Origin of the sequence: Sorangium sp. So ce834 (assembly GCF_051521425.1) — a bacterium.
GTDB lineage: Bacteria > Myxococcota_A > Polyangia > Polyangiales > Polyangiaceae > Sorangium > Sorangium cellulosum_D.
This window is the reverse complement of record NZ_CP150351.1, coordinates 3,113,047-3,228,389: the sequence shown is the minus strand read 5'-3', so window position 1 is coordinate 3,228,389 and position 115,343 is coordinate 3,113,047. Positions and strand designations below refer to the sequence as shown.

The following is a 115,343-nucleotide window of genomic DNA, read 5'->3' as shown; positions in this document are numbered from 1 at the left end:
CCGACCGGCGATCGCGCGTCGCTCTCCGAGCGCGTCGACATGTTCAACATCGGCGTGCTCATCGCCTACCGCGTCGCGCTCTGATCTCGCGCGCGGGGTGGCCCCGGCGCGCGTGCCCGCCGCGCCCGTGCGCACGGCGATCGCTCGGCGGGCGCCAGTTGACGCGACATCGCCGGGTCTGTACGCCTCCTCGACCGTTTCCATCCTGCGAGGAGCCCCCGATGCCGCTGAATCTCTCGACGGTCGGCCACACGACCAAGCCCAGCGCCTTCACCTTCAACTGGAAGACCCTGGCCACCTACGCGCTCGGCATCGGCGCCCGGCGCGAGGAGCTCGAGTACCTCTACGAGGGCGTGCCGGGAGGCATGAAGGTCTACCCGACGTTCGGCGTCATCCCCTCGCAGGACGCCGTGTTCGCCGCGCTCGAGGCGGCCGGGGCCGAGCTGCCGCTCATCGTCCACGGCGGCCAGACGCTCCGCGTGCACCGGCCGCTCCCGACGAGCGGGACGCTGTTCACCACCGCCACCCTGTCCGGCATCTACGACCTCAAGAAGTTCGCGCAGGTGATCGTCGAGACCAAGACGACCCTCGACGGCGAGCCGCTCTTCGACACGGTGTGGTCGATCATCGTGCGCGGCGTCGGCGGCTTCGGCGGGCCGCGCCCGCCGCAGAGCGAGCCTGCGGCCTCGGCGCCGAAGGACCGCGAGCCCGACTGGGTGGTCGAGCAGGCGACCGCGCCCGAGCAGGCGCTCCTGTACCGGCTCTCGGGCGACGAGAACCCGCTCCACGCAGACCCGGAGGTCGCGGCGAAGGCGGGCTTCGCGCAGGGCCCCATCCTGCACGGCCTCTGCACGTACGGCTTCGCGGCGCGCGCGATCATCCAGAAGGCCGCGGGCGGCGACGCGAGCCGGCTGCGGGCCTACGGCGCGCAGTTCCGCAAGCCGGTCTGGCCCGGCGACACCCTCATCACGCGGGGCTACATGCTCGAGGGCGGCAAGGTCGCGCTGGTGACGTCGGTCAAAGATCGCCCCGATCCGGTGCTCACGAGCGCGTGGGCGGAGATCGGCTGACGGCCGGCGCGGCCGCGTGCTAAGGCCGAGGCCCGGATCAGGGAAGCGATATGAGCAAGACGACCGAGAAGGACAGGGCCAAGGACGACGAGGACCTCGACGAGGACGAGTCGACCGATGAAGGCAACGACGACGGGGAGGAAGAAGAGGCGAAGGCCGCCGCGGTCCGCGGCCGCGGCCACGCGCACGACGACGACGACGACGACGCGGACGACGACGGCGCCGATCCGGAAGATCCGTACTGGTGGGCGCCGCACGCGGTGCTCAGCGCGCTCGTGCTGATCGGGCTCCTCGGCTTCTTCGGCATGTTCAACACGACGCCGCTCGCTCGCCTCGCCGCCCCTGTCGCCCCGGAGCCGGACGATCACGCGCACCCGGCCGCCGCGTCCCCCGCGCCCGCCCCGACGCCCCGCCCGGCGCAGTCGGCGCAGCCGCCCCGGGAGATGTTCGGCGCGAAGCACCTGCTCGTCATGTACCAGGGGAGCCGCCGCGCGCCCGGGACGATCACGCGGACGAAGGAGGAGGCGAAGGCCCGCGCGACCGAGGCCATGACGAAGGCCAAGGCCGACCCGAGCAAGTTCGCGGACATCGTGAAGGAGTACTCGGACGAGCCGGGCGCGGACCGGCGCGGCGGCGACCTCGGCAAGTTCCCGAAGGGCGCGATGGTCCCGGAGTTTCAGGCGGGCCTCGAGAAGATCAAGGTCGGCGACGTGAGCGACCTCGTCGAGACGCCGTTCGGCTTCCACGTCATCCTCCGCACGCAGTGAGCGCGCGCCGCCCGCGGCGCCGCAGGCCCGAACGGCGCCGCAGGCCCGGGCGCCGCGGCGCCGCAGGCCCGGGCGCCGCAGCGCCGTAGGCGACCCGTTCGCCCGCGCGCTCAGCGCGTCGGCGCGGTGACGATCTTCTTCAGCCTCGCCGACTTCTCTTCCTTGGTCAGCGTCAGCTTGGCGTGCTCGTCCGCCGTCATGCCGCTGCGGAGCACGCGGGCCTCGTCGCCGACCCCGTAGACGGTCTTGTCGGCGCGGGCGAAGATCCACTCGGTGGCGGGGCTCTCGCCCTCCTTGTGCATGAGGCGCACCGCGCCGTCGCCGATGCCCTTCTCCCGGACCGCGCCCGGCAGCTTCGCCAGCGTCGACAGCACGTCCTTGGCCTGATCGACGTCGGCGCGCACGATCGCGGCCACCCGGTAGCGCTTGTCGACCTCCTTGTAGTAGCCGAACGCGCCGGGCCCCGCGCCGTCGACCCCGAGCACGTCCTTCGTCTCGTAGCGGATCCCGAGCGCGATCATGTTGTCCCTGGGCAGCGCCGCCGCCGCCGGGGGCAGCGACGGCTCGCCGGGCAGCTTCGAGCCCATCTCCTTCACGAGCCCGGGCAGGACCTTCTCGCTCGACGACTTGAGCGCCGCCTCGGCCAGCGCCTCGTCGTTGTACGTGATCTCGGCGAGGTACTGCCCGCGCCAGAGGTACGCGTTCCCGACCCCCATCGCGGCCGCGCCGCCGCCGTCGATCGGGCTCGGCGTCGCTTCGTCGGCGGGGTCGCCCTCGCCCACGGTGCGCTTCGTGAACATCCCGTAAGCGCCCTCGGTGGACCCGAACTTCGAGAGGTGCACGTCGACCGTCGCCGAGCCGCCGGCGCCGCTCACGTAGCGCGCCTCGACCACGCGCCGCACGCCGAATCCCTTGTAGATCTCGCACTCCCCGTCGAACATGTCGCAGATGCTGTCGAGCGGCAGGGGCGCCGATTCGCCGAACGTCTTCTCGGCGCCGTTCGGGTCGAGGCAGAACCCGCCCGTCGTGCGCGGGAAGAACGGCGCGCTCGCCGCGTCGCCGATCGTCCCGCCGCCGTCCGCGCACGCGGCCGGCTTCGCGGCCGGCGGCGGCGGCGGCGGCGCGCCCATGGGCTCCTCCTTCTTGCTGCAGCCCGCGGACAGCGCGGCCGCGAGCGCGCCCGCGAGCAGCGCGCAGCTCCGGGCGCTCCCGCGCCTGGGCCTTTCGCCGCACGCGACAGGCGCGCTGGGGGCAGACGGGACTCTCGATGAACACCTTTCCGGCGGGAATCGCATGGCCCGATCGCCTTGCACCTTTTTTCATAGCGCCGCAATCGTTAGCGCCCGTCCCGGACCGCTTTGAGAGATTCATCATGCAAATCCATGGTTTAGCGCGCACCGCCGAGGGCATGCGGCTTGCCTTTGCCGGCCATCTGGTGCGTCCCTTCCCCTGTTCGCGACCTCCTCTTCGAGATCCCGATCGACCGCGGGCGTCGTCACCGCGAGAGCGCGCGCGGCGCCGCCGCAATGGGCGCGGCTTCACCCTGCCGGAGCTGCTCGCGGTGATCGTCCTCATCGGCATCCTGGCCGCCGCCGCGTCGCCGAGCTTCGTGAACGGCATGCGCGATCGCCGCGTGAACCGCACCGCGATGGAGATCAGCGGCCTCTATCGGCTCGCGCGCTACCAGGCCATCGGGCGCGGGGCGGCGGTGCTCGTGCGGTGGACGGCCGCGACGGGGCAGTTCGAGGTGCGACAGGCGCGGGTCGAGAACATCGCCGCCGGCTCGCTCATCGCGACGAGCTGCCGCAGCATCGGCAACTGGATGGATCCCGCCCTGACCGACGCCGTCACGACGCTGCAAACGGCTGCCGTCGAGCTGGCCGCCGTGGAGCTCCGCGATCCGACCGCCCCCGACGGCACCGTGCGCGCGAACGCCGACATCTGCTTCACGCCGAGGGGCCGAACGTACGTGCGCTACGCCGCCGCCGGGAACCTCGCGCCGCTGCTCGGCGCGATCCGGGTGAACGTGACCAACACCAGGACCGGCCTCGTGCGCTCGGTCTTCGTCCCGCCGAACGGCGTCGCGAGGCTCGGCCTGTGAGCGCGGCGCGGGTGAGGCGAGCGGGGCGCTCCGGCTACACGCTCATCGAGGTCATGGCGGCCCTCGGCGTGCTCGCCATCGGCGCCACCGGGGTGCTCGCGCTGCAGAAGGCCACGCTCATCAGCAACACGAACGCGCGCAACATCGCGATCGCCAACAGCATCGCCATGACCTGGGCGGAGCGGCTGCGGGTGGACGCGCTCCAGTGGAACGAGCCCCGGCGGGTCCCCGACCTCGACGGCGACACCCAGTGGCTCAGGCTCACGACCGCCAGCCCGTTCCCGGCGAAGGTGACGCCCACGCAGGTCGACGCGCTCGGGGCGCCGAGCGCCGACGTGTTCGGGACCGACATCCACCTGGGCGACACGTCGGAGCCCGCGTTCTGCACGCACGTCCGCTTCCGCCAGTTCACCCACCCCGCGACGGGGACGCGGCTCTGGGAGAGCCTCATCCGCGCCGAGATCCGCGTCATCTGGGAGCGCAACGGGAACCCGATCGACTGCACGATCGACCCGATCGACGTCGATCAGCATCCGGAGCGCTTCGGCGCGGTCTACCTGACGACCGGCGTCCTCCGGAACACGAGCGAGGACCGACGATGACGACGGATGGCCGCACTTCCCCCGCGCGGGCGCGCGCCGCAGGACAGCGAGGCTTCACGCTCGTGGAGCTGCTCGTGGCGATGGCCGCCGGCCTCGTCGTGTCGCTGGCGGCGTTCCTGCTCTCGAAGAACGCGACGCGCTTCTTCCAGAACGAGGCGAGGGCATCCGCCTCGCACCTCGCCGCGACCGTCGGGCTGAACCGGCTCGCCGCGGACCTGCAGCGCGCCGCGTACCTCTCGACGCCCAACATCCGCGTCGACCCGGAGGTCTGCCAGATCCCGGCCGAGCCGCCCGGCCTGAATGTCCTCGCGGGCATCGCGATCCGGCGGCAAGGATCGTACATCGAGGGCGGGGCGGAGCTCACCCAGAGCGCCGTCGCCAACGAGCTGTATCCGGACTCCATCATCATCGGCGGGAGCTTGAGCAGCAACGAGCTCTTCGAGTTCAGGAGCATCAGCGACGCGGGCGGCGCCCTGGTCGTCCAGCTCAACCCGAACAGCGCCGCCGTGCAGCGCACGCTCCAGCGAGCGAACGGCAGCGGACAGGGGCTATCCCAGATCTTCGCGCCGAACCGCATCCTGCGCGTCATGGTCCGAGGCCAGACCCAGTTTCTCTACGGGGTCATCCAGGGCACCAACGTGCAGGGCAATCCGCCCAACCTCATCGCCATCACCCTCAAGCCGTCTCCCGGCCTGCCGATCCTCTCGGGGCTCGGCCGGTGCGGCGTGACCCCCGGCGGCGCCACCGGCGACGGCGGATGGGTGAACGTCGTCAACCGCGTCCGCTACAACATCCGGAGCCTCGTCGGCAAAGACACGCCCTACGCCCCCCTCGTCGCGCCCATCGCGCCGGAGCAGACCGGCGACGACGGCCGCACCGAGCTCGTGCGGGTCGAGCTCGACGATGCGAACAACGAGATCCCGGAGACGCTCGAGCTCGTCGCGGAGTACGCCGTCGATCTCAAGTTCGGGATCTCCGTCGCGCAGGAGAGCACCGATCTGAGCGTCACCGACCCGTTCATCCAGCGGTATCCGATCCTGTCGACCGACAACACGACCGTGTACAACGTCGCCTCCCCGCTCGATCAGTTGAGCTCCGCCACCCCGCAGCGCGTGCGGTCCGTCCAGATCCGGCTCTCGACGCGCACCCGGGCGCCCGACCGCGACGTCGGCTTCCCCGAGCGCTCCGACGGCCGCAGGCTCAGGTTCCTGATCCCCGGTATCCTCGGCGGCACCACCTACGCCCGGATGCGCACGCTCTACGCCGACGTCGCGCTCCCGAACCAGGCCTACGTCAAATGGTGAACGCAAGCATCGCCCGGTCCCGCCGGCGCGCCCGCGAGCGGGGCGCCGCCGTGTTCATCGTCGTGCTGGTCATCACGATGCTCATGGCCATCGGCCTGTTCGCGGCCAACGTGGCCACGCTGTCGACCATCGCCACCGGCCACGAGCGCCGGATGACGCAGACGCATTACCTCACCGAGTACGCGATGCAGCTCGCGCTCGCCGAGATCGAGCAGAACGGCGGCCTCGACGCCATCGCCCCGACGGCGTCGACCAACTGCTCGATCAGCACCGAGCCGTGCTGGGCGTTCTACCCGCACACGTTCGACGCGGCGGAAGATCTCGTGGAGCTGCCCGCGCCCGAGGCGCCGGGGAGCCTCGGGCGCGCGGACGTCGCGTGGATCGCCAAGGTGGAGATCACCGACAAGATCAAGCCCGCGATCGGCAATCGCGCCGGCAGCGACCAGGGCGGCCCGAACGCCGTGAGCGCCGATTACTGCACGGTCACCATGAACGCGCGGCTCATCGCCTGGCCCAACGGCGCGGTCATGGCCGAGACGGGCAGCCAGGAATCCCTGTCCGTCGTTGCCGATATCCTCTGCTCGAAGTGACGAACCGGAGCGCACGATGCGAAACCTGACGAAGGTCCTTGTCACGATGGGCTCCGCGGCGACGGTCGGCCTCGTCGCCGCCCGCGCGCGCGCGCAGGCGATGGATGTCGAGCCGCCGCTGCCGAACGTCCTCCTGCTGGTCGACACGTCGGGCTCGATGGAGAAGACGGTGGCGGGCGGGGAGCCGGACTGCAACCCGCTCACGCCCCCCGCCTCCGAGGCCCTGAAGAGCCGCTGGGCGAAGCTCGTCGAGTCGCTCACCGGCCCGATCCCGGATTTCTCCTGCTACGCGCAGCCCCGCACGCAGTCCGAGTTCATCGACGAGTTCAGCATCGACGCGGAGCCGCCGTACGACGCGAACTACTACATCCCGTTCCATCGCCTGCTCTCCAACGGCTGCACGCCCAGCCCCGGGGCGACCCACAACGACGTGGCAGGGCACAGGTTCGACGACGCGGCCGTCGCCTGCGCGTTCCCCTACGACGCCCCCAACGGCCTGCTCGACGTCTACCAGGACCGGATCCGGTTCTCGCTCATGACGTTCGACACGCTCCCCGACGCGCGCACCGGGCTCGTCGGCGGCGTGCGCAACGCCCAGAGCGGCATGCGCGGGATGTGGAGCTACTTCCTCGAGTTCCAGAGCGGCGCCGGCTACCCGGCGCGGGGCAACCCGCCCGACTGCGCCGTCGAGAACATGGAGGTCGGCGCCAAGAACCCGGCGGCGCCGCTCTGGGAGGGGCCGCTCGTCCCCTTCCCGACCTACGACGCGGACATCACCGAGGTGCGCGCGCGCAATGAGCGCATCCAGAGAGCGCTCCTCGCGACGCGGCCGTACGGCGCCACGCCGCTCGCCGGGATGCTGTCCGACGCGCGCGACTACATCCTCAACGAGGCCTCCCTCTGGGAGGGCCAGCCGCTCGGGCCGCGCGACGATCCGTACATCAGCGGCGGCTGCCGCAAGACCTCGATCGTGCTCGTCTCCGACGGCGAGCCGAACCTCGATCTGCGCCCGACCTGCGCGCAGGGCCCGGGCCCCGGCCCCGAAGGCACGGGCTGCCCGTACGAGGAGCCGCACGTCATCGCGCACTCGCTCAACACCCACGTGAACCCGAACCGGCGCGTCAGGACCTATGCCGTCGGCTTCGGCCTCACCACCCAGGCGCGGCAGGAGCTCAGCGATCCGACCTTCGACTGCGCGAGGATCTCCAGCACCGACTTCCTGCCCGCCGGGCGCTGCGACAACGCCACCGGCGCGGTCAAGGCGTGCTGCACGCTCTCGCGCATCGCCATCGAGGGCGGGACCGACCGCGGCTACTTCCCCGACGACGCCAACGAGCTGTCCGCGGTCATGTCGCAGATCTTCGCGCGCATCTCCGCGAACTCGACGAGCCGCACCCTCCCCGTCTTCGCGATGGCGACCTCGACCGTGAACAACGGCAGCGACGCCGCGGGGGTCGCCTACCAGTTCGGCTCGTCGTTCAGCCCGCCGGCGGACGGCTCGCTCTGGTGCGGCAACCTCGAGCGCAAGCGCTACGTCTGCGAGTCCGTGAACGGCGTGATGACGACGCAGCTGAAGGACGTCGACCCCAGCAAGGGCGACGATTTCGCGGCCAACGTGAGCTCCAACGATATGTCGCGGCCGCGGAGGTTCCTCAGCGTGATCGGCGATCTCGACGTCGCCCAGCAGCGCGTCTGGTCGCAGCGGACCATCCGCCCCGCGGCCGCCTCCGAGGACGGGCTCAGCGACTACACGGGCACGGTGACCGGCAGCGGCGCGCCTGCGACGGCGCAGGCGTTCGCGGACGCGCTCTCCAGCGCGCCGCGCGCGCTCGGCCTCAATCCGAGCTCGGGCACCGTCCCCTCGCAGTGCTCGGGCGGGCTGCAGGCGACCACCGCCGAGGTCTGCGCCGAGCGCATCATCGAGTGGGAGACCGGCGAGCCGATGGCCGCGAACGTCCCCTCCCGCGACGGCAACGAGCTCGGCAGCATCTACCACTCCACGCCGGTCGTCGTGGGGCCGCCGCGCGACTACATCCCCGACGAGTCCTACCGGCTCTTCGCGGAGCAGCCCGCCCAGGCGAACCGGCCGCTCGTGCTCTACACCGCCACGACCGACGGGCAGCTCCACGCCTTCCAGGTGACGGCCGCGACCGCGACCGACACGCTCAAGGTGGACCGGGTCCAGAACAACGAGCTCTGGTCCTTCCTGCCGCCCTACGTCCTTCCTCGCCTCCTCGATACGTTCAACCAGCAATCGATCCTGCTCGACGGCGCGCCCGTCGTGAAGAACGTCGTCTTCGAGCGCACGTCGGCGCAGATCAGCGACGCGACCGCGTCGTGGAGCACGGTGCTGCTCGCCGGCGGCGGCGCGGGCGGCGGCTTCTACTACGCGCTCGACGTCACGAACCCCGGGACGCCGCGGTTCCTCTGGCAGCTCTCCACCGACAAGGCCGGCAACCCGCTGTTCGGCACGTCGACCCCGACGCCGGCGATCGGCATGGTCGAGATGGAGGACGACGGCGAGATCCGCGAGATCGCGGTCGCCATCCTGCCCGGCGGCTCCGCCCCGCTCGACACGAGCCAGAGCTCGTGCACCCGGAAGGGCACGACGAACCCGCTCTTCGATCCGACGGGCGGCCTGTCGGTCCGCGGCTCGGTGCGGTGCTGGGGCACCGCGGGCAGCGGCGGCTCCGTCGGGCCGGCGCGCTCGCTCACGATCGTCCGGCTCGACACCGGCGAGGTGCTCCGCACCTTCCGGGGCCTCCCCTCCGAGGCGCCGGCCGGGCTCTCGTCGCGGACCACGGAGGTCGACTTCGACTCGCCGATCACCGGCGTCCCCGTGCCGTTCCCGGCGGGCGTCGGCGAGGTCGCCGAGCGCATCTACGTCGGGGACGCGGACGGGACGCTCTGGCGCGTCAACCTGTCGAGCACGGACCCGGACGAGTGGAGCGTGTCCCTCGCCTGGGACGCGTACTCGTTCACGCTCGACACCGCGGCGAGCAGCCAGCCGATCCAGACGACGCCGATCGTGAGCACCGACGCGCTCGGCAACACGGTCGTCCTGTTCTCCACCGGCGATCAGGAGTCGTTCACGGCGGGCGGCGGCATCGAGACGCGCGTCTGGTCGATCACCGAGCGGCCGCACGACACGAGCGTGCGCATCTCCGAGAACTGGGTCGTGCCGCTCACGAACGGCAAGCGCGTGACCGGGCCCATCTCCCTCTTCAACGGCTGCGCGTACTTCGCGACGTTCACGCCCGTGGCGCCCGGGACCTTCGCGTGCGCGGACGGGTTCGGCTCGATCTGGGGCGTCGACTACCTGCTCGGCCAGTCGGCGACCCCGGCCGCCTACCCGAACGCCTGCCTCGTCGTCGATCCGCTCGCGCCTCCCCAGCACTTCGAGGATCAGGCGCCGGGGACGATCGTCTTCGGCGTCGCCGTGACCCAGAAGCCGACGTGCACGAAGACGGAGGAATACACCGACGCGTACTTCGGAACGCAGACGATCATCCGGCAGTCGACCCCGCCCGAGTACCAGCTCGTGTTCCACACCGGCGCCGCGGGCCAGGAGGACGCCCAGGGGGGCGAGACGCGCACGACCACGAGGGCGCTGCAGCCGCCGCGCAAGGTCGTTAAGATCGACTCGTGGGCGACCATCCTCGAATGAAGCGCGGCGGCCTGTCGCGCGCCGCGGCGCTCGCCGCGGCCGTCATCTGCGCGTCCGCCGCGTCCGCCGCGCCCGCCTGCCGCGGCGACGCGCCGGCGCCGGCGCCGCCGCCGGCGGCGAGCGAGGCCTCGGCGCCGAGGCCGCCCGTCGACCAGGCGCTGCCGGGCGAGCTCGCCGAGGGCGCCGAGCAGGCGTTCGGCCTCCCCATCCCGCGGCGCATGAAGGTGCGCGCGCGCTTCCCCGACGCGGTCTTCGCGGTCGGGGAAATCCCGGCCGAGCGGGTGGCCAATTACGTGCGCACCCGCGTGCTCGCCGGCAACGTCGAGACCGGGCCGGCGAAGACGATTTTCTCGCGCGCGACCGTGAAGAGCGCGCCGCAGCGGATGCTCCGCGTCGAGGTCGTCTCGCGCGCGCACGTCTCGGAGCTCGTCGTCCGCGACGAGACCCGGCCGCCCCCGGAGCGGGGGCTGTCCGTCGAGGAGCGCTGGCGTCGCAACGGGCTCACGCCGGACGGCAAGGTGCTCGACCCCACCCGCCTCGAGTGAGCGCGCGACGCCGGCGGCCTCGACGTGGTGCGTCGCGGGACGCCGCCACGCCAGTCGACATCCCCGACCTTTCGAAGTAGATCGCGCCCGTGTCGACCAAGCCGCTCCCCACCGCTCCGCTCCGCAGGACCCCGCTCTACGACGAGCACATCAAGCTCGGCGGCCGCATGGTCCCGTTCGCCGGCTGGGAAATGCCGGTCCAGTACAAAGGCGTGACCGAGGAGCACCGGGCGGTGCGCACCGCCGCCGGGCTCTTCGACGTCTCGCACATGGGCGAGATGATCCTGAGCGGCGAGCACGCCGGACGGGTGGTCGACCACCTCGTCACGAACGACGTCAAGAAGCTCGAGGACGGACACGCGCTCTACACGTGCGCGTGCAACGAGGGCGGCACGATCCTCGACGATCTCATCGTTTACCGGATCGACGCGCGGCAGTGGCTCATCGTCTGCAACGCGTCGAACCGCGACAAGATCGCGGCCCACTTCCGGGGCGCGGCGCAGGGCCACTGCAGCTTCGAGGACGCCTCGGACCGCACGGCGATGATGGCGCTCCAGGGGCCGAAGGCGCTCGACATCGTCGCGCTCGCGGGCGGCGACGGCCCGGCGCTGCGCGAGCTGCCGTCGTTCCACTTCCGCGACGCGACGCTCGCCAACGTCCGCTGCACCGTGGCCCGCACCGGCTACACCGGCGAGGACGGCATCGAGATCTTCTGCTCCCCGTCCGACGCGCAGCGGCTGTGGCGCGCGCTGGTCGAGCTCGGCGGCCCGCTCGGCCTCGAGGCGACGGGCCTCGGCGCGCGCGACACGCTCCGCCTGGAGGCGCGCCTGTCGCTCTACGGCAACGACATCGACGAGACCACGAACCCGATCGAGGCGGGCCTCGGCTGGGTGGTGAAGCTCGACAAGGGCGATTTCGTCGGGCGCGCCGCGCTCCAGCGCGTCAAGGACGAGGGGCCCGCGCGCAAGCTGATCGGCTTCGAGATGGTGGGGCGCGGCATCGCGCGCCACGGCTACCCGCTGCTCGACGAAGGCGGCGCGAAGGTCGGCGTGTGCACGAGCGGCAGCCCCGGGCCGACCGTCGGCAAGAACATCGGGCTCGGCTACCTGCCGGCGTCGATGGCCAAGGTGGGGACCGCGTTCCAGGTCGACTGCCGCGGGCGCACGGTCGAGGCCGTCGTGGTCAAGACCCCGTTCTACAGGCGGGCCTGACGCGCGGGCGCGCGTCGCGTGCGGCGCGCTGACCGAGCGGCCGCGAGACGAGCAGAGATCCAGGTTGGCAAAGGGAGAAGAAGTCCATGGCGAGCGATGATGTCCGAACGGACCGGCGGTACACGAAGGACCACGAGTGGGCCAAGCAGGAGAACGACCACGTCGTCGTCGGGATCACCGCGTTCGCGGTCGATCAGCTCGGCGACATCACGCTGGTCAACCTCGACGTGAAGCCGGGCGACACGATCACGGCGGGCACGGCGTTCGGCACGATCGAGAGCGTCAAGACGCTGAGCGACCTGTTCGCGCCGCTCAGCGGCAAGGTCGTGCGCGTGAACGGCGAGCTCGAGAACCGCCCCGAGCTCGTCAACGACGACTGCTACGGCAAGGCGTGGATGATCGAGGTCGCGCCCTCGGACCAGGGCGAGCTCGGCGCGCTCCTGGACCCCGCCGCCTACGCCGAGCTGCTGAAGACCGCGGCGCACTGAGCGCCGCGCCCCCCGCATCACCCTGCCCGCTGCACAACACCATGCGTTACCTGCCCCATACGCCCGAGGAAATCAGCGAGATGCTGCAGGCCGTCGGCCTGTCGTCGCTCGAGGAGCTCTACAGCGCGATCCCGAAGGAGGCGCGCCTCACGCGCCCGCTCTCGATGGATCCGCCCCTCGACGAAGCCTCGCTCATGCGGCACCTCGAGGAGCTCGCGCAGAAGAACCGCGCCGGGCGCATGCTCTCGTTCCTGGGGGCCGGCGCCTACGAGCACCACTTCCCGCCGGCCGCCGATCAGCTGCTGCTCCGCAGCGAGTTCTACACCGCCTACACGCCGTACCAGCCCGAGGTCTCCCAGGGCACGCTCCAGGTGATCTTCGAGTTCCAGACGATCGTGAGCGAGATCCTCGGGCTGCCGGTCGCCAACGCGTCGATGTACGACGGCGCGAGCGCGCTCGCCGAGGCGGTGCTGATGGCCCGCAGGCTCACGGGGCGCGAGCGCACGGTGCTGTCCGAGGGCGTGCACCCCGACTACGTCGGCACGGTCGAGACGTACGTGCACGGCATCGGCAGCGGCAAGGCGTCGCTCGCCCGCGTCGACGTCGGCCGCGACGGCGCGGCCGACGTGGAGGCGCTGACGCGGGCGATCGACGAGACGACCGCGTGCGTGGTGGTCGGCTATCCGAATTTCTTCGGCGTCGTGGGCGACATCCGGCGGGTGGCCGAGGCGTGCCACCAGAAGGGCGCGCTGCTGATCACGGTCACGCTCGATCCGTACGCGCTCGCGCTGCTCGAGTCGCCGGGCGCGCTCGGCGCCGACATCGCGGTGGCGGAGGGCCAGCCGCTCGGGCTGCCGCCGCAGTACGGCGGGCCGAACGTCGGGCTGTTCGCGTGCAGGAACGACCGCAAGTACCTCCAGCAGGTGCCCGGCAGGCTGGTCGGCGAGACGGTCGACAAGCACGGGACCCGGGGGTACGTGCTGACGCTCGCCACGCGCGAGCAGCACATCCGGAGGGAGCGGGCGACGAGCAACATTTGCACGAACAGCGGCCTGTGCGCGACGGCGGTCACGATGCGGATGTGCATGCTCGGCAAGCGCGGCTTCGTCGAGGCGGCGCGGCAGTGCCTCGCGAAGGCGGAGCACCTCAAGCGGGAGATCGCGCGGCTCGACGGCTACGCGCTGCCGCTGCCTTCGCCGACGTTCCACGAGTTCGTCGTGAGGGTCCGCGGCGGCGACGCCGGGAAGCTCACGCGGGCGCTGGCCGAGCAGGGCATCATCGCGGGGCTCGATCTCGGGCGGATCGACGCGCGGCGGCGCGACGAGCTGCTCGTCGCGGTGACCGAGCGGCATAGCCGCGCGGACCTCGATCGGCTCGTGGAGGCGCTCGCGGGGTTCGCGGGCTGAGGCGGCGAAGGCGCGGCGCGCTCGATGGCGCGTGCGCCGTTGCCCCTTGCGGTGCAGCGTCGGAGATGCCGCACCGCAGCGTGGCCGAACCCGCGCCCTGCGCAGGAGCGCCGGCAGGACGTCGCCGCGCGCTGACGAAGGCGGTGAGCGCTCCCCTGCGTTCGAATCGCTTCCCCGGCGCCCGAGCCACCCGTTTCAAGGCTTGAGGTGCCTTCTCGGGCGCCGAGTGAGCAATTTCAAGCCTTGATCCGCTCCGCTGGCCCGCCGGGCCGGCGATCTCAAGCCTTGATCCGCTGCGCCGGCCCGCCGAGTCGGCCGTCTCAAGGCTTGAAAGGGCCGACTCGGCGCCCGAGTCGCCCGCTGCAAGGCTTGCATCAAGCCTTGCAGCGGGCCGCAGGGCTCACGCGTCCAGCGAGGGCTGCTTGGCCGCCCCCGCCGGTGGACGGGGTGGTTCGCGGCCGGCGGGGGCCTGGAGCGGTGCGCTACGCGTGGTGCTCGCTGCGCTCACGGGCGGCAGCGCGGCGCAACCGCCCAAGGCGCCCTGATCCCGCGCAGGTTCGGCGCATCCTTCACGCGATGGGAGGCGCACGCCTCGCGGACCTCCGCGACCACGCTCTCGTGCTGCTCGGGTACGTGGCGCGGCTCCGGCCAGCCGAGCTCGCCGCCATCGACGTCGACGACCTCGTCCTCGCGGAGGCCGGATTGGAGCTGCGCCTGACCGGCCAGCCGGTGCCGATCCCGTTCGGACCGAGCGAGCGGACGTGCCCGGTCCGGGCGCTGACGGCCTGGACGAGCAGGGCGCAGCTCGTGACGGGGCCGCTGTTCGTGGCGATCGACGCGCAGGACCGCCCCGGAGGACGGCTCTCGGGGGAGGCGGTGGCCGCCGTCGTCAGGGACCGGGCGCGGCGGGCGGGGAGCACCGCGGCGTGAGGGGTGGCCAAGCCTGTAGGGGGTGATTGTGCCGCGTGGGATCGTGGTCAGTCGTCCCAGCATCCCTTGAGGCGAAACGACGCTGACTCGAGACGTAATATGGCACCGTCGAACGGCCGGAAGAGGTCGCACGGACCGGCGGATACGTCGGCCTCATAGGGATCGTTGCGCTGAACCTCGATGGTGATCGAGCACCCGCCCTGATAGGTGGTCCCGGCGATCTCCGCCGTTATGTGTGGATGTCCCGGCTCGTCCATCATATCGAGCGTCTCGAACTTCGCCGTATGGTGCTGTACCCACATGCCCAGGTATCCAGCTCCCAGCGTGCAGATCCCGGAAACGGTATCGTCTGTCCCAATCACCGGCCGCTTGCCGCCGTCACCGGTGTCGATGATGAGCTCTTCTCCATCGAGGGCTACCGTGACGATCCCTGCGACGCTCGGCGGATCTGCGATGCAACAAAGGCAGGCCGAAGCTGAAACGGCCCCCAGGGTGATCATGGGCCAACGCATGGGCATCTCTCCTGAGTTCGGTCTACGATGGACAGCCGTAAGTCGCAGGAATCGCGGGAGGAGATCCTCCTGGAGGGCAACACAGGACACGTTCGCGTCCACCGTCTTCAACGTAAAGCCATCGGTTTTCGTACCCTTGCCAGCACACTCCGTCTACCAAGCTGGGGATCACGCACAAGGTGAACCCAGACGGGATTTCTTTCTGCACGACGCCAGCGCACGCTCTCGCCATCGAGCCCGATGACGGCTCGGGATCGAGTCTGATGCCATCCCAGAGGACATCGCGCGCCTCCGGGCAGGCTGGGACGTCGTCCCTGGGCCCTTCCCAGAGCCACACCGCATGAGCGCCTTCGCGCGGTCCTCTCTGACTGCAATCGGGGTCATCCGGATCATCTCCACAGGAGAGCGCGCCGACCGAAACGATCAATACCGTCGCGGGAAATCGCATGTCGCTGGGCCTCCTGCCTAATACATCGCGTCAGCGCCACAGCTCACGTCGCCGCGCTCGCAAAACGGCCGCTCGGGGGTGAATCGCGTCACCTCGCCCCGGCTCAGCACCGCAGTCCGGCGCGGATGGCTCAGCCCACGCGGCGTGCCACGCGGAGGCATCGCACGCGCTTCCCGCGCCTCGCCGGCAGGGCTTGCGCCGATGGCGCGGCGGGGAGCGGCCGGCGGCGAGACCGCGATCGGGAGCTTCCGCGCAGCGGCGACGATCTGCGCGCGGTGCGAGAGCCAGGCGAACGTCGCGCACGACACCGCGAGGGCGAGGGCGGTGAGCGCCACGCCGAGGCCGGGCCATGCAGCGGTGACGCGCGCCGCGCCGGCGATGGGCATCGAATACTTAGTCGGCATGGAGGGCTCCCGGCTCTGGCTCAACACTTGGATTGCTTCGGCGGCCATTGCCCTTTCAGGATGGCTGGCACGCCCTCGGGCCAGAGAAGCGAATCCTCGTACTTGATTCCCCGCGCCTCCGGGTCTTCGTACGCGTCCCACCCGCACGCGGGCTCCTTGATGCCTTCATGCTCGACGAGAGCCCTGGAAATATCCACGATCTCCTGTGGCAACTCAGGCTGTCTCCACTGCTCGAAGAGCTCACGCAGGCGCATCGCCAGTGGCAACCGGAGCTCGTAGTGCACGGGCTGATACTGTGGCGCCGCGACGCGACCGCCCTTTTCCACGTAAGAGATGTAAATGTCCAGCAGACGCAGGACGTGGTCGCGAGGCTGCACGCGGCTGAACCTGCTGTAGACCCGCGGCGAGGCGAAGGCCCATAGCCAATAGGTAACGTTGATGACATCGGTCGTGTTTTCGACGACCTCTCTGCCCTCGCCGCTCGTAAACGTCAGGGTATTTCCGTCCTCGAAGGTGATCTTCATCGCTCTTTGCTCACCAGTAGGTACAATGCCTGTCGCCGGGGCCCCAATGCGAAACGAGGATGTACGCTCCAGCGACGATGTTGCCGTGCTTGAGACAGCCATAAGCGCACCAGGACTTAAAAAGCATGTTCCCGAGCCCCCATGGGCACCACGGGCACTGAGCGTCACCACAATGTGTCACCATGCAAAACGCCTGCTCGCCATTGTATGGACACTCGGTCGTCTGAGGGCACGCGTACGGCTCGTTGAAGCACGCGAAGTCCGGATAGACCCCATCATTCGCAGCCAGCGTAACGGCCTCCGGTGTTTCGCGCCGCATCCCATCCTGCCGGCTCGTATTGCTCGATCAGCGACTCGATCGCCCCTGGATCGATCGCCGCTGGATCAATCACCTGGGATTCGACGAGGCTCGCGACCATCACCGCCGCGTAGGATGTCGCCATGGTCTTGAGAGCGAGCTCCTGGGGATCGACGTTCAGCAGCTCCTCGTACGCCTGCTCCTCCGGGGACAGCGGCTCGTCGCCGACCACATCGGGCTCCGAGCCGCCTCCGGGCTCACTCTCCTCGTCAGGGCGCTCCGCCGGCTCGTTCTCCGCGGGCTCGTCTTCTATCTCGTCTCGATCCGCCGGTCGGAGGTGGATGGTGCATGCCGAAACCAGCACGGCAAGGATGCCCCCTGTCAACACCAACGCGAGCGCTCGACGCGTCCACAGCTGCATGCTGCCCCCCTTGACGCGGCGCATTCTACGGACGCTCGTGGAGGGCATCCATGGACGCCCCTCCCGCTCGACGTATCAGGGATCTCCTGAACCTCCGCGCCTCTTCGTCGCGGATCGGCGTGCGCTGTGCGAACCACAGCGGGCGCGCCCGCGCGCACATCCAGGCGCCCCCGGCGGAGCGCCGATGGCCCCCTCCGCCGTGCTCAGAGCACGTCCGGCGCGGGCGGCGCGGCGGGGCTCGGCTTGACCTTCGCCTTCGCCTTGCGGTGTGCCAGGCCCAGCCCTCTCTGGCTCGGCGCCGCCGTCCTCTGCCCCCTCTCCCTCGTCGGCCGCCGCCCCGCCGCCCGACGCGATGTCGACGAGCTGCCGTAGGCGGCTGCGTTCTTCTTTGGTGGGGCGGAAGCGCCTCATCGGGCGAAGACGCCGGGGGCCGCCTGCCGCGACCGGGCGGCGGTCAATCGCAGGTCCGCGTGACCGGATTGCAGTAACACGTGATGCACTCGCTGTCCCTCGTGCACGTCTCGCCGCCCAGGGAAGTGCCCGTGCACGACGGGTCGGGCGGCGCCTCGGGGCAGAGGGCCTCGCCGAGACCGGCGGCGCCCGAGCAGTCGCCGCACGCGAGGTTGAGACAGTCCGCCGTCGTGATCGAGGTGAACGACGCCGTGCCGCAGTGCGCGGGGCTCGTGCAGGTCTCGACCGAGTTCCCCTGGTAGAGGCAGGAGCAGTTCGTATCCTGGGAACAGGCTACGTATTGATCGCAGCAAAAGACCTTGGCACACGCGATGCAGCTATCGTCCGCCTCGGTCAGATCGCAGGACGTGACGCCCTGGGGTCTGTACTTCGGCGGCTTGAAGATCAAGGGGGCTCTCGTGTTGCCGGTGTTCGTGCACGTCGTGCCGACGATGTTTTGGTCCTGTGGTTTCAGCGTCGCGATTGCCTTGGCATTTGCACGGGCGATCGCAGTCTGCATATCGCTGGCACACATGGTAAGCATCGGCCATGTGGCACGGGGTAGCTGCGATGTTACATAGCCACCTGGTTTCGCCAGCGGAGCATTGTGGTGCCATGTCGCACGCTGGCAGGGTCGAGAGCGCGATGAGGACCTGGCTCAGGGTGCACCTGCGTCCACCAAATCCGATGGCTTCACTCCGTCCGGTTGACACACGCATACTCCGTTGTACTCCTCTTCGTGCCAGTGGCAGAAGACCCCATTGGGAGGCGGACATCCCATAGAGAAGCACTGTTCATGGTAGAGACACCTAGGATTGTTCCGGTGCTGATAGAAGAACCATTCCCGCGAGGCGTCACACCCGACCAAGGCCAGCACAAGAACGGTGAGAACAGGATAGACTTGACGGTACATTGGCATCTCGTCTGGTCCTCGGGGCGCTCGAGCCCAGGCTGCGCGCTGGGGGAGGATCGACAGTCTGATGGCCCCCGGTCAGGGCGAACCCGCGTCCATCAGATCCGATGGCTTCAATCCCAGCCCATTCTCCTGGCACACGCAGACTCCTTTCTGTATTCTTTCGTGCCAGACACACAGGACTCCATTGGGTGGCGGACAGGCCATCGAGAAACACTCCTCGTGGTAGTGACACCTGGGATTGTCCCGGGTTCGATACAGGGACAACTCCCGCTCGGCCCGACACCTGATGGAACGCAGCATGAGGGCCGCGAGGAAGGGGGCGCATGGCGGCGCCTTCAGCGCGGCGCCGAGCCATCCCTTGCGGAGCTGGCCCTCCGCGCCCCTGTCGAACGGACGAGAGAACGCCCTCCGCAGGCCACGCCACGCGGCGACACCCCTCCGCGTGTGACGACCGATCACGCGGAGGGAAACGAGAATGAACGCCGGGAGGAGAACCGCGAGCGCAGCGATCACTCCCATGGCCACCCCTCTGGCCGCACGCTAGGCACGCGCCGCTTCGCCGGTCAACCGGCTTCTGCCGTGCCCGTGCGCCCGGTCCTCGATGGCTCGCTTCCCGGCTCGCTAGCTTGCCGTCGTATTTTAAGGAGAGGCCCTCGCGCGCCCCTCAGCGCGAGGCGACGTCCCTGCCGCGCTCCTGCGCAGGGAACGGGTTCGGCCACACCGGCAGGAGCGACTGGCGATACACGGTGAGCCGCAGCAGATCGATGCCCGCGATGGCGCCGAACGCCATCGCGTCGTCGGTCCCGTAGCTCCCCTGGAGCGACAGGCTGATCCCGAGCGGCGCCCCGAGCGTGAGCGCGCCGGCCACGCCGGTGGAGCCCGCCCCCCAGAAGCGCTGGTAGCCGCCCACGTCGAGGGCGAGGCCGAGCTGGCCGGCCTGGAAGCCGCGCGTCGCGACCCGGGCGAGCAGCGCGAGATCGATCCCGCTGTCGAGGAGCGGCGTCGCGCGCACCAGGCCGCCGACGATGACCGGCGCGTCCGGCGTGGTCCCGACGCCGATGTCGAGCGAGAGCGCGCCGTCTAGGACGAGATCGCGGTCCCCCTGCTTCCAGCCGACCGCGCCGGCGCCGACGAAGGTCCAGGCGGAGGCGTCCGCGCGCGAGGGCGAGGACCAGGCGAGCGGGGCGAGCAACGCCCCGAGGGCGAGGAGACAGGCGATCGGCGAACGCACGCGAGCGAGCTACCACGAAGCGCCGAGCGGCGATAGGTCAGGGCGCGCCGCCCCGCCGCTCGACGATCCGCCGCGCCACGAGCGCGGCCACCTCGGGGTCGAAGAGGAGCGTGTTGTGCCCGCGCGCCTCCATCACGCGCACCTCGAAGCCCGGCAGCGCGTGCGCGATGGGCGAGCGGACCAGCGTGTCGGCCCCCGCGACGATCGACAGGTGCGGGACGCTCGACCGCGCCGTCCCGAGGAGGACGCGCCGGAGGACCGGGCTCGAGGCGTCGAGATCGCGCGCGCCCCCGAAGCCGAGCAGCGCGGCGCGCGGGATGCCGCCGAACGGGCTCGCCATCGAGATGGTCTGCACGATCCGCGGGTCGCCGACCTCCTGCGCGAAGAAGCGGCACACGATGCCGCCCATGCTGTGGCCGACGAGGTGCAAGCGCGCCCCGCCCGGCAGCGCCGCGACGAGGGTCGCGAGGCGCGCCGACAGCTCCTCGACGCCAGGCCCCGGGGCGTACGACATCGTCGCGGTGTGCACCGACCCCGCCGGAGGCTCGGCCCGCGCCGGGACCGGCCGGCCTTTCGCCCGCGACGCGGACGCGTGGCGCTCGATCGCCGTCCGCAACGGCCGGAGGACGCCGGCCGACGCGAAGAGGCCGTGCAGGATGATCACCACGTCGTCGCCGTCGCGCGTCCCGGCAGGGATCACCGGCGCGAGGGTGTCGTACGGCAAGAGGACCGCCTGCCGCGCGAACGAGGCCACCTCCCTGCCAGCGGTCGCCGCGAAGGCCGACGCACGGAACCACCTCACCACGTGGTGGCTCTTACCATGGATCCGTCGCGCGACCCCGCCGCGCCCTCCCGACGCGCTGCGTCCCGGCCGATCACGGCCGCAGCAGCCAGACATGGAAGCTGCGGAACGTCCCGAGGAGCGAGCGGATCCGGATCCGATCGCCCGGCGCCACGTCGCGCAGCGGCACGCGGATCTCGGACCAGCGGCCCGCCGGGCGCTCGGGCACCTCGACGCGCGCCTCTCCGCCCGCGTCGCGCAGGGCCGCGACGCCGAGCGCGATCGGGCCGCCCCCGTCGGTGCGCAGCGCGAGCACGGCAGGCCCCCGGGCGAACGCGGCCGCGGCGCCGACCGTGAACGACTGCTCGCGCCCCTCGGGGATGAGCCTGCCAGCGTCGAACCGCGGCGCGCCGTCGCCGCCGCCCGGCAGCACCGCGCCGATGACCCAGCCGGCGCGCGGCGACGGGAAGGCGTAGCCGTGGGCCCGCTCGTCCATCAGATCGGCGATGTCCACCTCGTCGATGACCCCGGCGCGGCGCTCCCCCGGCGGGGCGAGCGCCGACCAGTCCGCCTCGTAGATCACCTTCTCGTCCGCGGCGCACATCACGTTGTCCTCGATCTTCACCGCGTCGACGCGCCGGCCGAAGACGTCCGCGAGGCCGCCCCACCAGGAGGGGTACAGGGCGAAGACGTCCGGGCGCTCGGCCGGGTCGAGCCGCTCGATGAGCTCGACCACGGCGGGCACGCCGTGCACCGAGGCCCGCGCGAACGGCATCCCCCGGTACCCGCCGAGGCCGAGGCCGTCGATGGCGGGGATGCCCGACAGGTACGGGATCGCGCCCGCGTCGCCGAGGAGCACCCGCCGCGGTCGCGGCGCGCGCGCGGCGAGCCGCCGCGCGACCTCGACGTGCTGGCCGGCGATGTTCGCCGAGGCGCGGGCGAAGTGATCGATCTGCCGCGCGAACCCCGCGGACGGCGCGGCGAGCGCCGCGACGGCGAGCGCCGCCGCGACGCCCGCGGCGAGCCGGCCCCGCCGCGCGAGCGCGTGGGCCCCGAGCGCCGCGGCGACGAGCAGCATCACGAGCGACGGGGCGGCGTAGCGGAGGTTCTGGTAGCGCGCCGTCGCGTTGAGCGCGACGAGCAGCAGCGCGCCGTAAGCGCCGAGCAAGAGCGGCACGGCGACGCGCCGCGAGCGGCGATCGAGCGCCGCGACCGCGCCGAGCAGCGGCAGGACGAGGGAGAGCCACGGGCCGCCGAGGGCGCTCTCCAGCGCCTGCACCCGCAGCGCGGCGAGGTTCTTGATCACCTCCACCGCCTTCTCGAGCGGCGTGGGGTACGGGTTCGAGAGGAGGAGCTTGCGCACGGCCCCGGCGGCGCTCCACTCGCCCGTGAAGGCGCGGTTCGCGGCGGCGTGCGCGCCGAGGAGCAGCGCGGTGGGCAGCGACGCGCGCGCGAGCGACGCGGCCGCGCCGAGCGAGCCCGCGGCGTGGGCGACGGCGACGGCGAGCGGCGCCGAAAGCGCGATCGCCTCGGGCCGCGTCGCGACGAGCAGCGCGGCGAGGAGCCCCGCCCGGAGCTGCTCGGCCGGGCGCCGCGCCGGCGGGGCGAGCTCCGCGCGCCGCACCGCGACGAGCGCCCGGCCCAGCACGGCGCCGAGCAGCGCGACCTCCATGCCGGAGAACCAGCTCCAGTCGAGCAGCGGCACGGCCACGACGAAGAGCGGCGCGACCCACGCGACCCAGCGGGACGAGGCGGCGCCGGGCCCGCCGCGCGGCTCGAGGAGCCGCCGGAGCGAGCGGCACAGGTCGAGCAGCGCGGCGCAGGCGAGGAGCGCGGCGAAGAGGCCGAGCCAGGCGCCGCGGAAGCCGAGCAGGTACCCGGGCGCGAGGGCGAGGGGGTACGTCAGGCTGGTCCCGCCCGAGGAGTAGCCGTTGCCGGGGATCCACGAGAACGGGTGGCCCAGGGCCGCGGCGCGGGCGAAGCCGAAGTGGATGTAGACGTCGTCGAGCGGCGCCGGCCAGGCGCCGCCCGCCCTCTCGAGCGCGGGCCCGTAGAACGCCGCGGCCGCGCCGAGGACCGGGATCGCGGCGCTCGCGTGCCACAGGAGCAGCCTGATCCGGGGCGCGCGCCTCACGGCCCGGCCGGTACCACGAAGGGGCCGGGACCGGGCGGCAATTCTGGCTAGACTGCGGGCCATGGTGCTCAGGGCTGTGGTGGATGAATCGGTGGACGCCGCCCACTGGGAGGCGGTCGATGAGGCGGCCGAGCTCCTGCAGGAGGAGCAGGTCCAGGAGGCGCTCGTCGCGCTGCGCGACGTGATCAAGGCCTCGCCGTCGAACCCGTACGCGTACAACCTGCTCGGGCACGCGCTCTACGAGCTCGGCCAGCTCGAGCCGGCGCGCGACGCCTACCGCGCCGCGGTGCGGCTCGCGCCGAGCTTCCTCGGGGCGCGGGTGGCCCTGTCGCACGCGCTCCGGCGCCTCGGCGACACCGACGGGGCGATCGCGCAGGCGAAGGAGGCGCTCCGCCGCTTCCCGAAGGACGGCGAGGCGATGCACGCGATGGGGCTGGCCTACGCGGCGCGCGGGAACCGTGCGCTCGCTCGCAAGCACCTCCAGGGCTTCCTGGACGCGGGCCCGGAGGTCGAGGCCGCGATGGAGGTGCGCCAGATCCTCGAGATGCTCGGCGTCGGGGACGACGACGAGCCGCTCCAGTTCGAGTAGCCTCTCCCGGGGCGCGCGGCGCGCCTCGGAGGAACGCGATGGCGACCACCCCGCACTTCGATCTCATCATCATCGGAACGGGGCCGGGCGGCGAAGGCGCCGCCATGACGGCCGCGAAGCACGGCAAATCGGTCGCGGCGATCGAGCGCTACACGCGGGTGGGCGGGGGCTGCACCCACTGGGGGACGATCCCGAGCAAGGCGCTGCGCCGCGCGATCTACCACATGAACCTGGTCAACCAGAGCCCCATCTACAAGCGGATGGATGTGGTCCCGGAGTACCCTTTCGCCGAGCTCCTCGCGACCGCGAACCACGTGATCGACGAGCAGGTCGACCTGCGCGAGAGCTTCTACGATCGGAACCGCGTCCAGCTCATCCCGGGGCAAGCCCGCTTCGTCGATCCGCACACGGTCGAGGTCGAGGGCGACGGGGGCCAGCGCCGGCGCTTCACGGCCGACACCTTCGTCGTCGCGACCGGCTCGCGCCCGTACCGGCCGGACGACATCGACTTCAGCCACCCGCGCGTCTTCGACAGCGACACGCTGCTGCGCATGGATCAGACCCCCCGCAGCATCACGATCTTCGGGGCGGGCGTCATCGGCTGCGAGTACGCGTCGATGCTGCGCAACATGCAGATCGCCGTGAACCTCGTGAACACGCGCGCCCATCTCCTGGAGTTCCTCGACGACGAGATCACCGACGCGCTCGGGTACCACTTCTGCGACAAGGGGATCCGCGTCCTCAACGGCGAGGAGCACGAGAAGGTCGAGGCCACCAAGGAGGGCGTCGTGCTCTCGCTGAAGAGCGGGAAGAAGCTCCGGAGCGACGTCTTCCTGTGGGCGAACGGGAGGACGGGCAACACGGCCGATCTCGGCCTGGAGGACCTCGGCATCACGCCGAACAAGCGCGGCCAGCTCGAGGTCAACGAGACCTTCCAGACGAGCCAGCCGCACATCTACGCGGTCGGCGACGTCGTCGGCTTCCCGGCGCTCGCGAGCGCGAGCTACGACCAGGGCCGGTTCGCGGCCAGCCACATCTGCGGCGACGCCGACGAGAAGCTGGTCCGGGACATCCCCACGGGCATCTACACGACGCCGGAGATCTCGTCGCTCGGCAAGAGCGAGCGCGAGCTCACGGCGGAGAAGGTGCCCTACGAGGTGGGGAAATCGACGTTCAAGACGCTCGCCCGCGCGCAGATCACGGGCCAGCAGGTCGGGATGCTGAAGCTGATCTTCCACCGCGAGACGCTCGCGCTGCTCGGGATCCACTGCTTCGGCGAGAACGCCGCGGAGATCATCCACATCGGGCAGGCGATCATGTCGCAGCCGGCGCCGAACAACACGATCCGGTATTTCGTGAACACGACGTTCAACTACCCCACCATGGCCGAGGCCTACCGGGTGGCGGCGCTCGACGGGCTCGGGCGGGTGTTCTGAGGGCAGGGCGGCGGCGCTCGGAGGGCCGAGAATCCAGGGGCTATCCGTAAAATCGACGGCCCCTGGGTTGGCATCTGCTGTGCGTCAAGGAGGAGGATCTTCTGGCGACCGTTTCCGGTCCGCCGGGGGCTCCCAGCTGCCTCTCCCAGACCGTTTCCGGTCCGCCGGGGGTTCCCCAGCTGCCTCTCCCAGACCGTTTCCGGTCCGCCGGGGGTTCCCCAGCTGCCTCTCCCAGACCGTTTCCGGTCCGCCGGGGGCTCCCCAGCTGCCTCTCCCAGACCGTTTCCGGTCCGCCGGGGGCTCCCAGCTGCCTCTCCCAGACCGTTTCCGGTCCGCCGGGGGCTCCCCAGCTGCCTCTCCCAGACCGTTTCCGGTCCGCCGAGGGCTCCCAGCTGCTTCCCCCCAGACCGTTTCCGGTCCGCCGAGGGCTCCCAGCTGCCTCCTCGGGTGCGGGGGTCTGGTACGGTCCCGGGGTCCTATGTCATCGTCCTCTGCAGGCGTCGAGGAAAGCGTGCCGTCCAGCGAGCCCGGCTCGGACGATGCCGGCTCCTCCGATGTTGCGACTGTTGCGACGGATCTCCTGACCGAGGCGGCGGCGCGTGCCAGGCTCGGCCCCGAAGTGGCAGAGACGCTGGCGAGGTGGCTCGCGGCCCAGCTCGTCGGCGATCGGTTCGCCCGGCTGGAGCAGGCTGGCGCCGGCGTCGAAGGCGGGATCCCGCTTGCGCGGGTGTTCGTCGATCTGGAAGTCGCGACGACGCCTCAGCCAGAGCCGTCGGAGTCCGCCGCGCCCGTCCGTGGCTTCGTGGAGCGTATGCTCCAGCTGCAACCTCGCCGCTTCGTGGCTCGGGCGAGCGGTGCACGCGTGACTGGGCGCCGCGCGGCCCGCGAGAAGGCGGCAACCGCGGAGCTCGCCGAGGACGGTGATCCCCCGGAACTGATGACCGGGTTCGTGCTGATCGGCGGCCCGGGGCAGGGAAAATCGACGCTAGGTCAGCTCCTGTGCCAGCTGCACCGCGCTGCGCTCCTCGCCCCGCGGGCGGCTCAGCTCGACGAAGAAGCTCGCAACGCGGTGGAAGCGTTCGCGGGCCCTCGGGCGCAGCAGGAGCTCGGACGACCGATCGCGCCGTGCTTGCCGGTGCGCCTGGTGCTCGCCGAGGTGGCTGCCTGGCTCGCGGCGCGCGGAGCCGCCGGCAAGGCAGCGACAGAAGAGGCCGAGGCCCCGCCTGCGCTGCTGGAGTACCTCACCGAGTCGCTCCAGGAGCGGACCGGGCGTGTCCTCGCTCCCGCGCAGCTGCAGCGGCTCCTGGTAGCGTGCCCGTGGCTTCTGGTGCTCGATGGGCTGGACGAGGTGCCGGCGTCGAGCGACCGCGACCCAATGCTGGCCGCGGCGCGATCGCTCGTGGCGTGGCTCATGCGCGGCGGGGCGCGCGGCCTCGTGGTAGCGACGACGCGGCCGCAGGGCTACTCAGGGGAGCTCGAAGGCCTCGGCCTCGCGCTACAAACGCGCTATCTCGTTCCGCTGTCCAAGGAGCGCGCGCTGGCGTACGCGGCGAAGCTCGCGGAGGCGCGCTTCGCCGAACCGCCCGAGCGCCGGAAGAAGGTGCTGGAGCGGCTCCGGCTCGCCGCCGAGGAGGAGGCCACGGCGCGCCTCATGCGCAGCCCGCTGCAGGTGACGATCATGGCCACCCTGGTCGATCGCGTCGGCCGGGCGCCGAGGGAGCGCTGGAATCTCTTCCGCGACTATTACCGGGTGATCTACGAGCGGGAGATGGAGAGGACCGTCGAGGGCCCCGCCAGCGCGGGAGTCCGGGTCGCGCTCAACGACACGGCCGAGCTCCTGCGGAGCCACCGGGCGTACATCGATCGGATCCACGCGAACGTCGCGCTGCTCCTGCAGGTGGAGTCCGAGCATTCCGGCGGCACGGCGGCGCTGATGACGGCCGGCCGCCTGGAGCAGGTGATCGACGCGGTGCTGGCCGAGGACGAGATCGAGCCGCAGGTGCGGCGCGAGCTCACGGGCCGCATCGTGCAGGCGGCGCGGGATCGCCTCGTGTTCCTCGTCGAGCCGCAGCCCGGCCGCTTCGGGTTCGAGATCCGGTCGCTCCAGGAGTTCATGGCCGCCTGGGCGCTGGCCAGCAAGGGCGAGGTGCTGCTGGAGAAGCGCATCGCGAGGCTGGCCAAGGCGGCGAGCTTCCGGAACGTGGTGCTGTTCCTGGTGAGCAAGTGCTTCACCGAGCTCTCGGATCTGCGCGACGCCTTCACGGAGCGGATCTGCCCGCAGCTCAACGACGATCCGGACGACGAGGTGGCCCGCGCAACACTGGCGGGCTCGATGCTGGCGCTCGATATCCTCGAGGAGGGCTCCGCGCTCGAGCAACCGAAGTACGCGCGGCAGTTGATGCAGATCGCCACGCGCCTCCTCGAGCTGCCGCCTGGTCCCGAGCACATCCGGCTCGCCGAGATCCAGGCGACGAGCACGGTTGACGCGCTCCGGGGGGCTCTCCTCCATCGTCTCACGGATGGATGCATGCCGGCCCGCCTCGCGGCATGGCTCAGCACCATAGTCGCCGCCGAGCTCGGCGTAGGCTGGGCTTGTCAACTCGCGGGTGCGCACTGGCCAGCCGATGGCGAGACACGACGCTCCATTCTCATCGCTGTCGTTGAGAACATAGACGCCGTCGGCCCCTGGCTTCATCAACGCGTCTGCGAAGCGCCAGAAGACTTCACGCCCAGCTTCCTGGAATCGGTGCTGGACCACATCGCTCTCGTACACAACGATACACCATCATCGTCCTGGCTGACCGCCGTAGCCGGCATCATCGAGCCATCAGCACGCTCCCCCGACATTCACGTTCAGTTCGATGGATTCGACACAGACGCCTACATCGATCTCTCACTACTGGGGAGCGCCCTCAACGCATGGCAAGACCTGGCCAATGCGCGGCTCACCGAACCTCCGTGGGCCGCCTGGACCGCAGCTGCCGAGTTCGCCACCGATCCCTCCGCGCGATCGCTGGCCAAGGCCCTCGGTCAGCTTGCGGAGCACGGCGCGTTAGTGAAGCTTGGCCGGTGGTTGTCATCCTATGTGCCATGGCCGCTGGCTGCGTGCCTGGAGACATCGTCTTCCCCAGCAGACCTGGCCCGGATGTCTCAGCTAGCACGCTCCGGCGTGCTGGGAGACCGATCCGACTGGCAAGCAGCCGAGGCCAGGTGGACTAGCCAGGGCGTCCAATGGGATGACATTCTGAGCCTGACGAACAAAGAAGCTCCGTTCGGGGCGCGGATTGCCGCAGAGGGATTTCCATCGCCCGCCCCACACGGGATTGCTCTGAGGCTGTCCGACACAGACAAAGACCGCTGGACCACAGCACTGAGAAACGACTTTGCCGCCGCCAGCACAGCGACAATTCGCCGCGCCGTCGCAAGGATACTCCTCTATGCATGCGAGCGGCTCGGGCGAGCCGGGAAACGCTTGAGCAAGCCGTTCTCGCCTGATGAGCTTGCCAGCCTGCTGGGCGCAACCGAAAGAAGGCTATCGCCGTACGCACTCGTCGCCGGCGCAGACCTGAGCGCAAGCACGGCAGCTTGGTACGACGCCCTCGAAAGCGCAACGCACATCGAGCCGAATTGGCTATTCGATCTCTACACGCTTGACACACACAAACGAACTTCCGATGCCATCCAATGGGTCGCCACTCTATATTCGGCGCAGCCATCTCGATACGCTCTCGTCAGGCTGCTCGGTTTGATGGCCGTTCACGGCTACGGGAGTCCGAGGGGGCTCAACCCGACGCTGCTGCAACCGGAACGATTCGCGGACGCTGATACGCGCGTCGCAGCGGTTCTGCTGATCCTGGCACAGGGTCAGCTAGTCCAGGACGACCCCGAGGTCACCGCCAGGGAGCTGGTCGAGCACTGGTCGGCGGAGGTGTTCCCGATCCACAAGCTCTCTCGCTTCTTTCAGTTCCTGTCCTTGCTGCTGGATCGCGACATGCTCGACCAGCTTCTCCTCGCGCTCTATCGCCACGCGCTGCCCAGGAGCTGGTCGCTGGCAGGCGCGCTCATCGCGCTCCTCCGGGATCGCCTCCGGCAACGCGCGAGCGGCCTCGACGACCCTGCCCTCTGGGATCACCTCCGGCTGCCGCTTCCGCTCCCGCTCGTGTTCCCGGTGTCTGGCGCAGAGCCAGCTGGGCCCATGTACCTGCGGCAAGTAACCGTCGAGCGCGTCCGCTCTATCGCCTCGCTCCAGTGGGAGCTGCCGCGCGCCGAGCGCGGCCCTGGCTGGCACGTGATCCTCGGCGAGAACGGCGCCGGCAAGAGCTCCTTCCTGCGGGCCGTCGCGCTCTCCCTGCTCGGTCCGGACGCGTCCGGCGCGCTCCGGCAGCCGTGGAGCGAATGGGTACGGCGGGACGCGACGAGCGCGCGCGTCGAAGCGCGCTTCTCGTACGAGGTGACGACCCACGGCCCGCACGCCCACCCGCCGGGTCTGCACCCGTCCGGGGGACAGGACGGCAGCGACGTCCGCAGCGATCTCTCGCTCGATCTGATCCTGGAGCTCGCGCAGACGGGCACCGAGACGAAGATCGTCGAGCAGACCGAGGCTGCACGCGCGCTCGTACGCCGCGCCGCGGGCGCCTTCAGCGCGGCGTACGGGCCCTTCCGCCGCTTCTCCGACGGAGACCCGGCGTACGAGAGGATGTTCGTGGACCAACCGCGCGTGGCCCGGCACATCTCCCTGTTCGACTCCCGCATCGCCCTGACCGAGAGCCTCGCCTGGCTCCGCGAGCTCCGGTTCAAGCAGCTCGACAACAAGCCGGAAGGTGCGCTCCTCGAACCGTTCAAGAAGTTCGCGAGCGACGCGGGCCCCCCGTTCTTCCTGCCCCACGGAGCCCACCTGGCCGACGTCTCCTCGGATGGCGTCACCTTCGTCGACGGGAACGGCTTCGAGATCCCCGTCGAGGATCTCAGCGACGGCTACCGTGCCGTGCTCAGCCTGACCTTCGACCTCATCCGGCACATGGCCGCGGTCTTCGGGCACGAGCGCGTCTTCGACCCTGAGAACCCGACCGTCGTCCTGCCCGGCGGCGTCGTGCTCATCGACGAGATCGACGCGCACCTCCACCCGAGCTGGCAGCGCCAGATCGGGCACTGGTTCAAGAAGCATTTCCCCAACGTCCAGTTCTTGGTCACCACCCACAGCCCGCTCGTGTGCCAGGCAGCGGACACCGTGTTCCTGCTGCCGGCGCCCGGCAGTGACGAGGAGGCCCGGCGGGTCGAAGGCGTCGATCTCGAGCGCCTGCGCTACGGCAACGTGCTCGAGGCGTACGGGACCGACGTGTTCGGCCGAGGCGTCACGCGTTCCGAGGAGGGCAAGCGCCTGCTCGAGAAGCTCGTGACCCTGAACCGGAAGGAGCTGGAACGAGGCCTCACTCCGGAGGAGATGGAGGAGCAGGAGCGGCTCCGGGCGATCCTCCCGAGCTCGGCGGTCAGCACGCGCGGCGGCGCCGCGTGATCCACGTGTGCCTGCCTCCTGCCCGGACGGCGCCGAGGCGGCGCTGAACGAGCTGCACGCCTACCAAGCCGAGGTGGACGCCGAGCCGTCGTACGCCGGGCAGGTCGAGGCAGCGCAGCGCCTCTGGGACAAGAAGAGGAAGAACAGACCCATCGCAGTCGCGCGCGAGATGCTCCTGCGCATGTGCCCGAGCTCCCGCTACTGCATGTTCTGCGAGGACTCCCGCGGCAGCGACGTGGAGCACTTTCGACCCAAGGCGCTCTACCCCGAGCTCGTCTTCGCCTGGGCAAACTTCCTGTACGCCTGCAGCCTGTGCAACCCGCCGAAGTCGAGCCGGTTCACGGTGATCCGACCCGACGGCACGATCTTGGATGTCACCAGGAAGCAAGGCGCGCCGGTGATGGCTCCGGAGCCCGGCGAGGCGCTCCTCATCGATCCGCGGCACGAGGACCCGCTCGAGCTCATGCACCTCGATCTGTCGACGGGGCGCTTCGACGCGCGCCACGAGGCAGGCATCGCGCGCGAGCGAGCGCTCTACACCGTCGGACTGCTCGGGCTCAACGAGCGGGAGTACCTGTGCCACGCGCGTCAGGACGCCTTCGAGGCCAACGAGAGCTTGCTTCGCGACATCGGCGCGCTCCGGCGAGCAGGACGACCGCAGGCCGAGATCGCGCGGAAGGTGGACGCGCTGCGCCGGCATCCACACCGGACCGTGTGGGACGAGATGAAGCGCCAGCGGGAGAAGGTCCCGAAGCTCGGGGCGCTGTTCGGGGCAGTTCCCGAGGCGCTCGGGTGGTGAGCAGCCATAGCCGCTCGCATGATGGGTGCGGACAAGCCCCCGACTCTGCAGGGCGTGCACCCGGACTGTCGGCGTGGCGCGGAGGCCGCCGAGAAGAGTCGCGCGAAGTCCAGCCGCCTCGGTTGCCAGCGCGCGGCGCGGCGGTGATACTCCCGGGAGGAGCACGCTGTCATGGCTGCCGCTGTACCCCTCCTCGTCCCTCCTGCCGAACGCGCCGAAGCGGTCGCGGCAAGCGGCTCGGAAGACCAGCTCTTCGTCGTCCATGACGTCTCGTGGGAGGAGTACGAGGGCCTCCTCGCGGCCCTCGGCGACCGCGCGGGCGTGCGGGTGACGTACTGCGAGGGGGTGCTGGAGCTGATGAGCCCGGGAGGACCGCACGAAGGGCGGAAGAAGATCCTGGCCCGCCTCATCGAGGCCTACGCGGAGGAGGCGGAGCTGCCCCTCAGCGGGTACGGCAGCATGACCGTCCGCGAGCGGCTCGCGGCACGGGGGGCCGAGCCGGACGAGTGCTACGTGCTCGGGACGGTGGAGGACGGGGAGATCCCGGAGCTCGCGATCCATGTCATCGAGAAGAGCGGCACGATCGACAAGCTCTCCGTCTACGCGGGGCTCGGCGTGCCCGAAGTCTGGTTCGTGAAAAAGGGGAAGCTCTCCCTTCACGTCCTCGGCCCGGAGGGCTACGCCGAGGCAGAGCGAAGCCGGCTCTTGCCGGGGCTCGACGTCGCGGCGCTGACGGAGTTCATGGTGCGCAAGGGGGACCAGACGACGGTGGTGCGCGCGTGGCGAGCGATGCTCCGGGAGCGCGGCAGACGGTGAGCGCGGCCCGCTGAAAGGCGGGGCGCCGTTGCGAGAGCGGACTCGCGCTCTCGAGCATCGTCGAGGGGGTCGCACGCCGCAACGACCGCGCGCCGCGCTGAGCTGGCCGGCGGGATACGCCTCCGCTAGGCTTGGTGCATATGTCTGCCGTGGTCGCCAGGGTACAGCACGGTCGCATCCAGCTCGACGAGTCGACGGATCTCCCCGATGGCACGGTGGTCCACCTCTACATCGTCGATCAGGGCGACGAGCTCGACGATGAAGAGCGGCAGGCGCTGGATGACGCGCTTGAGGACGCCGCCCGGAGCGTCGCGCTCGGCGAGACGATCGCGGCGGAGGACGTGCTGCGCATGCTCGACGCCGACGGATGAGGGTGGCGGTCTACTTCTCGCCGCAGGCGCTCGCGCAGCTCCAGGCTGCTCACACGTGGTGGAAGAACCATCGGCCCAGCGCACCGCGGCTGCTCCGTGAGGAGCTCGCCGAGGCGCTCGCGCTGCTTCGGACGGCACCGATGGCCGGCGCGCCGTATCCCCATCGACAGCTGCGGGACGTGCGACGCATCGTCCTCCAGAGGACCCGCTACTATCTATATTACGTCATCCGCTCCGACGGCGTGGCGATCCTTGCTGTCTGGAGCGCCCTGCGAGGGCGCGACCCCAGGCTCCGCTGAGCCTCGGAATTCCAGTCCGCGGACGCCGTATTTCGCTTCGAGAGCGGCAGCGGAGGTCTCGCGAGCCGCCGAAGGGGGCGTCTCGCTTTCGCGATCGGTGGACCCGCGACATCCCTGCCGCGGAGTGCATCTCGGGCCCCTGCTCAGGCACACGGGCCGAGGAGCTTCGGGACCAGCTCCCTACGCCCCGCCCCGCCCCTCCCCTGCGCCCCTCCCCCGCGCCGCGCACGCCGCCGCGATCGCCTCCGCCCCGGCCTCCCGCGCCGCGATCTCGCACGCCCGCCACGCCGCGAGCCGCTCCGGCGCGGCCGCGCCGCGGGCCGCGGCCGCGACCCGCGCCTCGACCGAGCGCGCGAAGGCGTCCAGCGCCGCCTCGTCCCCGCGCTCCGACAGGAGCACGCCCAGCGTGAGCGCCGCGTGCGCGACCTGCCGCTCCGCGCCCGGGTACATCGCCTCCGCGAGCGCCTCGGCGAGCGCCGGCAGATCGCGGCGCGCCGCGGCCTCGCGCGCCCGCACCTCGGGCGACGCGGCCTCGGCCCCCGCGACGCCGAGGCGCCGCTCCAGGTAGCCCACCACCGAGCGGGCGACGCGCTGGAACGAGGCGAGCCCGTCGGTCGGCACCTCCAGCACGCCGCCCCCGGCGCGCGCGCTCGCCGCGTCGAGATCGAGCACGATCACGAGATCCTCCCGCTCCCCGACGACCAGGAGGTCGCTCGCCCAGTCGAGCGAGCGCTCCTCCGTGAGCCACGCCGTCGCCCGCGCGAGATCGCCGCGCGGCAGGATCCGCGTGCCGTCCGGGAGCGCGAGCCCGTCCGCCGCCGCGTAGAGCGCCGCGACGTCCGGCGGCTCGGCCAGATCGAGCGGCCACGCGCCCGCGGCCGCCTGGGGCCGCGCCTCCACGCCGGGGTGCGCGAGCAACGCGGCGACGCGCGACGCGAGGGCCGAGGCCGCGCTCACGGCGCCGGCACCCGCCCGCGCGGCGCGTCCGCGAGGCTCTGGAGGAAGCCGTGGGCCTGGGCGGCCGCCGCGGGCACGTCGAAGACCACGAAGTGACCGTCGCTCCCCTCGGCGACCGGCCACTGCGCGAGCACGCCCGAGGCGCGGCCGCCGGCGAGGTTCCCGGCGAGCCCCTCGGGCGGCACCTCGACCGGCGCGGGGCCGCCGACGCCGTACTCGCGGATCGGACGCTGCGCGGGCGACTGCTGCGGCAAGCCCATCGCCAGCGCGTGCATCTCGATGCCGCGCGGCGGCGCGTACGAGTCGCCGCTGCCGTCCGGGTTGATGCCCTCTGTCATGTAGATGCTCTTCGGCGCGAAGCCGTCGCGGGGCGCGACGAACAGCCGCGCAGCGTAGTGGATCGGATCGACCACGTCGACGATCGACTGCGCGAGCGAGATCGCGGGGTGGAATTCGTTCACCTCCCCCTCCTCCTCGCCCATGAGCCCGAGGAACACCGCCTTGACGAGCGCCGCGATGCTCGGCGGGGGGTTCGTCTTCTCGAGCAGGGTGATCGACATGACCGCCGACGCCCCGGAGAGCACCCCGCCCCGCGCCGAGTCGTCGGCCGCGAGGTAGAGCGGGCCGTTCAGCCCGCCCTGGGAGTGCCCGAAGAACAGGATCTTCGACGGGTCGAAGCGGATCTCCTCCCCCGTGCTGGACACGCCCGCGGGCACGGTCATGCGCGACTCGGTGAAGAGGCGCGCCCGCTGCACCTCGTCGAGCGCCGACTGGCGCGCGTTCGTGCGCGCCGCGCGCACGTTCTGCACGTTGTAGAACAGCGCCCCGGCCTGCGCCGCGTCCTGGGGCGCCTCCGGGCGCGCGCCGTGGAAGATCTGGTCGACGCCCATGACCGCGAGGCACCGCTCGGCCAGCGCGGGGCCGGTGAGGCTGCGGACGTAGGAGCGGTAGTCGCCGCCCGTGCCGTGGGCGTAGAGCACGACGGGGTAGCCGGCCTTGGGCATCGGGCAGCGGCTCGCGGCGGGGACCGTGATCGAGAAGCGCAGGTCGAAGTAGCCGGCGATCACCGGCTCGCCGGCCTTGCTCGCGAAGCCGCCGCCGTCGGCGTCAGTCGCGTACGGGGCCCGGCCGATCTGGTAGCTCGGGGACGGCCCGTACACGCCGGCGTACTCGTCCCACGACGGCGCGTGCTTCACGAGCCGAAAGAGCGCGGGCCGCGCCTCCGGCGGCGGGACGCTCGCGCGCAGGTGATCGCGCAGCGCGAAGAGCTCCGCGGTCGGGTCGGAGGTGGTGAAGACCGCGAGGTGGACGATGCGCTCGCGCTCGACGCCGGCCGCCTCGATCTCGTCGACCGCGGGCGCGAGGGCCGCGCGCGCGGCCTCGACGTCGGCGCTGGCCGGGTCGATCCCGAGCGCCTGCCGCAGCTCGGGGCTCGCCTCGACGCGGCCGCCGTCCTCGCCGCGCAGCGCGTCCGTGACGACGAGCGCGTACCGGGTCCGCGGCCGCAGCGGGAAGCCCATCACGGGCATGAAGGCGAGGGTGTTCTCCGGCCAGTAGACGCCGGCGTCGCGCCGGAAATGGACCGAGATCGGGCGCCGCTCTCCGCGCGCCGGCGAGCCCGGATCGACGTCGATGAGCTGCACCGGCCCGGCGGGGCTCATGGCGAGCGCGGGCGTCTCGGGGAGCGAGGAGGCGTCGACCGGCCCGGCGAAGCGCAGGTACCCCGCCGCCGCCGGCGAGAAGCCGTCGAGGACCGAGTCCATCTCGCGGACGTACTCGTCGAGGAGCCTGAGCCGCCGCGGGTTGGGGTAGCCCTCGAGCCGCACCGCGCCGCCCTCGCGGCGCAGATCGCTCGGCCACGGCGCGTCGAAGAACCGCGCTCCGCGGAGCTCGCCGAGGCGCGCCGGCGAGGCCCAGATCGACGAGACGCTCGGGCGCGCGTCGCCGCAGCCGAGCGCCGCGACGAGGGACGATGCCGCGATCGTCGCCGCGGCGCAGGAGGGACGCATGCGGAGATAGTGGCGCACGCGCTCGTCGAGATCGACTGCCGGGCGCGCGAGCAAAGCGGCCGGACAGGCGGAGCGCGGCGCGCTGATCGGCGTCGCTTCGTCGCGGACGCGCTCGCTTGCGTCGCGGACGCGTTCGCCTGCGTCGTGCGCGCCACCTGCGTCGCGGACGCGATCGTTGCAGAGCGCACGGCGCGCCCGCGCCGTCCGCGTTTCAGGCGCTCCTCGCAGCCACGTTCCGGCCGGCGCGCCGGACAACTCGGGCGATCCGGGCAAGCCGCACCGTCATGCGAGCACCGCGACGATGCGCCCGGAACGACGCGCTCGAAGCGCAGGGCGACGCGCCGCGGCGGCCCTGACGACTGACGAGCGGGCGCGCCGCGCGGCATCGAGCCGCGCCGAGGGTGACTTCGGCCTGTGCTTCATATATATATGATTTAGGTGCTCCACATGTCGCTGGAAGGCAGAATCGCGCTCGTCACGGGTGGGGGTCGCGGCATCGGCCGCGCGATCGCCGAGCGGCTCGCGCAGGGCGGCGCGCGCGTCGCCGTCGCGGGCCGCACGCAGGCCGAGATCGACGAGACCGCCGCGGCCGTCGGCGGCGTCGCCGTCCGGCTCGACGTGGGCGACCGCGAGGGCGCGCTCACCGCGCTCGCCGCGCTCGAGGCCGAGGTCGGTCGCATCGACGTGCTCGTCAACAACGCGGGCGCGGCCGAGAGCGCGCCGTTCGACAGGACCAGCGACGCGCTCTGGGACCGCATGCTCGCGGTCAACGTGACCGGCGCCTTCGTGCTGTGCCGCGCCCTGATCCCGAAGATGATCGCGCGCGGGTTCGGGCGCGTCGTCAACGTCGCCTCCACCGCGGGGCTCGCCGGCTGCGCGTACTCGACCGCGTACTGCGCGTCGAAGCACGCCATGGTCGGGATGACCCGCGCCATCGCGCTGGAGATCGCCCGGACCCCGGTCACCATCAACTGCGTCTGCCCCGGGTGGGCGAACACGAGGATGGCGGACCAGGCGATCGCCCGCATCGCCGAGAAGACCGGGCGGGGCGAGGACGCGGCGCGACGGGCGCTCGAGGCGATGTCGCCCCAGGGCCGGATGGTCGAGCCCGAGGAGGTCGCGCTCGTCGTGGCGATGCTCTGCGCCGACGAGGCGCGCAGCATCCACGGCCAGGCGATCCCGGTCGACGGCGGGCAGGTGATGCGGTGAAGGGCGGCCTCGAGATCGTGCAGCCGGCCGGGTGGCCCGCGCCGCGCGGGTACGCCAACGGCGTCGTGACGCGCGGCCGGACGCTGCACGTCGCGGGGCAGATCGGGTGGGACGCCGCGTCCGGGCAGATCCCGAGCGACGACCTGGCCGAGCAGTTCGCGCGCGCGCTCGACAACGTGCTCGCGGTCGTCGCGGCCGCCGGCGGCGCGCCGGGCGACGTCGCGCGGATGACCGTCTACGTGACCGACCTCGAGGCGTACCGGCGCTCGCGCGCCGCGATCGGCGCCGCGTGGCGAGCGCGGTTCGGCAAGCACTTTCCGGCGATGGCCCTCGTCGGCGTCGCGGGGCTCGTCGAGCCGCGCGCGCTCGTCGAGATCGAGGCCGTCGCGGGGCTCGTCGAGCCGGGCGCGCGCGGCGAGGCCACGGCGGCCCCCGCGCCCGGCGGGGACGAGGGCGGCCCGTGAGGCGCGGGGCGCCGGCGAGGCGCCCGCTCGCCGCGGCGCCCCCGCCCGAGAGCGCGCGCGGCGATCAGGCCGCCGTGCGCGCCTGGGTGCGCATCCTCGCGGTCCACAAGCGCGCGCTCGCCGCGATCCGCGAGGACCTGGAGCACGAGATGACCCTCCCGCGCTTCGATCTCCTCGCGAACCTCGTGCGCAGCGACGGGCAGACGCTCGCGTCGCTCTCCCGCAGCATGCTGGTCACGGCGGGCAACCTCACCGGGCTCGTCGACCGCGCGGCGCGCGACGGCATGGTCGAGCGCCGGGCCGACCCGAGCGACCGCCGCGCCTGGCGGGTGCACCTCACGCCCAAGGGGCAGCGCGCGTTCCGCGACGCCGAGCGGCGCCACGCCGCGCGCGTCGCGAAGGTGTTCTCCGGGCTGAGCCAGGCCGAGATCTCGACCCTGACGCGGCTGCTCGACAAGCTGCGCACCACGCTCCGCGAGCCGGACCTGCCCGTCCCGTCGCGCCCCGGCAGCGCCCGCGCGCACCCCGAGCGCAGCGCCCGCAGCCCGCCGCGGCGCACGCGGACCAAGCCCTGACCGCGAGACCCGTCCCAGAGCAACGCCCCCGAACCCGAGAGGCCCCGATGACCCTCACCCCCCGCTCCTTCCAGCTCGAGATCGCCCGCGGCGTCGCGGAGGTCACGCTGCGCCGCCCCGACCGGCTGAACGCCCTCACCTTCGAGATCTACGGCGAGCTCACGGCCACGTTCCGCTCGCTCGAGCGCTCGGCCGCGCGCGCGGTCGTGCTCACCGGCGAGGGGCGCGGCTTCTGCTCGGGCGGCGACGTCGAGGGGATCATCGCCGAGCTGTTCGCGCGCGACGCCCGGGGGCTGCTCGAGTTCACCCGCGTCACCGGCGCGCTGATCCAGAGCATCTGCGAGCTCCGGCGCCCGGTCATCGCGGCGGTGAACGGGGTCGCCGTGGGCGCGGGCGCGGTGATCGCCGCCGCCTGCGACCTGCGCATCGCCGCGGCGAGCGCCCGCTTCGGGTTCGTCTTCCCCAAGGTCGGCCTGTCCGGCGCCGACATGGGCGCCTCCTACCTCCTGCCGCGCATCGTCGGCCACGGGCGCGCCGCCGAGCTGCTCTTCTTCGGCGATCTCATCGGCGCCGACGAGGCGCTCCGCATCGGCCTCGTGAACCGCGTCGTCCCCGACGGCGACGCGCTCCCGCTCGCGCGCGAGTGGGCCGAGCGCCTCGCGCGCGGGCCGGCGTTCGCGCACGCGATCACCAAGCAGATGCTCGAGAGCGAGCGCACGATGCCCCTCGCCGCCGCGATCGAGGCCGAGGCGCAGGCGCAGGCGCTCTGCATGGCGCACCCCGATTTCCGCGAGGCGTACGAGGCGAACAAGGCGAAGCGCCCGCCGCGCTTCGAGGGCGCCGCCCTGGGCGACGCCGCGGCGGCGTCCGCCGAGGAGGACGCGGCCCCCACCCCCCGGGCCACCGGCCCGTCGGCGCCCCGCACATGACGAGGCTCGCGCTCTCCTCGGCCGATCTCCCGGTCTTCTTCGAGGAGCGCCACGCGGCCCTCGCCGCGCGGCTCACCCCCGAGGCGCTCGCGCCGCTCGCGGGCGCGCAGGGCCCCGCCGCCGTGGCGCGCTGCATGGGCGAGCCGCTCGGGCTCTACGCGCACCTCGTCCCGGAGGCGCTCGGCGGCGCGCCCGCGGGCGGCGGCCCCGCCGCGGACCCCGCGGCCGTCGACGTGCGCTCGCTCGTGCTCATCCGCGAGGCGCTCGGCCAGGTCTCTCCGCTCGCCGACGCGATCTTCGCGGTGCAGGGGCTCGGCTCGTACCCGATCGTGCTGGCCGGCAGCGACGCGCAGCGCCGCGCGATCCTGCCCGACGTGCTCTCGGGGCGCCGCGTCGGCGCCTTCGCCCTGACCGAGCCCGAGGCGGGCAGCGACGTCGCCTCGCTCCGGACCGAGGCCCGGCGCGAGGGCGACGGCTGGGTCCTCGACGGCGAGAAGGTGCTGATCTCGAACGTCCCGCTCGCGCACCACCTGGTCGTCTTCGCGCGCACGGGCGAGGGCGGCGGGCGCGCCGGGATCACGGCGTTCCTCGTCGACAGCGGCGCCCCCGGCGTCGCCGCCGAGCCGCTCCCGATGTCGGTCCCGCACCCGATCGGCCGGCTCCGCTTCGACGGCTGCCGCGTGCCGGACGGCGCGCGCCTCGGCGAGGTGGGCGGCGGCTACAGGCTCGCGATGCAGACGCTCGACGCCTTCCGGATCTCGGTCGGCGCGGCGGCGAACGGCATGGCGGCGCGCGCGCTCCGCGAGGCGATCGCGCACGTCACGCGCCGCAGGCAGTTCGGCGCGCCGCTGTCCGAGCAGCAGATGGTGCGCGCCTACCTCGCCGAGATGGCGACCGAGCTCGACGCGGCGCGCCTCCTCGTGGCCCGCGCGGCCCACAAGCGCGACACCGGCGGCGCGGCGGCGCGCGTCTCGACCGAGGCGGCCATGGCGAAGATGTTCGCCACCGAGGCGGCGCAGCGGATCATCGATCGCGCGGTCCAGCTCCACGGGGGCCTCGGCGTCATCGAGGGGACCGAGGTGGAGCGGCTGTACCGCGAGATCCGGCCGCTGCGCATCTACGAGGGGACGACCGAGATCCAGAAGCTCATCATCGCGAAGGGGATCCTCGATCGCGCCGCCGCGGAGCTCGCGGCGGGCGAGCCTGCCCGCGGCGAGGCGCGGTAGCGATGTGGAAGCCGCCGGAGCGGATCCGCCACGCCCTGCCCCGCGAGGAGCCCCCGACCGCGGCCGAGGCGGCGCGCGCGCGCCTCTTCTCGCCGCTCCGGCTCGCCTCGGGCCTCGAGCTCGCGGAGCGCTCGTGGGTGCCGGCGATGGTCCCCTGGCGGGCGACGGAGGACGGGCTCGTCACGCAGGACGTGCTCGACTGGTACGGCCGCTTCGCCGACGGCCAGCCCGGCGCCCTCGTGGTCGAGGCGACCGGCATCCGCGACGTGCCGAGCGGGCCCTTGCTCCGCGCCGGCCACGATCGGTTCATCCCGGGGCTGGCGGAGCTCGTCCGGACGGTGCGCGCGAGGAGCGCGGGCCGGACGCGCGTGTTCCTCCAGCTCATCGATTTTCTCCGCATCCGGAGGCGCCCGACCCAGGAGAGGTTCCTGCGGCAGTTCCTGGAGATCACCGGCGCGCACCGGCGCGCCCTCGCCGAGGCGCTCGAGGAGCCGCGGCTCGAGGGCGCCCCGGAGCCCGAGGTGCGCGAGCGGCTGCTCGCGCTCGACGACGCGCGGCTCGAGGCCGTGCTCGCGCCGCGCGAGCTCGAGGCGCTGCGCTTCGGCGAGCGGGAGCGCGTGACCGACGTCGCGCTCCCCCACATCCGCGACCTGCCGCGCGCGCTGCCGGGCCTCTTCGCCGCGGCCGCGGCGCGGGCGCGCGAGGCGGGCTTCGACGGGGTGGAGCTCCACTACGCCCACGCCTACACGATGGCCTCGTTCCTCTCCGCGCTGAACACCCGGACGGACGGCTACGGCGGCGACCGCGAGCGCCGCGCGCGCCTCCCGCTCGAGGTCTACGCGGCCGTGCGCGTCGCCGTGTCCTCCCGCTTCACGGTGGGCTGCCGCTTCCTCTGCGACGACGTCATCGCCGGCGGCAACCGGGTCGACGACGCGGCGTTCTTCGCGATCGCCTTCGCGCGCGCCGGCATGGACTTCCTCTCGCTGTCGACCGGCGGCAAGTTCGAGGACGCGAAGCAGCCCAAGGTCGGCGAGGCCGCGTATCCGTACACCGGCCCGAGCGGGTACGAGTGCATGCCGACGGCGCTCTCGGACGCGGCCGGGCCGTTCGGGCGGCAGGTGCCGAAGCAGGCGCGGGTCCGGCGGGCCGTGCGCGAGGCCGGCTTCGACACGCCGGTCGTCGTCGCCGGCGGGATCTGCACGTTCGCGCAGGCCGAGGCGATCCTCGCGGCCGGCGACGCCGACCTCATCGGCGCCGCCCGGCAGACGCTGGCCGATCCCGACTGGTTCCTGAAGCTGCGCCTCGGCCGCGGCGGCGAGGTGCGCCGCTGCATCTACTCCAACTACTGCGAGGCGCTCGATCAGCGGCACCGGCCCGTCACGTGCCAGCTCTGGGATCGCGAGGGGCTCGACGAGCCCGGCGTCGCGACGACGGACGGGGGGAAGCGGCGGCTCACGGCGCCGCGGTGGAGGCGAGAGGAGGCGTGACCATGAGCGCACCGACATTTCCCGAAGAGTTCAACCTCGCCGACTACTACCTGTTCGACCGGCTGCGCGAGGGGCTCGGCGACAAGGTCGCCCTGCTCTTCGGCGATCAGCGGCACACCTACGCCGACGTCGCCGAGCAGGTCCGCCGGCTCCGCGCGCACCTCGCGGTCGAGGACGTCGCGCCCGAGCAGCGGGTGCTCATCGTCCTGCACGACTCGCCCGCGTTCGTCTGGGCCTTCTTCGCGGCGCTCTATCACGGCGCCGTCGTGGCGATGGGCAACCCCGAGGCGCCGGCCGCCGACCTCGCGTACCTCGTCGAGTACACGCGGGCCGCGGCGGTCGTCACGATCCCGCGCGTGGCCGACGCGATCCAGGGCACCCTGGCGGCCGCGGACCTCCGGACGCTCGTCCTCGTGCCGGAGGTCCCGACCGGCGGCGACCTCGAGGCCGACCTCGCCCTCTCGCCGGCCCTCGATCGGCTGCGGGGCATCTCGCTCCGCGACGCCCTCGCGCAGGGGCGCGCCGCGCTCGTGCCGCGGCGCGCCCCGGTCGTCCCCCGCCCCACGCGGCGCGACGACGTCGCCATCTGGCTGTTCACGTCCGGCTCGACCGGCAGGAGCAAGGCGGCGATCCACACGCACCGCGATTTCGCCTTCAACACCGAGCGCTACGCCAAGGCGACCGTGGGCTACCGCAGGGACGACGTCACCGTCTCGGTGCCGCGCCTCTTCTTCGGCTACGCCACGGGCACCAACCTGATGTTCCCGTTCGCGGTCGGCGCGACCGCCGGCCTGTTCGTCGAGCGCCCGACGCCCGAGTCGCTCGCCCGGTACATCGAGCGCTACCGCCCCACGGTCGTCACGAACGTCCCGACGATGATGGGCAAGCTGCTCGACCACGACGACGCCCGCGCCGCGCGCGGCGAGCCGCGCCTCGACCTCTCCAGCGTCCGCTTCCACCTCTCCGCGGGCGAGGCGCTGCCGCCCGCGCTCCTCGAGCGCTTCCGCGCGCGGTTCCGGGCCGACGTCTACGACGGCATCGGCTCGGCGGAGATGTTCCACATCTACTGCACGAACCGCCCCGGCGACGTGCGCCCCGGGTCGCTCGGCCGCGTCGTGGAGGGGTACACGATCAAGATCCTCCCCTCGGACGCGGTCGGCCCGGGCGCGCCGGAGCTCCCGCCGGGCGAGACCGGCGTGATGTGGGTGAAGGGCGACTCGGTCGCGCTCGGCTACTTCCAGGATCGCGACAAGAGCTGGAGCACCTTCCACGGCCACTGGTGCCGCACCGGGGATCTCTTCCGCATGGACGCCGAGGGCTACCTCTGGTTCAGCGGCCGCGCCGACGAGCTGCTCAAGGTGGGCGGCGTCTGGGTCGCGCCGGTCGAGGTGGAGGAGTGCCTGACCGAGCACCCCGCCGTCAGCCTCGCCGCGGTGATCGGCGCCGAGGAGGCGGGCCTCGTGAAGCCGAAGGCGTTCATCGTGGTCCGCGACGACGCGCGCGGCCGCGTCGCCACCGAGGAGGGGCGGGCCGAGCTCGCCGCGGAGCTCAAGGCGTTCGTGAAGGACCGGCTGAGCAAGCACAAGTACCCGCGATGGGTCGTCTTCGTCGACGACGTCCCCAGGAACGACCGCGGCAAGGTCGATCGCAAGGCGCTCCGGCAGCGCGAGGCCGCCGGCGAGAACCCGGCGGGCATGTAGGCGTGCGTGCCGCGCCGCGCCTCGCCGAGCTCACGACGGCCGAGCTCGCCGCGCTCCTGTCGGGCGGCGCGCCGTGCGTCGCGCTCGTGCCGGTCGGGTCGGTGGAGCCGCACGGCCCGCACCTGCCGCTCGGAACGGACACGCTCATCGGCGAGGCCGCGGCCGAGCGGGCCGGCCGGCGGCTCTGGGAGCGGGGCGTCCCCGCGCTCCTCGCGCCGCCCGTCGGCTACGGCGTGACCGACTTCGCGGCGGGCTTCGCGGGCGCGATCTCGATCCCGGCGCCCGCGCTCACCGCCTTCCTGCGCGCGGTCGCGGAGGCGTACCTCTCGGCCGGCCTGACGCACGTCTGTTTCATCAACAACCACCTCGAGCCGGAGCACGACCGCGCCGTGCGCGCCGCCGTGAGCGATTTGCCCCCGGGCCGCGGCTCGGTGGCCTGCCCGCTCGCGCGCCGCTGGGCGCGGACGCTCTCCGCCGAGTTCCGGAGCGGCGCCTGCCACGCCGGCCGTTACGAGACCTCGCTCGTCCTCGCCGCGGCCCCCGCCCTCGTCCGGAGCGACATCGCCCGGGCCCTGCCCGATCTCGAGGTGAGCCTGTCGGAAGGCATCAAGGCAGGGGTGAAGCGGTTCATCGACCTGGGTATGGACGCCGCCTACACCGGCGCTCCGCGCGAGGCCTCGGAGGACGAGGGCCGCGCGCTGCTCGACCTCCTCGCGGCGATGATCGTCACCGAGGTCGAAGAGGGCCTCTCCCGGGCCGCCGGCCCCGACTCCGCGCCTGGACAGGGCAGCAGCGCGTGATTTAGCGGCCTGAGCAGGTAAGTGGCCAGACAGGCACGCGGGTAGGCGGAGGCAATCCGGCTGCCCCCCTCACCCCCGGCTCACACGCGCCTTGCCGGTAATATTCCGCCAGCACCGCGCGCCCCGGCAAGTCCTGGCAAGCCCGGGGAGACCGAGGACGCGCCCGTGAGCGGCACCACCAAAATGAGCAGGCGGGGGCTCGACAAGCGCTGGCGATCGGCGCAATAATGTCTCTTTTTGTCTCAACACGACTCGTGTTCTCACAAGGTTTCTCATCACAAATCTCGATTCGCGATTGACGTATTCCTTTTGAAGTCGTAAAACGGTATCGTTTTCCTCGCGCGCTGATCGAACCCAGAACGATCCGACCGTTGGCCTGACATAGGTGATCATTCACGGCGCGCGGGCAGAGGATGATTTTGGCGGGGGGCGCTCTCTGGCGCTCCAGCGCGACGGCGTCACAGTTGGCCTCGCTGGCGGGCTCGCCCGGCGATGCGGATCGGAGAGCATCATGAGGAATCGCACGTTCGTGAGAGGGAATCGGCATCTTCTCCCGGCCTACCTCGCCGCGGCATCCGGCGCGGCGGCCGCCGGGTGCGTCGGCGCGCCGGGCGCGGGCGACGAGCTCGTCGACGAAGCGCAGCAGGCGGTGATGACCTGCGTGACGCTCCAGCGCGCCGGGACGACGGGCACGGTCAAGGACGTGACGATCCATGAGTCGTCTCGCGGCTATTCGGACAATGGGCCCAACATGAATGTTGGCGTGACCTCCGGGACGACCCCGACGCGTATGTTCGGGCTGATGGGGTTCGACCTCTCGTCCATTCCCTCTGACGCCAGCATCATCTCGGCGAACCTCGCCGTGAACCTCGGCGGTGCGACGGCCGAGGTGGTCCGCGTACACCGGGTCACGCTGCCCTGGGAGGAGACCACCGCGAAGTGGAGCACGCACGGGGAGGCATGGGATCCTGAGGTCCTCGGGACCATCACGACGAGCGGGGGATTCGCCTACGGCTACAAGGCGGTCAACATCACGGCGCTCGTGCAGAGCTGGGTGAACGGCGCCGTTGCGAACAACGGCGTTCTCTTCGAGCAGACCGCGAATAGCACCGACATCCGGACCAGCGAGAACACGAACACCATCTGGGAGGAGCGACGTCCGAAGCTCACGGTCTGTTATGACAGCGCGACGGGCTCCGGATCGAGCTCCACGGCCTCCAGCACGTCCAGCACCTCCGCTTCCAGCACGTCGGCCTCCAGCACCTCCGCTTCCAGCACGTCGGCCTCCAGCACCTCCGCTTCCAGCACGTCGGCCTCCAGCACCTCCGCTTCCAGCTCGGGCTCCGGCGGCGCGGGCGGCGCCGGGGGTGCCGGCGGCGCGGGCGGCGCCGGGGGTGCCGGCGGCGCGGGCGGTGCAGGCGGCGGAGGCGGGGGCGGCGTACCCGGCCTGCCGATCAGCTGCAGCACCGATACGCCGGGCGCCGGCGAGAACTGCGGCCTCGAGGGCAGCGACAACTGCTGCTCGACCCTGCCGGTCCCGGGTGGGACGTTCAACCGGCTCAACCATCCGAGCCTCCCCGCGACGGTCAGCGACTTCTACCTCGACAAGTACATGGTCACGGTGGGGCGCTTCCGGCAGTACATCGAGCGGACCGGGGGCCCGACGCAGGCCAACCCGCCGCCCGCCGGCGCGGGCGCCCACCCGAAGATCCCGAACAGCGGCTGGGACCCGACGTGGAACTCGAAGCTCACGACCGACACGAACGCGCTCCGGACGGCGCTCATCTGCGAGCAGTGGGACTGGCCGTCGTGGAGCAACACCCCAGGAGCCGAGGAGAAGAAGCCGATCGTCTGCGCGACGTGGTACGAGCTGTTCGCGTTCTGCGCGTGGGACGGCGGCCGGCTGCCGACCCAGGCGGAGATCAACTACGTGTCTGCCGGCGGCAACGAGCAGCGCATCTATCCCTGGGGCGGGTCGAGCGTCGAGGACATCGAGATCGACGACGCCTCGTGGTGCTGCCAGGGCGACGGGTCGGTCGCGGGCGCCTGCAAGACGTCGTATCCCTCGCTCTACCCGTGCAGCCCGTCGGACCTCACCGAGGTCGGCAAATTCCCGAACGGCGCCGGGCGCTGGGGCCACATGGACCTGGCCGGCAACGCGTACAAGGCCACCCGCGACGGCTCGGACATCTATCAGCTGCTGACGCCCTGCAACGACTGCTCGCGGCTCGACAACAACTCCGCCACGCGCTTCATGCACGGCGGCAGCTTCCTGGCCGCCGGGTTCAAGCAGACGACGGACTATCAGGTGTCCTACCGGAACGACGATCGCCGCTACTACGTCACCGCCATGTGCGCGCGCGACCTGTGAGCTGAAGTCCGGCGGGCGCGGGCCCACCGCGCCGGTCCCCCCGCCTCCGCCGGCGTCCCCTCGCCTTCGCCGGTGTCCCCCCGCCTCCACCGGCGTCCCCTCGCCTCCGCCGGTGTCCCGGCCGCCGGCCGTCCCCGAGCTCCAGGCGAGCGCCTCGGCCGGCGAGGCGCCCGCTCCCGAGCCCGCGCATTCGCGAGAATCCCTCGAACTTGGCCCTCCCCCGCGCCTCTTGATACGCGCGCTCCATGCGCGTGCGAGGCTTTCTCCTGCTGCCGGCGATGGCGCTCTCGACGCTGAGCGTCAGCTGCCCGCGCCCTGCCTCCGAGCCGACGGCGTCGCCGGCGCCCGCGCCCGCGTCCGCGGTCACCGCGCCGCTCGCGGGGGCGGCGCCCTCGGTCGCTGCCCCTGCGCCCCCGGCCGCCGCGGAGGACGCGGCGCCGGCCGGCGCGGGCGTCACGGCGGTGCCGGGCGCTGAGGCCGCGGCCCCGAGCGGCGACCCGCTCGCCTTGCCGGCGCTGCCGCCGGAGCTCGTCGATGACGGATCCGACAGGCTCCCCGAGCTGGATCCGCCCCCGGTCACCTCGCCGACGGCGGCCGAGGAGGTCCACGAGCTCGCGAGCATCGCCCGGGAGACGTGGATCTTCGCCGAGCCGCGCTGGACCAGCCGGCGCATCGGATACCTGCGCGCCGGCGCCATCGTCGCGCGCCGGCCGGAGCCGTCCGGCAGGGAGTCGTGCGGCGGGGGCTGGTACCGCATCGAGCCGAACGGCTATGTCTGCATCGGCGCCAGCGCGACGCTGAACATCCACGACCTCGCGGTCGAGGCCTCGTCGCGCCGCCCGGTTCGCCGGTTCGCGCTGCCCGCTTCGCCGGCCGCCCGCGGCGAGGCCGCGCCGGCCGCGCCGAGCGCCAATGAGGGCGCGCCGGCCGCGCCGAGCGCCGGCGAGAGCGCGCCGGCCACCGTGCAGCCGGGCGACGCCGCTCCGAATGCCATGCAGGCCGGCGACGTCGCTCCGAATGCCGTGCAGGCAGGCGACGTCGCTCCGAATGCCGTGCAGGCAGGCGACGCCGCTCCGAACGCCGTGCAGCCGGGCGACACCGCCCCGAATGCCGCGCAGCCGGGCGAAACCTCGCCCGCCGCGCCGGAGGCGCGCGACGCGGCGGCCCTGCTCGGCGGGCTGCCCTACACGTACGTGATGTCGCGCTCCCCCACCCCGCCGCTCTACGCGCGCCTGCCGAGCGAGGACGAGCAGCGCAGCGCCGAGCCCGACCTCGGCGCGCACCTGCGCCGCGCCGCGGCCGCCGCGCGCGCGCCGGACTTCGTCGCCCCGCCGCCCCCCGACGCGACCCCTTCGGTCCTGCTCTACGGCCGTCCCGCGCCCGGCCTCGCCGGCGACCGCCGTTCGCCCGACGCGCTCGTCCTCGGCCGCGCCCGCACGCGCTCCGGCTTCGCGCTGCTCTCGACCTTCGACCACGACGGGCGCCGCTTCGGCCTGACCACCGACCTCGCCGTCCTGCCGCTCGACCGCACCCGCGTCATCCGGCCGAGCGCCTTCTCCGGGCTCCTGCTCCCCGAGGGCGTCGCCCTGCCCGTCGCCTTCGCCCGGCGCCGCCACGCCGCGCGCCTCGTCCCGGGCGAGCGCGGCGGCCTCGCCCGCGCCCCGCTCCGCTTCCGCGAGGCGATCCCGCTGTCCGGCGCCTCCCGGCGCGTCGCCGGCGTCGACTACCTCGAGGCGCGGGACGGCTCGCTCGTCCGCGCCGACGACGTCGTACGCGTCGATCCGCTCCCGAGGGCCCCTGCGTGGGCGGTGCGCGGGCGCAAGTGGATCGACGTCTCGATCAACCAGCAGAGCCTGGTCGCCTACGAGGGCGCTCGCCCGGTCTACGTGACCCTGGTCTCGACCGGCGCGGACGGCCTCGGCGACCCCGAGACGACGCGCTCGACCATCCAGGGGCTGTTCCGCATCCACACGAAGCACGTCACGGTCACGATGGATGGCGACGAGGAGGAAGAGGATCCTTTCGATTTCCGCGATGTACCGTTCGTCCAGTACTTCACCGGGGGCTTCGCGTTCCACGCCGCCTACTGGCACGACGATTTCGGCACCGCGCGCAGCCACGGCTGCGTGAACCTCTCCCCGCTCGACGCCGCCTGGCTCTTCGAGTGGACGACCCCCGAGGTGCCGGCCGACTGGCACGGCGCGCTCTCGCTGCGGAAGGGCACGCTCGTCTCCATCCGCCCCTGATCCGGCGGCGCGCGCCGGCGCTCTGCCCCTTCCGTCTTCCGCGCGCTCCGAAGGCACGCTACACGCTGGCCTCATGGCCACGCAGGAGCCCGTCTCGCTCGATCAGCTCATGGCGATCGATCCGCTGCTCTCCGACGAGGAGCGCATGATCCGCGACTCCGTCCGCCGCTTCGTGCGCGAGCGGTACCTTCCGCGCGCCGCGGACCTGTTCGCGCGGGAGGAGTTCGCGACCGACCTGATCCCCGAGATCGCCGCGCTCGGCCTGCTCGGCGGCTCGCTGACCGGCTACGGCTGCGCCGGCATGAGCTCGGTCGCTTACGGGCTCGCGCTGCAGGAGCTGGAGTACGGCGACAGCGGCCTGCGCAGCTTCGTCAGCGTGCAGGGCTCGCTGGCGATGTACCCGATCTGGAAATACGGCTCCGAGGAGCAGAAGCAGCGCTGGCTGCCGAGGATGGCCTCGGCCGAGCTGATCGGCTGCTTCGGCCTGACGGAGCCCGACAGCGGCTCGGACCCGAGCTCGATGAAGACGCGCGCCCGGAAGGACGGGAGCTCGTATGTGCTCACGGGCACGAAGATGTGGATCACGAGCGCGCCGATCGCGGACCTCTGCGTGGTGTGGGCCAAGGTGGATGACGGAGGCCCCGAGTCGATCCGCGGCTTCGTGGTGGAGCGGGGGATGAAGGGGCTGGAGACGCCGCTCATCCACGGCAAGATGAGCCTGCGCGCGAGCCCGACCGGGGAGATCGTGCTGAACGAGGTGCGCGTCCCGGAGGAGAACGCGCTGCCCGGGGTGGTCGGCCTGAGGGGCCCGCTCGGCTGCCTGACGCAGGCGCGCTTCGGGATCGCGTGGGGCGCGCTCGGCGCCGCGCGGGCCTGCTACGAGACGGCCGTGTCGTACGCGCGCGAGCGCGTCCAGTTCGGCCAGCCGATCGCGTCGCGGCAGCTCATCCAGGCGGAGCTCGTGGAGATGGCGACGGAGATCGCGAAGGGGCAGATCATGGCGCTGCACTTCGCGCGGCAGAAGGACGCGGGCGGGATCAGCCCGGTGCAGGTGTCGCTGTGCAAGCGGAACAACGTGGGCTGGGCGCTCAAGATCGCGCGGACCGCGCGGAGCGTGCTCGGCGCGAACGGGATCCTGCTCGATTATCCGGTGGTCCGGCACATGCTCAACCTGGAGAGCGTGTACACGTACGAGGGCACCGACGAGGTGCACTGCCTGATCCTCGGGAACGCGATCACGGGGCACAACGCGTTCTGAGGGGTGTTGGCAGAGGGCCGAAGAGGAGAGAGGATCGAACCGCCAAGGGAAGAGAGATGAGAATGATTGTTCTTCTCTCTTTTGCGGTTCAATCCCTCTTTACTTGGCATCCTCGGCGCCTTGGCGGCCCAAACGCTCGTCCCTCGAGAGGGCCCCGCTCCCCTACCCCGCCTTCCCCGCCGCCTTCCTTCGCAGCCCCACCAGGAAGATCTCCACGCTGTTCGCCCGCGTCCCCTCGGGCCGGATGCTCCGGACCTCCTCGCACAGGTTCCGCAGCGCGTCGCGGGCCTTCACGAAATCCTCGCTCATGAAGATCTTCCCGACGAACGCGCCGCCCGGCGCGAGCAGCGCCTCGGCCACGGCCACGGCGCGCATGAACAGCTCGTAGCTCCGCGCCTGGTCGGCGATCTTGCTGCCGCTCGTCGCGGGCGCCATGTCCGACAGCACCACGTCGTACGGCGCGAACTGCGCGAGCGCCTCGTTCGTCAGCGACAGCGCGTCCCCCTGCACCACCGTCGCCTGCGGGCCGAACGCCGCCGAGATCGGCGACAGATCCACCGCGAGCAGCCGCCCCGCCGCGCCGATCCGCTGCGCCGCGTACATCGACCACGAGCCGGGCGCCGCGCCCAGGTCGAGCACGCGCTGGCCAGGGCGGAGCAGCCGCACCCGGCGATCGATCTCCTCGAGCTTGAAGACGCTGCGCGCAGGGTAGCCCTGCGCCTTCGCCGCCTTCGTGAAGGCGTCCGGGCGCTTGTATGGGTTCTTGGGCTTCTGCGGCACGGTGCGACCGGAGGGCGCCGCCGGCGGGGCGCGCGCGCCCCCTCAGCGGCGCGCGCGCTCTCACCAGCGGGCGGGGATCAGCCGCCCTTCTTCTTGGTCGGCTGCTGCGCCGGCACGGGGAGCCCCTTGCCGCCGCGCTTCTTCACGGCGCCACGGATCGTGACCACCTGGTTCTTCGGGCCGGGGACCGGGCCCTCGATGAGGATGAGGTTGTCCTCGGGGAGGAGCTTCGCGATCTTCAGGTTGAGCGCGCTCACCGTCTCGTCGCCGTAGTGGCCGGGCATCTTCAGGCCGGGCAGCGTGCGGCCGGGGGTCATGTTCGTACCGATCGAGCCGCCGTGGCGGAAGTACTCGTGGGTGCCGTGCGAGTTCACCGCGCCGGCGAAGCTCCACCGCCGGATGACGCCGCTGAAGCCGCGGCCGCGCGAGCGGCCCTGCGCGTCCACGCGCTGGCCGACCTCGAAGATCTCGTCGACCTTGAGCGTCTGCCCGACCTCGAACTTCGCCGCGTGCTCGGGGGAGCAGCGCAGCTCGCGCACGACGCGCTTCGGCGTCTGCCCCGCCTTCTTGAACGCGCCCGCGAGCGGCTTCGTCGTGTGCCGCTCCGCCCGCTCGCCGAGGCCGAGGACGAGCGCGCTGTAGCCGTCCTTCTCGAGCGTGCGCTTGCCGACGACGACGCAGCCCGCCTGCACGACCGTGCAGCGCAGGACCTCGCCCGTCTCGCTGAAGATCTGCGTCATGCCGATCTTCTTGCCGATGATGCCGGGATGCTGATTCATGATGCGGTTGCCTTCTCGCTCCGTCTGGGGTGGCTCGGACTGCCTCCGCGCGCGCGGCACGCCGCGAGCGCGATCCCCTCGGCACGCCTCGGTCGCGAGCCGGTTCGGAGCGAAGAACCGGGGCGGTCGCCCGCCGGGTGCGTTGGGGGGCGCAGAGCTTACTCACGGCAAACCCAAAGGGAAGCGAAAGTTTCCGCTTCAAACGTGAGGTAATTCACTTTTTGCCCCGCCCGAGGGCGTGGCGGCCGCCGCACAAGCGCGGCGCGCCGTCCGCGAGGGTACCGCCGCAGGGCGCCGCGCCGTCAGCGCGACGCGCCGCCGCCGCTGAGGCCGCCCGGACATTGTCCGTCTCCCCGGACATTTCCTGTCCATCCCCGGCGTCGCCCCCCGGCGTCGCCGCTCCGGGGCGCAGGCCTCAAATTCTGCGTTCGGAGGTCATGGATGACAGACATCATCGCTCACGGTGAGCCGCGCGGCGTCGAGCGCCTCATGGATCGTTACTGGTTCCTGCTGAGGGGCGGGGCTCCCGGCGCCGGCGAGGGCGGCGCGGGGGTGGCCGGCACGCAGGTGGTCCGTGACGGCGAGTTCGTGGTGGTGAGCATCGAGGCGACGGCGCTCGGGTGGCCCGAGGGGACGCTGCTCTTCAGGTTCAGGTCGGAGTCGGCGCCCTGCGCCGCGTGCGTCGAGCGCGCGGCCGCGTTCGCGCGCCACCGGACGAGCGGCATGCTCGCCGCGAGCGACGTGCGCGAGATGCTCCGCTTCGCCGTGGCCCGGTGCGCCGCCGCGGGCGTCGACCTGGCCCACGCCGCCGCGCCGGCGGCGCGCGAGGCCGGCTCCCCCGCCGAGCCGGGCCGCGCCGAGGCGCCCGCCTCGGGGACGCGCCGCGCGGCGCGGGACGCCGGCGGCGCGAGGCGCTACGACGCCGAGCTCTGGCTCATCCTCTGACGGGTCCGCACGGCGCCGCGCCCCGGACGAGGGCACGGCCGCGTCACGAGCCGACCACGTTGATGGTCGCCTTGACCATCGCCATCCAGCACTGAAGCACCATCTTCCCTTCCTTCTCCGGGGTGATGGCCACCTCGACCGGCGTGTTCAGCGGCAGGTCCTTCTCGACCTTGAGATCGGGAATCGCGATCGCCTTCAGACACTCGCTCTTCGTCGTCCGCGTGAAGCGCAGCACCACCGGCTCTCCCTTCTTGAGCTCGATCGTCGACGGGGAGAAGCCGCTGTCGGTGACGGCGATGTCGATGCGCTTCACGCCCGCCGGCGCGGCGAGCTCGGCGGCCGCCACCGCCTTCGTCTCCTCGGCGGGCTTGCTGCAAGCGACGCCGGCGAGCGGCGACGACAGGAGGAGGGCGAGCGCGGCGGCGAAGAGCGGGCGACCCATGGTCCGCGCGTTCTTACCCGGCGCCCAGGGAACGTCAAGCCGCGCTCCCACGGGCGTCCGCCCCGGGCGCGCACGCGGTCACGGGACGGCGGAACGCAGGACGGCGGAGCGCAGGATCGCGCGCGGGCGCGCGCGCCGCGAGGGCGGCCGTCAGACGTGGCGGCCCGAGAGGATCTGCAGAATGGACGAGAAGAGGTTGATGAAGTTGAGGTAGAGGTCGAGCGCGCCGCCCACGGGGTCCTGCTCGTCCGAGTGGAGAAGGCGCGACGTGTTGTAGAGGACGTATCCCCCGAACACGAGCACCGACACGCTCGCGATCGCGAGCCCGAGGAGCGTGCTCCCGAGCAGGGCGTTGAGCAGCATGGCGCCGAGGACGACCATGGCGCCCATCACGAGCGAGCTGGCCAGGAACGACAGGTCCTCCTTCGAGAGGAGGACACCGAGCGTGAGGCTGCCGAACGTGAGGACCGTCAGGATGAACGTGTCCCGCACCGGGGCCGACGACAGGGTGCCGCCGAGGCCCGCCGCCACCTGGGCCATGTAGAGCGCGGGCGCCGTGGTGACGCCGAGGATCGCCGCCATCCCGAAGAGCGCGAGGACGTTGACGCCGGGGATGCGGCGCACCGCGCGGGCGCCGAACATCACGCCGAACACGATGAGCATCGAGACGATCGGGTGGCTCGCGAAGAGCTCCACCAGCGGCGGCATCGCGCCCCCCGCGGCCGCCTCCTCCGCGTCCGGCGCCCCGATGTACAGCGCGCACATGGCGCCCAGGGAGGACACGACCAGGCTCGCCGTGAAGAGCCCATAGACCTTCTTCAGAAAGTCGATCCGCAGCCCCGCCTTCGCGTTGGCCGGTGCCCCCGCCACGTACGAACCCGCCTGGCGTGAACTCATCTGCTGCGCTCCTCCTTCAAGCCGATCGCCGCGGCTGCGCGAGCGTCTAGTCGTGCACCATTCGCCACGGACGTGCAACACCGCTGCGGCGAGGCCCGCCGATGTCCGGCATCCGCGCTCGATCTACACCCAAATTACGCCCACAAGCATCCGTCATCCACGAAAAATCACATGCTCACGGCATCGCCCGCGCGCCGCGGCCACCCGGCGGGTCGTCGCGGCCACGCGCCACGCGCCACGCTCCACGCTCCACGCGGCGGTCGTCGGCGGCACGCCGCCGGCCCGGGGCGGCGCACGTCCGCGGCGCGCCCCGGCCGGTGCGCTCGTCCTGACCGCGGAGGCGAGCCGCCGTCGCGCCGCGAGCCTCCGTGATCGCTCCGTTTCATCCCGCGATGGCGGCGGTTTCATGCCGCGAGGCCGGCGTGGTGCGCACTCGCCGGCAGGTTGTCGCGCGCGGCACGCTCGTGTACGGAAGGAAGAGCGCCAGATCACGACGGCGTCGCGCCGGGCCAGGAGGACGAGGGGTCATGAACGTTACGACGATCGCCGTCGCGGAGGTCGAGCCAGCGACGGCGCCCTTGCCGGGGTTCGACAGCGCGGCCGCCGTGCAAAGCCTGCTGGTCGCGCCGATCGAGGCCTCCTACCGGCACCGGCTCCCGCTCGTGGGGCGCACCGACCTGCACCCGCTCGTCCAGGCGGCCTATACCGCCTTCACCCAGCGATATCCCCTCGTGATCTCGCCCGACGTGGTCTGGTTCTGCCTGGCGCGCGGCTTCACGCTCCACCTCGCCACGAGCGACGAGCAGCGGCGCCGCTTCCTCGCCGAAGACCGCGAGTTCGAGCTCGTCGTCGAGCGGCCGGACTTCGCCCTCGGCCAGGTGAACCCGTGGCCCGCATCGTTTCCGGATTTCTCCAGGCAGGTTTCAGCGCGGGTCGGGACGCTGCGGGATCTCGTGACAGCCAACTTCTCCACCACGGGTCCTGTCGAGCGGGTGTCGTCGGAGCTCACGGTGGCGACCCCGCTCGCGCCGCATTTCGACTGGGAGCCGCCGTTCCCGGGCGATCTCGTGTACCCGCAGCGCGGCATCCCGCGCGTGTACCTGCTCGGCACCTCCGACGACTGGCGCTGGGTGCGCCAGCGCGTGGCGATGCTCGGCGCCGTCGGACAGGAGCGCTGGACGCGCGCCCTCCTGCCCGTGCTCGACCAGATCGCCGCCTCGTCGGAGGGGCGCGCCGACAGGTCGTTCTGGCGCGCTTTCTTCCGCTACGAGAACCCGGCGGACGAGCTCACGGGGTGGATCCACGTGCTGTTTCCTTACCTGCGCGCCTGGCCCAACGACTACTTCGCCCCGAACCCCTATATCGAGAGCTGGCACGAGCGATGGCTGACGGCGGAGTCCCGCAGCGACGCGCTCGGGGGGCTCGGCAACCCGCAAGGGCCCGGGCTCGCCGAGATACCGCCCGGCCTGACGAGCGCCCAGCTGCGCTTCGTCGACCGGAGCCGCCGGCCACACCCCATGGAGTTCATCAGCGGCCTGATCGGCGTCACGCAGGACCCGCACTCGCTGGCGCTCATCCCCGAGTTCGTGTGGGCCGTGGTGCACCAAGCAGCCGAGTCGACCGCAGCGCGCCCCGCCGAGGCCTCCTGAGCCGCGCGCCCGCGCACGGCAGCGCACCGCGCGGGGCCCGAGGCGGGGACGCGGCGGGCGGTTCTGCATGGACGGCCGGCTCACCGTGACCTAGGATAGGGAGCCCGCCACGGGGCGACGCCATGCGTCGTTCCTCACGCTCGACACGGAGGCTCCAGTGCCCGGAGGCAAGTTCGCTCTTCTCGAAGTCCCCGATCTGAACGGCGGGCAACCGTCGTACCTGCGCCTCGGGGCCGCCGCGCCGCTCGGCGAGAGCGCGGGCGACGACCTCGCGGAGCGGATTCAGACCTTCACCGACGACACGCGCAAGCGCGACGGCTCGCCCGGCTTCGTGCCCGAGGGCGAGCGCCAGGCCGAGACGGCGAAGCTGCACACGAAGGGCGGCTGGCGCGATCACTCGGACGGCAACCGGATCTCGACGACCGGAGGCGACAAGGTCGAGGTGATCGGGGGCAATTACCGCCTGCTCATCCTCGGTCGCGGCGAGCACCAGGCCGGCTGGGACATCTCGGGCGGACACCTCACCGAGGTCAGCGAGACCTTCGGCGGCGGCACCACCATCGAGTGGGTGCAGAACTACGGCGGCACGTGGAAGGTCGTCGAAACGACCGTCAAGGGCGAGGTGCGCACCACCTACCACGGCGACGTCTACGACTATTATTACGGCAAGATCAAGCAGAGCCAGACGGGCACCGACACGTTCCCCACGCTGCAGGTCACCGACGACTACATCGACGACACGAACCCGCCCGACCCCCAGTCGATCCCCACGGAGAACCCGACGATCATCGATGAGACGTGGGCGAAGAGCATCTCGTCCTACACCGGCTCGGAGAAGCTGCCGGTCCCCACGATCACGAACGAGACCTGGGCGGAGGTGATGGTCTCGAAGACGAACGCCAAGTCCATGACCGACGAGACGACCGTCAAGGAAGCGTCGGTGTCCACGATGAAGGCCGAGTCGATCACGTCCTCCACCACGGTCGACGGGACCATGGAGGACACGACCACGGCGAAGACGATCCGGAACAAGACCACCGCGGACAAGATCATCTCGGAGACGCGCGCCGACACGAAGGACGAGATGTACGGAGACGCGGACTCGTACACGCAAGGCAACAGCAAGACCGTGGTCGACGGGATCGAGACGACGATCAACCTCGGCGTCGTGAACGAGGTCGTCCTCGGGGCGATGGTCGAGACGACGCTCGGCGGCGAGGTGACGTTCACGGCCGGGGGCTCCCTCGACGTGACCGTCGGCGCCAAGGTGGAGCTCAGCATGACCGCGAGCGTCGACTTCTCCGTCGGCCCCAAGCTCGAGCTGGGGACGGCCGGCGTGGAGCTCCACACCAGCAAGACCGAGGTCGCGCTCAAGCACACGGTCCTCTCGGCGTTCAACCTCTTCTTCTGAGGGCGCGGGCGGCGAGCACCACGCTCGACGCGCCCACCGGATACGGAGCTCCCATGGCCGGCGATGGCAAATACGCGATCCTCCACGTCCCCGACTTCAGCGAGGGGATGTCGTCGTACCTGCGCATCGGCGCGACGCCCGAAGACGATTACACGTGGCGGGACGAGACCGACGGCAACCGGATCACGACCACCCGGGGCGACAAGATCGAGATCATCGGGGGCACCTACTCGATGACGGTCCTCGGTCGAAGGGAGTTCAAGGCCAGCTCGGAGGTGGAGGACGGGCGCATCAAGCAGGGCGGCATCACCTTCCAGGGGCGGAGCGATATCGAGTTCGTGAAGGGCCCCCGCGGCCAGCGGCGGATCCGCGAGACGACCGTCAAGGGCGAGGTGCACTCGACCTACCACGGCGACTCGTACGAGTACCATTACGGCGGCAAGCTGGTGAGCCGCACCGGCGACCCGAACACGCCGACGCCGATCGAGGACTACCCGTCGGAGATGACCGAGAACCCCACGATCGTCTCCAGGACGTGGGCGAAGAGCATCTCGTCCTATACCGGCTCGGCGAAGCTGCCGGTGCCCTCGATCCACGAGGAGACCTGGGCGGAGACGATGGCGTCGAAGACCCACGTCACGACGATGACCGACGAGACGACCGTCGAGGGGCCGTCGAAAGAGACCATGAAGGCCGGGTCGATCTCGTCCACCACCACCGTCGAACAGACCATCTCGGACACCACCGAGGCCGGGACCATCAAGAACAAGACCACCGCCGACAAGATCATCTCGGAGACCCGCGCCGACACCGAGGACAAGATGTATGGAGACGCCGACTCCTACACGCAGGGCAACAGCAAGACCGTCGTCGACGGGATCGAGACGACGATCAACCTCGGCGTGGTGAACGAGGTCGTCCTCGGGGCGATGGTCGAGGCGACGCTCGGCGGGGAGGCGACCCTCTCGGTCGGGGCGACGGTCGACGCGACGGTCGGCCTGGAGGCGTCCGTCAGCGTGACCGCGACCCTCGAGGCCAGCGTCGGCCCCTCACTCTCGATGGGGCCCTCGCGCGAGAAGATCTCCCTGGACCGGAGCAAGGCCGCGCCCGTCCGCACGAACATCGCGGCGGTCCACCTCCTGGTGTGACGCAGAAGCGCGGCGAAACCACGGATGGCGAACAAGAACCTCACCCCGTTCCTCTTCGGCAGCAAGGTCACCTCGCGCCGGCCGCCCCAGCCGGAGATGACCCTGATCGTCCGAGCGAAGTTCACGCTGCGGCCCGGAGCGCCGCTCTCCCTGCCCGAAGGCCACCCGGCGCTCGCGCAGGAGACGCTGCGCGGCGACGTGTTCCGCGACGACGACCACGACATGACCGGCGAGTGCCTGTATCCGAGCGATCTCGCCGACTTCAAGCCGCACGCGGACGTCCTCTTGCTCGGCACCTGCCACACGCCGGGCAAGGCGCGCATGACCGAGTGTCCGGTGCGGTTCGGCGTCGGATCGTGGTCCAAGATCCTGCGCGTGGTCGGCGATCGGGTGTGGATGGATGGCTTGCTCGGGCCGGCCATGAGCGATCCGGTCCCCTTCGACCGGATGCCCCTCGGCGATCGGTACAGCTTCGGCGGGCCCGGACACCCGCTGAACCCGGTGGGCAAAGGCCACGGGACACGCGAGCTCCCCAACGTCGAGAACGCGGACGATCTCCTGCTGTCGCGCTCGGATCGGCCGGCGCCCGCGGGCTTCGGGCCCCTCTCGCCCAACCGGCCCGACCGGCGCGCCAGGGTCGGCAAGCAGTACGGCAAGTCGTACCGCGAGAAGCGGGCGCCGTACTACGCCGAGGACTTCGACTGGACGTACTTCAACGCCGCCCCGCCCGACCAGTGGCTCCCCTACCTGCGCGGGGACGAGGAGCTCCTGTTCCAGAACCTCCACCCGGACGCGGAGGTGTTCCAGTCGCGGCTCCCGGGGCTCCGGATCCGCGTCTTCGTGAAGGACGCGGAGCGCGGGTTCCGCGAGGCGCCGATGCACCTCGACACGCTGCTCGCCGACCTGGACAAGGAGGCCCTGTACCTCACCTGGCGGGGCCTCACCGAGGTGACCGACGACGATCTCTCGCGCACCACCACGCTCGTCGCCTCCGAGCCGCTCGACGGGCCGTCGCCGCCGCCGGAGCACTACCGGGAGATCCTCGAGCGGTTCGAGGCCGATCCGCTCGAGATCGAGCAGCAGATCGCGCCGGAGCTCAAGGAGGAGTGGAAGGCCCTGCAGGCGCTGGCGCGGAAGGGCGACGACGCGGCGCCGGCGGACGCGTCCGGGCTCGACCCGCTGTCGGCGCTGCTCAAGGCGCGGCTCGGCGACGCCGCCAAGCCGCAGCAGGACAAGATCCGCCGGGCCATGGCGGGGCTCGCGGGCATCGCCGTGCCGGGGGGGAAGGCCCTCGGCGGCCTGATCGCCGAGGCGCTGCGCAACCTGCCGCGGTCGTCGCAGGCGCTCCCGGCGCCGAGCGCGGACGCGCGGCCCGCGGTGACCGACGCGCAGCTCCGGACCGCCTTCCGGCGGGTCGCGCGGGCGGTGGAGGAGGCGAGGTCGCTGGCGGCCGCGCGCGGGGCGCAGGTCCCGGCGCTCGCGGCGTGGGACAAGCTCGCGAGCGACCCGAAGCTCGCGTCGATGGGCCTGTCCGCGGCCCCGCCGCGGCCGCCGGGGCAGCCCGGGCCGGGGAGCGACCTCTCCGGCCAGGACCTGAGCGAGCAGGACCTGAGCGGCGTCGACCTGACCGGCGCGAACCTCACCGGCGCCATCCTCACGGGCGCGAACCTCCGGGGCGCGAAGCTCGCCCGCGCGACGCTGAAGCAGGCGGTGCTGTTCGACGCCGACGTGCGGGACGCGGACTTCACGGGCGCGGACCTGAGCCTCGCGACGCTGCAGAGCGCGTGGGCAGAGCGCGCCGTCTTCCGCGGCGCCACGCTGGAGGGCGCCTCGTTCGACGGCGCGCGGCTCATGGGCGCCGATCTCTCGGAGAGCCAGGGGGCGCAGATCGTCTTCTCGCGGGCGGACATGACCGGGGCCACCGCGAGGGGGGCGAAGTGGACGATGGCGTTCCTGGAGGGCACCGCGCTCGAGCGCGCGGACTTCTCTCAGGCCTCGCTCATGCGGTGTTTCGTGTCGAAGGTGAGCGCGGCCTCCGCCACGTTCGCGGGCGCGACCCTCCTCGGCACGAGCTTCTCCGGCTCCGATCTGCGAGAGGCCGTGTTCGCGGGCGCGCGCGGCGAGGGCAGCGTGTGGCTGGGCGCGACCGTCACCGGCGCGGACTTCAGCCTCGCCGTGCTGACGAGCGCCCACTTCACCGAGGCCGTGGCCGACGGGGCGAGCTTCTTCGGCGCCAACGCGCGCGGAGCCCGGTTCGACCGGGCGAACCTCACGCGGGCCGATTTCACGCGCGCCAACCTGTTCGACGCGGACCTGCACAAGTCGCTCGTCCCGGAAGCGAAGTTCGTCGATGCGAACCTCTATGATGCAAAATTCTACCAGACCTCCGGCTCCGGCTGTGATTTCCGGGGGGCGAACCTGAAGCGCTCGACGCTGGAGCGGGATCGATGACGCCGGACGAGCTGAAGGCGCGGGTCCAGGCGGGCGAGGCGCTCGAGGGCCGGGCGCTCGGGGACATGGATCTGCGGGGCGCCGACCTCCGCAAGGCGCGGCTGCGCGGCGCGAAGCTCGGCCGGCTGCAGCTGGACGGCGCGGACCTGTCGGGCGCCGACCTCCGGGGGGCGCAGATCGCCTGGTGCGGGCTCCGCGGCGCGGACCTGTCGGGCGCCGATCTCGAGGGCGCCGCCGTGGCCCAGAGCGATCTCTCGGGCGCGAACCTCGCGGGCGCGAACCTCGCGGGCGCCCACCTGGTCCGCGGCCAGCTGGCCGGCGCCAACCTGAGCGGCGCGCGGATCCAGGGGGCCAACCTGGCCGAGTCGCGGCTCGCGGGGGCGGAGCTGTCGGGGGCGACCCTGTCGAACGCGCGGCTCGATCTCGCCGACCTGTCGGACGCCTCGCTCGACGGCGCGACGCTCGCGCACGCCTCGTTCGCGCGGGCGGACCTCTCGGGCGCCTCGCTGGTGCAGGCGCGGATCGAGGGCTCGTCGTTCGCCGAGGCGAGCCTCCGGCGGGCGGATCTCTCGGGCGCCGAGCTCGACACGGTGGTGTTCCTGAAGGCCGATCTCCGGGAGGCCGTGCTCCCGAAGAAGCTCACGAAGACGGTGTTCGACGGCGCGCGCCTCGGCCGGATCGATCTCTCCGGCGCGGACCTCGCGGGCGCGGCGCTGGAGGAGATGGACTTCGCCGGGGTGAGCTTCGAGAACGCGAACCTCACGCTGTCGTCGCTCCAGGGCACGAACCTCCGGGGCGCGAGCTTCCGAGGCGCGACGCTCGACCAGACGACGCTCGCGAACTGCGACCTCACCGGCGCGGATTTCCGGGGCGCGACGCTGAGGTCGTGCATGCTGTACGGGGCGCGGCTGCCGGGCGCGGATCTCTCGGGCAAGGACCTCGAGATGGTCGTCTTCACCGAGGCCGACCTCTCCGGCGCGAACCTGTCCGGGTCGCGGCTCGTGCGCTGCGTCCTGGAGCGGGCGGACCTCTCGGGCGCGGACCTGACCCGCGCGCTCGTCTCGCAGACCACGCTGCGGCTCGCCCGCGTGGAGGGCATCCGCTTCGAGAAGGCGATCTTCGATTGCGTGGACTTCTCCGGCGTGGACCTGACCCGCACGTCGCTCGCCGGACTGACCATCTCGCGGTGCTTCTTCGCGCTCGGCAACCTCTCGGGGATGGACCTGTCGGGGTGCGACCTGTCGAACTGCGATTTCACCGCGTGCAACCTGGAGCGCACCCGCCTGGAGGGCGCCATCCTGGCCAACGCGAACTTCAAGGAGGCGAACCTGCGGCACGCCACCCTGTCGGGCGCCATGGCGAAGACCGCCTTCTTCGGCGAGGGCACCCTCGCCGGCGCCGTGATGACGCAGGCGATGCTCCGCAACGCGATCTTCGTGAAGGCCGATCTCGCTGGGGCGAACCTCGCGGGGTCCGACCTCCGGGAGTCGCTGCTGACCGAGGCCCGCGCGGCCGGGGCGCTGTTCGTGGGCGTCAAGGCGCACTACGCCGATTTCTCGCACGCGGACGTCACCGGCGCCGACTTCACCGGCGCGGACCTGACGTGGGCGAACCTGCACCATGTCCGCGACGAGAAGGCGCGTTATCTCGACGCGAACCTCGCCACGGCGAGGCGCACGGACGTGGACCGGCTGGAGGCCGAGGCCTGGATGCCGCCAGAGCGGCGCTCGTAGAGGAGGAGCCATGTCGATGGGAGCGATGAAGGAGAGCGATCGCGCGGCGGCCGTGCGGGTGGACGCGCCGGGGGGCGAGGAGCACGCCGCGCGCGGCCGGGGCGCCGAGTTGCCCAGGATCGGCCTTGCGCGGGCCGGCGCCGCGGCGGAGGGCGAGGCGGGCCCGGGCCGGGCCGCGGCGCTCCCGCGGGAGTACCTGGGCCCGGCGCGGGTCACCTCGGCGGAGGCGGGCGCGATCGCGGTGGAGCTGCCGGGCGGCCAGCCGGTCGCGGTCCAGATGGCGCTCGCGCTCCCCTACGAGCCTGCGCTGGACGACACGCTGCTCGTCATCGGGCGGGACGACGCCTATTACGCGATCGGCGTGCTCCACGGGCGGGGGCGGTCGGTCCTGTCGCTCCAGGGCGACGTGGCGGTGCACGCGCGGGAGGGCGCGCTCTCGCTGTGCGGCGACAAGGGCGTCGAGATCCGGGGACCGGAGCTCGAGGTGCAGGCCGGCAAGATCCGGATGGTGGCCGACGCCGTGGTCCAGAAGTTCGCGTCGGTCTACCAGCGGGTGAGCGCGCTCCTGAGCGTCCAGGCCAGCGAGTCGCACACGGTGGTGGAGAAGACCTCGTTCACGAAGGCGAAGAACGCCACGATCCTGACCGAGGAGACGGTCACGGTGAACGGCAAGCAGATCCTCTTGGGCTAGGAGGCCGCGCGATGCTCCCTGCGAACAACAAGGCGGTCGGCCTGAGCGCCGGTTTTCCGGACGTGTGCCTGTCGCCGGTGCTCGGCCTGTTCCCCTTCCCCAACTTCAGCCCGAACGGGATGAAGTTCCCGTTCTCGTTCAACGTGTGGATCTCGATGGCGGCCGCCCTGCACCAGGGGTCGTTCAGCCCCATGACGGCGGGCGATCAGGCGGGCACGCTGCACCCGACGTTCATGGGGCAAGCGCGGTACACGCTCGGCTATTTCAAGATCCTCATCAACTACCTTCCGGGGACGATGCTGCTGTGCGTGAGGATCGGCAACAACTTCAACTGCATCCTCGGCATCCAGGTGTTGCCGAGCGCGGTGAACGTGTTCTTCGCCTACAACGCGGCGAGCGCAGGCGGCGCCCTGCCCGCCGGCGCCCCGCTCCCGGCGGACGTCGATGCGCTGGTCGCGTCGATCCACCCCTGCGGGGACGCGTCGCGCGTCGTCGATAGCGCCTGGATCGGGCCGGGGATCGGCTACCTGCGCATCCGCCGGTTCTCGCTGGACGTGCCGGCCCGGGTCCACGCGGCGCTCGGCGCGCTCGAGGCGGAGGGGCTGGAGACGCTCGTGCTCGATCTGCGCGACAACCCCGGCGGGGAGCTCACGGCGTTCCGCGAGCTCGCGGGCGACTTCCTGGAGCCGGGGAGCGTCGTCGCGCGGGCGATCGACGCGGACGGCGACGAGGTCGTGTACCGATCGAGCCACCGGAATCCGTGCCGCGCGCCGCTGTGGATCCTGGTGAATCGCGGCACGGCGTCGGCGGCGGAGCTCTTCGCCGGCTGCCTGCAGTGGCACGGGCGGGCGATCGTCGCGGGGGAGCGGACGTACGGCAAGGGGACGGCGCTGAAGGTCGCGGTCGATCCGGCGGAGCGCGCGCCGGTGCTCGCGCCGGCGGCGATGATGGTCCTGCCGGGCGGGGAGGCGATCCACGCGGTCGGCGTCCGGCCGGACGTCGAGCTGGGGAACGAGGCGACTGCGCCGGACGGGGTGCCGCCGTCATTGGCCCAGCTCTTCGCCAGAGTCACCTCGAATCCGTGAGCCGTCCGAGGCTGTACCCGTTCGAGTCGTAGCTGGCTCCGGCGCTGGTCCGGCGATGAAAGCGATGCCGCAGTTCGCCGGTGTCGGCCGTCATGGCCTCTTCGGCGTCCCGCCGACCAGGCGCCGCTCGAAGAGCCGCTGCAGCAGGCAGGAGAACAGGAGGAGGAGCCCGACGACGATCTTGGTCCACCAGGAGCTGAGCGTGCCCTCGAACATGATGAGGGTCTGGATGGTGCCGTAGATGAGCACGCCGAACAGGGTCCCGACCACCGTGCCGAAGCCGCCGGTCAGCAGGGTGCCGCCGATGACGACGGCGGCGATGGCGTCCATCTCCATCCCGCCGGCGTGCAGCGCGTAGCCGGACACCATGTAGAACGTGAAGGCGACGCCCGCCAGCGCCGAGCAGAACCCGCTCAAGGTGTAGATGAGCACCTTGGTCCTCGCCACCGGGAGGCCCATGAGCAGGGCGGATTGCTCGTTGCCGCCGATCGCGTAGACCGTGCGGCCGAAGCGCGTGTAGTGCGCGAGGTAGATCGCCGCGGCGAACAGCGCGAGCGCGATGATCACGTTCCACGTGATCGACGTGTCGAACAGGAACGGGATGCGATGCGACGAGACCGCGACGTAGAAGCCGTCGTGGATGGTGATCGAGTCGATGCTGATGAGGTAACAGAGCCCGCGGGTCAGGAACATGCCCGCCAGCGTGACGATGAAGGGCTGGACCTCGAAGTAGTGGATGACCACCCCCATCGCGAGGCCGATGCCCGCGCCCATGGCCAGGACGAGCGGGATGACCGCCGCCGGGCTGACGCCGTGCTTCTCGACGAGCGACGCCGAGACCATCGTGGTCAGCGCGATGACCGAGCCGACCGAGAGGTCGATCCCGCCAGAGAGGATGACGAAGGTCATCCCGACGGCCGCGATCGCCAGGAACGCGTTGTCGATGAAGAAGTTGAGGAACACCTGCAGCGAGAAGAACCCGTCGAACAGGCAAGATCCGGCGCCGAACATGAGCACGAACAGGCCGATGGTGACGGCGAGGGGCAGGTGCCTCGGGTTCAACCGGAGCGACGGCCTGGTCACGGCTGCGGTGTTGCCCGTCACGGCTGCGGTGTCCATCATGGAACGGCCACTCTCCCGGCCCGCTGCCTCCCAAGGAGGCCTCTGACCTTCTGCGATTGCAGGATGCTGACCACGAAGACGACGAGCGCCTTCACCACCAGGTTGACCTCGGGCGGGACGCCGACCGCGTAGATCGTGGTGGTGAGCGTCTGGATGATGAGGGCGCCGACGACGCTCCCCGCCAGCGTGAACTTGCCCCCGGCGAGCGACGTCCCGCCCAGGACCACCGCCAGGATGGCGTCGAGCTCGAAGAGCAGGCCCGCGTTGTTGCCGTCGGCGCTCTTGACGTTCGAGCTCACGATCAGCCCCGCGATGCCGGCGCACAGGCCGCACACCGCGTAACAGGCGAAGGTGATCGAGCGCGCGCGGATCCCGGCGAGCCGCGAGGCGACCGGGCTCATGCCGATCGCCTCGACGAACATGCCGAGCGCGGTTTTGCGGGCCAGGAACCCGAGGACGGCGCCCACGCCCGCCACGATGAACAGCGACGCCGGGACGCCCAGCAAGAAGCCGTTCCCGATGGCATGGTACGGGCTGTAGTAGATCGTGATGATCTGGCCGCCCGTGATGAGCTGGGCGATGCCCCGGCCCGTGACGAGCAGGATCAGGGTCGCGATGATCGGCTGCATGCCGACCATCGACACGAGCGCGCCGTTCCACATGCCGCAGGCCAGCGCCGCGCCCAGCGCGGCGGCGAGGACGAGCGGCAGCGGAACCTGGGTCACGTCCGCCATGCCGGCCCCGCCGCCCAGCGAGAGCTGGCCGCCGATCAGCGCGGCCGCGACCGCGCCCGAGATGGCGACGACCGCGCCGACCGAGATGTCGATCCCGTGGGTGGCGATCACCAGGGTGAGCCCCATGGCGATGATCATGAGCGGCGACGCGCGGTTCAGGATGTCGATGACGCTGCCATACAGGTGGCCGTCCTTGACCGTGATCGCGAAGAACTGCGGGTTGTTGACGAGGTTGAACAGGAGGAGCAGGCCGAGCATCGCCAGCGGGAAGGAGATGCTCCTCCCGGCGAGCCGGCGCAGGGAAGCCGCCGCCGCGCTCACGCGTGCCCCCCGGCGATGATCTGGTACACCCCCTGCTCGTCGGCGTCGCCCGCGTCGAGCTCCGCCACCTTGCGCCGGTCGCGCAGGACGACGACCCGGTCCGAGTAGCGCAGCGCCTCGGCCATCTCCGAGGAGACGAGCACCACCGCCATGCCCCGATCGCACAGCTCCATGACCTGCCCCATGATCTCGCCCTTGGCCGCCACGTCGATGCCGCGGGTCGGCTCGTCGAGGATGAGCATGCGCGGATCGGTCGCCAGCCACCGGGCGAGGAGCGCCTTCTGCTGGTTCCCGCCGCTCAGCTTGCAGACGGGCACCTCCGCGTCGGCCGCCGCGATGCCGAGCCGCTCGATGTAGCCGCGGGCGATGCTGTCCTGCCGAGCCCGGGACAGGTTGCGGAACATGCCGCGCTTCGCCTGGAGGGCGAGGACGATGTTCTCGCGCAGCGAGAGGTCGCCGATGATCCCCTCGGACTTCCGGTCCTCGGGGCAGAACGCGAGCCCGTGCGCGATCGCGTCGAGCGGCGAGCGGATGTGCGCCTCGGCGCCGTCGATCTCGATGGTGCCCTGGTCCGCCTGGTCGACCCCGAACAGGAGCCGCGCCGTCTCCGTCTTCCCGGCGCCCAGGAGGCCCGCGAGGGCGAGCTCCTCCCCCGCCCTCACCTCGATGTCGATGTCATGGACCGAGCCCTTCTTGCCGAGGCCGCGCGCCCGCAAGAGCGGCGCGTCCCCGCCCGCCGGCCGCTCCGCCCGGGGGCGCTCGGCCCGGGTCGGGCCTTCGTCCTGCACCTCGCGCCCGACCATCCGCGTGATGAGCTGCATCCGCGACAGCTCGGCGGTCGGGTACTCGCCGACCAGCTGCCCGTTCCTCAGCACCGTGATCCGGTCGGAGATCTCGAACAGCTGATCGAGGAAGTGCGAGATGAACAGGATCGCCATCCCCTGCGCCTTGAGGCGCCGGATGATCGAGAACAGCACCCGGACCTCGTCCTCGGCCAGGCTCGACGTCGGCTCGTCGAGGATGAGGATCTTGGCCCTGGCGGTCAGCGAGCGGGCGATCGCGACGATCTGCTGGACGGCGAGCGAGAAGTCGGAGAGCGGCGCGGTGACGTCGATGTGAACGTTCAGATCCTCGAGCGCGGCGGCGGCCCTCCGGTGCATCTCCCCCCACCGGAGGGCGTACGGGCTCGAGCCCTCCCGGCCGAGGCAGATGTTCTCGGCGACCGACAGGTTGGTGCAGAGGTTCACCTCCTGGAACACCGCGCTGATGCCGAGCTTCTGCGCCTCGAGCGGGCTCGTCGGCCTGATCTCCCGGCCTTCGAGGAGGATGTGCCCGCTGTCCGCGGTGTGGACGCCGGTGAGGACCTTGACCAGGGTCGACTTGCCGGCGCCGTTCTGCCCCATGAGGGCGTGCACCTCGCCCGGCAGCAGGCGGAAGTCGACCGACTGGAGCGCCTGCACTCCGGAGAACCGCTTGGAGATCGTCTTCATTTCGAGCATGGGCACGGCCTCGCTCATCATCGCACACCTCCTCCCGGTCCCCGCGCCGAGATCTCCGTCGCGCTCAGTACTTGCGCTTCGGGAACTCCGCGGCGGCGCTCTCCATCGGGAAGACGCCCTCCTCGGTCACGATGCGCTTCGGCAACGTCTTGCCGGCCACGAGGTCGTTCACCGCGCTCATGAGCTGCGGCCCGAGCAGGGGGCTGCACTCGACCGTCACGTTGAGCTTGCCGGCCATCATCGCCTCGAACGCGCCCTTCACCGCGTCGATCGAGATGATCAGGATGTCCTTGCCGGGCTTCATGCCGGCCTCCTCGATGGCCTGGATCGCGCCGATCGCCATGTCGTCGTTGTGGGCGTAGAGGACGTTGATGTTCTTCCCCTCCGCCTTGAGGAACGCCTCCATGACCTCCTTGCCCTTGGCGCGGGTGAAGTCTCCCGTCTGCGAGCGGAGGATCTTGAAGTTCGGCTTGTCCTTGATGATCTCCTCGAACCCCTTCTTCCGGTCGATGGCGGGGGCGGAGCCGACCGTGCCCTGCAGCTCGACGATGTTGACGGTGCCCTGCTGGTCCTTCGTCTTCTCGACCAGCCACTTCGCCGCGCGGCGGCCTTCCTCGACGAAGTCCGACCCCATGAAGGTGACCCAGAGGCTGTCGTCCTTCGTGTCCACGGCGCGATCGGTCAAGATGACCGGGATCTTGGCCGCCTTGGCCTCGCGCAGGACGGGCTCCCAGCCGGTCTCGACCACGGGCGAGAAGGCGATGACGTCCACCTTCTGGGCGATGAACGACCGGATGGCCTTGATCTGGTTCTCCTGCTTCTGCTGCGCGTCGGAGAACTTGAGCTCGATCCCTGCCTCCTTGGCGGCCTCCTCGATCGACTTCGTGTTCGCCGTCCGCCACTCGCTCTCGGCGCCGATCTGCGAGAACCCCAGCGTGATCTTCTTCTTCTCCGACTGACAACCCAACCCACCCAGGATCACCGATAGTCCAGTCAGGACCATCACCGCGACGGCGACAACACGGCTCCTCTTCATGGCGCAGCTCCTTTCCGCTCCATCCTATGCACATCTCGTCCGCGGGACGCTCGCTCTTCGTCGCCCCGCGGTGTCCGGCCTCACTTCTGGCCGTAATACGCGCCCTTGCCGTGCTTCCGCTCGAAGTGCTTGCGCACGAGCGCGTCCGGGAGGCGCGCGGCGCCCGGGTGGATGGCGCGGGTGATGAACGCCATCCGCGCGATCTCCTCGAGCACCGCCGCGTTGTACACCGCCTTGTCGGCGTCCTCTCCCCACGCGAAGGGGGCGTGTCCCGCCACCAGCACCATCGGCGTGTGGAGCGGGTTCCGCTCCGCGAAGCACTCGAGGATCTGCCTGCCGGTCTCGGTCTCGTAGTCGCCCTGCACGGCGTCCGGCCGCATCACCGCGGTGCACGGCACGTCCTCGGCCAGGTGATCGGCGTGGGTCGTACCGTAGATCGGGATCGGCATGCCCGTCTGCGCCCAGCCGGTCGCGTAGGTCGAGTGGGTGTGGACGACGCCGCCCACCCCGCGGAAGTTCGCGTAGAGGACGATGTGCGTCCGGGTATCCGAGGAAGGTCGGAGTCGGCCCTCGACCACCTTTCCCTCGAGATCGACGACCACCATGTCGTCGATCGACAGCCGGTCGTACGGCACGCCGCTCGGCTTGATGGCCAGGACGCCCCGGTCGCGATCGAACGCCGAGACGTTGCCGAACGTGTAGATCGCGAGCCCTCGGCGCGGGATCTCCAGGTTCGCCGCCCAGGCCCGCTCTCGCAGCTCTCGGTAGGTCGCGCTCACGTCACGTCCCTCAGCGCGACAGCCGGTAGGAGAGGTCGTTCCAGCGCAGCTCGTTCTTCAGCGCGTGGATCTCGGTCCCGACCCCGATGCGGATCAGCTCCACGCCGGCGATCGACGCGAAGTCCTCCAGGTGCTCCATCGTCACGGCGCGGCTGTGCGCGCAATGATGAGCGCCGCCCGCGAGGATCCAGGCCTCGCACGCGCGCTTGAAGTCCGGCTTCGGGATCCACACCGCGCGCGCCACGGGCAGGTTCGGCATCTCCTCCTCGGGCGGCACCGCCTCGAGCTCGTTCGCGACCATCCGCATGCGGCCGCCCAGATCGATCATGGCCACGTTCACGGCCGGACCGGTCCCGGAGTCGAAGACCAGCCGACACGGGTCCGATTTGCCGCCGATGGAGAGCGGGTGGATCTCCAGCGACGGCCTCCCCGCGGCGATCGTCGGGCAGATCTCGAGCATGTGGGCGCCGAGGACCCGCTCCTTCCCGTCGACGAGGTGATAGGTGTAGTCCTCCATGAACGAGACGCCGCCGCGCAGCCCGGTCGCCATGACCTTCAGCGCGCGGACGAGGCCGCACGACTTCCAGTCGCCCTCGGCGCCGAAGCCATAGCCGTCGGCCATGAGCCGCTGCACCGCGAGGCCGGGGAGCTGCTTGAGCCCGTGCAGGTCCTCGAAGGTCGTCGTGAACCCGCCGAAGCCGCCCTCCTTCAGGAAGGTGCGCAGCGCCGCCTCCTGCCTCGCCGCGTAGCGCAGATCGTTGCGGCGCGCGCCGCCCTTCCTCAGGGCGGGAGCGACCGAGTACGCCTCGTCGTACTCCGCCACCAGCCGATCGACCTCGGCCTCGTCCACGTCCGCGATCCGCCCGACCAGATCGCCCACGCCGTAGCCGTTCACCGCCCACCCCAGCTTGACCTGCGCCTCGACGCGGTCCCCGCCGGTGACGGCCACCTCGCGCATGTTCATGCCGCCGAAGCGGGCGATCTTGAGCCGCCGCGCGTCCAGCATCGCGCATGCCGCGCGCGCCCAGACGTCGAGCCTGGCGAGCACGTCCTCGTCCTTCCAGTGCCCGACCACGACCTTCCGCTCGATGCGCAGGCGCGCGCCGATGTACCCGAACTCGCGGTCCCCGTGGGCGGACTGGTGCAGGTTCATGAAGTCCATGTCGATGCTCCCCCAGGGGAGCTCGCGCCCGTGCTGCGTGTGCAGGTGAGCGATCGGCTTCTCCAGCCGCGTGAGCCCCGCGATCCACATCTTCGCGGGCGAGAACGTGTGCATCCACGTGATCACGCCGGCGCACCGCGGCGTCGCGTTCGCCTCGCGGCACACGGCGAGGATCGCCTCGGGGCTCTTCAGCGTCGGCTTCCAGACGACCTTGACCGGGAGCTTGCCCGAGGCGTCCAGGTACCCGGCGATCTCCCGCGCGTGCTCGGCGACCTGCTTCAGCGTCTCCTCGCCGTAGAGGTCCTGGCTGCCGGTCAAGAACCAGACTTCGAAGCTCTCCCGAAGATCCTGCATCGCGATACCGCTCATTGCGTCAGCTCCTCTTCCACGAACGATCCGAGCTCGACATAATCCCTGTACAGCGCGTCATAGAGCCTGGCGCGCGCGGGATCAGGTCGATAACGGGCCTCGGTCCCGGAGGACATCGCGCGTTGCGCGTCCTCGATCGTGGCGTGCAGGCCCGCCGCCGTCGCGGCGAACATCGCCGCTCCCAGGGCGACCGGCTGCTCGCCGGCGCGGACCTCGACGGTCATGTCGAGCACGTCCGCGAGGACCTGCATGGTCAAGGGGCTCTTGCGCGCGACCCCTCCGATACCGATGATGCCGTCGATGCGGATCCCCTGCGCGCGGAAGCGCTCGACGATGGCGCGCGAGCCGAAGGCGATCGCCTCGACCAGCGCGCGGTAGATCCGCGGCGCGTCGGTGCCCAGATCCAGGCGGGCGATCGCCCCCTGGAGCCGCTGGTCCGCGTCCGGCGTCCGCCGCCCGTTGAACCAGTCGAGCGCGACGACGGAGCTCCGCGACGGCGGGATCTCCGCGGCGGCCTTGTCCAGCTCGGGGATGATCCGGTCCATGATCGCGTCGGCGAGCGCCGCCCGGCGCGGATCGCCGGCCCCCGGGGCGTCCGGCTGGATCGCGAGGAGCGGCCAGCTGAGCAGCTGCTTGAACCACGCGAAGACGTCGCCGAAGGCGGACTGCCCTGCCTCGTAGCCGATCGCGCCGGGGAGGATCGAGCCGTCCACCTGGCCGCAGATCCCGGCGACAAGGACCTCGGGCGCGTCCGTCTTCGGGGCGACGAGCATATCGCACGTGCTCGTGCCCATGACCTTGAGCAGGTGGTGAGGCTGGATGTCGCCGCCCACCGCGCCCATGTGCGCGTCGAAGGCGCCGACGCCCACGACGACGTCCGCCGGGATCCCGAGCGTCGCGGCCCACGCGGGCGAGATCGTCCCGAAGGGCGCGTCCGCGGTGAAGGTGCGCGAGCCGAGGGTCGCCCTGAGCGCGGGCAAGCGCGGGCTCAGCCTCGCCAGGAAATCGCTCGACGGATACCCGTCGAACTCCGGGTGCCACATGGCCTTGTGGCCCGCGGCGCAGCGGCTCCGCCGGATCCGCCCGAGATCCTCGGTGCCGGTGAGGACCGCGGGGATCCAGTCGCAGTGCTCGAGGATGGTGACCGCCGCGCGCGCCACCGCCGGGTTGCTCTCGACGACGTGGAGCGCCTTGGCCCAGAACCACTCGGAGGAGTAGACGCCCCCCGAGAACTTCGTGTAATCCGGGCCGCCCCAGGTGCGGGCGAGCTCGTTGATCCGCGCCGCCTCGGCCACGGCGGTGTGGTCCTTCCAGAGGATGAACATCGCGTCCGGATCCTCTTCGAAGCCAGGGAGCAGCGAGAGCGGCCTGCCCTTCGCGTCGGCCAGGACCGGCGTGGAGCCGGTGGTGTCGACCGAGATCCCGCGCACGCGCGCGGCCACGTCGCCGCCCGCCTGCTCCAGGGCCGATCGGATCGACGACTCCATCGCAGCCAGGTAGTCGAGCGGATGCTGGCGGAACCGGTGCTCGCGCGGGTCGCAGTAGCGACCTTGCGCCCAGCGCGGGTAAGGCGCGACCGCTGCCCCCGCGAGCGCGCCGTCGCGCGCGTCCACGACGACCGAACGGACGGAGTCGGTGCCGAAATCGATCCCGATGACGAACGTCCCAGTGCTCATGGCGACCTGCTCATGGCGAAGCCGAAGTGATGATGTTTCAATGTGAACGTTAACATCTTCGGTGTCAACAACAATCGCCGAGCCGCTGCTGCGCGGCGGCTCGGGTCCCGGCGCGGGCGAGCTCGTCTGGCCGGCGCGTCGAGCGCGGCGCAGCGATCACTGGAACTGGAAATAATCCAGGTTGAACAGCGGATCCGACCCGCTGCCGGTGAAGCGTAGACAGATATCGTGGACTCCTGGCGGAACCTGAGCCGCGCACTCGACATCCTTCCACGCCTGCCAGCCTCCCGTGGGGCTGACCGCGCACACGCCGATGCGCTCGCCGGGGGTGTCGGTGAACCCCTCGCAGCCGCCCAGCAGCACCTCGATCGAGCCGCCAGCGGTCGAGCCCGACGCTACGCGCGCACGGAAGCTCTCCGCGCCGCGGCCGAAGTCGAGCTGCGAGTACCCGATCCAGTCCTTGTCGTTGATCCAGGCCACGGCGACCCCGGCCCGCGCGCCGCCCTCTTCCACGACGTCGACCTCGATGCCGCGCTGAGCGGCCATGGTCTCCGCTTCCATGCGGGCGCGCGCGTTGACGCTCTTCAGCTGAGCCACCCTGCCCTTCGTGGCGGAGACCTGGACGATCTTGCCTTGCGCGTCGTACGTCAGGTTGTCGACCGTGATGCTGCGCTGGTAGTTCGAGAAGCCGTCGCGCTTCGCGAGCACGCGGTTGTGGAAGAAGATGTACCAGTTGCCCTGGTACTCGACGATCGAGTGGTGGTTGTTATCGCCGTTGTTGTCGGCCGGGCTCGGCAGGATGGTCCCTGCGTAGGTGAAGCCGGTCATCGGGTTGTCGCTCATCATGTAATCGATGTACGCCGCGTGGCCCGTGAAGTCGGTCGAGTACGAGAAGTAGTATTTCCCGTCGCGCTTGTGCATGAACGACGCCTCGAAGAAGGCCGGCGCCCGGATGGTCGTCGCCGACGCGTCCGCGAGGCTGATCATGTCCCGGCCGAGGCGCATGACGCGCGCGTTGTCGCCGGTGCCGGTCGGACCTCCGCCGAAATAGAGGTACGCCTGGCCGTCATCGTCGATGAAGCACGTGGGGTCGAAGAGCCAGTCCACGTCCCCGACGCCCGGCGTGCTCCGCGAGATGAGCGGCTTGCCCAGCGCCTCCTTGAACGGGCCGCCCGGCTTGTCGGAGACCGCGACCCCGATCCCGCTCCCCGAATCCGGGAAGTACAGATAGTATTTTCCGTTAGCCTCGCTGTAGCAGCAGTCCGGGGCGTACAGGTACCTGGCCCACGTGTCCTTCGCGGCCAGCGCGACCCCGTGATCCTGCCAGTTCACGAGGTCGTCCGACGAGAAGACGTGGTAGTCGACCATCGAGTAGCCCGACTGATCGTCCGGGTCGTGGGACGCGTAGATGTACACGCGCCCTTCGAACACGTGCGCCGATGGATCCGCCGTGAAGATGTGGCTCACGATGGGGTTCCGGGCGTACCCGTTCGCCACGCCGGGGGGATCTCCGCCGCCGGCGCCGCCGCCGCCGGTCGCATCGGCCCCGCCCGTCGTCGCGCCCCCGCCGGCGCCGCCTGTCGTGGAGACGGCGGCGCTGACCGTCGAGGCGCCGCCGGTGCTGACGGTCGTGCCCTCCGCGGAGCCGCCCTGACCTCCTCCCGTCGAGGTCCCCGGGGTGTCGAGGGGTCCGGCGCAGCTCGGCGCCGAGAGGGCAGCTGCAAGCATCAGCGAAGAACGAGCGAGTCTCCTCATGATCATCGTGGCTCCTGGTCCGCGCCTCGCCCGCCCCTCCCGCGCTCGGCTGGGCTGCGCCCGCGACGACGACCGGACGGCATCGGTGCCGGGACGGGCCCAGCAGCGACGGTCCCGGCGCGCATGACGGCCCGATCGGGGCAAAGCCGAAGGATGAGGCTCCATTGTGAACGTTCACATGGCCGAAGTCAACCCCGATCCGGCCCGCCGCTGCCGAGGCCGGGGGGGCAGGCGGCGGCTGGCGCATCGCCCCTGGAGCGGCGCGTCAAGCGGGCGAGCGCCGGGCCACGGTCATGTTCGATGTGGATTCCAATCCGCCCGTTCACGACTAAGCTCCGGCCCCGATGGCTGAGAACTCCCCTCCAGAGCGGCGCGTCAAGCGAGGCGGGCGCCGCGCCGCTGTCATGGTCGATGTGGCCAAGCTCGCCGGCGTCTCGCACCAAACCGTCTCGCGGGTCCTGCACGACAGCCCCCACGTGCACCGCGAGACGCGGGAGCGCGTGCTCGAAGCGATCCGCCAGCTCGACTACCGCCCGAGCTCCGTGGCGCAGGCGCTCGTCACCGGGCGCTCGCGGACGCTGGGCGTGGTCAGCTTCGACACGACGCTCTACGGGCCGGCGTCGACGCTCCTCGGGCTCGAGGAGGCGGCGCACGACGCCGGGTACGGCGTCAGCATCGCCAGCGTCAAGTCCCTCAGCCGCGCGTCGGTGGTGGAAGCGGTGAAGCGGCTGTGCGACCAGGGCGCCGACGGCGTCGTGGTCATCGCCCCGCAGCGGTCGGCGGTGGACGCGCTCCGCCACATCACCTCCGACGTGCCGGTGGTCGCCGTCGAGGGCGGGCCGGACGACTCGATCCCGGTGGTCGCCGTCGACCAGCACGGCGGCGCGGCGGCCGCGACCCGCCACCTCCTCGACCTGGGCCACCGGACGGTGTGGCACGTCGCCGGTCCGCCCGACTGGCTCGAGGCCGACCAGCGCGTCGACGGCTGGCGTTCGACGCTGGTCGCCGCCGGCGTCGAGCGGACCCCTCTCCTGCGCGGCGACTGGAGCGCCCGCTCGGGGTACGAGCTCGGCCCGCAGCTGGTGCGCACGCCGGGCGTCACCGCCGTGTTCGTGGCCAACGACCAGATGGCGCTCGGCCTGCTCCGGTTTCTCCACGAGGTCGGGCGCGACGTGCCGAAGGACATCAGCATCGTCGGCTTCGACGACATCCCGGAGGCGGCCTACTTCACGCCGCCGCTCACCACCGTGAACCAGGATTTTTCCGCGCTCGGGAGAAGGTGCCTCCACCTCTTGCTCGGTCAGATCGAGAGCGGCCAGCGCTCCTATGCGCACGTCGTTGTCGAGACAAAGCTGGTCGTGCGCAAGAGCACGGCCGCGGCCCCCCGGGACCGCTGAGCGCGTACGGGCCTCCAGCGTAGGCCCGCCGGCCCGGCCCCCCACCGGGTCCGAGGGCGGACGCGCCGTCATTTTTGTTTGACATCGCCCATGTGAACGTTCACATTCCCTCCAGGGGTATTCTTTCGCTTTGCCCCGGAGGCGGCCGCCGTGCGTACCCGGGCCCTCCGTCCTTGGGATCGGGATCGATCTGCGCGCCGACGCCGCTCGCACGGTCGTCGCGCAAACGATCGCTGACAGTGATCGACGTTCTGCCCAGGTCTCGCCGGGCGAAGTGCGGTTCGAGGTGCGAGCAGCAGCGCTGAGGCATGATCGCCCGATGTGGGCTGCCGTGCGTCGTCACTCCCTTACGTTTTCGGAGAGCAAGATGAAGAAGCCGTGCTGGCACGAGCTCCGTACTTCAAGAGAGATCGCCGCTGTGTGCACGCTCGCGTTCGCGGCCGCGTGCACGGGCACGCTGGGTGACTCGGCGGACGGCGATGAGGACCCCCCCGCCGGAAGCGATGGACCGTCGGCGGGCTCGACCCCTCCGAAGTTCCAGCCGGCGGCCGGGATGCTGCGCCGTTTGACGAGAACGCAGTTCCGCAACGCGGTGCGCGACGTGTTCGAGGTGGAGGTCGATGTCAATAAGCTCGACGCCGACAGCTGGAACGGGAATTTTGCGGTCATCGGCGCAGCGACCGTCGTGACCTCGGAACGAGGCGTCGAGCAGTACCACACGGCCATCGAGGACGCCGTGAACACGGTGTTCGCGGATTCCGCGAAGCGGGACCGGTTCATCGGCTGCGCGCCCAGCGGAGCGCGGGACGACGCTTGCGTGCGCGGTTTCATCGAGACGCTGGGGCTCCGAGCGTGGCGCCGCCCGCTCGAGGCCACGGAGGTCGACCGGCTCGCGGGGGTCGCCGCGACGGCCGCGACCGAGCTCGGCAGCGCCGTCGAGGGTGCCCGCTGGGCGACGGTCGCCCTCTTCACGTCGCCGAACTTCCTGTATCGCCCGGAGCTCGGAGCGCCGAGCGCCAACGGGTCGCTCCGCTTGACGGGCTACGAGATGGCCTCCCGGCTCGCGTTCCTGGTGTGGAACAGCCTGCCGGACAAGGAGCTGCTCGACCAGGCCGCCAGCGGCGTCCTCGAGACGGTGGAGGGGGTCCGTGAGGCGGCGACGCGGCTGCTCGACGCGCCCGCCGGACGCGAGGCCGTCGGCGCTTTCGCCGAGGAGTACATGCGGCTCGAACGAATCGGCACGCAGGCCAAGGACACGGCGCTATTCCCGGAGTACGGCCACGCGCTGCAAGAGGCGATGGTCCGCGACATGCGAGGTACCTGGGAGGTCCTCGCGTTCGACGATCAGGCGAGCGCGCTCGACCTGTTCTCGACCACGAAGGTCGTCGTCAACACGGAGCTCGCCCAGCTCTACGGCCTCGACACGACCGGCCTCAGCGCGAACAGCTTCGAGGTCCGCTCGTTGCCGGCGGACGGCCCGCGCCTCGGGATCCTCAGCAAGGCGGGCTTCCTCTCGCAGTTCGCGAACCAGAAAGAGGGCTCCCCCACCCTGCGCGGCAGGTTCATGAGCGAGGCCCTTTTGTGCAAGACCATCCCGTTGCCCCCCGGCGACATCAACATCGTGCTCCCGGAGCCGTCTGCGGATAAGCCCCTCACCAAACGTCAGCGGCTCGAGCTCCACCGGACCGACCCCACCTGCGCCGGCTGCCACGCGTACATGGACCCCTTGGCCCTGCCGCTCGAGAACTTCGACGCGATCGGCCGCTACCGCACGACCGACCACGGCCTGCCGATCGACCCGAGCGGCGCGTTCGACAAGCAGCCGGTCGCCGACGCGCGCGAGCTCGGCGAGGCCATCGGCGCCAACGACAAGGTCGCGCAATGCCTCGTCCGCAAGTACTACTCGTATGCGGCGGGGCACGAAGAGCGGGACGTCGACGGCAGCGTCGTCAACGAGCTGACCACCTCGTTCGAGGCGTCGGGGTTCCAGCTGCGCGAGCTGGTCATCGACGTCGTGACGAACAAAGCCTTCTCGTCCGTCGCCCCCCAACCCTAATCGCACGGTGTTCCCCATGACGACCAAAGCTCTGAATCGACGAGCGGTACTCCGGGGCATGCTGGCGACGGGCGCCGCCGTCACCATCCCGCTCCCCCTGCTGGAGATCATGCTGAACCAGAGCGGCACGGCGTACGCTCAATCGAATACCCCGGTCTCGCCGCTCTACGTCACCTGGTTCTTCGGGAACGGCACGCTGCCCGGCCGCTGGAAGCCGGCGCGCACGGGCTCCGGCTCGGCCTGGGAGCTCAGCCCAGAGCTCCAGCCGCTCGCGGGCGTCAAGTCGCACCTCACGGTGATCAGCGGCCTCGAGAACAAGCTCGTCGTGTCCGGCCTCGAGCACCCCTCGGGGTCGGCGGGGGCCACGACCGGCGCGCCGCTCGGCGGTAACGCCGTGCGGGCCGCCTCCATCGACCAGATCGTCGCGGACTCCATCTCGGCGGGGGCGCCGTACCGCTCTCTCGAGGTGGGCGTGACGCCGGCGACGCCGAACGGCCCTCAGGACTCGCTGCACACGGTCTCGCACCGGGGGCCGAACTCGCGCAACAACCCGGAGTTCGACCCGAAGGCCGTGTTCAACCGGTTGTTCATGGGCACATCGCCCGCGCCCACCGACCCGCGAGCGGAGCAGGCCGCGAAGCTCGCGAGGGTCCGGAAGAGCGTGCTCGACTCCGTCCTGGAAGACGGCGCGAGCCTGCAGCAGCGGCTCGGGGCGGCCGACAGGCAACGCGTGGAGCAGCACCTCGAGTCGATCCGCGCCATCGAGCGGCGCCTCGAGACCACGGCCCCCGGCGACGGCACGCCGACGGCGTGCAGCAGCCCGGCGGCCCCCGCCGTCGGCAAGGATATGCAGAGCGAAGCCCCCCCGGCGGTCAACACCGCCATGGTCGAGCTCTCGGCGCTCGCGCTCGCCTGCGAGAGGACCCGCGTGCTCTCGTTCATGTTCTCGCTGCCCGCCGCGCACGTCTACTACCGGCACCTCGCGCAGGACATGAACGACGACTTCCACGACACCATCTGTCACGGGGATCCCGGCGATCAATCGAGCCAGCCTCGCGTCGACAAGGGCGTGATTTACACGATGCGCTGCCTGAACGAGTTCTTGACGAAGCTCAAGAACACGCCGCACGGCAGCTCGAACCTGCTCGACAGCTCGCTCGTGTTCGTCACGTCCGACACCGCCTGGGGCAAGGTGCACGAGAGGACGGAATGGCCGGTGCTCTTCGCGGGGAAAGCCGGGGGGCGGCTGCGCGGCGACGAGCACCACAACTTCCCCGGCGACAACCTGAGCAAGGCGCTCCTGACGGTGGCCCAGATCACGGGCTCGAAGGCGACCGAGTTCGGCCTCGACGCGGGGCGGGTCACGTCACCGCTCCAAGGCATCCAGGTCTGAGCGCGGCGCAGCTCGGAGCGGGCGCTCCGTCCGCGCTCGCCAACACGTCACCCCTCATCGCACGGTATTCCCCATGACGATCAAAGCTTTGAACCGACGAACGGTACTCCGGGGCATGCTGGCGACGGGCGCCGCCGTCACCATCCCGCTCCCTCTGCTGGAGATCATGCTGAACCAGAGCGGCACGGCGTACGCTCAGTCGAACGCCCCGGTCTCGCCGCTCTACGTCACCTGGTTCTTCGGGAACGGCACGCTGCCCGGCCGCTGGAAGCCGGCGCGCACGGGCTCCGGCTCGGCCTGGGAGCTCAGCCCAGAGCTCCAGCCGCTCGCGGGCGTCAAGTCGCACCTCACGGTGATCAGCGGCCTCGAGAACAAGCTCGTCGTGTCCGGCCTCGAGCACCCCACGGGGTCGGCGGGGGCCACGACCGGCGCGCCGCTCGGCGGCAACGCCGTGCGGGCCGCGTCCATCGACCAGATCGTCGCGGATATCATCTCGGCGGGGGCGCCGTACCGCTCTCTCGAGGTGGGATTGACGCCCGCGACGCCGGGAGGCCCTCAGGACTCGCTGCACACGGTCTCGCACCGGGGGCCGAACTCGCGCAACAACCCGGAGTTCGACCCGAAGGCCGTGTTCAACCGGTTGTTCATGGGCACATCGCCCGCGCCCACCGACCCGCGAGCGGAGCAGGCCGCGAAGCTCGCGAGGGTCCGGAAGAGCGTGCTCGACTCCGTCCTGGAAGACGGCGCGACCCTGCAGCAGCGGCTCGGGGCGGCCGACAGGCAACGCGTGGAGCAGCACCTCGAGTCGATCCGCGCCATCGAGCGGCGCCTCGATACCACGGCCCCCGGCGACGGCACGCCGGCGGCGTGCAGCAGCCCGGCGGCCCCCGCCGTCGGCAAGGACGTGCAGAGCGAAGCCCCCCCGGCGGTCAACACCGCCATGGTCGAGCTCTCGGCGCTCGCGCTCGCCTGCGAGAGGACCCGCGTGCTCTCGTTCATGTTCTCGCTGCCCGCCGCGCACGTCTACTACCGGCACCTCGCGCAGGACATGAACGACGACTTCCACGACACCATCTGTCACGGGGATCCCGGCGATCAATCGAGCCAGCCTCGCGTCGACAAGGGCGTGATTTACACGATGCGCTGCCTGAACGAGTTCTTGACGAAGCTCAAGAACACGCCGCACGGCAGCTCGAACCTGCTCGACAGCTCGCTCGTGTTCGTCACGTCCGACACCGCCTGGGGCAAGGTGCACGCGAGGACGGAATGGCCGGTGCTCTTCGCGGGGAAAGCCGGGGGGCGGCTGCGCGGCGACGAGCACCACAACTTCCCCGGCGACAACCTGAGCAAGGCGCTCCTGACGGTCGCCCAGATTATGGGCTCGAAGGCGACCGAGTTCGGCCTCGACGCGGGGCGGGTCACGTCACCGCTCCAAGGCATCCAGGGCTGAGCGCGGCGCAGCTCGGAGCGGGCGCTCCGTCCGCGCGCGGCCGCAGGGCCGGGCACGGCCGGCCAGCGCCGGCGGCGCCGGCTCGGTCGCTCAACGGGCGGCGCGCGGGCGCTCCTTGCGCCGGAGCGCGTGGGCGATGCCGCTCTGCAAGCTGCTCAGCGTGACGATGCCGGAGAGGTCCGCGCCGAGCTCGATCAGGGCCCTCGCCACCTCCGGGCGGATGCCCGTGAGCACCACGCGCGTGCCGAGCATCTGGGCGGCGCGCGCGGTCCGCGTCAGCGCGCCGGCGACGAGCGCGTCGACGGCGCGCACGCCGGTGATGTCCAGGAGCGCGGTGTGGGCGCGCTGGCTGCTGATCCCGGCGAGCAGCGTCTCCATGACCTGCCCCGCGCGCGCGCTGTCGAGCGTTCCGACGAGCGGCATGGCCACGACGCCGTCGGCGAGCGGGATGAGCGGCGTCGACAGCTCCCGGAGCGCCTCCTGCTGTGCGGCGATGATCTGCTCCTGCAACGCGGCCCGCTCGGCCTGGGCGCGCCTCAGGTCGGTGTCCTCTCTCACGACGCCGCCGACGCCGACCAGCTCGCCGCGCTCGTTGTGAACCGGGAACTTGACCGTGAAGAAGTAGTAATTCTGACTGCCGTAGTCCAGCACCTCTTCGTACCGCAACGGCCGGCCGCTCGCGAGCACCTCCCGTTCCTTCGCCACGATCGCGTCGGCGACGCCGGGCGGCGTGGCGCCGAACTCATGCTCGTCCTTGCCGAGGAACTCGATGGCGTGCCGCCCGAGCGCGCGCGCATAATGGCGGTTCACGAACACGTATCGCCCCTCCGCGTCCTTGATGAACATGACGTTCGGCGAGTTGTCCACGAGCTGCAGGAGGAGCTGGTAACGCTCGTGCACCAGGCGCTCTCTCCGCCGCGGATCGTCGCCGCCGTCCACGATGGCCGCGATCTCTCGGGCGCCGCCTCGCTCGTCGCGCAGCACGGCGTAGGTCCACCGGCAGGTGATCGCGTTTCCCTCTCTCGTCCTGCCCGCGCTCGTGGTCGTGGCGAAGAGGCTCTCGCCAGGGTCGTGGTTGAACGCCTGCGCCGCCTCGGGCGACACCGGATCCGCGGCCACGAGGTCGGAGAGGCGGCGGCCCACGGCCTCGCCCTCGCTCCAACCGAAGAGGGCCACGGCGCCGTCGTTCCAGCGCGTCACCGTGCCATCCAGGCGCCAGTGGATCAGCGCCGGCACCTGCGTGGCGCCCCGCGCGAACGGCGCATCGAGGTACGCCGCTGCCGCGCTGACCAGCCCTCTCTCGCGCTCGAGCGCACCGCGGAGCGTGGCCAGCTCCTTCTCCAGCTCTTCGACGCGCGCGCGCAGCGCCGCGCTCTCCGCCTTGTGGTCGATGTCGCCATCGATGCGCGCGGACACCCCACCCGGCGCGGGAAGCCCGTCGAGCTCGTAATGCCCGCCCGCCGAGCTCCCTGCTCCCGAGCCGCCGTCTACTCCGGATCTCCCGTGCGCGTGTGCGCGTCCGCTCGGTCCCGGCGTGCTCTCGCTCCTGTCGCGGCTCATGCTCGCCCCTCCGCGCGCTGCTCCGAAAGCGCGTCGTCCATAGTGTAACGAACTTGTAAGTGGAGATCCCACCGAAAATCCGACCGAGCACCGCCCCGCGGGCAGCGGGCGCGTCCGTCGATCGGTGTTGACACCGACAATGTTAACGTTAACAATCGACCAGAGCGGCCTCTCTCGCTTCGCCCTGGGTGCGCGCCCGTCTCGGCACACGCGTCACAGAGCGGCGGTCACCCGCACAGGAGACGGGCCCAGCTCGGCGTTTTCGGCGCGGAAGCGCACTCCTGTGCGCTGAGCACCGAAAACGTCGAGATGGGCCCGTATCCGCAGCGGGTGACCGTCGCTCTAGCGGACTGCTCGCAGCAGGCCGAGGCGATACGGGAGCTGCGAGTATTCGCCGCCCGACCTCGGATCGCGACCCTGATACAGGAACTGGAGATTGCAGGTGTCGATCGTCGCAGTCTCGTCGTTGCCGTCGCGGAGCAGCTCGCCATGGCTGACGTCGTCGCTCCAGTCGGCCACGCCCGACGCGTAGGTGACGTTGTTCTGGCCCGCGAACGGCGCGTTCCAGGTGTCCGCGAGCGGGGTCCACGCGCCGTCGAGGCGATCGGCGGTGAACGAGCGGTAGAACCTGGCGCCCGTCGGGCCGATGGCCTCGATGAGCGTCAAGTACTTGTCCATGCCTTTGATCTTGTACGTGGAGCTCCCCTCGAACAGGTTGTAGCGATTCGAGTCCTGGAGGGCGACCGAGACCGGCCCGAACCCGCTCGGGAAATTGCGCACGGTGGTCTGGCTGCGGTACATCCGGCCGTCATCGCCGGTGAAGAAGAGGTAGCAGTTGGCGCTGTCGCAGATCACCCAGTAATCGATGGGCAGGCTCGGCATGCCAGCGGGCGTGGACGCGAAGAAGTTCTGGGGTCTGCTCCACGTCTCCGGGCGGCTCGGGTCGTCGGTCGTGGAGAACTGCGGCGGCTGCGATTGATAGATGAGGTACCACTTGTTCTGCGGCCTGAAGAAGAAGATCTGCGGCGCGCACCGATAGCCGCTGAAACCAGGCGTGCGATCCATGTAGTAGTGCGACGCGGACGCGGCCTGGGGCCAGTCGGTGAAGCTCAGGTGAGTCATCTGCCAGTTGCCGGCGGTGTTCGCCGTGGTGGCATAGATGTTCCAACGCTGGTTGTGGAAGACGACCGTCGGGTCCTTGATGGACACGATATTGTGGGTGGCGTCGGACTTCGGGCTCACCAGGATGCCGCTCGACTGCCAGCGGAAGGAGGTGGGCAAGCCGCAACCCCCGCCATCAGAGCCCCCCGTCCCCCCGCCCGAGGTCACGGGCACGACTCGGAACTGCTGGTTGGTCCCGCTGTTCCACGACCACTGGGTCACGGCGGTGCCGTCCGCGGTGCCGCGGCTGTAGACGTCCAGGGACTTGCCGCTGTGGCGCGGCGTGAGGCGCACGGCGCCGCCGGCGACGTCCGTGAACGACCACTGCTGGTTCTCCCCGGTCCAGCAGGAGTATTGCTGGACGCGGGCGCCGTCGCTGGTGGAGGCCCCCGCGACGTCCACGCAGCGGTCGCTGCCCACGTTGCGGATGCGATAGTAGCCGCCGCCCGCCGATTCCATGCGGAACTGCTGCCGCGCCGAGCCGTTGCAGCTGGCGATCTGCAAGCCCGCCCCGTCAGCGGCGCTGCCGCCGGCCACCTCGACGCATTTTCCGCTCTGCACGCCGACGATCGTGTACGTCGCCGCGGTGTCGATGGTGATGCCCTCGGCCAGCTCGTCGAGCTCGACGCCGGCTTCGTCGAGCTGCTCGGCTGGACCGCACGCCGTCGCGGCGGCGAACATCGTGGACAGCAAGCATCGTTGAAGTCCGATTCTCATCATCGTCTCCCGTGCTCAAGGGATAGGACGCGGTAAGCGAGACACATGAGGCGCCCGGGATCGGCCGCGCGGGCGCAGGCCCACGGGCAGGCTCCGTCGGACCTGCGACCACGCCGACGAGCCCGCGCAGCGATCTCCGGGCGCGCGCTCTCCGTGACGCGCGCGCCCGCGCGATCGACGTCAGCGCCCCAGGTAGCCCATCAGCCAGGACATGGCGGGCCGCATCTGGCCGCCGCTGCTCATGAGCCCCGAGTTGGAGAGCCACGTCTGGCCGCTGACGTAGCCCCACAGCGTGATGCCCTTCACGCTCGGATGGTTGTAGAACATGGGGAACTGGCTCTGCATCACGCTGAGCTGCTGCGCGTCGTTCGCCAGGTCGATGTCGTACTCGGTGATGTAGACCGGTAGACCGGTGCCGGCGAGCCGGTCGAGGAAGGTCTTCACGGTGCTGGTCGGCATCGAGAACGCGGCGTGGGCCTGAGCTCCGATGCCGTCGATGGGCGCCCCTGCCGCCCGGATCCGATTGACGATGTTGATGGTGTTCTGATTGTCGCCGCTGTACTCGATGTTGTTGTAGTCGTTGAGCAGCAACTTGGCGTTCGGGCAGTACTGCCGCGCCCACTTGAACGCCTGCACGATCCAGTCGTACCCGCTCGCTCCCGCGCCGCCGAGGGCGTTCATGTACACCGGCGTGGTGTGCGGGGGCGGCTCGTTCACGACGTCGATGATGGCGACGTCCGGGTAGCGCTGGCAGAACGCTCGGATCCACTCCTCCACCTCCGCGCGCTGCTCGCTCTGCGACAGACCGGCGAGCCAGCTCGGCTGTTGGGCACCCCAGATCAGGGTGTGGCCCTTGTACGGAATGCCGTTCAGGCGCGCGTAATCGCGGACCCGGTCCATGCCGGACCAGTTCATGACGTTCCGCTGGCCCTCGACGGAGCCCCACTTGCCCTCGTTCTCCGGGGAGAGCTGGTTCCAGTATCGGGCCAGATCCGATCGCACCTGCCCGCCGGTCGTGATGTTGCCGACGAACTTGCCGCCGCCGCCGCCGCCGCCGCCACCGCCGCCGCCGCCTCCCGTCCCGCCCGAGCTCACGGGCGTGACCCGGAATTGCTGGTTCGTCCCGCCGTTCGACGACCACTGGATCACGGTGGTGCCGTCCGCGGTGCCGCGGCCGTAGACGTCCAGGGACTTGCCGCTGTGGCGCGCCGTGAGGCGCACGGCGCCGCCGGTGACGTCCGTGAACGACCACTGCTGGTTTTCCCCGGTCCAGCAGGCGTATTGCTGGACGCGGGCGCCGTCGCTGGTAGAGGCTCCCGTGACGTCCATGCAGCGGTCGCTGCCCACGTTGCGGATGCGATAGTAGCCGCCGCCCGCCGATTCCATGCGGAACTGTTGCCGCGCCGAGCCGTTGCAGGTGGCGATCTGCAAGCCCGCTCCGTCAGCGGCGCTGCCTCCGGCCACCTCGACGCATTTTCCGCTCTGCACGCCGACGATCGTGTAGGTCGCCGCGGTATCGATGGTGATGCTCTCGGCCAGCTCGTCGAACTCGAAGCCGGCTTCGTCGAGCTCATCAACGGGACCGCACGCGACGAGCGCGAGGGCAGTCAGCAGGGGCCATCGTTCGAATCGCATTCTCATAAGGTTCTCCTATGCTAAGCGGGTATGTCGTAGGTTGTAGAGTGAAGCCGGCCCCGTCGACGGATGGACGGATCAGCGAGGTGATGTGGCTTCTGACGGGGGCCGGAGGCGAGCGTCGCGGCGTGCAGTCAAGGCTGCGCCAGCTCGACGGATTGCACGTCGAGCTGGATGAACTGGCCGATGAAGGGCGCGGGCGCCGGCGGCACGCCGTCCACGACCAGATGCTTGAAGTTGGCGATCATGACACGATTCGGATCGTCGCCCAGGAATGACACGGTGGCTCCGCCGCGAATCGGAATGGTCTTCGTATGGTCGATGATGAACACGTCGTGACCCACGGTGGGGCTATCGTTGAGGTAGTAGACCTCGGGCGGATCGGAGACCGAGAAGCTGTACCTGTTGTACGTCGCGTTGTCGGGCGTGCCGCCCACGCGAAAGTGCATGCCGTCGGGCGTGCCGCCCCGATACGTCTCCGGCTCGACCACGCCCCTGAGCCGGACGGTCACCTGGTAGATCGTGTCGGGCGAGCCGCCGAACGTTTTCTTCTCGTCGACGCGCGTGGACGTCGCGCACTCGTCGCGGTTGCCCGGGTCCTGGTCGCAGGGGATCTCCCAGCGGAAGCCGTCGATGCTGGCGGCCGCCGCGAGCAGGTCCTCGCCGCCGCTGCCGCCGGCTCCGCCGCCGCCGCCAGCTCCGCCGTCACCGCCGCCGGCTCCCCCGCTGCCGACGGAGCTCGCGCTGCTGCTGGAGGCGCTCGTGCTGGCGCTCGTCGCGGCGCCTCCGCCTGCCCCCCCGACGCCGGTCGAGCTGGAGCTAGCCTGGCCGTCCGGAGGCGGGTCGGCATCGGAGCCACAGGCGACAAGGAGCATGATTGCAGGGACCACGAGTGGAAAAATTCTCATTTTGCACCAGTCCGGCGAGCGCGCCGGTATTGAACGTGGGAATGCCAAACGTCGTCTCGTCGACATCGCGTCTCGTTCGAATGGCCATGCCAAGGTCGTGAGCGGCCCGGCGCAGCACCGCGGGTCGCCTCATGACCGTCTCGACGGGTTTCTCAGGTCGTGATCCGCCTGCGGTCGTCGACGCGGGTCAGCTCGGTGGATGTGCAGGGCGTCGAGCGGATGCGCGCGAACCGACGCGCGCGCGGGTCGACGTGGAGACCCCGCGCCCAGCGCTGCTGACCCGCGACTGCGACGTCCGCGAGCTCAACCTGGCTCGCGCCCGTGACGACCGAGCATGCGGAACCTGCGCCGAGATCGATCGGCTGACGAAGCTCTCGGCGCGTATGACCACCCCTCCAGAGCGAAGCAAGAGATACGAATGGGTTGCCATGTTAACGCTAACAGAGACGATGTCAATCCAGATCGACCCCCCTGCATCTTCCTCGTAACTGAAGCGAGAAGGCTGACCGGCCTCCTCCGGAGCGCCGCGTCAAGAAGAGCGGGCGCTGGCTTCATTGATGCTGCCGCACTCGACAGTGCACCTGGATTTCTCCGCAGCTGGGGCCGCGAACGCCACCTCATGCTCGGTCGATCGAGGGCTGCGGGTCCTGCCCGCCCTCGATGTCCTCGATGTCCCGCGGCGCCTCGCGCCCGCTCCTCTCGACGCCGCGGGCCGGAGGAGCCCCGCCAGCCTCGTCCTCCCCCGGGCCGGAGGCCGACCCGCGGGCCGGTCGATCTGTGTTGACTCCGGCCATGTTAGCGTTCACATTACCCCGTAGAAGTATCCTTCTGCTTCCCCATGGATGGGTCGTCCGCGCCCGAGGCCCTCGTCGCCCGAGCGATCTCGGCACCGACGCCGTCCGCGCAGCGGTGTCGGACGCGAGCGCTGACGAGCTCATGATTGGCTGCCGCCACGCCGTCCGGAGATTCATGAGCCGAGCCGCCTACGACATCGACAATACCTGACGAAGTTTCAGGAGACCAGCAAGGATCCGAGAATGGCAACGAACACGACGCCCATCCAACGTAAGCTCCTCACGGCGGCATCGATACTTTGCGGCGTGGCTGCATTCCCGTCCGTCTCCCTTGCGGACAACCCCATCGTACAGACCGTTTATACCCCCGACCCTGCTCCCATGGTCCACGATGACACGGTGTATCTCTACACCGGCCATGATGAAGACAGCGCCACGGACTGGTTCGGGATGAACGAATGGAGGGTGTACTCCTCCAAGGACATGGTGAACTGGACGGACCACGGTTCGCCGCTGAAGTTCAGCGATTTCAGCTGGGCGAAGGGGGACGCATGGGCTGGCCAGGTCATCCACAGGAACGGGAAATTCTACTACTACGTGCCCGTGACGAGCCGCTCGCTCAACAGGATGACCATCGGCGTGGCCGTGTCGGACAGCCCTACCGGTCCGTTCAAGGACGCCCTGGGAAAGCCGCTCGTCGCGGCCGATTGCGGCGACATCGATCCGACGGTGCTCATCGACGACGACGGCCAGGCCTATCTGTACTGGGGGAACCCGAGCTCGTGCTACGTCAAGCTGAACGAAGACATGATCTCCTACCAGGGAGGCGTCGTGCACGTGCCCATGACGGCGGCGAGCTTCGGGCAGCGCACCGGGGAGAATGATGGTCGTCACACGACCAAGTACGAAGAAGGCCCATGGCTCTACAAGCGCGACGGGCTGTACTACCTCGTGTACGCGGCTGGCCCCATCCCTGAATACATCGCCTACTCCACGAGCAGCAGCCCCACCGGCCCGTGGACTTACCGCGGGGTCATCATGCCCACGGAGGGCAGCAGCTTCACCAATCACGCGGGCGTCATCGATTTCAAGGGGAACTCCTACTTCTTCTATCACAACGGTGCCTTGCCGGGCGGCGGAGGCTTTCACCGCTCGACGGCCGTCGAGCAGTTCACGTTCAACGCCGACGGTACAATCCCGACGATCAGGATGACGAAGGAGGGTCCGCCTGGCGTCGGCAACCTGAATCCGTATGTCATGACGGAGGCTGAGACCATCGCCTGGGAATCCGGCGTCGAGACCGAGAGGTGCAGCGAGGGCGGCGTGAACGTCACGTCGATCGAGAACGGGGACTACATCAAGGTGAAGGGCGTCGATTTTGGCACCGGCGCGGTGTCCTTCGACGCGAGGGTGGCCTCGGCGACCGGCGGCGGCAGCATCGAGCTGCGCCTCGACAGCCCGACCGGCACGCTGGTGGGAACCTGCATGGTTCAGGGTACCGGCGGCGCCCAGACCTGGGTGACCACGTCGTGCGCGGTCGACGGCGCGACAGGGATACACGATCTGTACCTGAAGTTCACCGGCGGCAACGGTCCCCTGTTCAATTTCAACTGGTGGAAATTCACGCCGCTCGACGCCCCGGATCCGGAGCCGACCGGCGGCGGGGGCGCCGGGGGCGCCGGGGGCGCTCCGAGCACGGGTGAAGGGGGAGCCACGGGCAGCGGCGGCTCGGGCGAGGGTGGGAGCGTCAGCAGCGCATCGACCACCAGCACCGGAGCAACGGCGGGCAGCGGCACGGGGGGCGCCGGCGCTGCCCCCGCCGATGGCGGCAGCCACGACGAGGCCGGATGCGCGTTCCGGGTCAGCTCGGGGTCCAGCTCCCCCGCGGGGGCACTCGCCGCGTTGATCGCGCTGGGCGCGGTCGCCGCGCGGCGGCGCCGTGCACAAGGACCTGGACGCCGCGGGGCCGCGGGTCGACGCTCCTCGGAGCCCGCGTGAGCTCGAGCTGCACGCGAGGTCTCACCTGGGAGCCGCGAGCGCATCGGATTCACTCCCGGCTCTGCCATTCAGCGTGCGCGTCATGGAGGCGTAGTTGCGCGGGCCGAGGCCGCGGCGCGGATCGGTGCTCCAGGGGCACGGCCTAACGCGTCGCGCTGGGTACCTCCGCGCCGCGGACGCAGGAAAACTGCTGTGTTGTCGCAAACTTGGCATGGTATCCAAACGCCCCGATCGCGACAAATTGGTTTGACTCATGAGCGTGCGTGGTCGAAACTAAGCATCTCCGGAAGTGAGCAGGGCGCTCGGCAGCACCGCGCGCTCGCCCCCGGAGGATCCTCGCCCGGCGGCGAGGTGGAACTTCGCTGCGCAACACGGCGGTTCGTCGTTGCGCCGTTTCGCATCCTAGGGTGTGAAGGTTGGGGGTTTCGGGATGGCGTCGTGTCGAAGGCGGCTTGCCTTCTGCATCGGCGCAGTCCACCTGGCCCCGTGTCGTAGGCGGATCTCGAGCGACGGGCGGGTCAACGGGCGCTCGCGCCGCGGGATAGATTGGGAGGCTTGTTCATGCATCGACCTCGGGTTTGGGATCGGACAGAGCGCGCGGCGCCCCCCGCTTCGGGGGAGGGGCAGGCCGCACGGGAGCGCTCGCCTCGGAGCGCCGCGCGGCGCCGCTCGGCGTGGCTCGCCGCGTGCGCCTCGGCCCTCGTGGCGGCGGCGTGCACGGGCACCCTCGGGAGCAACCCCGACGAACAACAACCAGGCGGCAGCGGCGGGCGACCCGACGACGGGCGCCCGGACGCGGAGGCGCAGTGCGCGCCGCGGCTCGGGCGCCGCGTCGTGCTGCTCACCGATCTTCAGTTCACGAACTCCGTGCGCACCGTGCTCGGGGAAACCGCGGTGCGGGCCGATCTGGCGCCCGACGACAAGACCAAGCCGTTCATGAAGAAGGGGCTGGTCGCCGGCACATCGCTGGTGCGCGGGCGGCTCGACAGCGCCGCTTACGCCGCGGAGACCCTCAAGGGGCGCTTCCAGGAGGTGACGGGCTGCGCGCAGAACGGGGACGACGCGTGCGCGCGCGACTTCCTGACCCGGTTCGCGGCGCAGGCGTTCCGGAGGCCGATCGGCGAGGCAGAGCTCGCGGACCTGATGGAGGTGTTCGCGCTCGGGAAGGAAGAGAGCTACGAGCGCGGCGTGGAGCTCGCCGTCGAGGCCATCCTCGCGTCGCCCTCCTTCTCCTACCGGACGGAGCTCGGCGAGAAGGGCAGCGACGGCGTCGTGAGGCTGTCGCCGCACGAGCTCGCCAGCGAGCTCTCGTTCTTCCTCACGGACAGCCAGCCGGACGCGGAGCTGATGGCCGCCGCCGACTCCGGGGCCCTCCGCGACCCGAAGGAGATCGCACGGCAGACGGAGCGGCTGCTCGCGCTGCCGGAGACGCGGCGCAGCCTGAGCACCACGCTGCTCGCGGCTTGGGGGCTCAGCAACCTGTTCGGCACGATCAAGGATCCCGGGATGTTCCCCGAATATGGTCCCGGGCTCCAGGCGGCCATGTTCCACGAGACCGAGCTGTTCGTGGACTCGACCCTCTGGGAGCGCGGCGCGGACGTGACCGAGCTGCTCACGTCGCGGGAGACGTTCGTCAACGAGCCGCTCGCCGAGGTGTACGGCGTGGAGCGCGCGGGCGCGCCGGAGGAGTTCTCGCCGGTCACCCTGCCCGAAGGCCAGCGCGCCGGCCTGCTCACGCAGGCGAGCGTCCTCGCGACGCTCTCGCGCACGGACAACACGAGCGTGGTCGCGCGGGGGCTGTTCGTCCGCGGCGCGCTGCTCTGCCTGCCGAAGCTCGCGTCGCCGCCGGAGGAGCTCGCGCAAGCGGTGGCGGACCTGCTCAAGGCCGACATGACCGAGCGCGAGCGCGCCGAGGCGCGCGCGATGAACAGCACCTGCGGCGTGTGCCACCGGGGGATCGACCCGTTCGGCCTGATGCTCGAGAACTACGATCCGCTGGGCCGCTATCGAGACAAGCTCGATGGAGAGCCCATCGACTCGAACATCGAGATGAACGGGCTCCTCGGGCTGTACGAGAGCTACCCGAACGCGGTCGAGTTCATCGGCGTGATGGCGCAACGGGAGGAGTTCGCCGCGTGCCTGACGCGGCACCTCGTCACCTACAGCACCGACGATGAAGAGCTCAGGCCGGACGACTGCCAGGTCGAGAGCGTGATCAACGCGCTGCCGGTGGGCGAGCGCACCCTGCCGGCCATCGTGAAGGCCGTCGCGACGTCGCGCGCGCTCGCCGAGCGCACGGAGGAGGAGTGACCATGAACCGCAACCTGCCCTATGTCTCGTCCCGCCGTCGCTTCCTCCAGGGCGTCGGCGCCGCCGCGGGGATGTTCGCGATCCTCCGCGGCCTCGAGCGGACCGCGGAGGGCGCGCCGAGCCCGAAGCGGTTCCTCATCGTCCAGCGGCCCGTGGGCACCGTCTACGAGAACTGGTGGCCGCAAGGGAACGGGACCAACTTCACGCTGTCCCGCATCCTGAAGCCGTTCGAGCCGGTGAAGGACAAGATGGTGGTGTTTCGCGACCTGAAGCTGCCGTCCGAGGGGTCGGTCGGCGGCGGCCACGAGCGCGGGACCGTCCTGATGGCGACCGGCATGCGGACCAAGCAGCTCTACCCCGGCAACGGCGGCGACGACCCGATGTCCGAGGGGGCGAGCGTCGACCAGCTGATCCAGAAGCAGTCGGCCGATCTGCAGGGGACGGCGATCGCGTCGCTCCAGCTCTCGTGCGACAAGCGCGCGGACACGCCGGAGGTGTCGACGCGCCACATGTCGTACTCCGGCCCGCGGGCCCCGATGACGCCGTACTACCAGCCGTTCGATGCCTACCAGCGGGTGTTCGGCACGCTGATGCCCGGCGGGACGACGAACGACAACCTCGAAGCGCTCGCCAGGGCGCGCCGGCAGAAGAAGAGCGTGCTCGACTTCGCGACGAGGGATCTCGGCCGGCTCCACGAGCTCGCGCCGAGCGCGCAGCGCGAGCTCCTGGACGCGCACCTGGAGGCGATCCGCGAGGTGGAGAAGGAGTTCGACGCCGACCCGACCAACCCCGCGTTCTGCGGCATGGAGCAGCCGCCGGAGATCATCAGCGTCAGCGAGTACATCGACCCTTACAACTCGTCGCACGTCGTGAGAGAGCGCGACGACGAGAAGCACGCGCGCATCGGCGCCCTGCACTTCGCCGTGGTCAAGGCGGCCTTCCGGTGCGACCTGACGCGCGTGGTGACCTTCCAGTGGTCCCCGGGGACGAACCACGTGAGCTTCGGCGACCTGTGGCCGCCGGATTCGAAGATCTTCAAGGTCCACCACACGACGAGCCACGATCCCGACACGAAGGATACGCTCGAGTTCCTCACGCGCGTGGAGGAGTTCTATGCCAACAAGATGGTGGGGTTCCTGCAGGAGCTCGCGGCCGCAAAGGACGTGAACGGCGGATCGCTGCTCGACAACACCCTCGTCCCTTACGTGACCGAGGTCGGGACCCGACATCACAACTGGGACAAGATGGCCTGGCTGCTCTTCGGCGGCGCCAACACGAAGCTCCTCGGCGGACGCGTGTGGGACAACGGCGGCCGCGGCCTCCGGTCGACCAACGACTTCTGGATGGCGTGCGCGGGCATGTTCGGCCTCCCGAACTTCGTCATCGGGGACAACGACCTCCACACGACGGCGATCTCCGGGCTGTTCGCGTAAGCGCGAGCGTTCGGGGCGAGCGCTCCCACTCCCCAATCACGCCTCGCGCCGATCACGGGCGCACCGCGAGGTACACCGTGCTCCAGAGCTGCACCGCGTTCGACTCGTCGTGGTGCGCCCGCTCGGCGCCGAACGGGACCAGCCGGTAACGGCCGCCCTCCACAGCCCAGCTCCAGAGCTCCCGGGTGCTCGCCTCGCGCGAGGCCTGGATCACCTCCCACAGCGCGCGTCGCGCGCGCTCCAGCGCGTCGCGCGCGGGGGCCGGCAGGTCGCCGCGCGCGAGCTGCCGGTCGAGGCCCGCGGCCAGCATCGCCTGCTGCCACGACCAGGTGACCGTGCCGTGGTAGTGGGCTCTCGTGAACAGCGCCCAGAGCGCCGGATCCGGCGCGAAGGCGGGGTTCGCCACGAGGACGCCGACCGGCGTCCGCAGGCCCGCCGGGAAGGGGCGGATCAGGCGGCCGGCGATCTCCTCGAGGGCGGCGGGCGGCGGGTCGGTGAACAGGAGGACGAAGCTGTCGTCGGAGTGCATGATGGGAATGGGCCTGCCCTCCCGGTCGAGCGCGATCGCCGGAAACGAGAGCGGCCCCGAGAGCGACGCGAGCGCCGGCGCCGCGTCGATGCCCAGCGACGCGGCATAGGCGGCGACGCGGCGCCGCGCCTCCGCCTCCGGCAGCTCCACCCGGAAGAACACGCCTGCGTCCCTCCACGCGCGCGCGAGCCGCTCCGCCCGGCCGGCGCCCTCCGCGTCCGCGCCGAGCAGCGGGCTCGCGAGCAGCCGCGCCGACGCGCGGAGCGCGGCCGGGACGAGGGCGGCGTTCACGTCGTACGGGATGCGGCCGAACGCGAGGCCCTCCTCGCTGTCGCGCCACTCGCCGACGGACTCCCCCTCCTTGAGCGAGACGAGCGCCCTCGGATCCCCCGTCTCGGCGAACGGGACGGCGAGGCGGAGCACGAGCGACACGTTCCGCGCGAGCGCCTGCGCATACGTGTCGCCCGCCGGCGTCCGGCGCGAGAGGAACGCCGCCGCGCGCTCCCGGCCCGGCGCGCTGCCGAGGAGGTACTCGGCGGCGAGCGGCGCGAGGAGGAAGTCGTCGTCGACCATCTTGTAATCGTAGACGGGCTCGCGCAGCGCCCCGGCGCGGCCCGCGGCGAGGTGCAGGAGCGCCGCGTACTCGCCGATCGCCTCCTCGTGCGCGACCTCCCCGGACGGGCTCAGCCGATCGAGGACCGAGCCGATGCCCGCCTCGATCACGGCCGGCTCGAGGACCGGCAGGAGCATCCGCACCGCGAGCAACGTGTCCCGGCCAAAGTACGTGAGGAAGCGCCAGGACCCGGCCAAGAGCTTCTCCCGGTACGCGAGGAAGGCGAGCGCCTGCCGGTCGCGCAGGTCGTCGGCGGCGCGCGCGGTGACGAGCTCGTCGAGCGGCACCGGCGTGAGCGGCGGCTCGTCCGAGAGCGCCGTCACCCGGACCCGGAGGCCGCTCGGGCCCGCCGTGAGCTCGATCCGCCCGTCCGGCCCCAGCGTGGCCGTCGTGCCGCCCTCCGGCTCGACGAGCAGCTCGAGGTGGTGCTCGCCGTCCAGCGTGGTGCGCCGCGCGGCGATCGACGCGCCGCGCGCCTCGACGTCGCTGCGCAGCCAGGCCGGGAACGCGGCGTCGCGGCCCACGTCGCGCACCGTGCGGATGCTCCCGAGGATCAGCCGATGGACGCGCAGCGCCGGGGCCGCGCTGGCGAGCAGCGCCGAGACGCCGCGCATGCCGCCGGACCGCTCGACGCCCGAGAGGCCCCCCTCGACCGAGAGCTCGACCGGCGCCGCCAGCGCGTCGAACCACACGGCGATTCCCATGTTGCCCGCCGGAAAAGCGACGATGAGCCGCGGCGACACGCCCGAGGTCGTCAGGACATGAGCGGCGATATGACCACGACGGAAGAAGTGGTTATGAATCCGGCCTTCCTGGATCTCGAAGGCCAGGAGCTCAGGGGCTGGCGCCGTCGGGGGCGCCTCGCCGTGCGGCGCGCCGGCGGCGCAGGAGGCTGCAAGAAGCGTTGACAAGGTGGTTCCCCTCATGAATCGCCCGGTATTCGTGGGCCGCGTGGGCACCGCGAGACGCTAGCTAGCCAGGGCGCGCCTGCCAAGGACTAAGGATCTTCCTTCGGCCGCTAGCTTACGTCACCGACACGCTGGCCGTTGTTCACGTGTTTTCGTTGAACTATCACGGATTCAGCAGAACGCTCGCGACAGCCTCTTCCAGGCGCCTCCGCGCGCCCGCATCCGAAAGGGAGGCGACGATAAAAGAAAGAGTTCACACCTTTGTTGCCCTGTGATAACCCATCCGAGAACTCGGTTGTTGATAGTGGGCTCGCAGCAGGCGAATCGCCTGCCAACCACCGTTGAGGAAAGGGGGTTCGAGATGGACGAGAGCATCTCCGGCCAGATCGCGGCCGGCAGCAACGTTTCCGATCGCGCGCAGCTCAGCAATCCGCGAGAGGGGCTGATCTATACGTGGGTGGACGGCAGCCTCGGCGTGGCCGATGAGGTCGTGCGCGCGGGGTTCGGCTTCCTCGACGACGTGCGCGTCGAGACGCAGGAGCGGCTCGGCGCCACGCTCGACCTGGTCGAGGGCATCCAGCGCAGCGTGCTCCGGGTCGCGCGCAAGGCGCTCGTCCGGACGGACGGGATCAGCGCGCGCGCCCTCACCAGCGGCCAGCAGGGCTGGTATGCGCTGCTCGGCACGCTCCGCCGCACGTCGCAGGGCGCGACGGCGCTCGCCTCGGAGACGGCCGTCTCCATCGTGGGCGAGCGCAAGGCGACGCAGCAGCTCATCATACAGCAGTCGTCGTGAGCTGCGCGCTCACGAACTGCCGCTCGACCAGCCGGCGATAGAGGCCGTCCTCGGCGATGAGCGCCGCGTGCGCCCCGCTCTGCACGATCGTACCCCCATCCATCACCAGCACGCGGTCGGCGCCCATCACCGTCGAGAGGCGGTGAGCGATGATCAACGTCGTCCGCCCCTTCATCAGCGCGTCGAGCGCCCCCTTCACGAGGTGCTCGCTCTCGGCGTCGAGCGCGCTCGTCGCCTCGTCGAGCACGAGCAGCCGGGGGTCCTTGAGCATCGCGCGCGCGATCGCCACGCGCTGCTTCTGCCCGCCGGACAGCTGCACCCCGCGCTCGCCGACGAGCGTGCGGTACCCCGACGGGAACCGCTGGATGAACCCGTGCGCGTTCGCCGCGCGCGCCGCCGCCTCGATCTCCGCGTCCGAGGCGCCCTCCCGCCCGTAACGGATGTTGTCGGCCACGCTCGCGGCGAAGAGGAGCGGCTCCTGCGCGACGATCCCGACCTGCCGGCGGAGCCAGGTCGGCGAGAGCTCGCGCAGATCGCGCCCGTCGAGGAGAATGCGGCCCTCGTCGGGGTCGTAGAGCCGCAGGAGCAGCGAGGCGATCGTGGATTTGCCCGCCCCGGACGGCCCGACCAGGGCGATGACCTCGCCGGGGCGAACGGCGATGTCGATGCCCTTGAGCACCGGCACGTCCTTGCGGGTCGGGTAGCTGAACCGCACGCGCTGGAGCTCGAGGCGCCCCTCGACGGCGCTCGGCTGGGCGCCGCCCGCGTCCGCCATGGCCGGCTCGCGGTCGAGGAGGTCGAAGATGCGCTCGGCGGCGCCGGTGGCCTTCATGAAGTCGGCCCAGAGGTCGCTGAGGCCGCCGAGGGCGAAGGCGACGACGATCGTGTAGACGAGGAACGAGGTGAGCCCGCCGAGCGTCATGCGGCCCTCGACGACGAGGTGGCCGCCGTACCAGAGGACGAGCGCGGCGGCGCTGTAGCCGGCGAACGTCACCACGCCCATGAAGCTCCCCGAGGCGCGGATGCGCTTCCTGGCGAGGTCGAACGACTCGGCGACCCGGCCGGAATAGCGCGCCGCCTCGTGCTGCTCGGCGGCGAAGGCCCGGACGGTGCGGATGCCCGAGAGCGCCTCCTCGGCGACCTCGCTGGCGCGCGCGAGCGCGTCCTGCACGCTGCGGGAGAGCCGGCGGACGCGGCGGCCGTACGCCACCGAGCCGAGCGCCACGACGGGGACCACGGCGAGCATCAGGAGGGTGAGCCGCGGGGAGGTGTAGAAGAGGAACGCGACGCCGCCGATCACGGACGCGGCGTAGCGCAGCGCCATCGACACGTTCACGCTGACGGCGCTCTGGAGGACCGTGGCGTCCGACGCGAGGCGGTTCGTCAGCTCGCCGGTCCTGTGGTCGTCGAAGAACGCCACCTCCTGCCGGAGGAGGTGCTCGAAGAGCTGCGCCCGGAGCCGGGCCACGACGCGCTCGCCCGCGGTCGAGAAGAGGACGTACCGCAGCGCGACGGCGGCGGCCTGGACCACGATGAGGAGCGCGAGCCAGAGCGCGGCGTCGTCGATCGCCTCGACGCCGCTGCCAGGGCCGAGCGCGTCGTCGACGATCTTGCGGATCGCCTGGGGGAGCAGGAGGCTGATGCCGCTGCCCACGCCCAGGAAGAGGGTGCCGAGCGCGAGCTTGCCGAGCTCGGGGCGGGCGAGGCGGAGGAGGCGCCGGAGGTGCGCTCGGCCGGGGCGCCGGTCGTCGTCTGGGCTCTGCATGGGGGGGCGCGAGCGTAGCAGGCGGCGCGGAGGCGGCCGCGTCGCGGGGCGGGCGGCGTCGCGGCCGGCGCGCGGCCCGTCGGTCAGCGCCGGTCGGCCCCGCGCCCCGGCCGCCGCCGCCGCCGGTGGAGCGCGACGGCCAGCGCGAGCGCCGCGGCGCCGAGGCCGACGACCGCGAGGAGCAGCCCCGTCGCGCCCCAGCGGCGCAGCGGCCCCGGCGCGGCCTGCCCCGGGCCCTCCGCCGGCGGCTCGTCGCCCGCGCCCTTGGGCCGCGCGAGCGGGACGAGCGCGCGCCGCGCGGCCGCCGCCTCGGAGAGCGCGCGGCGGACGCCGGCGGCGTCGAGCGAGGCGCCCGCCGGGATCAGGGCGCGCAGCGCGGCCCTGCCCTCGAAGAACGCGGCGCCCTCGCTGCTCCACGCGGCGGGCGAGGTGTCGAGCACCTCGTCGAGCGCGGCCGGGATCACCGCCTTCACGATCGCGTCCGCGGCGCCGGGCGACGCCGACCTGGCCAGCGCGATGTAGCCGGCGTCCTGGATGCCGCGGCGCAGGCTCTTCAGGCGCATCGAGGGGAGCACGCCGGCGAAGCCGACGGAGCGGGAGGCGAACCGCCCGCGCTGCGTCCCGGGGTAGAGCAGCATGCCGTCGCCGAGGCAGGCGTCGCCGTCCCGGTTGTGGAAGTTCTCGGCGACCGTGAACGGGTCGACGGGCCCCTTCCCGCCGCGGTTGCCGTCGTGCCAGAACGCCGTCTCCCAGAGGAACCAGCGGCCCACCTCGTGGGTCGCCGCGATCCAGCCGTCGGCCATGAGCCCGGTGAGCGGCGCGTCGATCATGAAGGTGCCGGTCCGCGGCAGCGCGCCGTTGTACACCCAGAGCCGCTTGCCGGCCTCGCGCGCGGCCCGCGCCCACGCGGAGTCGAAGCGGTTGGCCGGCGTGAGCACGAGGTCGACGTCCTGCTGCAGCGGGTGCACCTCGCCGCACGAGTGCCCCACGAGGATGCGCGACGACAGGCGCGAGCCGCGGACGAGCCGGCGCCACCCGGGCCCGCGGGGGCTCTCGCACTGCTCGTCGACCGCGTAGAGCATCACGTCGTCCACCGCCGGCGGGAGGCTGTCGGCGACGGCCTCGACGCGGCGGAGCGTCTCCTCCTTCGGGTCGCCGAAGCCGCCGTACGCGCCGAGCGCCACCGCGGCGGGCGGGACGCCCTGGCCCGGCCCGCGGTAGCCGCGCTCCTTCGTGTAGAGCGAGCCGTCGATGGCCGGCCGCAGCCGCTCGACCTCGGCGGGGCTCCGGACCGAGGCGAAGCCGTCGACGTGGTGCTCGTGGAGCAGCTGCCAGAGCTGCTGCTCGACGGCGGGTCCGTCGCCGATCCGCTCGGCGACGCGGTCGATCTCGTAGAAGGCGATGAAGTCGACCGGGCCGTACGGCAGCGTCGCCGGCGCGACGTCGAGCCTCAGATCGAGCGACGCGAGCTCGCCGTGCGAGGTCGAGCGGACCACCACCTTGCCCTGGTGAAGGCCGGGGGCGGCGCCCTCCGGGACGTGGAGGTCGACCCAGATCGCCCGGGTCTCGCGGGCGCCCACCTCGAGCGGGTACGGCGCCCAGGGCGGCGCGAGCTCGACCGGGATCAGCGCGTCGGGGAGGAACCCGAGGTGCCTGTCGTCCGGCGGCCGCGCCGCCGGGCTCCACCCGAGCGACTCCAGGGGCCGCTGGTCGTTGCGCGAGCGCTGCCGGATCTCGACGTAGTGCTCGACGAAGCGGGCGATCGAGATCGCGTCCGCGGGCGCGGCGCCCGGGGCCTGCTGCTGCGCCGCCGCCGGCGCCTCGGGCGGCGCGCCCACGCCGGCCGCGGGGGCGAGCCCGGAGAGCTCCACCGTGACGCCGCGCACGGGCTCGGCGCCCGCCTCGACGATCACCTGGAAGGCGACGACCTCCGCGCGGAGCGCGCCGAGCCGGAGCGGCTCGCCGGGCCGGAAGAGCGCGTTGCCTTCGCCGCGCGAGAGCGGCAGGCCGACGTCCTCGCGCCGGACGCGCGTGCCGTCGTCGGCCACCCAGACGAGCGCGCGCTCCGGCTGCGCCTCGCCGGCGGCGGCGCTCGCGGGCATCGCGGACTGCGCCAGCGCAGAGAGCAACGCGGCGGGAAAGAGCGTGAAGGGTCGCGGCATGGCGCTCGGCTTTCCGGGGAGGAGCGGCCGCCGAGATCGGCGGCTACGCGATGCTAGGGGCTCCGGGCCGCGGTTGACAGCGGGGCCGGGCTCGGGCCATGTCGCGCCGTGGATCTGACGCGAGCCGCACTCCTCGCCGGCGGCGCCGCCGTGGCCGGCGTCATCAACGCGGTGGCCGGGGGCGGCACGCTCGTGTCGTTCCCCGCGGCGATCGCGGCGGGGCTCTCGCCGCTACCCGCGAACGCGACGAACGCCGTGGCGCTCACGCCCGCGTCGCTCGCGTCGGCGTGGGCGTACCGCCGCGAGCTCGCCCGGGACTACCGGGTCCTCGGCGTCCTCTTCCTGCCGTCGCTCCTCGGCGGCGTCGTGGGCTCGGCGCTCCTGCTCGTGACGCCGCAGCGCGTGTTCGACGCCGCGGTGCCCGGGCTCGTGCTCGTCGCGACGCTGCTCCTGCTCTGGCAGAACCTGCGTCCGGCGAGGCCCTCGGCGCCGGCGAAGCCCTCGGAGAAGGACGGCGCGGCGGAGGAGTTCACCCTGCCCTCGCGGCCGTGGCTCGTGTTCCTGCTCCAGTTCCTCGTGAGCGTCTACGGCGGCTACTTCGGCGCGGGCATCGGCATCATGATGCTGGCGCTGCTCTCGTCGTTCGGCGGCAACGTGGACATCCACCGGCTGAACGCGATCAAGACCGTGCTCGCGAGCCTGATCAACGGGGTGGCCGCGCTCGCGTTCCTGTTCGCGGGCGCGGTCGATCCGGTCGCCACGCCGATCATGATGGCGGCGGCGGTGGTCGGCTCGCTCGCCGGCGCCGTGGTCGCCCGGCGCATCGCGCCGAGCAAGGTGCGGTGGTTCGTTGTGGCGCTCGGGCTCGTGCTCACGGCCAAGCTCGGGTGGGACCGGTTCGGCCCGCCGGCCCGGCGCGCGCGCCCGGAGCCCCCTGCTCAGACCGTCGAGCGCGGCGCGACGGCGGCGCGGGCCGGCCTCGCGCCGACGAGCACCGGATAGAGCGCCCCGGCGAGCGCGCCGCCGGCCAGCGGGGCGAGCCAGAAGAGCCAGAGCTGCGACAGCGCCCCCCCGCCGACGAACAGGGCGGGACCGGTCGAGCGCGCCGGGTTCACCGAGACGTTCGTGACCGGGATGCCGATCAGGTGAACGAGCGTGAGCGCGAAGCCGATGGCGAGGGGCGCGAACCCGATCGGGGCGCGGAGATCGGTGGCGCCGAGGACCACCACCACGAAGCCGAAGGAGAGCACGATCTCGGCCACGAGGCTCGCGACGAGCGAGTAGCCGCCGGGCGAGTGCGCGCCGTAGCCGTTCGAGGCGAAGCCGTCGCCCACGGCGAACCCGGCGGAGCCGCTGGCGATGACGAAGAGGATCCCTGCGGCGACGATGGCGCCGGCGACCTGGGCGAGGATGTACGGCAGGAGGTCTCGCGCCGGGAAGCGCCCGCCGACCATCATCCCGAGCGTGACGGCGGGGTTGAAGTGAGCGCCCGAGATGTGGCCGACGGCGTACGCCATCGTCAGCATGGCGAGCCCGAACGCGAGCGCCACGCCCGCGAAGCCGATCCCGAGCCCCGGAACCGCGGCCGACAGCACGGCGCTCCCGCAGCCGCCGAGCACGAGCCAGAACGTCCCGAGAAATTCCGCGGCCGTACGCCTGGACAACGACAGTTCCATCTCCCCCTCTCCTGTGGCCGGCTTTCCTCCGTGCGGCGCGAAGCGCGGCGGAGGCCGCCGAGGCGACGCTCCACCTGCGCTTCGTGCACGTTGGATGAGCCCAGGCGCGCCGCGTTGCTTCCGGAACGGCGCGAGGCCCCCGCCGGTGCGTCCGGCGGGGGTCTCGCGCTGCGGGCATCGCCGCAGCCGGCTCGCTGGCTCGGGCGAGGTTACAGGCCGACGAGCTGGGGCGGGCAGCTGTACGCGTTGCCCATGTGGGTGACGTCGGTCTGCTCGCCGGAGATGCTGTCCCGGTCGCCGGAGATGGTGGTGCCGGCGTTCGTGTTCTCGAGGACCACGTAGTTGCCGCCCAGATCGTGGGCCTGGTTCTTCATGTCGTTCACCGCCCCCTTCTGCAGGTTGGCGTTGCTGGTGAACTTCCCGGAGAGCGAGCCGCCCTGCTCTCCGATGAGCGTGCCGAGGAACCGGCACCCCTCCGGGGCGGGCTGCTTGGTGACGATGACCTTCTCGGCGCCCGGGTTGAGCTCCACGGCGGCGCAGGCAGGCAGGGTCAGGCAGGAGAGGAGGACGAGGGCGAACGCGCGGTAGGTCGTGGTCTTCATGTCAAGTACCTTCTGCCGATAGCTACGGACGCGCGGCGGCGCTTCTTCCTCGCGGCGGCCCCGGGTGGGCATGATTCCGACGCGGCGGATGGGCGGCTTGCTACGCGGCGGGGCGCTTCGAGCGTTGCAGGGGGAGAGAGAGAGAATTCAACGCAAAGGCGCAAAGGCGCAAAGACGCAGGGAAGATGAGGGAGAGATTCACAGGTAGCCCCTCACCATCCGGCAATCTCCCTCATTCAATCTCTTCTTTTTGCGCCTTTGCGCCTTTGCGTTAATTCTCTCGCCCCATCCCAGAGCGAGGCTCACCGGTCCTCGATCCTCCGCAGCCGGTACGCCCGCGCGTCCCACAGGGAGAACGGCCGCTCGCCGCTCACCAGGACGTCGAACCCGTGGCGGGCCGCGAGCCGCGCGACGTCCGCCGCGTCGCGCGCGAGGTCGCCCCGGTAGGAGTAGCTCAGGATCGCGAGCTCCCCGCCCGGCCGCAGCACCCGGCGCGCCTCCGCGACGTGCCGATCCACGACCGCCTCGCCCGCCGTCACGAGGTACGGGAACGAGTCGACCGCGTACACGAGATCGAAGCGGGAAGACGGCGCGTCGCCGAGATCGACGCCCGACGAGACCGCGAGCACGACGTTCGGCAGCCCAGCGCAGCGGCGGCGCGCGGCCTCGATCATCCGCGGCGCGACGTCGAGCCCCCACGCCTCGCGCACCCGCGGCGCGAGCGCCGCCTCGAAGCGGCCGATCCCGCAGCCGATCTGCAAGATCGCGCGGTCCTCCCCGAGCGCTCCCCACCGCTCGAGGAGCTCGACCACCTCCCCCGTCGCCCGCTCGAGGAGCGCCGGATCGCCGAGCGAGTACGCCGCGACGCTCGCCTCCTCCGAGCGCGCGCAGAGCTCGTCGAACAGCCGCGCGGCGCGCGCCGGCGCGTCCGGCCCGGCGACGCCCGCGTCGCGGTGCGCGCCCAGCATCTCCGCCACGGTCGCGCACGCGGCGCGCCGCTCGTCCAGGCAGCGGCGCAGCGCCTCGAGCCGCGCGGCCGCCTCCCCCTCCCCCGCCGCGGGCCGCGCGGCCTCGATCGCGCGCGCCGCGTCCGCGAGGTCCCCCGCGGCGCCGAGCAGCCGCACCAGGCCGACCTCCGGCGACGCCTCGCCGGCCATGACGGCCCTCACCGCGCCCTCGAGCGCGCCCTGCCCGGCCTCCCGCCCGGCCTCGCGCGCGCGCCGGTGCCGCAGCCGCCGGCGGTACGTCCAGCGGTCGACGGCGCCCCACTCGTACTTGTACGGCTCGCGGCCGCGGAGGAAGTCCACGGTCCGCGCGCCCTCGGCCGCCGCGTGCTCGAGCGCGCTGGCGAGCATCACGAGCCCAGGGCTGTACCACGCGAACTCCGGATCGAAGCCGGTGATGTACGACGCCATGCCGCCCCGCTCGGCCAGCCCGTAGAGCGACGCGATCACCCGCCCGTCGAGCCGCAGGCCGAACAGCCGCAGCGCGCCCCGCGCGCACAGCCCCCGCGCGACCACGCGGTGGAACGGCCGGAGCGCCTCGTCCAGCACCCCGCCCTCGCCGCGCGAGACCCAGCGCGCCCGGTGGTTCGCGAACAGCGCGTCGAGCAGCTCGTCCACGCTCGACGCGTCGGCCACGTCGACGCGCAGCGCACCGACCTTCGCGAGCCGCTTCCGCGCGCGGCTGACGCGCGCGCGCATCCCCGGCGAGAACAGCTCGTCCGGCCCGGCGCCCTCCGGGATCGTCACCCTCGGACACGCCTCGTGCTTCTCGATCTCGTCCGACCAGCCAGCCGGCGCCTCGGCCGCGAACAGGGGCGAGGACCCGCGCAGGTCGTGGAGATCCGCGACGTCCCAGGCGTCCGCGCGCTCGTCGAGGTACGCGAGCACCGCCTCCGCGACCGCGCGCTCGTACCCGGGCGCGGCCAGGACGTCGTTGTAGTCGGTGAGCCCGGCGCCGAGCAGCGCGACGAGGCGCTCCCCGCGGTCGTGGTGGATCGCGAGGGGCGCCAGGCCGACCAGCCCCTGCTCCGACCGGAACGCCAGGGCCAGCACCTCCTCGGGCCCGAGCTCGCGGCACCACGGGATCAGCCACTCCGGCCGCTGGAACACCGTCGCCGCCGGGCATCGCTCCCACAGCGCGCCCCACGGCTCCCGCAGCGCCTCGAGCGCCTCGCGGCGGTGCAGCACCTCAACGTCGAGTCGTTCGCTCACCCGGCCTCCGGGAGGCGGGCTCTCCGCGGAGAGCGCCGCCCGGAGGCGCTCCGCCGGGCTCCCGGCCCCTCTCGGCGCCGTATCCTCGCAGAGGCGAGCGGCCACGCAACCTCCGGGCGCTAGCCCGGAGGCGGCGCGGCGAGCACGCGATAGAGGCTGCCGTCCGCGCCCTCGACGGCGAGCTCGACGCCCGGGCACGAGAGCGAGGCGCCCCTCGGCACGATCACCCAGCGCGGCGCCGGCGCGCTCGCGAGGATCGGCGCGAGCGCGCCGCACGAGAGGGGCCCCGCCCCCGCGTAGAAGCCGGAGAGGAGCCCGAGGCGGCGGTCCCACTCGAGCACCTCCCGGTCCGCGTACGGGTGCGACTTCCAGTCCGCGACGATCGCCGCGGGCGCGTTGAGGCGCAGGTGCTCCCAGGCCGGGGGGCTGACGATCACGTCGGTCGCCGCCCCGCGGCGCTGCGCCTCGCGGGCGAGCGCGACGCCCGGCTCCGTGCGCGGCCGCATGCGGTGCAGCCCCTGGCGCACGGCGACGGCCGTCGCGATCACCCACGCGCCCGCGGCGATGCCCGGCAGGACGCGCCGCGCTGGGCGGCGCATCAGGCGGCCGAGGAGCGCCGTGAACAGCACGGCGGTCGAGAGCGGCACGAGCCAGGTGGAGATCCGCCACGGGAAGGCGAGCCGCAGCGTGTACAGGCGCGGAAACGCGGCGGCCGCGAGCGTGCCGAGCACGCAGACGGCGGCGTACGCGCCGAGCAGCGCCTTGCCGGACCGCCGCGCGATCAGGAGGGCCGCCGCGACGATCAGCGCGCACAGGACGGCCCCGGCGTCGAACCAGAGCTGCGGGATCGTGTGGTGCGGGATGCGCTCGTCGGCGAGGATCCGCTGCGCGGCCCGGAACGTCGCGGGGTCGGAGGGGGCGAACCGCGTCGCCGTCCAGAGGAGCGGGGGCGCGAGCACGGCCCCGGCGAGCGCGGCCGCGACCGCCTTGCGCCGCCGCGGGGCGCCGCGATCGAGCGCGAGCGCCGCGCCGACGAGGAGCAGCACGGAAGGGATGTACGTGGGGTGCATGACCGCCGCCAACGCGGCGATCGCCGCGCCGGCGCGCGGGCGCCCGCGGAGCAGCAGGGCGAGGCCGACGAGGAGGAGCACGCCGAAATTCGCCGGCTGGAGGAAGTTGCGGAGCACCTGCTGGTCGGCCACCCCCGCGAAGCCGTATTGAGCGCGAGGGCTGGCGAGCCACGCGACCGCGAGCGCGCAGGCGACGACCCACCGCGGGGCGCGCGGCGCGCCGTCCGGCAAGAGCGCCTCGGCCGCGAGGACGAGCGCCGCGAGGCACGCGGCGACGAGGACGGCGTTCAGCGCCGGCAGGATGCCGGGGCCGGCGAGCGCGAGCAGCGGGGCCACGAGCCCCGTGAAGAACGGCGTGGGATCCGCCGTGTGCGCGAACCAGTCGGCCGCGAGCTCCGGGTAGGCGCCGGAGCTCCGCGCCGCGTGCACGAGGTACGTGTTCTGGTTGGACACGAACGAGCGCGACATCGACGCGACCGCCCCGAAGACGGCGCACGGCGCGAGCCACGACCAGGCGCGCCCCGCGGCGTCGTGGTCCGCGCGGGGCGCGTCCTCCGGATCGGGCGCTGGTTCGGCCGCGGGTCGCTTTACCTTGGTGGCCGGCAGCACGGAGGCCGCGAACCTACCACGGCCGCGCGCTCAGGTGTGCCCGAGCACCGGGTGCGGCCGGTACGGCTCGGCGAGCGCGCGCAGCTCCTCGGCGTCGAGCTTGAGCTCCACGGCCCTGGCCGCGTCGTTGAGGTGCGACAGCTTGGTCGCCCCGACGATCGGCGCGGTGACGCCGGGCTGCTGGAGGAGCCACGCGAGCGCCACCTGCGCGTTCGGGACGCCGCGCTTCGCGGCGATCTCGGTCACCTTCTCGACGACGGCGAAGTCCGAGTCCTGGAAATAGAGCCGCTGCGCGAACTCGTCCGACCTGGCGCGGACGGTCTCCCCCTTGCCGTCCTTGCCCCGGTTGCCCACGAGGAACCCGCGCGCGAGGGGGCTCCACGGGATGACCCCGATCCCCTCGGACCTGCAGAGCGGGATCACCTCGCGCTCCTCCTCCCGGTAAACGAGGTTGTAATGGTTCTGCATCGCCACGAACCGGTGGAGGCCCAGCCTGTCCGACGTGTGGAGCAGCTTCGCGAACTGCCACGCGTACATGGACGAAGCGCCGAGGTAGAGCGCCTTGCCCGCCTTGACGACCTCGCTCAGGGCGTCGAGCGTCTCCTCGATGGGGGTGTGCGGGTCGAAACGATGAATCTGGTAGAGATCGACGTAATCGGTGCCGAGCCGGCGCAGGCTGTCGTCGATGGAGTGCTTGATGTGCTTGCGCGAGAGCCCGCGCTGGTTCGGGTCGTCGCCCATGGGGCCGTGGACCTTTGTGGCGATCACCAGCCGATCGCGGGAGGGGCCGAGATCCTTGAGCGCGCGGCCGAGCACCGACTCGCTCTCGCCGAGCGAGTAGACGTCGGCCGTGTCGAAGAAGTTGATGCCGAGATCCAGCGCGCGCTTGATGATCGGGCGGCTCGCCGCCTCGTCGAGCACCCAGTCCCGCCACTTCGGCGAGCCGAAGGTCATGGCGCCGAGACAGATCCGCGAGACTTTGAGGCCGGTTGAACCGAGATTGGTATACTCCATGGACGAGCTCCTTGCGCTGCGTGCGGCCTGCGCTGGATGGGGATGGATGTCCGGCACGCGAAGCGATCGTGGCCGGTCCTTTGCAGGGAATTCGCAGGAAAGCAGGGGCCGTGCCGGCGTCGCGTCCAGGGGCCGGCGGACCGGCGCGGAGCGAGGCGGGATCGGCTGCTGTCCCGAGAGCAGCGCCTGCTGCTGCTGCGGTGCTGCTGGGGGAGCACGGCGGCCGGCGCTCCTCGGCGCGGCCGAGGAGCAGGCCGGCGCCTGCTCGCCGGTGCCGCGTTGCCGCTCAGGCGCCCGCGCGCGCGACGGCGAAGATCAGGTGACGTCGCAGCCGGATCCCCTCCGGCGCGCGGCGGCGCTCGAGCTCGGCCTCGAGCGCCGCCTTGACCCGCGCGGCGTCCTCCGGAGCCAGGTTGGACAGGAAGTTGCCGAACGAGCTGGCCAGGTTGAACGCGATCACGTCGTCCGTGGCCGCGAAGTGGTCCGTGAAGGTGCGGATCTGGAGCGCCGGATCCTCGAAGCCGGCGCGCAGCAGGGTGCTCTTCAGCTCGTCGGAGGTCACCTTGTAGGTGGTGTTGCCGAGCGTCTCCGCGGTGCCGGCCAGGCCGAGCGACGACAGCGCGCCCTCGAGCACCCCTTCGAACTCGTGCGGGCGCTCCTTGGCGGCCGAGCTGATGCCGAGGCGCCCTCCCCGCTTGAGCACGCGGCGCGCCTCGCGCAGCGGGCCGAGCTTCTCGGGCAGCCAGTGGAGCACGCTGTTCAGGAACACGACATCGAAGCTCCCGGCGGCGAACTGCGAGAGCTCCTCGGCCTGACCGACGGTGGCGCGGAAGTTCGGCCGGCGCTTCTCGTTGGCCAGCTCGACGCGGAGCGGCAGCGGATCGACGCCGGCCACCTCGCCGGACGGGCCGACCAGCTCGGCGACATGGGCCCCGAGCCGACCGGTCCCGCAACCGACGTCGAGGACGCGCTCGCCCGGGGAAATCTGGAGATCTTCGATGAGCAGCTTCCCGTGGTTGAACTGCCGATCGCTGACGCGATCGTACGTCTCGGCCAGGACAGCTGAATCGAGCGCAAGGCTGACCATCGTGGCTCCTTGGGAGAGGAGGTGAAAATGGGTGAAAGGCGGCTCCGAACCGGGAGTTCTCGCCGATCACCGCGTGTCTGTTATCGAGGACAATAGTCCGCGATAGCGGACCGAGCAAGCGCGATCTCGGTCGCGGCGCGCGACGGCGGCGATGCGTCCGAGGCGCCCCGTCCGCGAGGGTGGCGCGGGCCCGTCGACGCCGCGCGCGTCCGCGGCGGCGCTGGCCGGGGTTCGCGGTCGCGGGCGGGCGTGATAGGGTGCGTGCCTACACCTGGACGGACGAGGGTTGACTCATGAGCTGGGTAGATCAGTATCGCGCATTGGCTCGCTACAACCTGTGGATGAACGACAAGCTCTATGCGCTGGTCGGCAAGCTCGACGACGCGGAGCGCAAGCGCGATCGCGGCGCCTTCTTCAGGTCGATCCACGGCACGTTGAACCATCTCTTGCTCGCCGACCGCAGGTGGATGGGGCGCTTCACCGGCGACGAGGAGCGGTTCACCTCGCGCGACGCGAGCGGCAAGGCCATCGAGTTCACCGCGCTGTCGCAGGAGCTCTACGCGGACTTCGACGATCTCTCCCGCGAGCGCGCCAGGACCGACGCGGACATCGTCGCCTGGGTGCACCAGATCGATGAGCAGGCGCTCTCGGGCGACCTGACCTTCGCGCTGAGAGGGACGGTCCTCACCAAGCCGCTCTGGTGGGCCGTGGGCCATTGCTTCAATCATCAGACCCATCACCGCGGCCAGGTGACCACCCTGCTCACGCAGATGGGAATCGACCCCGGCGTGACGGATCTGTTCGCGATGCTGGTGGAGGAGAAGCCCGCGCCGTGACGCGCACGGCGCCTCGCGCCGAGCGCGGCGGCGGAGCCCCGGGCACGCCGGCGAGGCCGCCGCTGGGTCACCGGGCGGCGCGCCGCCTCGTGTCCTGTCGCACCTGGCCCGCCGCCTTGGCCTCGGCGAGCGGGTTGCGCGCCTCGGCGGCGCGCAGCCGCTCGAAGCGCTCGATCAGGTCGCGATCGCCGCCCTGCCGCAGCGCCCTCGCCAGCACCACGCTCTTGGCGAGCCGGATGAACCGCAGCCGGTGCGCCGACGTCACGTCCTCGATGTCCCTCCTGCCCGCGCCGGGCCCGAACTCGCGATCATAAGTCGCCCGCAGCCGGTGCTCGCCGCGGAGGCCGAGCGCGTCCGAGAGGCCCTCGAGGGCGGCCCGCTCGGCCGGGCTCGCCCACGAGAGGACCCTGGAGTAGGGCGTCGCCATGGTCTCGTGATCGGGCTTGTTCACGAAGCGGCGGAGGAACACATCGGACGTCGCGACCGGCACGTCGCCGGTCTCCTGGTGGAGGAGGGCGTACGCGAACGCCTCGTTCATCCCCACGAACCGGTTCTGGTCGAAATCGGCGTCATCGACGCGGTTGCCGAGGCGATCGACGCCCGAGAGGGCGGCGAAGAAGTAGCTGCTGAAGTCGGTGTAATCCGCCTCGTTGATCTCGGGCGTGCAGCCCGACGCGGGGCGGTCCCGGGTCGCCGCGAAGAACCCCACGACGTCGCGCTCGACGAGCTCGCCGTCGGGCCGTCCGCCCTCGAAGATTAGATTGGCGAAGGCGCCGGAGAAGCACTGGGCCATGACGAGGACGACGGGCGTGTCGTCGGGCAGCTGCTCCATGCGGGCGGCGAGGTCGCGCACGGACAGCCCTCCGCCGCCCCAGAGGTCGAACACGTTGTTGTCGAGATCGCGCCGCGGATCCGGGCTCCCGTGGCCGGCGAAGTACAGGAGCAGCGGGTCGGCCGGGCGCGCGCGGACGAACTTGCGCCAGATCGCGTCGAACCCCGGGCGGGTCGTCGCGCCGTCGATGCGCGGCAGCCTGGGCGCGCGGTAGCGCATGCGGAGGCCGTCGAGGAACTGCACGCTCCGCGTGCCCCGGCTCCCGTCGGCGAAGAGGACGCGGCGCTCCACCGTGGCCGGGAGCAGCGACTGGAAGTACCGGACGTGGCCTTCGATGGCCACCTGGTTCATGGGCGGCCGCGGGCCGCCGCCCACCACGAGGGCGCGCCAGGCCGCGGGCTCGGGCTCGGGCGCGACCGGCGGAGGCGAGGGCGCCTCCGGCGCGGCGCGCGCGGCCGGCGGGGCGGGCTGCGGGGGGCGCGCGGGCTGCGGGCGGCGCGCGGGCTGCGGGGGGCGCGCCGACGGCAGGGTGGGCCCGGGCCGCGGCGAGCGCGCCGACGGCAGGGTGGGCCCGGGCCGCGGCGAGCGCGCCGACGGCAGGGCGTGCCCGGGCCGCGGCGCGCCCGTGGCGGCAGCAGCCGGAGGAGGTCGAGGCTCGCGCGCGGCCGCCGCCGTCGCGGTCGCCGTGGTCACGGCGAGCACGGCAGCTCGGAGCAGCAGATGGTACGCGGCGGTCACGTGCTCGGCCTCGGCAGCGCGGCTCGCGCCGCTCGGTTCTAGGTAGCACCCCCCCGGCGCTCGCGCAGCGGGTGGACGCGCTGGCGCGCTGGGATCACGTCCTCGCCCCCCCGATCGGCACCTTGCGAATCGTGCTCGCGTCCGCGTTGGTCCAGTAGACGTGGGTGTCGTCGATCCCGAGGCGGCGGGAGCCGCTGCCCTCGGCGAGCTGCGCCGCCTCCCCTCCCCCGATCGGGACCCGCTTCACCGCGCTGTCGTCGCCCACATAGATGCTCGTCGCGTCCAGCGCGAGGCCCATCGGGAGGTTCAGCCTGGTCGCGAGCGGCACGGGCTCGCCGCCCCCGAGCGGCGCCCGCGTCGCGCAGCCTCCACCGAGCAGCTAAAACCTTGCCGGCGAGCGGGTCAAACGCGGTACCCGCGTACACTCGACACCTGCGCCCGACACGACACAGCGGACGGCGGCTTCCTCAGGACCTGATCGGATCGGCAGCATTTCGCCGCAGTCGAGGCAGATTGCCTCGTCGCGCCCGCGCTCGGCGACGGCAGAGCTCCCTTCCTTTTCGCCTCGGTCTCGTCATGATAACGTATGATAACGTAGAGCTCGCACGCGCGGCGCGCGCGACGGCAGCGCCCGACGGCGGGGCGGGCTCGTACCGCGGCACGCGTATGCGCCGCTGAAGGCCGCCCAAGGCTGAGCCCGTCCATCGCCCGTGCGGATCTTCTCATGGTCCTCTGGCACGCGGGTTGCCGTTCTCGATCCAATCGACGTACGAGCACAGGAGAGAGACCATGTCGGCCAATTCATCGAAGATGACGATCGATCACGACGAGATCCGCCAGTGGGCCGAATCGCGCGGAGGCCGCCCGGCGACGGTGAAGAGCACCGAGAAGAAAGGCGAGCCCGGCATCCTCCGCATCGATTTCCCCGGCTACAGCGGGGAGGGCTCCCTCGAGGAGATCTCGTGGGACGACTTCTTCGCCAAGTTCGAGGAGTCGAACCTCGCCTTCGTGTACCAGGAGAAGACGGCGGACGGGCAGACGAGCAACTTCTCCAAGCTGGTGAGCCGTCCGGAGGACATGGTCCAGAAAGCCAAGCCCACGTCCGGCGCCGCGAAGGGCGGCAGCAAGGCGAAGGCGAGCGGCGCGAAGGGCGCAAAGGGCGGGAGCGGCGGCGGCGAGCTGGACGTCGAGATCGAGGTCCAGATGGATCTCGACAAGGAGCCCGGCGGCGCCGAGCAGCGGCCGCACGCCAAGCAGGCCCGCGGCAAGGGCGCCGAGGACGACCACTCGTCCCACATGACGATCGACCACGACGAGATCCGCGCGTGGGTCGAGGCGCGCGGCGGCCGCCCGGCGGCGGTCACGCGGACCGAGAAGAACGGGGAGCCCGGCGTCCTCCGGATCGATTTCCCGGGGTACAGCGGGGAGGACACGCTCGAGGAGATCTCGTGGGACGACTTCTTCGCCAAGTTCGAGGAGTCGAACCTCGCCTTCGTGTACCAGGAGGCCAAGGCGAACGGCGAGCCGAGCTACTTCTCGAAGCTGGTGAGCCGCCCGGCCGACACGGGCGGCAAGCAGGCGAAGCAGGGCAAGTCGAGGTCCAGGAAGGCGGCCTGATCCCGGAGATCGGGTGAGGAAGCTCAGCGCCGGCGCGCCGGCGCGCTCGGCGTGACGTCGGGCGCGGCCGGCGCGCCGCGCGCGTGCTTGCGCTGCCACGCGGCCCCGTGCGCGAGCAGCGCGTCCCGGAGCGCCGCGGGCCCGCCCTGGAGATCGACGCCGCGCCGGTGGACGACGTAGAAGACCTTGCGCGGCAGCTCGGGCAGCGGGCGCGCGACGAGGCCGCGCGGGAGGCGGCAGCAGGCGTTGACCACGGCGACGCCGACGCCGAGCCGGACGAAGTGGAGCATCAGCTCCCAGCCGTTCGCCTCGACCGCCGGCTCCCAGCGGACGCCGGCCGAGAGCAGCGCCTGCGCCAGCGCGGCCCGGTGAGGCCGCCCGGGGCCGGGGACCACGAGCCGCGCCGCCTCGAGATCGCGCAGGTGGACGCGGCGCTTCCGGGCGAGCGGGTGCGCCTCGGGGACGACCAGGACCTGCTCGACCTCGGTGAGGCGGTCGGCGGCGAGCCCGTCCGGCGCGCCCTCGAGCGGCGCGACGCCGAGGTGCGCCTCGCCCGCCACGACGGCGTCGAGCGTGGCCTCGCGGTCGCGCGTGAGCAGGCGGAGCGGGGCGACGGCGCGCGCGGTGAAGGCGCGGATCCCCTCGCCGAGCAGGTACAGGTACGAGCCCTCGCCGGCGCAGAGCACGACCGGCTCCCGGCTCTCGCCGTGGCGAAGGACGTCGAGGAACGAGCGCGTCCGCTCGCCCACCTCGCGCCCGAAGGCGGCGACGCGCTTGCCGTCGGCCGTGAGCTCCAGCCGCTGCCCGCGCCGCTGGTAGAGCGTGACGCCGAGCGCCTCGCCGAGCTTGCCGATCTGGGCGTGGAGCGCCGGCTGCGACACGTGCAGCGCCCGCGCCGCGCGGGTGAAGTTGAGGTGCTCGGAGAAGACCACGAAGGCGCCGAGCCAGTCGAGGTTGAGCATGCCGGGACGCTATCGCGAAACGCGATAGCGTATCCAGAAATACTTCTTCCGGCGGATAGCTGGGTGTCTATGCTTCTGTCGTCCGACGTTCGAAAGGATGGAGCTTGACGATGGGCCGCGATCGCTTGACCGACATGAGCAAGAAGCTCTCCTGGCTGCTCCGCCACGGGGCGCCCTCGATGGGCGTCGCCATGGACGAGGCGGGCTGGGTGGCCGTGGACGACGTGCTGCGGGCGCTGGGGATACCGCGCTCGCTGCTCGACGCGGTCGTGGAGACCAACACGAAGAACCGCCTCGAGATCCGGGGCGACCGGGTGCGCGCCTCGCAGGGGCACTCGCGCGAGGGGATGCCGGTGACGCTCGCCGGCCTGGAGGCGTCGTGGGAGGAGGTGCTCGGCGACGCGTCGATCTGGCACGGCACCAGCGTGGACGCCGTCCGGAGCATCGCCCGCGAGGGGATCCGGCCGGCGGCGCGCACGCACGTGCACTGCACCGACGCGCCGGGCAGCGCGGTGGGCAAGCGCGCGAACGTCGACGTGATGCTCGAGATCAGCCCCGCGCGGCTCCGGGCGCGCGGCGTGCGCGTGTTCCGGAGCCAGAACGGCGTGATCCTCGCGCGGGAGGTGCCGGCGCCGTGCCTCGTGGGGCTCGTGCCGATCGCGGCGCGGGCGAAGCGGGAAGCGGACGCGCTGCGGGCGCTGATCGGCGGGGGATGAGGGCGACGCTGGCGCTAGCGCGCCCCCTGCTCGCGCGCATCCGGGAGAGAAGGCCCACCCTTTTCCGCGAGCCACGCGAAGACCGCCGCCGGTTCGCGCAGCACGACGTCCGAGCCCCAGCCGATCACGCGGAGCGCCCCTGTCGCGTCGAGCCCGAGCAGACCGACGCGGAACAGGCGGCCCCGGAGCTCGAGCGCGCACTGCCCCAGGCTCGGCACCCGGAAGCGCTCCGGCGGCGCCTCGAACGCGAGGAGACGCGCGAGCTCGGCGACGTCGGGGCCGCGCAGCTCCACGGCGGGCGCTCGGGCGAGCGGCCCGTGCTCACCGAGCTCGCCCGGGTAAACGCGCACCGCGCGCGTCTTCGACCACAGCGCGTCGAGCGCCGCCTGGGAAGGGTCCGGCCCGGCCGTGTCGGGCCAGGGGAGACGCGCGGGGACGTGGGGGAGACGGGGCGCCGGCATGGCTCAGCTCCTCACCGGGTCTCGACGTACGCGCCCTTCCGGACGTACACATCTTGCCTTGGATTCATCGCCCCGTTCACCGGGCTCTGTCCAACCGGCGCCATCATCCCAGGCCCCCAGTTGTTCGGCTTCTTCCAGAACTGATACCATTTCTTGCCCGAGATATCCTCGACATCGCCGCGGTACGTGGCGGCCGGGTCGTTCGACTTGGCGCCCCAGACGCTCGATTTCGTGGCGTTTGCGACGCCCTGCGCCGTGCTGTCGTTGCCGATACCCCACTTCGGATCCGGCGGCGTCGCGCCGTTGCACGTCGACAGATCGACGCGCGAGCCCGGCCCCCCCTTGAAGCCAGCGCCCTTCAGCGCGTCCCCGAGCTGCTGCCCGTTGATCGTGGGCCGGTTGCCGTAAGGGATGATCCCCAGGAATTTCTTCTTCTCTCCCCACTCGACCCCGCCCGGGTACCCGTGCGTCGACACGATCACGTGGTTCTCGTTCGCCAGCGGGGCGTTCTTCAGCTCGTCGTGGTAAAGCACCGTGGCCCCCGGATACATCTTCTGCAGATTGGCCTTGTGGCTCTCGATCGCCTTGTCGCCGCGCTGGCCGACGATGATCGTCGTGAGCCCCGAAGGGTCGATGTACAGCGTGACGTTCGGAACGAACCCGAGCTCGTGGAACGCCCCGGCGAGCCCCGCGGGATCGGGCGTGATGTACAGGCCGAGCGCTGGATCGTAGTAGCGGTGGCGGTTGTAGAAGAGGCCTGTCGGGGCGTCCCAGCGCTGCCCGGCGAAGCGCAGCGTCCCCGGATCGCCCGAGCGGCGCGTCACGTCGCCCAGCGCGCCGAAGTCCACCTCGTCGAAGGCGCCGGCCGCGGACAGGAAGAGCCACGGCGTGCCAGCGGCGTCGGTCACGACCGCGCGGAAGTCGCCCCCTTGCCGCGCCTCGAGGAGCGGCGTGCAGCCGTCGTCGGCGAAGACGCGCCGCACGCGGCCTCCCCCGCTCGCCACCTCC

At 71.5% G+C, this 115,343-nt stretch carries 92 protein-coding genes (2 of these 92 only partly in view); 51 read left to right on the top strand and 41 right to left on the bottom strand.

Translation table 11 applies throughout. The features are described from left to right. The 3 genes from WMF20_RS11660 to WMF20_RS11650 all read left to right on the top strand — a co-directional run. Positions 1 to 84: the 3' portion of a hypothetical protein gene (locus WMF20_RS11660; RefSeq protein ID WP_437613256.1), read on the top strand. The gene continues 753 nt to the left of window position 1, outside the view; the window shows 84 of its 837 coding nt (coding positions 754–837); its start codon lies beyond the left edge, outside the window; its stop codon occupies positions 82 to 84. 137 nt (positions 85 to 221) lie between these two features. Next, positions 222 to 1,070 (top strand): MaoC/PaaZ C-terminal domain-containing protein, encoded by an 849-nt coding sequence (locus tag WMF20_RS11655; RefSeq protein ID WP_129574417.1) that lies wholly within the window; start codon positions 222 to 224, stop codon positions 1,068 to 1,070. A 50-nt stretch (positions 1,071 to 1,120) separates the two neighbouring features. Then, on the top strand, positions 1,121 to 1,837 hold the full coding sequence (locus WMF20_RS11650; RefSeq protein ID WP_437613254.1) for a peptidylprolyl isomerase: 717 nt from the start codon (positions 1,121 to 1,123) through the stop codon (positions 1,835 to 1,837). A 110-nt stretch (positions 1,838 to 1,947) separates the two neighbouring features. Here WMF20_RS11650 and WMF20_RS11645 read toward each other — a convergent pair whose 3' ends face one another. Then, the gene (locus tag WMF20_RS11645; protein ID WP_437613252.1) at positions 1,948 to 2,967 is read right to left on the bottom strand and encodes a DUF6599 family protein; all 1,020 of its coding nucleotides are present in this window, start codon (positions 2,965 to 2,967) and stop codon (positions 1,948 to 1,950) included. 137 nt (positions 2,968 to 3,104) lie between these two features. Between WMF20_RS11645 and WMF20_RS11640 the strand changes: the two genes are divergently transcribed. From WMF20_RS11640 to WMF20_RS11595, 10 genes are all read left to right on the top strand, one after another. After that, positions 3,105 to 3,938: a pilus assembly FimT family protein gene (locus tag WMF20_RS11640; RefSeq protein WP_437613250.1), complete on the top strand. Its 834-nt coding sequence runs from the start codon at positions 3,105 to 3,107 to the stop codon at positions 3,936 to 3,938. Continuing rightward, a complete protein-coding gene (locus WMF20_RS11635) occupies positions 3,935 to 4,540 on the top strand; it encodes a type IV pilus modification PilV family protein (protein WP_437613248.1) in 606 nt (201 codons plus the stop codon). Before WMF20_RS11640 ends, WMF20_RS11635 begins: the two co-directional genes overlap by 4 nt. Further along, positions 4,537 to 5,844 (top strand): PilW family protein, encoded by a 1,308-nt coding sequence (locus WMF20_RS11630; protein WP_437613246.1) that lies wholly within the window; start codon positions 4,537 to 4,539, stop codon positions 5,842 to 5,844. The genes WMF20_RS11635 and WMF20_RS11630 overlap by 4 nt, the downstream gene beginning before the upstream one ends. Continuing rightward, positions 5,838 to 6,434 carry a hypothetical protein gene (locus WMF20_RS11625; protein ID WP_437613244.1) on the top strand — a complete coding sequence of 199 codons (597 nt, stop codon included), beginning with the start codon at positions 5,838 to 5,840 and terminating at the stop codon, positions 6,432 to 6,434. Before WMF20_RS11630 ends, WMF20_RS11625 begins: the two co-directional genes overlap by 7 nt. Positions 6,435 to 6,450: 16 nt before the next feature. Beyond that, positions 6,451 to 10,101, top strand: a complete 3,651-nt coding sequence (locus WMF20_RS11620) for a hypothetical protein (RefSeq protein ID WP_437613242.1) — start codon at positions 6,451 to 6,453, stop codon at positions 10,099 to 10,101. Continuing rightward, complete coding sequence (locus WMF20_RS11615; protein ID WP_437613240.1) at positions 10,098 to 10,646, top strand: hypothetical protein; 549 nt, start codon at positions 10,098 to 10,100, stop codon at positions 10,644 to 10,646. The genes WMF20_RS11620 and WMF20_RS11615 overlap by 4 nt, the downstream gene beginning before the upstream one ends. An 89-nt stretch (positions 10,647 to 10,735) precedes the next feature. After that, positions 10,736 to 11,857, top strand: coding sequence for a glycine cleavage system aminomethyltransferase GcvT (gene gcvT, locus WMF20_RS11610; protein ID WP_437613238.1), 1,122 nt, complete (start codon positions 10,736 to 10,738; stop codon positions 11,855 to 11,857). A gap of 86 nt (positions 11,858 to 11,943) precedes the next feature. After that, entirely contained in the window at positions 11,944 to 12,345 is a 402-nt protein-coding gene (gcvH, locus tag WMF20_RS11605; RefSeq protein WP_437613236.1) for a glycine cleavage system protein GcvH, read from the top strand. 41 nt (positions 12,346 to 12,386) lie between these two features. Beyond that, on the top strand, positions 12,387 to 13,751 hold the full coding sequence (gene gcvPA, locus WMF20_RS11600; RefSeq protein WP_437613234.1) for an aminomethyl-transferring glycine dehydrogenase subunit GcvPA: 1,365 nt from the start codon (positions 12,387 to 12,389) through the stop codon (positions 13,749 to 13,751). Between the two features lie 576 nt (positions 13,752 to 14,327). Beyond that, entirely contained in the window at positions 14,328 to 14,681 is a 354-nt protein-coding gene (locus WMF20_RS11595; protein WP_437613232.1) for a hypothetical protein, read from the top strand. Between the two features lie 47 nt (positions 14,682 to 14,728). Here WMF20_RS11595 and WMF20_RS11590 read toward each other — a convergent pair whose 3' ends face one another. From WMF20_RS11590 to WMF20_RS11555, 8 genes are all read right to left on the bottom strand, one after another. Beyond that, positions 14,729 to 15,181, bottom strand: coding sequence for a hypothetical protein (locus WMF20_RS11590; RefSeq protein ID WP_437613230.1), 453 nt, complete (start codon positions 15,179 to 15,181; stop codon positions 14,729 to 14,731). A 477-nt stretch (positions 15,182 to 15,658) separates the two neighbouring features. Next, on the bottom strand, positions 15,659 to 16,072 hold the full coding sequence (locus WMF20_RS11585) for a hypothetical protein (RefSeq protein ID WP_437613228.1): 414 nt from the start codon (positions 16,070 to 16,072) through the stop codon (positions 15,659 to 15,661). After that, the gene (locus WMF20_RS11580; protein ID WP_437613227.1) at positions 16,066 to 16,569 is read right to left on the bottom strand and encodes a hypothetical protein; all 504 of its coding nucleotides are present in this window, start codon (positions 16,567 to 16,569) and stop codon (positions 16,066 to 16,068) included. Before WMF20_RS11580 ends, WMF20_RS11585 begins: the two co-directional genes overlap by 7 nt. Before the next feature lie 275 nt (positions 16,570 to 16,844). Continuing rightward, positions 16,845 to 17,288, bottom strand: a complete 444-nt coding sequence (locus tag WMF20_RS11575) for a hypothetical protein (RefSeq protein ID WP_437613225.1) — start codon at positions 17,286 to 17,288, stop codon at positions 16,845 to 16,847. 454 nt (positions 17,289 to 17,742) lie between these two features. Beyond that, positions 17,743 to 18,147, bottom strand: a complete 405-nt coding sequence (locus WMF20_RS11570) for a hypothetical protein (RefSeq protein WP_437613223.1) — start codon at positions 18,145 to 18,147, stop codon at positions 17,743 to 17,745. 1,171 nt (positions 18,148 to 19,318) lie between these two features. Then, positions 19,319 to 19,885: a hypothetical protein gene (locus WMF20_RS11565; protein WP_437613221.1), complete on the bottom strand. Its 567-nt coding sequence runs from the start codon at positions 19,883 to 19,885 to the stop codon at positions 19,319 to 19,321. A gap of 37 nt (positions 19,886 to 19,922) precedes the next feature. Further along, complete coding sequence (locus tag WMF20_RS11560) at positions 19,923 to 20,690, bottom strand: esterase/lipase family protein (protein WP_437613219.1); 768 nt, start codon at positions 20,688 to 20,690, stop codon at positions 19,923 to 19,925. Between the two features lie 70 nt (positions 20,691 to 20,760). After that, positions 20,761 to 22,800, bottom strand: a complete 2,040-nt coding sequence (locus tag WMF20_RS11555) for a hypothetical protein (protein ID WP_437613217.1) — start codon at positions 22,798 to 22,800, stop codon at positions 20,761 to 20,763. A 61-nt stretch (positions 22,801 to 22,861) separates the two neighbouring features. Between WMF20_RS11555 and WMF20_RS11550 the strand changes: the two genes are divergently transcribed. From WMF20_RS11550 to WMF20_RS11520, 7 genes are all read left to right on the top strand, one after another. Continuing rightward, positions 22,862 to 23,389, top strand: coding sequence for a tetratricopeptide repeat protein (locus WMF20_RS11550; protein ID WP_437613215.1), 528 nt, complete (start codon positions 22,862 to 22,864; stop codon positions 23,387 to 23,389). A 38-nt stretch (positions 23,390 to 23,427) separates the two neighbouring features. Beyond that, positions 23,428 to 24,825, top strand: a complete 1,398-nt coding sequence (gene sthA, locus WMF20_RS11545) for a Si-specific NAD(P)(+) transhydrogenase (RefSeq protein ID WP_437613213.1) — start codon at positions 23,428 to 23,430, stop codon at positions 24,823 to 24,825. A gap of 511 nt (positions 24,826 to 25,336) precedes the next feature. Next, entirely contained in the window at positions 25,337 to 30,337 is a 5,001-nt protein-coding gene (locus WMF20_RS11540; RefSeq protein ID WP_437613211.1) for an AAA family ATPase, read from the top strand. A gap of 7 nt (positions 30,338 to 30,344) precedes the next feature. After that, positions 30,345 to 31,136 carry a hypothetical protein gene (locus WMF20_RS11535; protein ID WP_437613209.1) on the top strand — a complete coding sequence of 264 codons (792 nt, stop codon included), beginning with the start codon at positions 30,345 to 30,347 and terminating at the stop codon, positions 31,134 to 31,136. A 171-nt stretch (positions 31,137 to 31,307) separates the two neighbouring features. Continuing rightward, positions 31,308 to 31,952 (top strand): Uma2 family endonuclease, encoded by a 645-nt coding sequence (locus tag WMF20_RS11530; protein ID WP_437613207.1) that lies wholly within the window; start codon positions 31,308 to 31,310, stop codon positions 31,950 to 31,952. A gap of 140 nt (positions 31,953 to 32,092) precedes the next feature. Next, complete coding sequence (locus WMF20_RS11525) at positions 32,093 to 32,323, top strand: hypothetical protein (RefSeq protein ID WP_129574391.1); 231 nt, start codon at positions 32,093 to 32,095, stop codon at positions 32,321 to 32,323. Further along, the gene (locus WMF20_RS11520) at positions 32,320 to 32,622 is read left to right on the top strand and encodes a type II toxin-antitoxin system RelE/ParE family toxin (RefSeq protein ID WP_437613205.1); all 303 of its coding nucleotides are present in this window, start codon (positions 32,320 to 32,322) and stop codon (positions 32,620 to 32,622) included. The genes WMF20_RS11525 and WMF20_RS11520 overlap by 4 nt, the downstream gene beginning before the upstream one ends. A 180-nt stretch (positions 32,623 to 32,802) precedes the next feature. On the opposite strand, the gene WMF20_RS11515 is transcribed toward WMF20_RS11520, so the two are convergent. Next, positions 32,803 to 33,579 carry a hypothetical protein gene (locus WMF20_RS11515; protein ID WP_437613203.1) on the bottom strand — a complete coding sequence of 259 codons (777 nt, stop codon included), beginning with the start codon at positions 33,577 to 33,579 and terminating at the stop codon, positions 32,803 to 32,805. Then, the gene (locus tag WMF20_RS11510) at positions 33,576 to 35,588 is read right to left on the bottom strand and encodes a hypothetical protein (RefSeq protein WP_437613201.1); all 2,013 of its coding nucleotides are present in this window, start codon (positions 35,586 to 35,588) and stop codon (positions 33,576 to 33,578) included. The genes WMF20_RS11515 and WMF20_RS11510 overlap by 4 nt, the downstream gene beginning before the upstream one ends. Before the next feature lie 447 nt (positions 35,589 to 36,035). Between WMF20_RS11510 and WMF20_RS11505 the strand changes: the two genes are divergently transcribed. The 11 genes from WMF20_RS11505 (at position 36,036) to WMF20_RS11455 (ending at position 49,853) form a co-directional block, all read left to right on the top strand. Beyond that, entirely contained in the window at positions 36,036 to 36,797 is a 762-nt protein-coding gene (locus WMF20_RS11505) for an SDR family NAD(P)-dependent oxidoreductase (RefSeq protein WP_437613199.1), read from the top strand. Next, on the top strand, positions 36,794 to 37,261 hold the full coding sequence (locus WMF20_RS11500) for a RidA family protein (RefSeq protein ID WP_437613197.1): 468 nt from the start codon (positions 36,794 to 36,796) through the stop codon (positions 37,259 to 37,261). The genes WMF20_RS11505 and WMF20_RS11500 overlap by 4 nt, the downstream gene beginning before the upstream one ends. After that, a complete protein-coding gene (locus WMF20_RS11495) occupies positions 37,258 to 37,836 on the top strand; it encodes a MarR family winged helix-turn-helix transcriptional regulator (protein ID WP_437613195.1) in 579 nt (192 codons plus the stop codon). The genes WMF20_RS11500 and WMF20_RS11495 overlap by 4 nt, the downstream gene beginning before the upstream one ends. Positions 37,837 to 37,883: 47 nt before the next feature. Further along, positions 37,884 to 38,765, top strand: coding sequence for an enoyl-CoA hydratase family protein (locus tag WMF20_RS11490; RefSeq protein ID WP_129574384.1), 882 nt, complete (start codon positions 37,884 to 37,886; stop codon positions 38,763 to 38,765). Further along, positions 38,762 to 39,991 carry an acyl-CoA dehydrogenase family protein gene (locus WMF20_RS11485; RefSeq protein ID WP_437613193.1) on the top strand — a complete coding sequence of 410 codons (1,230 nt, stop codon included), beginning with the start codon at positions 38,762 to 38,764 and terminating at the stop codon, positions 39,989 to 39,991. Before WMF20_RS11490 ends, WMF20_RS11485 begins: the two co-directional genes overlap by 4 nt. A gap of 2 nt (positions 39,992 to 39,993) precedes the next feature. Further along, positions 39,994 to 41,478, top strand: coding sequence for an NADH:flavin oxidoreductase (locus WMF20_RS11480; protein WP_437613191.1), 1,485 nt, complete (start codon positions 39,994 to 39,996; stop codon positions 41,476 to 41,478). Positions 41,479 to 41,480: 2 nt separating this feature from the next. Beyond that, complete coding sequence (locus WMF20_RS11475; protein ID WP_437613189.1) at positions 41,481 to 43,178, top strand: benzoate-CoA ligase family protein; 1,698 nt, start codon at positions 41,481 to 41,483, stop codon at positions 43,176 to 43,178. Between the two features lie 2 nt (positions 43,179 to 43,180). Further along, the gene (locus WMF20_RS11470) at positions 43,181 to 43,978 is read left to right on the top strand and encodes a creatininase family protein (RefSeq protein WP_437613187.1); all 798 of its coding nucleotides are present in this window, start codon (positions 43,181 to 43,183) and stop codon (positions 43,976 to 43,978) included. Between the two features lie 511 nt (positions 43,979 to 44,489). Next, the gene (locus WMF20_RS11465; RefSeq protein WP_437613185.1) at positions 44,490 to 46,349 is read left to right on the top strand and encodes an SUMF1/EgtB/PvdO family nonheme iron enzyme; all 1,860 of its coding nucleotides are present in this window, start codon (positions 44,490 to 44,492) and stop codon (positions 46,347 to 46,349) included. Positions 46,350 to 46,594: 245 nt separating this feature from the next. Then, positions 46,595 to 48,595, top strand: coding sequence for a L,D-transpeptidase family protein (locus WMF20_RS11460; RefSeq protein WP_437613183.1), 2,001 nt, complete (start codon positions 46,595 to 46,597; stop codon positions 48,593 to 48,595). Positions 48,596 to 48,668: 73 nt separating this feature from the next. Then, the gene (locus WMF20_RS11455) at positions 48,669 to 49,853 is read left to right on the top strand and encodes an acyl-CoA dehydrogenase family protein (protein ID WP_437613181.1); all 1,185 of its coding nucleotides are present in this window, start codon (positions 48,669 to 48,671) and stop codon (positions 49,851 to 49,853) included. 162 nt (positions 49,854 to 50,015) lie between these two features. Here the strand turns inward: WMF20_RS11455 and WMF20_RS11450 are convergent, their stop codons facing one another. Both WMF20_RS11450 and rplC read right to left on the bottom strand, forming a co-directional pair. Continuing rightward, positions 50,016 to 50,633, bottom strand: coding sequence for an SAM-dependent methyltransferase (locus WMF20_RS11450; RefSeq protein ID WP_437613179.1), 618 nt, complete (start codon positions 50,631 to 50,633; stop codon positions 50,016 to 50,018). A 77-nt stretch (positions 50,634 to 50,710) separates the two neighbouring features. Then, positions 50,711 to 51,412: a 50S ribosomal protein L3 gene (gene rplC, locus WMF20_RS11445; protein WP_129574374.1), complete on the bottom strand. Its 702-nt coding sequence runs from the start codon at positions 51,410 to 51,412 to the stop codon at positions 50,711 to 50,713. 441 nt (positions 51,413 to 51,853) lie between these two features. Here rplC and WMF20_RS11440 point away from each other — a divergent pair, with 441 nt between their 5' ends. After that, on the top strand, positions 51,854 to 52,357 hold the full coding sequence (locus WMF20_RS11440; protein ID WP_437613177.1) for a hypothetical protein: 504 nt from the start codon (positions 51,854 to 51,856) through the stop codon (positions 52,355 to 52,357). Positions 52,358 to 52,400: 43 nt separating this feature from the next. Here the strand turns inward: WMF20_RS11440 and WMF20_RS11435 are convergent, their stop codons facing one another. Both WMF20_RS11435 and WMF20_RS11430 read right to left on the bottom strand, forming a co-directional pair. Further along, positions 52,401 to 52,799: a cupredoxin domain-containing protein gene (locus WMF20_RS11435; protein ID WP_129574372.1), complete on the bottom strand. Its 399-nt coding sequence runs from the start codon at positions 52,797 to 52,799 to the stop codon at positions 52,401 to 52,403. A 150-nt stretch (positions 52,800 to 52,949) separates the two neighbouring features. Beyond that, entirely contained in the window at positions 52,950 to 53,696 is a 747-nt protein-coding gene (locus tag WMF20_RS11430; RefSeq protein ID WP_129574371.1) for a Bax inhibitor-1/YccA family protein, read from the bottom strand. Positions 53,697 to 54,223: 527 nt separating this feature from the next. On the opposite strand from WMF20_RS11430, the gene WMF20_RS11425 reads away from it, so the two are divergent. From WMF20_RS11425 to WMF20_RS11395, 7 genes are all read left to right on the top strand, one after another. Beyond that, entirely contained in the window at positions 54,224 to 55,345 is a 1,122-nt protein-coding gene (locus WMF20_RS11425; RefSeq protein WP_437613174.1) for a DUF4419 domain-containing protein, read from the top strand. A 157-nt stretch (positions 55,346 to 55,502) separates the two neighbouring features. Then, positions 55,503 to 56,756, top strand: coding sequence for a hypothetical protein (locus WMF20_RS11420; protein WP_129574369.1), 1,254 nt, complete (start codon positions 55,503 to 55,505; stop codon positions 56,754 to 56,756). A 53-nt stretch (positions 56,757 to 56,809) separates the two neighbouring features. Then, positions 56,810 to 57,904 (top strand): hypothetical protein, encoded by a 1,095-nt coding sequence (locus WMF20_RS11415; protein ID WP_437613172.1) that lies wholly within the window; start codon positions 56,810 to 56,812, stop codon positions 57,902 to 57,904. A gap of 24 nt (positions 57,905 to 57,928) precedes the next feature. Further along, entirely contained in the window at positions 57,929 to 60,355 is a 2,427-nt protein-coding gene (locus WMF20_RS11410) for a DUF2169 family type VI secretion system accessory protein (RefSeq protein ID WP_437613170.1), read from the top strand. Beyond that, positions 60,352 to 62,088 carry a pentapeptide repeat-containing protein gene (locus WMF20_RS11405; RefSeq protein WP_437613168.1) on the top strand — a complete coding sequence of 579 codons (1,737 nt, stop codon included), beginning with the start codon at positions 60,352 to 60,354 and terminating at the stop codon, positions 62,086 to 62,088. The genes WMF20_RS11410 and WMF20_RS11405 overlap by 4 nt, the downstream gene beginning before the upstream one ends. A gap of 10 nt (positions 62,089 to 62,098) precedes the next feature. Continuing rightward, a complete protein-coding gene (locus WMF20_RS11400) occupies positions 62,099 to 62,779 on the top strand; it encodes a DUF3540 domain-containing protein (RefSeq protein WP_437613166.1) in 681 nt (226 codons plus the stop codon). A gap of 11 nt (positions 62,780 to 62,790) precedes the next feature. After that, positions 62,791 to 63,864, top strand: coding sequence for a S41 family peptidase (locus WMF20_RS11395; protein WP_437613164.1), 1,074 nt, complete (start codon positions 62,791 to 62,793; stop codon positions 63,862 to 63,864). Positions 63,865 to 63,954: 90 nt separating this feature from the next. Here WMF20_RS11395 and yjfF read toward each other — a convergent pair whose 3' ends face one another. The 8 genes from yjfF to WMF20_RS11355 all read right to left on the bottom strand — a co-directional run bounded on the left by yjfF (position 63,955) and on the right by WMF20_RS11355 (position 74,323). Beyond that, the gene (gene yjfF / locus WMF20_RS11390) at positions 63,955 to 64,983 is read right to left on the bottom strand and encodes a galactofuranose ABC transporter, permease protein YjfF (protein ID WP_437617103.1); all 1,029 of its coding nucleotides are present in this window, start codon (positions 64,981 to 64,983) and stop codon (positions 63,955 to 63,957) included. Next, the gene (locus WMF20_RS11385) at positions 64,983 to 66,041 is read right to left on the bottom strand and encodes an ABC transporter permease (protein WP_437613162.1); all 1,059 of its coding nucleotides are present in this window, start codon (positions 66,039 to 66,041) and stop codon (positions 64,983 to 64,985) included. The genes yjfF and WMF20_RS11385 overlap by 1 nt, the downstream gene beginning before the upstream one ends. After that, entirely contained in the window at positions 66,038 to 67,561 is a 1,524-nt protein-coding gene (locus WMF20_RS11380) for a sugar ABC transporter ATP-binding protein (protein WP_437613160.1), read from the bottom strand. Before WMF20_RS11380 ends, WMF20_RS11385 begins: the two co-directional genes overlap by 4 nt. Positions 67,562 to 67,604: 43 nt before the next feature. Then, positions 67,605 to 68,543 (bottom strand): ABC transporter substrate-binding protein, encoded by a 939-nt coding sequence (locus WMF20_RS11375; protein WP_408022428.1) that lies wholly within the window; start codon positions 68,541 to 68,543, stop codon positions 67,605 to 67,607. A gap of 113 nt (positions 68,544 to 68,656) precedes the next feature. Continuing rightward, a complete protein-coding gene (locus WMF20_RS11370; RefSeq protein ID WP_437613158.1) occupies positions 68,657 to 69,355 on the bottom strand; it encodes an L-ribulose-5-phosphate 4-epimerase in 699 nt (232 codons plus the stop codon). A 10-nt stretch (positions 69,356 to 69,365) separates the two neighbouring features. Beyond that, positions 69,366 to 70,871: an L-arabinose isomerase gene (gene araA / locus WMF20_RS11365; protein ID WP_437617102.1), complete on the bottom strand. Its 1,506-nt coding sequence runs from the start codon at positions 70,869 to 70,871 to the stop codon at positions 69,366 to 69,368. An 11-nt stretch (positions 70,872 to 70,882) separates the two neighbouring features. Then, positions 70,883 to 72,562 (bottom strand): ribulokinase, encoded by a 1,680-nt coding sequence (locus WMF20_RS11360; RefSeq protein ID WP_129574359.1) that lies wholly within the window; start codon positions 72,560 to 72,562, stop codon positions 70,883 to 70,885. A 156-nt stretch (positions 72,563 to 72,718) separates the two neighbouring features. Further along, a complete protein-coding gene (locus WMF20_RS11355; RefSeq protein WP_437613156.1) occupies positions 72,719 to 74,323 on the bottom strand; it encodes a glycoside hydrolase family 43 protein in 1,605 nt (534 codons plus the stop codon). Positions 74,324 to 74,661: 338 nt separating this feature from the next. Between WMF20_RS11355 and WMF20_RS11350 the strand changes: the two genes are divergently transcribed. The 4 genes from WMF20_RS11350 (at position 74,662) to WMF20_RS11335 (ending at position 80,613) form a co-directional block, all read left to right on the top strand. Beyond that, positions 74,662 to 75,714, top strand: a complete 1,053-nt coding sequence (locus WMF20_RS11350; RefSeq protein ID WP_129574356.1) for a LacI family DNA-binding transcriptional regulator — start codon at positions 74,662 to 74,664, stop codon at positions 75,712 to 75,714. Between the two features lie 367 nt (positions 75,715 to 76,081). Beyond that, positions 76,082 to 77,770 carry a DUF1592 domain-containing protein gene (locus WMF20_RS11345; protein ID WP_437613154.1) on the top strand — a complete coding sequence of 563 codons (1,689 nt, stop codon included), beginning with the start codon at positions 76,082 to 76,084 and terminating at the stop codon, positions 77,768 to 77,770. Positions 77,771 to 77,786: 16 nt separating this feature from the next. Then, the gene (locus WMF20_RS11340) at positions 77,787 to 79,163 is read left to right on the top strand and encodes a DUF1552 domain-containing protein (protein WP_437613152.1); all 1,377 of its coding nucleotides are present in this window, start codon (positions 77,787 to 77,789) and stop codon (positions 79,161 to 79,163) included. An 88-nt stretch (positions 79,164 to 79,251) separates the two neighbouring features. Beyond that, the gene (locus WMF20_RS11335) at positions 79,252 to 80,613 is read left to right on the top strand and encodes a DUF1552 domain-containing protein (RefSeq protein ID WP_437613150.1); all 1,362 of its coding nucleotides are present in this window, start codon (positions 79,252 to 79,254) and stop codon (positions 80,611 to 80,613) included. A gap of 90 nt (positions 80,614 to 80,703) precedes the next feature. Here WMF20_RS11335 and WMF20_RS11330 read toward each other — a convergent pair whose 3' ends face one another. The 4 genes from WMF20_RS11330 to WMF20_RS11315 all read right to left on the bottom strand — a co-directional run bounded on the left by WMF20_RS11330 (position 80,704) and on the right by WMF20_RS11315 (position 86,576). Next, positions 80,704 to 82,029 carry a PAS domain-containing protein gene (locus tag WMF20_RS11330; RefSeq protein ID WP_437613148.1) on the bottom strand — a complete coding sequence of 442 codons (1,326 nt, stop codon included), beginning with the start codon at positions 82,027 to 82,029 and terminating at the stop codon, positions 80,704 to 80,706. Between the two features lie 486 nt (positions 82,030 to 82,515). Then, positions 82,516 to 84,027, bottom strand: coding sequence for a non-reducing end alpha-L-arabinofuranosidase family hydrolase (locus WMF20_RS11325; RefSeq protein WP_437613146.1), 1,512 nt, complete (start codon positions 84,025 to 84,027; stop codon positions 82,516 to 82,518). A 204-nt stretch (positions 84,028 to 84,231) separates the two neighbouring features. After that, a complete protein-coding gene (locus tag WMF20_RS11320) occupies positions 84,232 to 85,692 on the bottom strand; it encodes an endo-1,4-beta-xylanase (protein ID WP_437613144.1) in 1,461 nt (486 codons plus the stop codon). A gap of 128 nt (positions 85,693 to 85,820) precedes the next feature. Then, complete coding sequence (locus tag WMF20_RS11315; RefSeq protein WP_437613142.1) at positions 85,821 to 86,576, bottom strand: hypothetical protein; 756 nt, start codon at positions 86,574 to 86,576, stop codon at positions 85,821 to 85,823. 1,055 nt (positions 86,577 to 87,631) lie between these two features. Here WMF20_RS11315 and WMF20_RS11310 point away from each other — a divergent pair. The 3 genes from WMF20_RS11310 (at position 87,632) to WMF20_RS11300 (ending at position 93,129) form a co-directional block, all read left to right on the top strand. Next, entirely contained in the window at positions 87,632 to 89,386 is a 1,755-nt protein-coding gene (locus WMF20_RS11310) for a glycoside hydrolase family 43 protein (RefSeq protein ID WP_437613140.1), read from the top strand. A 561-nt stretch (positions 89,387 to 89,947) separates the two neighbouring features. Beyond that, positions 89,948 to 91,696, top strand: coding sequence for a DUF1592 domain-containing protein (locus WMF20_RS11305; protein ID WP_437613138.1), 1,749 nt, complete (start codon positions 89,948 to 89,950; stop codon positions 91,694 to 91,696). A 2-nt stretch (positions 91,697 to 91,698) separates the two neighbouring features. Continuing rightward, positions 91,699 to 93,129 (top strand): DUF1552 domain-containing protein, encoded by a 1,431-nt coding sequence (locus WMF20_RS11300; protein ID WP_129574353.1) that lies wholly within the window; start codon positions 91,699 to 91,701, stop codon positions 93,127 to 93,129. A gap of 52 nt (positions 93,130 to 93,181) precedes the next feature. Here the strand turns inward: WMF20_RS11300 and WMF20_RS11295 are convergent, their stop codons facing one another. After that, a complete protein-coding gene (locus WMF20_RS11295; protein WP_437613136.1) occupies positions 93,182 to 95,182 on the bottom strand; it encodes a hypothetical protein in 2,001 nt (666 codons plus the stop codon). Positions 95,183 to 95,540: 358 nt separating this feature from the next. Here WMF20_RS11295 and WMF20_RS11290 point away from each other — a divergent pair, with 358 nt between their 5' ends. Further along, positions 95,541 to 95,972: a hypothetical protein gene (locus WMF20_RS11290; protein ID WP_437613130.1), complete on the top strand. Its 432-nt coding sequence runs from the start codon at positions 95,541 to 95,543 to the stop codon at positions 95,970 to 95,972. Here WMF20_RS11290 and WMF20_RS11285 read toward each other — a convergent pair. Further along, complete coding sequence (locus WMF20_RS11285; protein ID WP_437613128.1) at positions 95,953 to 97,737, bottom strand: ABC transporter ATP-binding protein; 1,785 nt, start codon at positions 97,735 to 97,737, stop codon at positions 95,953 to 95,955. The two genes, WMF20_RS11290 and WMF20_RS11285, sit on opposite strands and share 20 nt — an antisense overlap. An 83-nt stretch (positions 97,738 to 97,820) precedes the next feature. Next, positions 97,821 to 99,899 (bottom strand): hypothetical protein, encoded by a 2,079-nt coding sequence (locus WMF20_RS11280; protein ID WP_437613126.1) that lies wholly within the window; start codon positions 99,897 to 99,899, stop codon positions 97,821 to 97,823. A gap of 108 nt (positions 99,900 to 100,007) precedes the next feature. Between WMF20_RS11280 and WMF20_RS11275 the strand changes: the two genes are divergently transcribed. Further along, positions 100,008 to 100,901 (top strand): sulfite exporter TauE/SafE family protein, encoded by an 894-nt coding sequence (locus WMF20_RS11275; RefSeq protein ID WP_129574349.1) that lies wholly within the window; start codon positions 100,008 to 100,010, stop codon positions 100,899 to 100,901. On the opposite strand, the gene aqpZ is transcribed toward WMF20_RS11275, so the two are convergent. The 6 genes from aqpZ to WMF20_RS11245 all read right to left on the bottom strand — a co-directional run bounded on the left by aqpZ (position 100,838) and on the right by WMF20_RS11245 (position 108,173). Next, positions 100,838 to 101,575 (bottom strand): aquaporin Z, encoded by a 738-nt coding sequence (gene aqpZ, locus WMF20_RS11270; protein WP_437613124.1) that lies wholly within the window; start codon positions 101,573 to 101,575, stop codon positions 100,838 to 100,840. The two genes, WMF20_RS11275 and aqpZ, sit on opposite strands and share 64 nt — an antisense overlap. Positions 101,576 to 101,784: 209 nt before the next feature. Then, entirely contained in the window at positions 101,785 to 102,177 is a 393-nt protein-coding gene (locus tag WMF20_RS11265; protein WP_437613122.1) for a DUF4156 domain-containing protein, read from the bottom strand. A 302-nt stretch (positions 102,178 to 102,479) separates the two neighbouring features. Continuing rightward, positions 102,480 to 104,393 carry a GNAT family N-acetyltransferase gene (locus tag WMF20_RS11260; RefSeq protein ID WP_437613120.1) on the bottom strand — a complete coding sequence of 638 codons (1,914 nt, stop codon included), beginning with the start codon at positions 104,391 to 104,393 and terminating at the stop codon, positions 102,480 to 102,482. 119 nt (positions 104,394 to 104,512) lie between these two features. Continuing rightward, positions 104,513 to 106,072, bottom strand: coding sequence for a DUF6798 domain-containing protein (locus tag WMF20_RS11255; protein WP_437613118.1), 1,560 nt, complete (start codon positions 106,070 to 106,072; stop codon positions 104,513 to 104,515). A 30-nt stretch (positions 106,073 to 106,102) separates the two neighbouring features. Continuing rightward, positions 106,103 to 107,086: an aldo/keto reductase gene (locus WMF20_RS11250; RefSeq protein WP_437613116.1), complete on the bottom strand. Its 984-nt coding sequence runs from the start codon at positions 107,084 to 107,086 to the stop codon at positions 106,103 to 106,105. A 286-nt stretch (positions 107,087 to 107,372) separates the two neighbouring features. After that, complete coding sequence (locus WMF20_RS11245; protein WP_437613114.1) at positions 107,373 to 108,173, bottom strand: class I SAM-dependent methyltransferase; 801 nt, start codon at positions 108,171 to 108,173, stop codon at positions 107,373 to 107,375. Positions 108,174 to 108,466: 293 nt separating this feature from the next. On the opposite strand from WMF20_RS11245, the gene WMF20_RS11240 reads away from it, so the two are divergent. Further along, positions 108,467 to 109,009 carry a DinB family protein gene (locus WMF20_RS11240; protein ID WP_129574343.1) on the top strand — a complete coding sequence of 181 codons (543 nt, stop codon included), beginning with the start codon at positions 108,467 to 108,469 and terminating at the stop codon, positions 109,007 to 109,009. Positions 109,010 to 109,076: 67 nt separating this feature from the next. Here the strand turns inward: WMF20_RS11240 and WMF20_RS11235 are convergent, their stop codons facing one another. Together WMF20_RS11235 and WMF20_RS11230 are read right to left on the bottom strand one after the other, a co-directional pair. Continuing rightward, entirely contained in the window at positions 109,077 to 110,579 is a 1,503-nt protein-coding gene (locus tag WMF20_RS11235; protein ID WP_437613112.1) for a hypothetical protein, read from the bottom strand. Positions 110,580 to 110,673: 94 nt separating this feature from the next. Next, positions 110,674 to 110,907, bottom strand: a complete 234-nt coding sequence (locus tag WMF20_RS11230) for a hypothetical protein (RefSeq protein ID WP_437613110.1) — start codon at positions 110,905 to 110,907, stop codon at positions 110,674 to 110,676. A gap of 461 nt (positions 110,908 to 111,368) precedes the next feature. On the opposite strand from WMF20_RS11230, the gene WMF20_RS11225 reads away from it, so the two are divergent. Beyond that, complete coding sequence (locus WMF20_RS11225; protein WP_437613108.1) at positions 111,369 to 112,196, top strand: hypothetical protein; 828 nt, start codon at positions 111,369 to 111,371, stop codon at positions 112,194 to 112,196. Between the two features lie 23 nt (positions 112,197 to 112,219). Here WMF20_RS11225 and WMF20_RS11220 read toward each other — a convergent pair whose 3' ends face one another. Further along, entirely contained in the window at positions 112,220 to 113,158 is a 939-nt protein-coding gene (locus WMF20_RS11220; protein WP_437613106.1) for a LysR family transcriptional regulator, read from the bottom strand. A 110-nt stretch (positions 113,159 to 113,268) separates the two neighbouring features. On the opposite strand from WMF20_RS11220, the gene WMF20_RS11215 reads away from it, so the two are divergent. Continuing rightward, complete coding sequence (locus tag WMF20_RS11215) at positions 113,269 to 113,874, top strand: RNA 2'-phosphotransferase (protein WP_437617101.1); 606 nt, start codon at positions 113,269 to 113,271, stop codon at positions 113,872 to 113,874. Positions 113,875 to 113,888: 14 nt separating this feature from the next. Here the strand turns inward: WMF20_RS11215 and WMF20_RS11210 are convergent, their stop codons facing one another. Then, positions 113,889 to 114,335, bottom strand: coding sequence for a hypothetical protein (locus WMF20_RS11210; protein WP_437613104.1), 447 nt, complete (start codon positions 114,333 to 114,335; stop codon positions 113,889 to 113,891). A gap of 11 nt (positions 114,336 to 114,346) precedes the next feature. Then, positions 114,347 to 115,343: the 3' portion of a PAAR-like domain-containing protein gene (locus WMF20_RS11205; protein WP_437613102.1), read on the bottom strand. It continues 3,239 nt past the right edge of the window; only the last 997 of its 4,236 coding nucleotides appear in the window; its start codon lies off the right edge, out of view — the gene reads right to left on this strand; its stop codon occupies positions 114,347 to 114,349.

Coding starts and splice junctions, on each gene's coding strand:
- WMF20_RS11655 (WP_129574417.1), top strand. CDS start 222: ATGCCGCTGAATCTCTCGACGGTCGGCCACACGACCAAGCCCAGCGCC.
- WMF20_RS11650 (WP_437613254.1), top strand. CDS start 1,121: ATGAGCAAGACGACCGAGAAGGACAGGGCCAAGGACGACGAGGACCTC.
- WMF20_RS11645 (WP_437613252.1), bottom strand. CDS start 2,967: ATGGGCGCGCCGCCGCCGCCGCCGCCGGCCGCGAAGCCGGCCGCGTGC.
- WMF20_RS11640 (WP_437613250.1), top strand. CDS start 3,105: ATGAACACCTTTCCGGCGGGAATCGCATGGCCCGATCGCCTTGCACCT.
- WMF20_RS11630 (WP_437613246.1), top strand. CDS start 4,537: ATGACGACGGATGGCCGCACTTCCCCCGCGCGGGCGCGCGCCGCAGGA.
- WMF20_RS11625 (WP_437613244.1), top strand. CDS start 5,838: ATGGTGAACGCAAGCATCGCCCGGTCCCGCCGGCGCGCCCGCGAGCGG.
- WMF20_RS11620 (WP_437613242.1), top strand. CDS start 6,451: ATGCGAAACCTGACGAAGGTCCTTGTCACGATGGGCTCCGCGGCGACG.
- WMF20_RS11615 (WP_437613240.1), top strand. CDS start 10,098: ATGAAGCGCGGCGGCCTGTCGCGCGCCGCGGCGCTCGCCGCGGCCGTC.
- gcvH (WP_437613236.1), top strand. CDS start 11,944: ATGGCGAGCGATGATGTCCGAACGGACCGGCGGTACACGAAGGACCAC.
- gcvPA (WP_437613234.1), top strand. CDS start 12,387: ATGCGTTACCTGCCCCATACGCCCGAGGAAATCAGCGAGATGCTGCAG.
- WMF20_RS11595 (WP_437613232.1), top strand. CDS start 14,328: ATGGGAGGCGCACGCCTCGCGGACCTCCGCGACCACGCTCTCGTGCTG.
- WMF20_RS11590 (WP_437613230.1), bottom strand. CDS start 15,181: ATGATCACCCTGGGGGCCGTTTCAGCTTCGGCCTGCCTTTGTTGCATC.
- WMF20_RS11580 (WP_437613227.1), bottom strand. CDS start 16,569: ATGAAGATCACCTTCGAGGACGGAAATACCCTGACGTTTACGAGCGGC.
- WMF20_RS11575 (WP_437613225.1), bottom strand. CDS start 17,288: ATGCAGCTGTGGACGCGTCGAGCGCTCGCGTTGGTGTTGACAGGGGGC.
- WMF20_RS11550 (WP_437613215.1), top strand. CDS start 22,862: ATGGTGCTCAGGGCTGTGGTGGATGAATCGGTGGACGCCGCCCACTGG.
- sthA (WP_437613213.1), top strand. CDS start 23,428: ATGGCGACCACCCCGCACTTCGATCTCATCATCATCGGAACGGGGCCG.
- WMF20_RS11530 (WP_437613207.1), top strand. CDS start 31,308: ATGGCTGCCGCTGTACCCCTCCTCGTCCCTCCTGCCGAACGCGCCGAA.
- WMF20_RS11525 (WP_129574391.1), top strand. CDS start 32,093: ATGTCTGCCGTGGTCGCCAGGGTACAGCACGGTCGCATCCAGCTCGAC.
- WMF20_RS11520 (WP_437613205.1), top strand. CDS start 32,320: ATGAGGGTGGCGGTCTACTTCTCGCCGCAGGCGCTCGCGCAGCTCCAG.
- WMF20_RS11510 (WP_437613201.1), bottom strand. CDS start 35,588: ATGCGTCCCTCCTGCGCCGCGGCGACGATCGCGGCATCGTCCCTCGTC.
- WMF20_RS11505 (WP_437613199.1), top strand. CDS start 36,036: ATGTCGCTGGAAGGCAGAATCGCGCTCGTCACGGGTGGGGGTCGCGGC.
- WMF20_RS11490 (WP_129574384.1), top strand. CDS start 37,884: ATGACCCTCACCCCCCGCTCCTTCCAGCTCGAGATCGCCCGCGGCGTC.
- WMF20_RS11485 (WP_437613193.1), top strand. CDS start 38,762: ATGACGAGGCTCGCGCTCTCCTCGGCCGATCTCCCGGTCTTCTTCGAG.
- WMF20_RS11480 (WP_437613191.1), top strand. CDS start 39,994: ATGTGGAAGCCGCCGGAGCGGATCCGCCACGCCCTGCCCCGCGAGGAG.
- WMF20_RS11475 (WP_437613189.1), top strand. CDS start 41,481: ATGAGCGCACCGACATTTCCCGAAGAGTTCAACCTCGCCGACTACTAC.
- WMF20_RS11465 (WP_437613185.1), top strand. CDS start 44,490: ATGAGGAATCGCACGTTCGTGAGAGGGAATCGGCATCTTCTCCCGGCC.
- WMF20_RS11460 (WP_437613183.1), top strand. CDS start 46,595: ATGCGCGTGCGAGGCTTTCTCCTGCTGCCGGCGATGGCGCTCTCGACG.
- WMF20_RS11455 (WP_437613181.1), top strand. CDS start 48,669: ATGGCCACGCAGGAGCCCGTCTCGCTCGATCAGCTCATGGCGATCGAT.
- rplC (WP_129574374.1), bottom strand. CDS start 51,412: ATGAATCAGCATCCCGGCATCATCGGCAAGAAGATCGGCATGACGCAG.
- WMF20_RS11440 (WP_437613177.1), top strand. CDS start 51,854: ATGACAGACATCATCGCTCACGGTGAGCCGCGCGGCGTCGAGCGCCTC.
- WMF20_RS11435 (WP_129574372.1), bottom strand. CDS start 52,799: ATGGGTCGCCCGCTCTTCGCCGCCGCGCTCGCCCTCCTCCTGTCGTCG.
- WMF20_RS11430 (WP_129574371.1), bottom strand. CDS start 53,696: ATGAGTTCACGCCAGGCGGGTTCGTACGTGGCGGGGGCACCGGCCAAC.
- WMF20_RS11425 (WP_437613174.1), top strand. CDS start 54,224: ATGAACGTTACGACGATCGCCGTCGCGGAGGTCGAGCCAGCGACGGCG.
- WMF20_RS11415 (WP_437613172.1), top strand. CDS start 56,810: ATGGCCGGCGATGGCAAATACGCGATCCTCCACGTCCCCGACTTCAGC.
- WMF20_RS11410 (WP_437613170.1), top strand. CDS start 57,929: ATGGCGAACAAGAACCTCACCCCGTTCCTCTTCGGCAGCAAGGTCACC.
- WMF20_RS11405 (WP_437613168.1), top strand. CDS start 60,352: ATGACGCCGGACGAGCTGAAGGCGCGGGTCCAGGCGGGCGAGGCGCTC.
- WMF20_RS11400 (WP_437613166.1), top strand. CDS start 62,099: ATGTCGATGGGAGCGATGAAGGAGAGCGATCGCGCGGCGGCCGTGCGG.
- WMF20_RS11395 (WP_437613164.1), top strand. CDS start 62,791: ATGCTCCCTGCGAACAACAAGGCGGTCGGCCTGAGCGCCGGTTTTCCG.
- yjfF (WP_437617103.1), bottom strand. CDS start 64,983: ATGGACACCGCAGCCGTGACGGGCAACACCGCAGCCGTGACCAGGCCG.
- WMF20_RS11380 (WP_437613160.1), bottom strand. CDS start 67,561: ATGATGAGCGAGGCCGTGCCCATGCTCGAAATGAAGACGATCTCCAAG.
- WMF20_RS11375 (WP_408022428.1), bottom strand. CDS start 68,543: ATGGTCCTGACTGGACTATCGGTGATCCTGGGTGGGTTGGGTTGTCAG.
- araA (WP_437617102.1), bottom strand. CDS start 70,871: ATGCAGGATCTTCGGGAGAGCTTCGAAGTCTGGTTCTTGACCGGCAGC.
- WMF20_RS11360 (WP_129574359.1), bottom strand. CDS start 72,562: ATGAGCACTGGGACGTTCGTCATCGGGATCGATTTCGGCACCGACTCC.
- WMF20_RS11355 (WP_437613156.1), bottom strand. CDS start 74,323: ATGATCATGAGGAGACTCGCTCGTTCTTCGCTGATGCTTGCAGCTGCC.
- WMF20_RS11350 (WP_129574356.1), top strand. CDS start 74,662: ATGGCTGAGAACTCCCCTCCAGAGCGGCGCGTCAAGCGAGGCGGGCGC.
- WMF20_RS11345 (WP_437613154.1), top strand. CDS start 76,082: ATGAAGAAGCCGTGCTGGCACGAGCTCCGTACTTCAAGAGAGATCGCC.
- WMF20_RS11340 (WP_437613152.1), top strand. CDS start 77,787: ATGACGACCAAAGCTCTGAATCGACGAGCGGTACTCCGGGGCATGCTG.
- WMF20_RS11320 (WP_437613144.1), bottom strand. CDS start 85,692: ATGAGAATGCGATTCGAACGATGGCCCCTGCTGACTGCCCTCGCGCTC.
- WMF20_RS11310 (WP_437613140.1), top strand. CDS start 87,632: ATGGCAACGAACACGACGCCCATCCAACGTAAGCTCCTCACGGCGGCA.
- WMF20_RS11305 (WP_437613138.1), top strand. CDS start 89,948: ATGCATCGACCTCGGGTTTGGGATCGGACAGAGCGCGCGGCGCCCCCC.
- WMF20_RS11300 (WP_129574353.1), top strand. CDS start 91,699: ATGAACCGCAACCTGCCCTATGTCTCGTCCCGCCGTCGCTTCCTCCAG.
- WMF20_RS11290 (WP_437613130.1), top strand. CDS start 95,541: ATGGACGAGAGCATCTCCGGCCAGATCGCGGCCGGCAGCAACGTTTCC.
- WMF20_RS11285 (WP_437613128.1), bottom strand. CDS start 97,737: ATGCAGAGCCCAGACGACGACCGGCGCCCCGGCCGAGCGCACCTCCGG.
- WMF20_RS11280 (WP_437613126.1), bottom strand. CDS start 99,899: ATGCCGCGACCCTTCACGCTCTTTCCCGCCGCGTTGCTCTCTGCGCTG.
- aqpZ (WP_437613124.1), bottom strand. CDS start 101,575: ATGGAACTGTCGTTGTCCAGGCGTACGGCCGCGGAATTTCTCGGGACG.
- WMF20_RS11265 (WP_437613122.1), bottom strand. CDS start 102,177: ATGAAGACCACGACCTACCGCGCGTTCGCCCTCGTCCTCCTCTCCTGC.
- WMF20_RS11250 (WP_437613116.1), bottom strand. CDS start 107,086: ATGGAGTATACCAATCTCGGTTCAACCGGCCTCAAAGTCTCGCGGATC.
- WMF20_RS11245 (WP_437613114.1), bottom strand. CDS start 108,173: ATGGTCAGCCTTGCGCTCGATTCAGCTGTCCTGGCCGAGACGTACGAT.
- WMF20_RS11240 (WP_129574343.1), top strand. CDS start 108,467: ATGAGCTGGGTAGATCAGTATCGCGCATTGGCTCGCTACAACCTGTGG.
- WMF20_RS11225 (WP_437613108.1), top strand. CDS start 111,369: ATGTCGGCCAATTCATCGAAGATGACGATCGATCACGACGAGATCCGC.
- WMF20_RS11220 (WP_437613106.1), bottom strand. CDS start 113,158: ATGCTCAACCTCGACTGGCTCGGCGCCTTCGTGGTCTTCTCCGAGCAC.
- WMF20_RS11215 (WP_437617101.1), top strand. CDS start 113,269: ATGGGCCGCGATCGCTTGACCGACATGAGCAAGAAGCTCTCCTGGCTG.
- WMF20_RS11210 (WP_437613104.1), bottom strand. CDS start 114,335: ATGCCGGCGCCCCGTCTCCCCCACGTCCCCGCGCGTCTCCCCTGGCCC.